At 44.5% G+C, this 115,343-nt stretch carries 109 protein-coding genes and 1 tRNA gene (2 of these 110 only partly in view); 69 read left to right on the forward strand and 41 right to left on the reverse strand.

The annotated features are described in order from the left end of the window. On the reverse strand, positions 1-80 hold the start of the coding sequence (locus J3L18_RS26615; protein ID WP_129568309.1) for an RNA recognition motif domain-containing protein. Its footprint begins 277 nt before the window's first position; the window shows 80 of its 357 coding nt (coding positions 1-80); the start codon lies at positions 78-80; its stop codon lies beyond the left edge, outside the window. Between the two features lie 181 nt (positions 81-261). Here J3L18_RS26615 and J3L18_RS26620 point away from each other — a divergent pair, with 181 nt between their 5' ends. Both J3L18_RS26620 and J3L18_RS26625 read left to right on the forward strand, forming a co-directional pair. Next, the gene (locus tag J3L18_RS26620; RefSeq protein ID WP_129568310.1) at positions 262-765 is read left to right on the forward strand and encodes a hypothetical protein; all 504 of its coding nucleotides are present in this window, start codon (positions 262-264) and stop codon (positions 763-765) included. Positions 766-962: 197 nt separating this feature from the next. Next, the gene (locus tag J3L18_RS26625; protein WP_129568311.1) at positions 963-1,787 is read left to right on the forward strand and encodes a universal stress protein; all 825 of its coding nucleotides are present in this window, start codon (positions 963-965) and stop codon (positions 1,785-1,787) included. Between the two features lie 72 nt (positions 1,788-1,859). Here the strand turns inward: J3L18_RS26625 and J3L18_RS26630 are convergent, their stop codons facing one another. The 3 genes from J3L18_RS26630 to J3L18_RS26640 form a co-directional block, all read right to left on the reverse strand. Then, positions 1,860-2,156, reverse strand: a complete 297-nt coding sequence (locus J3L18_RS26630) for an STAS-like domain-containing protein (RefSeq protein ID WP_129568312.1) — start codon at positions 2,154-2,156, stop codon at positions 1,860-1,862. 29 nt (positions 2,157-2,185) lie between these two features. Continuing rightward, on the reverse strand, positions 2,186-3,112 hold the full coding sequence (locus J3L18_RS26635; RefSeq protein ID WP_129568313.1) for an ATP-binding protein: 927 nt from the start codon (positions 3,110-3,112) through the stop codon (positions 2,186-2,188). Between the two features lie 92 nt (positions 3,113-3,204). After that, positions 3,205-3,552, reverse strand: a complete 348-nt coding sequence (locus J3L18_RS26640; RefSeq protein ID WP_129568314.1) for a hypothetical protein — start codon at positions 3,550-3,552, stop codon at positions 3,205-3,207. Positions 3,553-4,154: 602 nt separating this feature from the next. On the opposite strand from J3L18_RS26640, the gene J3L18_RS26645 reads away from it, so the two are divergent. The 3 genes from J3L18_RS26645 to J3L18_RS26655 are packed head-to-tail and all read left to right on the forward strand — an operon-like array spanning position 4,155 to position 10,308. Then, positions 4,155-7,352 (forward strand): SusC/RagA family TonB-linked outer membrane protein, encoded by a 3,198-nt coding sequence (locus tag J3L18_RS26645; RefSeq protein ID WP_129568315.1) that lies wholly within the window; start codon positions 4,155-4,157, stop codon positions 7,350-7,352. 17 nt (positions 7,353-7,369) lie between these two features. Then, complete coding sequence (locus J3L18_RS26650) at positions 7,370-8,752, forward strand: RagB/SusD family nutrient uptake outer membrane protein (RefSeq protein ID WP_129568316.1); 1,383 nt, start codon at positions 7,370-7,372, stop codon at positions 8,750-8,752. A 23-nt stretch (positions 8,753-8,775) separates the two neighbouring features. Beyond that, positions 8,776-10,308, forward strand: a complete 1,533-nt coding sequence (locus J3L18_RS26655) for a peroxiredoxin family protein (protein WP_129568317.1) — start codon at positions 8,776-8,778, stop codon at positions 10,306-10,308. A gap of 51 nt (positions 10,309-10,359) precedes the next feature. Here J3L18_RS26655 and J3L18_RS26660 read toward each other — a convergent pair whose 3' ends face one another. From J3L18_RS26660 to J3L18_RS26670, 3 genes are all read right to left on the reverse strand, one after another. Beyond that, positions 10,360-10,725 carry a hypothetical protein gene (locus tag J3L18_RS26660; RefSeq protein WP_129568318.1) on the reverse strand — a complete coding sequence of 122 codons (366 nt, stop codon included), beginning with the start codon at positions 10,723-10,725 and terminating at the stop codon, positions 10,360-10,362. Positions 10,726-10,729: 4 nt separating this feature from the next. Then, on the reverse strand, positions 10,730-11,200 hold the full coding sequence (locus J3L18_RS26665; protein ID WP_146749905.1) for a MauE/DoxX family redox-associated membrane protein: 471 nt from the start codon (positions 11,198-11,200) through the stop codon (positions 10,730-10,732). A 311-nt stretch (positions 11,201-11,511) separates the two neighbouring features. Continuing rightward, positions 11,512-12,078, reverse strand: a complete 567-nt coding sequence (locus tag J3L18_RS26670; RefSeq protein WP_166091198.1) for a Crp/Fnr family transcriptional regulator — start codon at positions 12,076-12,078, stop codon at positions 11,512-11,514. A 269-nt stretch (positions 12,079-12,347) separates the two neighbouring features. Here J3L18_RS26670 and J3L18_RS26675 point away from each other — a divergent pair, with 269 nt between their 5' ends. Then, positions 12,348-13,634, forward strand: coding sequence for an aminotransferase class I/II-fold pyridoxal phosphate-dependent enzyme (locus J3L18_RS26675; RefSeq protein WP_129568321.1), 1,287 nt, complete (start codon positions 12,348-12,350; stop codon positions 13,632-13,634). 117 nt (positions 13,635-13,751) lie between these two features. Next, positions 13,752-14,933: a hypothetical protein gene (locus J3L18_RS26680; RefSeq protein ID WP_129568322.1), complete on the forward strand. Its 1,182-nt coding sequence runs from the start codon at positions 13,752-13,754 to the stop codon at positions 14,931-14,933. Positions 14,934-14,938: 5 nt separating this feature from the next. Here the strand turns inward: J3L18_RS26680 and J3L18_RS26685 are convergent, their stop codons facing one another. After that, entirely contained in the window at positions 14,939-15,061 is a 123-nt protein-coding gene (locus tag J3L18_RS26685) for a hypothetical protein (RefSeq protein ID WP_262511168.1), read from the reverse strand. 232 nt (positions 15,062-15,293) lie between these two features. On the opposite strand from J3L18_RS26685, the gene J3L18_RS26690 reads away from it, so the two are divergent. Then, the gene (locus tag J3L18_RS26690) at positions 15,294-15,530 is read left to right on the forward strand and encodes a helix-turn-helix domain-containing protein (RefSeq protein ID WP_166091197.1); all 237 of its coding nucleotides are present in this window, start codon (positions 15,294-15,296) and stop codon (positions 15,528-15,530) included. A 419-nt stretch (positions 15,531-15,949) separates the two neighbouring features. Here J3L18_RS26690 and J3L18_RS26695 read toward each other — a convergent pair whose 3' ends face one another. Further along, positions 15,950-16,348, reverse strand: a complete 399-nt coding sequence (locus tag J3L18_RS26695; protein WP_129568324.1) for a DUF1398 domain-containing protein — start codon at positions 16,346-16,348, stop codon at positions 15,950-15,952. Positions 16,349-16,412: 64 nt separating this feature from the next. Further along, positions 16,413-17,177: a helix-turn-helix domain-containing protein gene (locus J3L18_RS26700; protein WP_129568325.1), complete on the reverse strand. Its 765-nt coding sequence runs from the start codon at positions 17,175-17,177 to the stop codon at positions 16,413-16,415. Positions 17,178-17,311: 134 nt separating this feature from the next. On the opposite strand from J3L18_RS26700, the gene J3L18_RS26705 reads away from it, so the two are divergent. The 37 genes from J3L18_RS26705 to J3L18_RS26885 all read left to right on the forward strand — a co-directional run bounded on the left by J3L18_RS26705 (position 17,312) and on the right by J3L18_RS26885 (position 48,497). After that, positions 17,312-18,253, forward strand: a complete 942-nt coding sequence (locus J3L18_RS26705) for a DUF8464 domain-containing protein (RefSeq protein WP_129568326.1) — start codon at positions 17,312-17,314, stop codon at positions 18,251-18,253. A gap of 174 nt (positions 18,254-18,427) precedes the next feature. After that, positions 18,428-18,838, forward strand: coding sequence for a plasmid mobilization protein (locus J3L18_RS26710; RefSeq protein ID WP_129568327.1), 411 nt, complete (start codon positions 18,428-18,430; stop codon positions 18,836-18,838). Positions 18,839-19,115: 277 nt separating this feature from the next. After that, positions 19,116-20,108: a relaxase/mobilization nuclease domain-containing protein gene (locus J3L18_RS26715; protein WP_129568328.1), complete on the forward strand. Its 993-nt coding sequence runs from the start codon at positions 19,116-19,118 to the stop codon at positions 20,106-20,108. A gap of 21 nt (positions 20,109-20,129) precedes the next feature. Next, complete coding sequence (locus tag J3L18_RS26720; protein ID WP_129568329.1) at positions 20,130-20,756, forward strand: ParA family protein; 627 nt, start codon at positions 20,130-20,132, stop codon at positions 20,754-20,756. Beyond that, entirely contained in the window at positions 20,744-21,103 is a 360-nt protein-coding gene (locus J3L18_RS26725) for a hypothetical protein (RefSeq protein ID WP_129568330.1), read from the forward strand. The genes J3L18_RS26720 and J3L18_RS26725 overlap by 13 nt, the downstream gene beginning before the upstream one ends. After that, positions 21,100-21,516 carry a hypothetical protein gene (locus tag J3L18_RS26730; RefSeq protein ID WP_129568331.1) on the forward strand — a complete coding sequence of 139 codons (417 nt, stop codon included), beginning with the start codon at positions 21,100-21,102 and terminating at the stop codon, positions 21,514-21,516. Before J3L18_RS26725 ends, J3L18_RS26730 begins: the two co-directional genes overlap by 4 nt. After that, positions 21,513-21,797 carry a hypothetical protein gene (locus J3L18_RS26735; RefSeq protein ID WP_129568332.1) on the forward strand — a complete coding sequence of 95 codons (285 nt, stop codon included), beginning with the start codon at positions 21,513-21,515 and terminating at the stop codon, positions 21,795-21,797. Before J3L18_RS26730 ends, J3L18_RS26735 begins: the two co-directional genes overlap by 4 nt. Before the next feature lie 3 nt (positions 21,798-21,800). Then, entirely contained in the window at positions 21,801-22,091 is a 291-nt protein-coding gene (locus J3L18_RS26740; protein WP_129568333.1) for a DUF4134 family protein, read from the forward strand. 219 nt (positions 22,092-22,310) lie between these two features. Next, positions 22,311-22,616, forward strand: a complete 306-nt coding sequence (locus tag J3L18_RS26745; RefSeq protein WP_129568334.1) for a DUF4134 domain-containing protein — start codon at positions 22,311-22,313, stop codon at positions 22,614-22,616. Between the two features lie 2 nt (positions 22,617-22,618). Beyond that, positions 22,619-22,906, forward strand: coding sequence for a plasmid transfer protein (locus J3L18_RS26750; RefSeq protein WP_129568335.1), 288 nt, complete (start codon positions 22,619-22,621; stop codon positions 22,904-22,906). Further along, positions 22,884-25,307 (forward strand): TraG family conjugative transposon ATPase, encoded by a 2,424-nt coding sequence (locus tag J3L18_RS26755; RefSeq protein WP_129568336.1) that lies wholly within the window; start codon positions 22,884-22,886, stop codon positions 25,305-25,307. Before J3L18_RS26750 ends, J3L18_RS26755 begins: the two co-directional genes overlap by 23 nt. Further along, entirely contained in the window at positions 25,304-25,981 is a 678-nt protein-coding gene (locus tag J3L18_RS26760) for a hypothetical protein (protein WP_166091196.1), read from the forward strand. The genes J3L18_RS26755 and J3L18_RS26760 overlap by 4 nt, the downstream gene beginning before the upstream one ends. Continuing rightward, positions 25,978-26,502 carry an MT-A70 family methyltransferase gene (locus J3L18_RS26765; RefSeq protein WP_129568337.1) on the forward strand — a complete coding sequence of 175 codons (525 nt, stop codon included), beginning with the start codon at positions 25,978-25,980 and terminating at the stop codon, positions 26,500-26,502. The genes J3L18_RS26760 and J3L18_RS26765 overlap by 4 nt, the downstream gene beginning before the upstream one ends. A gap of 7 nt (positions 26,503-26,509) precedes the next feature. Next, the gene (locus J3L18_RS26770; RefSeq protein WP_129568338.1) at positions 26,510-27,175 is read left to right on the forward strand and encodes a hypothetical protein; all 666 of its coding nucleotides are present in this window, start codon (positions 26,510-26,512) and stop codon (positions 27,173-27,175) included. Continuing rightward, entirely contained in the window at positions 27,172-27,837 is a 666-nt protein-coding gene (locus J3L18_RS26775) for a hypothetical protein (RefSeq protein ID WP_129568339.1), read from the forward strand. Before J3L18_RS26770 ends, J3L18_RS26775 begins: the two co-directional genes overlap by 4 nt. 68 nt (positions 27,838-27,905) lie before the next feature. Then, positions 27,906-28,688: a hypothetical protein gene (locus J3L18_RS26780; RefSeq protein WP_129568340.1), complete on the forward strand. Its 783-nt coding sequence runs from the start codon at positions 27,906-27,908 to the stop codon at positions 28,686-28,688. Continuing rightward, positions 28,685-29,845 (forward strand): TraJ family protein, encoded by a 1,161-nt coding sequence (locus J3L18_RS26785; RefSeq protein WP_129568341.1) that lies wholly within the window; start codon positions 28,685-28,687, stop codon positions 29,843-29,845. The genes J3L18_RS26780 and J3L18_RS26785 overlap by 4 nt, the downstream gene beginning before the upstream one ends. 91 nt (positions 29,846-29,936) lie before the next feature. Next, entirely contained in the window at positions 29,937-30,551 is a 615-nt protein-coding gene (gene traK, locus J3L18_RS26790; protein WP_129568342.1) for a conjugative transposon protein TraK, read from the forward strand. Next, the gene (locus J3L18_RS26795) at positions 30,529-30,942 is read left to right on the forward strand and encodes a hypothetical protein (RefSeq protein WP_129568343.1); all 414 of its coding nucleotides are present in this window, start codon (positions 30,529-30,531) and stop codon (positions 30,940-30,942) included. Before traK ends, J3L18_RS26795 begins: the two co-directional genes overlap by 23 nt. A 6-nt stretch (positions 30,943-30,948) precedes the next feature. Continuing rightward, the gene (gene traM / locus J3L18_RS26800) at positions 30,949-32,157 is read left to right on the forward strand and encodes a conjugative transposon protein TraM (protein ID WP_129568344.1); all 1,209 of its coding nucleotides are present in this window, start codon (positions 30,949-30,951) and stop codon (positions 32,155-32,157) included. A 23-nt stretch (positions 32,158-32,180) separates the two neighbouring features. After that, positions 32,181-32,975, forward strand: a complete 795-nt coding sequence (locus tag J3L18_RS26805; RefSeq protein WP_129568345.1) for a DUF4138 domain-containing protein — start codon at positions 32,181-32,183, stop codon at positions 32,973-32,975. 18 nt (positions 32,976-32,993) lie between these two features. Further along, entirely contained in the window at positions 32,994-33,209 is a 216-nt protein-coding gene (locus tag J3L18_RS26810; protein WP_129568346.1) for a hypothetical protein, read from the forward strand. Between the two features lie 25 nt (positions 33,210-33,234). Further along, positions 33,235-38,691, forward strand: a complete 5,457-nt coding sequence (locus J3L18_RS26815; RefSeq protein ID WP_223266108.1) for a helicase-like domain-containing protein — start codon at positions 33,235-33,237, stop codon at positions 38,689-38,691. A gap of 14 nt (positions 38,692-38,705) precedes the next feature. Next, positions 38,706-39,368 (forward strand): hypothetical protein, encoded by a 663-nt coding sequence (locus J3L18_RS26820; RefSeq protein WP_129568348.1) that lies wholly within the window; start codon positions 38,706-38,708, stop codon positions 39,366-39,368. Between the two features lie 118 nt (positions 39,369-39,486). Continuing rightward, on the forward strand, positions 39,487-41,487 hold the full coding sequence (locus J3L18_RS26825; protein WP_129568349.1) for a type IV secretion system DNA-binding domain-containing protein: 2,001 nt from the start codon (positions 39,487-39,489) through the stop codon (positions 41,485-41,487). Beyond that, a complete protein-coding gene (locus J3L18_RS26830; RefSeq protein ID WP_129568350.1) occupies positions 41,484-41,903 on the forward strand; it encodes a hypothetical protein in 420 nt (139 codons plus the stop codon). The genes J3L18_RS26825 and J3L18_RS26830 overlap by 4 nt, the downstream gene beginning before the upstream one ends. Before the next feature lie 57 nt (positions 41,904-41,960). After that, positions 41,961-42,365: a hypothetical protein gene (locus tag J3L18_RS26835; protein ID WP_129568351.1), complete on the forward strand. Its 405-nt coding sequence runs from the start codon at positions 41,961-41,963 to the stop codon at positions 42,363-42,365. Between the two features lie 20 nt (positions 42,366-42,385). After that, positions 42,386-42,793: a hypothetical protein gene (locus J3L18_RS26840; protein ID WP_129568352.1), complete on the forward strand. Its 408-nt coding sequence runs from the start codon at positions 42,386-42,388 to the stop codon at positions 42,791-42,793. 101 nt (positions 42,794-42,894) lie between these two features. Next, complete coding sequence (locus tag J3L18_RS31135; RefSeq protein WP_223266109.1) at positions 42,895-43,266, forward strand: M23 family metallopeptidase; 372 nt, start codon at positions 42,895-42,897, stop codon at positions 43,264-43,266. Next, complete coding sequence (locus J3L18_RS26850; protein WP_129568354.1) at positions 43,211-44,395, forward strand: zincin-like metallopeptidase domain-containing protein; 1,185 nt, start codon at positions 43,211-43,213, stop codon at positions 44,393-44,395. The genes J3L18_RS31135 and J3L18_RS26850 overlap by 56 nt, the downstream gene beginning before the upstream one ends. 2 nt (positions 44,396-44,397) lie before the next feature. Next, positions 44,398-45,168: a DUF4099 domain-containing protein gene (locus J3L18_RS26855; protein ID WP_129568355.1), complete on the forward strand. Its 771-nt coding sequence runs from the start codon at positions 44,398-44,400 to the stop codon at positions 45,166-45,168. A gap of 194 nt (positions 45,169-45,362) precedes the next feature. Then, positions 45,363-45,761 carry a hypothetical protein gene (locus J3L18_RS26860; RefSeq protein ID WP_129568356.1) on the forward strand — a complete coding sequence of 133 codons (399 nt, stop codon included), beginning with the start codon at positions 45,363-45,365 and terminating at the stop codon, positions 45,759-45,761. An 89-nt stretch (positions 45,762-45,850) separates the two neighbouring features. Beyond that, positions 45,851-46,309: a PH domain-containing protein gene (locus J3L18_RS26865; RefSeq protein ID WP_129568357.1), complete on the forward strand. Its 459-nt coding sequence runs from the start codon at positions 45,851-45,853 to the stop codon at positions 46,307-46,309. Positions 46,310-46,365: 56 nt separating this feature from the next. Continuing rightward, positions 46,366-46,644, forward strand: a complete 279-nt coding sequence (locus tag J3L18_RS26870; protein WP_129568358.1) for a hypothetical protein — start codon at positions 46,366-46,368, stop codon at positions 46,642-46,644. 203 nt (positions 46,645-46,847) lie between these two features. Then, a complete protein-coding gene (locus tag J3L18_RS26875; protein WP_112659168.1) occupies positions 46,848-47,360 on the forward strand; it encodes a hypothetical protein in 513 nt (170 codons plus the stop codon). After that, positions 47,350-48,144: a hypothetical protein gene (locus J3L18_RS26880; RefSeq protein WP_129568359.1), complete on the forward strand. Its 795-nt coding sequence runs from the start codon at positions 47,350-47,352 to the stop codon at positions 48,142-48,144. The genes J3L18_RS26875 and J3L18_RS26880 overlap by 11 nt, the downstream gene beginning before the upstream one ends. 86 nt (positions 48,145-48,230) lie before the next feature. Then, positions 48,231-48,497, forward strand: a complete 267-nt coding sequence (locus J3L18_RS26885) for a helix-turn-helix domain-containing protein (RefSeq protein WP_129568360.1) — start codon at positions 48,231-48,233, stop codon at positions 48,495-48,497. 1 nt (position 48,498) lies between these two features. On the opposite strand, the gene J3L18_RS26890 is transcribed toward J3L18_RS26885, so the two are convergent. Both J3L18_RS26890 and J3L18_RS26895 read right to left on the reverse strand, forming a co-directional pair. Beyond that, positions 48,499-49,605, reverse strand: a complete 1,107-nt coding sequence (locus tag J3L18_RS26890; protein ID WP_129568361.1) for a hypothetical protein — start codon at positions 49,603-49,605, stop codon at positions 48,499-48,501. A 47-nt stretch (positions 49,606-49,652) separates the two neighbouring features. Further along, on the reverse strand, positions 49,653-50,942 hold the full coding sequence (locus J3L18_RS26895; protein ID WP_129568362.1) for a tyrosine-type recombinase/integrase: 1,290 nt from the start codon (positions 50,940-50,942) through the stop codon (positions 49,653-49,655). 163 nt (positions 50,943-51,105) lie between these two features. Here J3L18_RS26895 and J3L18_RS26900 point away from each other — a divergent pair. Beyond that, positions 51,106-51,187 (forward strand) — tRNA-OTHER (locus J3L18_RS26900). Between the two features lie 162 nt (positions 51,188-51,349). Here the strand turns inward: J3L18_RS26900 and J3L18_RS26905 are convergent. The 3 genes from J3L18_RS26905 to J3L18_RS26915 all read right to left on the reverse strand — a co-directional run bounded on the left by J3L18_RS26905 (position 51,350) and on the right by J3L18_RS26915 (position 55,233). Further along, positions 51,350-52,327 (reverse strand): hypothetical protein, encoded by a 978-nt coding sequence (locus J3L18_RS26905; protein WP_208102375.1) that lies wholly within the window; start codon positions 52,325-52,327, stop codon positions 51,350-51,352. Positions 52,328-52,386: 59 nt separating this feature from the next. Then, positions 52,387-53,145, reverse strand: a complete 759-nt coding sequence (locus tag J3L18_RS26910; protein WP_129571991.1) for an IS5 family transposase — start codon at positions 53,143-53,145, stop codon at positions 52,387-52,389. Positions 53,146-53,247: 102 nt separating this feature from the next. Further along, a complete protein-coding gene (locus J3L18_RS26915; RefSeq protein ID WP_223266274.1) occupies positions 53,248-55,233 on the reverse strand; it encodes a DEAD/DEAH box helicase in 1,986 nt (661 codons plus the stop codon). 182 nt (positions 55,234-55,415) lie between these two features. Between J3L18_RS26915 and J3L18_RS26920 the strand changes: the two genes are divergently transcribed. Continuing rightward, complete coding sequence (locus J3L18_RS26920) at positions 55,416-56,579, forward strand: ATP-binding protein (RefSeq protein WP_129571297.1); 1,164 nt, start codon at positions 55,416-55,418, stop codon at positions 56,577-56,579. A 369-nt stretch (positions 56,580-56,948) separates the two neighbouring features. On the opposite strand, the gene J3L18_RS26925 is transcribed toward J3L18_RS26920, so the two are convergent. After that, complete coding sequence (locus tag J3L18_RS26925; protein ID WP_189549432.1) at positions 56,949-57,122, reverse strand: hypothetical protein; 174 nt, start codon at positions 57,120-57,122, stop codon at positions 56,949-56,951. 132 nt (positions 57,123-57,254) lie between these two features. After that, entirely contained in the window at positions 57,255-57,614 is a 360-nt protein-coding gene (locus J3L18_RS26930) for a winged helix-turn-helix transcriptional regulator (RefSeq protein WP_091169620.1), read from the reverse strand. Between the two features lie 131 nt (positions 57,615-57,745). Between J3L18_RS26930 and J3L18_RS26935 the strand changes: the two genes are divergently transcribed. The 8 genes from J3L18_RS26935 (at position 57,746) to J3L18_RS26970 (ending at position 73,827) form a co-directional block, all read left to right on the forward strand. Then, on the forward strand, positions 57,746-58,120 hold the full coding sequence (locus tag J3L18_RS26935; RefSeq protein ID WP_091169623.1) for a DoxX family protein: 375 nt from the start codon (positions 57,746-57,748) through the stop codon (positions 58,118-58,120). A 3-nt stretch (positions 58,121-58,123) separates the two neighbouring features. Then, entirely contained in the window at positions 58,124-58,837 is a 714-nt protein-coding gene (locus J3L18_RS26940; RefSeq protein WP_129571298.1) for a DsbA family oxidoreductase, read from the forward strand. A 7-nt stretch (positions 58,838-58,844) separates the two neighbouring features. Continuing rightward, positions 58,845-59,555, forward strand: coding sequence for an SDR family NAD(P)-dependent oxidoreductase (locus J3L18_RS26945; protein ID WP_129571299.1), 711 nt, complete (start codon positions 58,845-58,847; stop codon positions 59,553-59,555). Positions 59,556-60,116: 561 nt separating this feature from the next. Then, positions 60,117-64,259 carry a hybrid sensor histidine kinase/response regulator transcription factor gene (locus J3L18_RS26950; protein ID WP_129571300.1) on the forward strand — a complete coding sequence of 1,381 codons (4,143 nt, stop codon included), beginning with the start codon at positions 60,117-60,119 and terminating at the stop codon, positions 64,257-64,259. A gap of 475 nt (positions 64,260-64,734) precedes the next feature. Beyond that, entirely contained in the window at positions 64,735-67,797 is a 3,063-nt protein-coding gene (locus J3L18_RS26955; RefSeq protein WP_129571301.1) for a SusC/RagA family TonB-linked outer membrane protein, read from the forward strand. 10 nt (positions 67,798-67,807) lie between these two features. Continuing rightward, positions 67,808-69,727: a RagB/SusD family nutrient uptake outer membrane protein gene (locus J3L18_RS26960; RefSeq protein WP_129571302.1), complete on the forward strand. Its 1,920-nt coding sequence runs from the start codon at positions 67,808-67,810 to the stop codon at positions 69,725-69,727. Between the two features lie 406 nt (positions 69,728-70,133). Next, positions 70,134-72,584 (forward strand): glycoside hydrolase family 95 protein, encoded by a 2,451-nt coding sequence (locus tag J3L18_RS26965; RefSeq protein WP_223266275.1) that lies wholly within the window; start codon positions 70,134-70,136, stop codon positions 72,582-72,584. A gap of 172 nt (positions 72,585-72,756) precedes the next feature. After that, complete coding sequence (locus J3L18_RS26970; protein ID WP_129571303.1) at positions 72,757-73,827, forward strand: glycoside hydrolase family 43 protein; 1,071 nt, start codon at positions 72,757-72,759, stop codon at positions 73,825-73,827. A 134-nt stretch (positions 73,828-73,961) separates the two neighbouring features. On the opposite strand, the gene J3L18_RS26975 is transcribed toward J3L18_RS26970, so the two are convergent. Further along, positions 73,962-75,962: a family 43 glycosylhydrolase gene (locus tag J3L18_RS26975; RefSeq protein ID WP_189549434.1), complete on the reverse strand. Its 2,001-nt coding sequence runs from the start codon at positions 75,960-75,962 to the stop codon at positions 73,962-73,964. A gap of 514 nt (positions 75,963-76,476) precedes the next feature. On the opposite strand from J3L18_RS26975, the gene J3L18_RS26980 reads away from it, so the two are divergent. The 7 genes from J3L18_RS26980 to J3L18_RS27010 all read left to right on the forward strand — a co-directional run bounded on the left by J3L18_RS26980 (position 76,477) and on the right by J3L18_RS27010 (position 85,275). Further along, positions 76,477-78,483: an alginate lyase family protein gene (locus J3L18_RS26980; RefSeq protein ID WP_129571305.1), complete on the forward strand. Its 2,007-nt coding sequence runs from the start codon at positions 76,477-76,479 to the stop codon at positions 78,481-78,483. Between the two features lie 327 nt (positions 78,484-78,810). After that, positions 78,811-80,424, forward strand: coding sequence for a glycoside hydrolase family 43 protein (locus tag J3L18_RS26985; protein ID WP_129571306.1), 1,614 nt, complete (start codon positions 78,811-78,813; stop codon positions 80,422-80,424). A 586-nt stretch (positions 80,425-81,010) separates the two neighbouring features. After that, positions 81,011-81,742, forward strand: coding sequence for a hypothetical protein (locus J3L18_RS26990; protein ID WP_129571307.1), 732 nt, complete (start codon positions 81,011-81,013; stop codon positions 81,740-81,742). A gap of 5 nt (positions 81,743-81,747) precedes the next feature. Then, positions 81,748-83,148, forward strand: a complete 1,401-nt coding sequence (locus tag J3L18_RS26995; RefSeq protein WP_129571308.1) for an RtcB family protein — start codon at positions 81,748-81,750, stop codon at positions 83,146-83,148. 11 nt (positions 83,149-83,159) lie between these two features. Then, positions 83,160-83,765, forward strand: a complete 606-nt coding sequence (prfH, locus tag J3L18_RS27000; RefSeq protein WP_223266276.1) for a peptide chain release factor H — start codon at positions 83,160-83,162, stop codon at positions 83,763-83,765. Positions 83,766-84,053: 288 nt separating this feature from the next. Then, positions 84,054-84,989: a DUF6268 family outer membrane beta-barrel protein gene (locus tag J3L18_RS27005; protein WP_129571310.1), complete on the forward strand. Its 936-nt coding sequence runs from the start codon at positions 84,054-84,056 to the stop codon at positions 84,987-84,989. 55 nt (positions 84,990-85,044) lie between these two features. Beyond that, positions 85,045-85,275 carry a hypothetical protein gene (locus J3L18_RS27010; protein ID WP_208102374.1) on the forward strand — a complete coding sequence of 77 codons (231 nt, stop codon included), beginning with the start codon at positions 85,045-85,047 and terminating at the stop codon, positions 85,273-85,275. A gap of 446 nt (positions 85,276-85,721) precedes the next feature. On the opposite strand, the gene J3L18_RS27015 is transcribed toward J3L18_RS27010, so the two are convergent. The 5 genes from J3L18_RS27015 to J3L18_RS27035 all read right to left on the reverse strand — a co-directional run bounded on the left by J3L18_RS27015 (position 85,722) and on the right by J3L18_RS27035 (position 92,446). Next, a complete protein-coding gene (locus J3L18_RS27015) occupies positions 85,722-86,618 on the reverse strand; it encodes a carboxylesterase family protein (RefSeq protein ID WP_262511184.1) in 897 nt (298 codons plus the stop codon). Next, a complete protein-coding gene (locus J3L18_RS27020; RefSeq protein WP_262511183.1) occupies positions 86,534-87,229 on the reverse strand; it encodes a carboxylesterase family protein in 696 nt (231 codons plus the stop codon). The genes J3L18_RS27015 and J3L18_RS27020 overlap by 85 nt, the downstream gene beginning before the upstream one ends. Before the next feature lie 13 nt (positions 87,230-87,242). Beyond that, positions 87,243-88,841, reverse strand: a complete 1,599-nt coding sequence (locus tag J3L18_RS27025; protein ID WP_129571313.1) for a S8 family peptidase — start codon at positions 88,839-88,841, stop codon at positions 87,243-87,245. Between the two features lie 116 nt (positions 88,842-88,957). Next, the gene (locus tag J3L18_RS27030; RefSeq protein ID WP_091169688.1) at positions 88,958-90,631 is read right to left on the reverse strand and encodes a tetratricopeptide repeat protein; all 1,674 of its coding nucleotides are present in this window, start codon (positions 90,629-90,631) and stop codon (positions 88,958-88,960) included. Between the two features lie 60 nt (positions 90,632-90,691). Further along, positions 90,692-92,446, reverse strand: coding sequence for a PQQ-dependent sugar dehydrogenase (locus tag J3L18_RS27035; RefSeq protein WP_208102373.1), 1,755 nt, complete (start codon positions 92,444-92,446; stop codon positions 90,692-90,694). Between the two features lie 194 nt (positions 92,447-92,640). Here J3L18_RS27035 and J3L18_RS27040 point away from each other — a divergent pair, with 194 nt between their 5' ends. Then, a complete protein-coding gene (locus J3L18_RS27040; RefSeq protein WP_129571314.1) occupies positions 92,641-93,957 on the forward strand; it encodes an amino acid permease in 1,317 nt (438 codons plus the stop codon). A gap of 13 nt (positions 93,958-93,970) precedes the next feature. Here J3L18_RS27040 and acs read toward each other — a convergent pair whose 3' ends face one another. Beyond that, complete coding sequence (gene acs / locus J3L18_RS27045) at positions 93,971-95,872, reverse strand: acetate--CoA ligase (protein WP_090532845.1); 1,902 nt, start codon at positions 95,870-95,872, stop codon at positions 93,971-93,973. 496 nt (positions 95,873-96,368) lie between these two features. On the opposite strand from acs, the gene J3L18_RS27050 reads away from it, so the two are divergent. Then, positions 96,369-98,027: a glutamine--tRNA ligase/YqeY domain fusion protein gene (locus tag J3L18_RS27050; RefSeq protein ID WP_129568941.1), complete on the forward strand. Its 1,659-nt coding sequence runs from the start codon at positions 96,369-96,371 to the stop codon at positions 98,025-98,027. Between the two features lie 173 nt (positions 98,028-98,200). Here the strand turns inward: J3L18_RS27050 and J3L18_RS27055 are convergent, their stop codons facing one another. The 9 genes from J3L18_RS27055 to J3L18_RS27095 all read right to left on the reverse strand — a co-directional run bounded on the left by J3L18_RS27055 (position 98,201) and on the right by J3L18_RS27095 (position 104,555). Continuing rightward, positions 98,201-98,983 carry an enoyl-CoA hydratase/isomerase family protein gene (locus J3L18_RS27055; protein WP_129568942.1) on the reverse strand — a complete coding sequence of 261 codons (783 nt, stop codon included), beginning with the start codon at positions 98,981-98,983 and terminating at the stop codon, positions 98,201-98,203. Between the two features lie 5 nt (positions 98,984-98,988). Then, positions 98,989-99,408, reverse strand: a complete 420-nt coding sequence (locus J3L18_RS27060; protein WP_091166978.1) for a cobalamin B12-binding domain-containing protein — start codon at positions 99,406-99,408, stop codon at positions 98,989-98,991. Between the two features lie 204 nt (positions 99,409-99,612). Continuing rightward, positions 99,613-99,801 carry a hypothetical protein gene (locus J3L18_RS27065; protein ID WP_129568943.1) on the reverse strand — a complete coding sequence of 63 codons (189 nt, stop codon included), beginning with the start codon at positions 99,799-99,801 and terminating at the stop codon, positions 99,613-99,615. Between the two features lie 158 nt (positions 99,802-99,959). Next, positions 99,960-100,733 (reverse strand): hypothetical protein, encoded by a 774-nt coding sequence (locus J3L18_RS27070; protein ID WP_129568944.1) that lies wholly within the window; start codon positions 100,731-100,733, stop codon positions 99,960-99,962. A gap of 1 nt (position 100,734) precedes the next feature. Then, entirely contained in the window at positions 100,735-101,883 is a 1,149-nt protein-coding gene (locus J3L18_RS27075; RefSeq protein ID WP_129568945.1) for a DUF3696 domain-containing protein, read from the reverse strand. Next, the gene (locus J3L18_RS27080) at positions 101,880-103,031 is read right to left on the reverse strand and encodes a DUF262 domain-containing protein (protein ID WP_129568946.1); all 1,152 of its coding nucleotides are present in this window, start codon (positions 103,029-103,031) and stop codon (positions 101,880-101,882) included. Before J3L18_RS27080 ends, J3L18_RS27075 begins: the two co-directional genes overlap by 4 nt. A 361-nt stretch (positions 103,032-103,392) precedes the next feature. Further along, complete coding sequence (locus J3L18_RS27085; RefSeq protein WP_129568947.1) at positions 103,393-103,587, reverse strand: hypothetical protein; 195 nt, start codon at positions 103,585-103,587, stop codon at positions 103,393-103,395. Between the two features lie 51 nt (positions 103,588-103,638). Beyond that, the gene (locus J3L18_RS27090; RefSeq protein WP_129568948.1) at positions 103,639-103,941 is read right to left on the reverse strand and encodes a winged helix-turn-helix domain-containing protein; all 303 of its coding nucleotides are present in this window, start codon (positions 103,939-103,941) and stop codon (positions 103,639-103,641) included. Beyond that, the gene (locus J3L18_RS27095) at positions 103,938-104,555 is read right to left on the reverse strand and encodes a hypothetical protein (RefSeq protein WP_129568949.1); all 618 of its coding nucleotides are present in this window, start codon (positions 104,553-104,555) and stop codon (positions 103,938-103,940) included. The genes J3L18_RS27090 and J3L18_RS27095 overlap by 4 nt, the downstream gene beginning before the upstream one ends. Before the next feature lie 312 nt (positions 104,556-104,867). On the opposite strand from J3L18_RS27095, the gene J3L18_RS27100 reads away from it, so the two are divergent. Then, positions 104,868-105,686, forward strand: coding sequence for a DCC1-like thiol-disulfide oxidoreductase family protein (locus J3L18_RS27100; protein ID WP_129568950.1), 819 nt, complete (start codon positions 104,868-104,870; stop codon positions 105,684-105,686). A 2-nt stretch (positions 105,687-105,688) separates the two neighbouring features. Beyond that, positions 105,689-106,618 (forward strand): TIGR01777 family oxidoreductase, encoded by a 930-nt coding sequence (locus tag J3L18_RS27105; RefSeq protein WP_129568951.1) that lies wholly within the window; start codon positions 105,689-105,691, stop codon positions 106,616-106,618. A 268-nt stretch (positions 106,619-106,886) separates the two neighbouring features. Here the strand turns inward: J3L18_RS27105 and J3L18_RS27110 are convergent, their stop codons facing one another. From J3L18_RS27110 to J3L18_RS27140, 7 genes are all read right to left on the reverse strand, one after another. Continuing rightward, entirely contained in the window at positions 106,887-107,399 is a 513-nt protein-coding gene (locus tag J3L18_RS27110) for a hypothetical protein (protein ID WP_129568952.1), read from the reverse strand. Between the two features lie 147 nt (positions 107,400-107,546). Then, on the reverse strand, positions 107,547-109,661 hold the full coding sequence (gene feoB / locus J3L18_RS27115; RefSeq protein ID WP_129568953.1) for a ferrous iron transport protein B: 2,115 nt from the start codon (positions 109,659-109,661) through the stop codon (positions 107,547-107,549). A 10-nt stretch (positions 109,662-109,671) separates the two neighbouring features. Continuing rightward, positions 109,672-109,887: a FeoA family protein gene (locus J3L18_RS27120; protein ID WP_091167002.1), complete on the reverse strand. Its 216-nt coding sequence runs from the start codon at positions 109,885-109,887 to the stop codon at positions 109,672-109,674. A gap of 442 nt (positions 109,888-110,329) precedes the next feature. Continuing rightward, positions 110,330-110,482, reverse strand: a complete 153-nt coding sequence (locus tag J3L18_RS27125) for a hypothetical protein (RefSeq protein ID WP_189549167.1) — start codon at positions 110,480-110,482, stop codon at positions 110,330-110,332. After that, complete coding sequence (locus tag J3L18_RS27130) at positions 110,469-110,867, reverse strand: VanZ family protein (RefSeq protein WP_129568954.1); 399 nt, start codon at positions 110,865-110,867, stop codon at positions 110,469-110,471. Before J3L18_RS27130 ends, J3L18_RS27125 begins: the two co-directional genes overlap by 14 nt. Before the next feature lies 1 nt (position 110,868). Further along, a complete protein-coding gene (gene gcvH, locus J3L18_RS27135; RefSeq protein ID WP_090532379.1) occupies positions 110,869-111,249 on the reverse strand; it encodes a glycine cleavage system protein GcvH in 381 nt (126 codons plus the stop codon). 123 nt (positions 111,250-111,372) lie between these two features. Beyond that, the gene (locus J3L18_RS27140; RefSeq protein ID WP_189549169.1) at positions 111,373-112,320 is read right to left on the reverse strand and encodes a tetratricopeptide repeat protein; all 948 of its coding nucleotides are present in this window, start codon (positions 112,318-112,320) and stop codon (positions 111,373-111,375) included. Between the two features lie 139 nt (positions 112,321-112,459). Between J3L18_RS27140 and J3L18_RS27145 the strand changes: the two genes are divergently transcribed. From J3L18_RS27145 to J3L18_RS27155, 3 genes are all read left to right on the forward strand, one after another. Further along, positions 112,460-113,671, forward strand: coding sequence for a serine hydrolase domain-containing protein (locus J3L18_RS27145; RefSeq protein WP_129568956.1), 1,212 nt, complete (start codon positions 112,460-112,462; stop codon positions 113,669-113,671). Positions 113,672-113,794: 123 nt separating this feature from the next. After that, the gene (locus J3L18_RS27150) at positions 113,795-114,109 is read left to right on the forward strand and encodes a YbaB/EbfC family nucleoid-associated protein (RefSeq protein WP_129568957.1); all 315 of its coding nucleotides are present in this window, start codon (positions 113,795-113,797) and stop codon (positions 114,107-114,109) included. A 294-nt stretch (positions 114,110-114,403) separates the two neighbouring features. Continuing rightward, complete coding sequence (locus tag J3L18_RS27155) at positions 114,404-115,081, forward strand: metal-dependent hydrolase (protein WP_129568958.1); 678 nt, start codon at positions 114,404-114,406, stop codon at positions 115,079-115,081. A 201-nt stretch (positions 115,082-115,282) separates the two neighbouring features. On the opposite strand, the gene J3L18_RS27160 is transcribed toward J3L18_RS27155, so the two are convergent. After that, positions 115,283-115,343: the 3' portion of a hypothetical protein gene (locus J3L18_RS27160; RefSeq protein WP_091167020.1), read on the reverse strand. 125 nt of this gene lie beyond the right edge of the window; 61 of the gene's 186 nt are visible here — the last part of the coding sequence; its start codon lies beyond the right edge, outside the window; the stop codon is at positions 115,283-115,285.

A 115,343-nucleotide genomic window follows, 5' to 3' on the forward strand; every position in this document is an offset into this window, starting at 1 on the left:
CTTCCATACCCCCTGAAAATTTCTGTTAGTTCCAGTTCTTCCATATCGCGAGGAATGCCAACGATAAAAAGTTTAATCATAATACCCAAATATAGCCATGATTTGCCAATCGGGATAATTACACCGCATGAACTGGTACAAATAATTTTTTTCGCATGTCACACTTTTTAATATAAAACGCAATTAAATTAGTTTAACACCTATTTTTCTATTAAGATGAAGCGCAACTTAACATATATACCCCTATTTATTCTAGTGTTTATGGCGGCAAGCACAAAGGCGCAGCCGCCCGTAAAAATTGCTGCGGGCGTTATTTATTTAAATGACGGCACATCGGCGCCAAATGAGAAGAAATATGCACCCTTTATAGATAGTCTGGAGCGGAACCTGAAATCGAATCCGAATGACACCACCAGCTTGTTTTACCGGTCTTTGTTGTATCTGCGCTTTAATAGCGTAGTAGCCATTCCCGATTTATCCAATAGCCAGGCCGCCAATAAATTGTTGCTGGCCAGGAGAATGGCTGACCGGGCGGATAGTTTAAGGATGCAAAGTTTTAATTTAAAAGTGCTGAGAGCTCAAATAGCCAAAGAATTAACAAACCGTTATGCGCCAATGGATCTGTGGCGTTTCACTGAAAAGCAAATAGCGGAACGGAAAAAGAAGTTCGAGTATTTTAAAGGATTGGCCAACGGTTATTATGATAAGCTGGCTTTGATTGACAAAGATAACGCTTACGATTATCAAAGGTTAAAGGTGAAATAATACCATTTGCGACATATTTAAACGGATAATAAGTCCTGCCAATTCCTATTCCTTTCTATGCATGGGCAACCAATGATGGCGAATTCAACAGCCGGTTTTATGCAACGATTACAACAGCGCACAAGTTTTACGCTTAGATAACAATCCATGCAGAAATTGACGCTAATTTCAGCTTTTATTATTTACACCTAATAATCATGAAAACCATAATTGCTGCCACAGACTATACTGAATTAGCCGAAAGCGCTGTAAACTATGCAGCCGCTGCAATAGCCGGGCTGAACAACTACCGGCTTATTTTATTCAATGATTTCACCATTCCCATACACGCGATGAGTGCTGCTGTTTCGGCAAATGAAGTGCAGGAATTGATAGATGAGAATAAAGTATTGCTGGAAGCAAAGGCTTTACTGCTTGCTCAGCAATACGGAATTGAAGTATTACCGGTGACTACGTTTTCGTTTGTGGCCGGTGCCATACAGGAATTGATAACTAAATACGCGCCCGAACTGATCGTTATGGGCATGGAAGAAAAAACGCTCGAACAGGAGCTTTTGGGAAATACGACAACTTCGGTGATCAAAAAGCTGCATGTGCCCGTCCTTGCTGTTCCTGCGAATGTAAAGTACAAGGGCTTAAAAAAAGTGCTATTTTCCTGTGACGTGGTGCATGGTGTATCCGGACAATTGTTGGAACGGATCAAAGAAATCGCCCTGGTCACCCAGGCTGAAGTGGAAATACTTTTAATTAATGAGACCGTGGAGGAATTAAAAGCAAAGGGGACAGATCTGGATGCTTTACGCCGCATTGATGAAGGACTGGAAGGTATTGACTATTATTATAAAAATATCAAATCGGATTCCATTATCCGGGGCATTGGCGGCGAGATAAAAAGAATGGATGCTGATTTGTTGATCATGGCTCCGCAGCAGCATGGATTTTGGGGTTCAATGGTACACCGGAGCAAAACACGCATTATGGCCTCGGGATTAAATATACCCTTGTTATCTTTTCCCGTCTGAATATCGCAGTAAATGATAATTGCTTTTCAATTTTAATAAGAAAGCAGATTTTTTTGGGATAATAACGGGTAATTAATGCGCGTGAATCGCTTGCAGCCTTTCCTTAAAAGAATTGGCGATAACTGCTTTTATAAAAGGCGAGGCATTCTGAAAGGTGGTATGTTCCTTTACGACCGGCAGGTCGAAATGAATCATTAACTTGGCGAAGCATTCATCAGCGAAAGAATTGGAGACAATGTCCACACCGGAAAAATCAAAAACGATCTTTTCCTTTTTTTCTATTCCCTGGATGATTTGTTTGCGCATAGCGGCCCCGGCCACCCGAGTGGAAAGCTGTTTGCCGATATGTGAAAACTCGATTCGCATCATTTTAATTTATACAAAAATACAAATAATTATTACCAAAGTTCATTATCCTCGCCAAAATACTTGTCAATGAAAAAGTCATAATCATCCGGCAGGGTGTGATGAGCAGGCATAATATCCTTATAATCTACCGGAACGTCGGTATTGATCCGGAGCGAAACTAAGGTTCCTTTATAAAAGTCACCTTCATGGATTTCATAATTTCCGTGGGTCGCCAGGAGGTAATGATTACCGGAATAGATTAGCAAGTCGCCGTCGTTTTTTAAGATGAATTGGGATGTTGCAAACAACCCGAAACCTAGTCCCTCACCATTCGTGACCCCGCGTTGAATACATAGATCAAGCGCTTCGGCTTCTGAGGCCTGTTTATATTTGCTTTCGGGATGGGTGGTCAGGGAATGATGGATACCATTCCCATGATCGCAAATGGTCAACCTGATCTCCTGCCTGTTTGGATAGTATTGCGCCGATACCCAGCCGCCGTTTAAGCCGGAATGCACAATAATGTTATCCATGATTTCCCCCAGACAATAAAACAGCAATTGTAAAACTTCTTTATTAATACCGCCATTTTGGTAAAGGATCATATTGAGTTCATCTTGTAAGGGATATAAGGTGTCCCGGTCAAACGACTTCAATTCGATAAACCTTCCTGCGTTGTTTCTTCGGATATAATTTTCTTGAAAGGGGACACCAATCAACGAGTAAAAGTTTATCCGGCTGGCGTAGGTGCTTTGCCCATGTATTGTAATTAATACTTCGATATCATTGGAGCGTAGGTGGTTGATGGCCGAAGCCACTATCAAAAGGCTGTCGGAATGCACCATGCTATTGGATAATGCAATGGTAAGATTAAGCGTATCACCTGGCATCAGTTGATAAGCTGGCGAAAGTATCCGGATGAGTTCGCGGTGAATGATCGGCTGAGTAAAGTTGATAGATAAGGTTAGTTCAGCCATAAGATGGAATTATTCGTTGTTGCTGACAAAGGTACTAAAACGAGCACCAGGTATCGGAGCCACTTGGAATTATCATCAATTGGACACCTCTTTTATTTATTTTCTTCATTGTCAGCAGCTTGCTTTTCGCCCAACAATCCGCTGATATCTCGTTTTTTATAATTCTTAGTTGCCTGTTTCTTTACAACTTTCCATATCAATTCTATATCAGTATTTGTAACGTCAGCGAGTTTTAACAAGTCATTAACAGTGAAATTTTCGGGAGCATTAAACTTAGTTACATAACCGTTATTTCCAATCCCTAATGCAGCAATCATTCCGGTCATATACATTTCACCGATCTCTGCCATAGTATTAACTTTCCCAGTTTCAAATCTTGATTGTATCGAAATTAATGTACTTTTTAATTTTGCGGGATTAACTCGGGGTTTCTTTGCCATAATAAAATATTCAACAGGCCCAAAAGTCCGACCGATAAGTTTAGGTGTTATTTAATAACATTGCTTTCCAAAATAAAAACATCAATTTAGTGTTAAAAAATTTGATTTTGATGTTTATTTATTTATTTTTGATGTGCAATAGCTCGCCAACGACGTATTTACAGTTGTAAATGATGTTATTTTAGCGAAATGCAGTTGTGAATTCTTTATACTGGCATTTGGATTTTGGATCTTGCTTTGAAAATGTAGGAATTTTTAGAGGTGCAAGGTGCAAGAGAAAAGTGCCCATTCATTATCTTTGTCGATAATGGTGGGCTCGCTCTTGTATGCACCTCGGCCTCCTACAGGCTTCAAAGCGTACTTGGGCGGGTTCCACTATTATTTAACCCTCCTCAAATAAACGATTTATAATTTCAAATGATATAACATTTGAAATATGAATCGTTTCCCAAATTACACCTATCAACTTAAAATCTGCGCACCTGAATAACTTTAGTTAAGAAATGGCAACCTTAGATCAGCCATTAGTTAATTTATTTCAGGTTGCCATTTTCTTATCTTTTTCTAAGCAGTAATTCTTTTAATGTCCAATTAAAACATTTATGAAAAAAACTATACTCATAATAGTACTGGCCACGCTTTGCCTAAATTTTCGAGCGCTGGCACAATCAAATATCCTCTTAACGGGCCGGGTAACAGACTCAATAGGTAAGCCATTGCCAAGCGCCACAATAAAAATTACAGCTTCTCAATTGTCAACAACTACAGATCGAAATGGCAACTTCTCAATGACTTCAAAAGTCCAGCAAGGAATATTAAGCATAAGCTTTGTAGGTTACAAATCACAGGAGGTCCAATTTTCAATAAATGAAAAAGGCCCTTTTAACATTCAACTCTATGAAGACTATAATACGCTTAACGAAGTAAGTGTTGTATCTACAGGTTATCAAACAATTCCAAAAGAAAGGGCAACGGGAAGTTTTGTTCAAATTGATAGTGCATTGATTAACCGTAAGATAAGTACAAATATTTTGGACAGAATAGATGGTGTAACAAGTGGTTTATTATTTAATAACAACGGCGCATTTCAATATGGGCAAAGCGAAATTGAAATACGGGGAAGAACCACACTATTTTCCAATCCTAATCCTCTAATTATAGTAGATAACTTTCCATATGATGGCGACCCCTCTAATATTAACCCGAATGACGTACAAAGCATCACAGTATTGAAAGATGCAGCCGCAGCCTCGGCATGGGGATCACGCAGCGGTAACGGAGTAATTGTAATAACTACAAAAAAAGGCAGGCTAAATAGTGGCCCTAACGTCTCTTTCAATATTAATACTACTATCGGTGCTAAACCAAATCTAAACTATCTTCCTCAATTAAGTTCTGCGCAATACATTGGGATAGAACAATATTTATTTAATCAGGGTGTATATGATAATGCCATTAGTACCGGTTATCAGGTTTTGTCGCCTGCTGTTCAAATTTTTTCAGCTTCGAGAAACGGCACATTATCTAAAACAGATTCTGCTTCACAGATTAATGCTTTAAAAGCTATTGACTCCCGTAACCAAGTGGCTAAATATTTTTACCGACCACGCGTTGAACAGCAGTACCAGGCAAGTATCAGCGGTGGCGGCTTAAACCAAAAGTATTTTGTTTCTATTGGTTATGATAAAAATATAAATAGCCAGGTTGGCAACAGCTACGACAGAATAAGCCTGAATACAAACAACACTTATTACTTTTTGAATAATAAGCTGGAATTATTCACCAATCTTGTTTATACAGGAAGCACCTCGAAATCTGCACCTACGTTAACGACTACGAATTATCCTTATGACCAACTCGCTGATGCGAAGGGCAATCCATTATTTATTGAAAATAATCTTAATATTCCATACGCAACGACCGCGGGGAATGCCGGTTTGCTAAATTGGTTATATAGTCCATTGCAAGAACTTAGAAGCGGGTATAGCAATTCGCAAAGCGATCTTACTGATTACAGGATCAATGCTTCATTAACTTACAAAATAATAAAAGGGCTGAAAGCGTCTGCACTATACAGCTACGAAAAGGGATTAACTGACTTTAACAATCTTAATCAGCTTCAGTCATATTATACCAGAAACTTAATTAATACATATACTCAAATCGATCCCATTTCAGGGGCGGTAACTTACCCAATACCATTAGGCGGAATCTTAAATAAGCGGAGCAATACGCTCTCTTCCAACAACGGTAGGTTTCAAATTGACTATGAAAACTCGTGGGGTAAAAATAATTTAACTGCAATCGCAGGTACTGAAATAAAAAATTATAATTCCTTTACCAACAGTTATACATTATACGGTTATAATTCAGAAACTGCTACCGACGCCAATCAGAGCGTAAACTTCAATACTTATTATCCTTTTTCGTATGGTTATAATAGTGCCTTAGTGCCTGCTAATACATCAGAATTAGGTAATACCAACCGATTTTTCTCTATATATTTTAATGGAGCTTACACCTATGATGAAAAGTACGTGTTATCTGCCAGCGCAAGAAAGGACGAGTCAAACCTATTCGGCGTTTCCGCAAATCAAAAAGGTGTGCCGCTTTGGAGCGCCGGACTTTCCTGGATTGTAAATAAAGAGAATTTTTACAACATTGACTGGCTGCCACAATTAAAGTTACGGGCGACCTATGGCTATACTGGAAATGTTAATACCAGCATATCTGCTTATCTTACCGCGATAAATATTCCTGGAGCTTCCCAAACCTATAATGCTTATTTTACTAATATTGTTAATCCGCCCAATCCTTCTTTAAAATGGGAAGTTGACCGAAATATTAATTTTGGTGTAGACTTCGTCACAAAGAACAATCGTATCAATGGAAGTATAGATTATTGGCGTAAAGGCGGCCTTGATTTGATTGGAAACAGCCCAATATCCCCTCAAACAGGTGTAACTACCTTTACGGGAAATTCTGCAAATACTTTAACTCAAGGTGTTGACTTACAAATCAATACAATTAACCTAAATGGAAAGTTAAAATGGCTTACAACCTTCCTATATAACTATGACAAAAACATAGTTACCGAGTACAAGGTCAGCAATGGAACAAATTATAATATTGTTTCAGCTAACTATATGAATCCTTTAGCGGGGTATCCTTATTACGCTGTTTTTAGTTACAAATACGAGGGATTAACTAACACAGGTGATCCGCAGGGGTTTTTAAACGGCAAAATAAGCACTGATTATACTGCAATTAGTAATTCAACGAACCGCTCTGAATTAGTTTACAATGGATCTGCAACACCTACGTCTTTTGGCAGCCTGAGAAATACTTTTATATACAATAGCTTCGACCTTTCTTTTAACATCATTTATAAACTCGGATATTATTTTAGAAGGACTTCCTTAAATAACGGCGTATTATATTCGGGAGGCCCTCAAAGCTACTTAATGGCCGATTACGGAAATAGATGGCAAAAACCCGGTGACGAAACACACACCAATGTACCAGCGTTAGTGTACCCTGATAATTTAGACCGAGATAATTTATATACCTATTCAAACATCTTAGTGGAAAGGGCTGATAACGTTCGCCTGCAAGATATTCGTTTTGGATACACCTTTAAAAACGTCAAGTATATCCATTTCCGCAATCTAAATTTATTCACCTATTTAAACAATATCGGTATCCTTTGGCGAGCCAATAAAGAACATATTGACCCCGATTATCCTTACAGCATTCCTGCTGTCAGAACCGTTTCATTTGGTCTTAAAGCAGATTTATAACACATTAACTTAAAAAAATGAAAAAGAATATATTCATATGGGGAATTACCATTAATGCGTTATTTACCCTTTTCAGTTGCACCAAATCTGATTTTTTTAATAAAAAGCCTGCAACAAACTTACTTGTGCCAAGTACACTAAGCGATTTTAGAAGCTTATTGGATAATACCTTGGTTTTTAACCAAACGGGCGGGTTAGGACAACTTTCCGCCGATGAATACAGCGTTAACTTTGTCAATTGGCAAACTGCCTCCCCGACCCAAAGAAACGCTTACATATGGGCAAGTGACATTTACCAGGGTGATGTTGCTATTCGGGACTGGAACGCACTTTATCAGGAAATATTCTATGCGAATAATGTATTAGATGGCTTAAGTAAGTCTGATAGTAGTGCCAGTGCCCAAGGGCAGTATTTAAAAGGCTGGGCACTTTTCAACAGAGCCTATGCTTTTTATGATGTAACCCGGGCTTTTTGCAAAGCTTACGATGGCAGTACGGCATCTTCAGATTTAGGAATACCACTAAGGTTGAGTGCAAACATCAATTACATTCAACAGCGAAGTACATTACAACAGTCCTTCGATCAAATAATCAACGATCTTAATACTTGTCTTCCGCTGCTACCTACCGCCAGGCCATCAGCCAATCTCAACCGGCCCTCACAGATCGCTGCATATGCCTTATTGGCTCGTATTTATTTAGATATGCGAAATTACACAATTGCAAAATCGAATGCTGATCAAGCTTTAACATTGTATAATACCTTGATTGATTATAATACAACAAGTAAAACATCATCAACGCCTTTTTCCACGACAAATAATGAACTTATTTATAACTCCCGGCAAACTACTTCTTATGGTGAATTTACCGGCAATTATTCCGGTGCATTGTCCGCTGTTCCCACTGACATCCTTTCTTTGTATAGTCCAAGTGATTTAAGGTTAACCTTGTATTTTTCAAAACGTGCCGATGGTACATATTATAGAAAAAGAGGTTATTATGGCACAGGCCTTTACTGCTTTACCGGCCTTGCGACTGATGAATTATACCTGATTAAAGCAGAATGCCTCGCGCGGCTCGGACAAACGAACGATGCGATAAGTACACTCAATAGTCTTCTGTTAAGAAGGTATCAAACAGGCACCTTCACCAATTTATCTGCCGCCTCTGCAAACGCCGCTTTAAGTACAATTTTGCTTGAACGTAGAAAGGAATTAATGTGGAGAGGGCTTCGATGGTATGACTTAAAACGCTTGAATGCAGAGGGAGCACAAATAACGCTGACACGGTCATTAAATGGCAACAATTATTCCTTACCACCTAATGATTCGAAATGGGTAATGCCTATACCAAAAGATGAAATCGCTTTAAGCGGTATACAACAGAATCAAAGATAGTTAGACTTCTTAAACTTCAAAATATGATTATAAGCATCAAGAAATGTTGCTATTTATTAGTCTGCATTTTGCTCCTATGTTTAGGGCCAAAAATGAATGCTTGCGCAGCCAGCATAAAACAAGCAAGAGTTACCATAGTGGTAAATAACAATGAGTTTCGTCGGGGGCTGGTAATAACCTTTGTAATTTATCAAAATGGGGTAAGTTCGAATCATCCAGTCGCGACAAAATCCTACGTATTAAAGACAATACAACGTGTCAATAGAATCGACGTTCCGCTGTCAACCGATATTAACTATGGAAGAATAGCATTATGGAAGGATTCGGCATCATTTAAGGATTGGGATATTCCCTTAGATAATAGCAATAATCTTTTCCTTTTTGAAAAAAACGACCAGGTAACTATTACGCTTAATTCACACAAATTTGACGCTAAATTTTCAGGTAAGAGTGAAGACAAATTTAAAGATATGTACGCCATTAATAACATTGACTACCTATCTGAGGACTTAATTAATAGGAAGTATAATTATTACATGCAATTAAATGATCGCGAGCATGCAATGAACTCGTTGAAGCAAGGATACGACAGTCTACTGATGGTTAAAAACAGCCTAATAGATTCTGCGAAAACAAAAATCAATGCAAAAGTAATAAGGCTTATCAAGTTGGATAATTGGGCATTTTGTAATCAAAATATAGTAGGTAGATGTATATCTCCTTTTTTGGGGAAAAAACAAATATGGCTCGCCGAGACGAAAGAATTCTATATTCAAACTTACGAGCGCTTTTTCAGGTTGCCCGAAGCCAACGAAGAGGAACTTGCATTTTCTTATTATGTTGGCGACTTCCTTGCATTTCGTTCAAAAGCTTATGCAATCATCAGCCGAAGCGATGTTAAACTGAGCTTCTTTAACGATTTGAAGTTTAAGGAAATAAATGAGGCAGTATCATTGCAGTGCAAAAACGGTATATTAAAGGACAGAGTAATATTAGGCGCATTTTTAAATGTTGACCGTATAAGGGAACCTGACTTTGTTGATTATACCAATAAAGCTGCTCAAGAGGCAAAGCCTTCCAATATAAAAGATGTCCTTATGTCTTTGTATAATGCAAACTTAGTTGGTTCTAAGGCTTATCAATTCTCATTAAATAATGAGCATGACAAGCAGGTCTCCTTAAACGATTTCAAAGGTAAGATTGTAGTTATCGATTTTTGGTTTACTGGTTGTAGCGGTTGTTTAACTTTGGCTAAATCAATGAAACCTATAATTGCGTCCTATACTAATGAGAATGTAATCTTCATTTCTGTGAGTGTTGACCGAAGTAAATCATCTTGGTTGGAAAGTATAAAACAGGGAAAGTACACTTCAGGCAAGGAAGTCAATTTGTTAGCAGAAAACGGGTGGCAATCAAGTATAATACAACACTATAATATCGATGCCTTTCCTACCTTGATTGTAATATCAGAAAATGGAAAGATTCTTTCAACTGCACCACCTGATCCGAGATATAATTTGGTAGCATTTAAAAGGTTATTAGATCAAAACCAATGATAGTAATTAGAAGATTAAAATGAAAAGGGGATGGATTCATCCCCTTTTCATTTAGTTATAAAGTGCGTTGCTCGAACCAGGTGCAGGTGTGATCCAATTATGACTTAGGTAATTGGTGATATCAGAGGAACTATACGTGCTTTGGTTAGGAATATTAGTCTTACCAGTTGCTGTTACAGAATACCCACAGCGCAACGTTTCCGATGTTGCACAATTACCTGAATCGTAGCTGTTGTCTTGCGCAAATACGCCGGCAACACCTTGGTTTTGAAGCAAAAAGTCATCAGTTATCATATGAGCTTTTAATGCCTTATTGTGGAAAGGCGCCAAACTACTTTTAACAGTTGTAAATGAGCTGAACCCGATTGCCAAAGCACCTACCAAAAGGCCTAAGGCGATTTTTTTGAAATTTTTCATTTTCTTAAGTTTTTAAAGATGTATTTAATTTATTGAAGAGCCGGAGGGCAATTATGGCAATGGTTATAAATGCGAGATTGAACCATATATGTTGTCCCCAGCTTAATTTTTCGATGGCGCCTCCGCAATGACACGGTAGGTTCTTTTCCCAAATCATCGCGCTGACGATATAAATCGTGAACGATGCCATAACCGCAAAAAAGCTGTAGAGTCCGGTTTTGGCGGTTTGCGGGATGAGCAATAACAATGCAACAACAATTTCAATTGCAGGAACGGCATAGGAGATGAATACCGCGAAGCCACTAATGAGATGAACCTTGGTCAGGCCTGCTAAAAAACGGGCGTGATCTGTTATTTTGGCATAGGCGGTATAGAGAAATAATGCCATGCATAACCAGCAAATGGCGATTATTATTTTTTCTTTAGCCGGTTCTGAAAGCTGGAACTTGTCGTTTATTATACTTGTACTTTCCATAAGATATAGGATTGACCATCTTTGATTAAATTGGTAATTCGATTACCGGTAGGTACGTAACCCACATTTTTGTTGTTTTCCTGTTTGTCACTTGCTCCTTTCTTTTGTATTACCTATAGCTAGGTAAGAAGTGAATAGATTTAAATTGGTTACTATAAGAGGGGAAGCTTATGGGTTAAATCTAAGGGCAAATTCTTTGCCCGCCTTGTGATCCAAATCACTATTTACAAGTTGATTTTTCACACTTTTTGCGTGCTGTATTGATCGGTTATTGTGATTGAAATCACACCGTTGGCAAGTTTATGGGGGAATTAGTTACGACCGATATAGCGGGTCAGGGTTTCGCGTGTGATGTGCAGGTAAGAGGCAATGATTCTGGAGGGCGCTTTTTTAAAAATGTTGAGGTTGTTTTCGCGGAATAACAGGAACCGTTCTTCTGCTGGTAATGCGATCAACTTTTGTTTTTCGTATTCTTCATGCTGGTACTTGATCAGTATGGCTTTGATTACGGTAGCAATCTCGGGGAATTTGTTATCTAATTCATGTAAGATTATATAGTTCAGGGTGATCAGCCTGCTTTCTTCCAATATTTCGGTATAAAAATAAGAAGGCACATTATAATAACCTTCATAGGAAAATACGATGTCCCCGGCTTTCCAAAACCTAACGGTATGCTCATTGCCATGATGGTCATAGTAATAATTTCTGGCAAACCCACTTTCAATAAAATATAACCTGTTCTCCATTTGCCCGGCAGCATGAATGATTTGGTGGGCTTTGTACTTTTCTTCTCCCACCTTTTCGGATAGTTCTTCTTTTAACGCGTCTGATAATCCGGTAGTGTTTGACAGTACGCTGAATATGGATGCTAAATTCATAGGTATAGTTTTATAAGCCATTGCAAGCCCGTAAACTGATACACTACCATTAAAAACCAAGACGGATTAAATTACAGGTGTATTTAGATGTAAAGGCGATAATGACCGACTCCAATAATTCGAGCAAAATAAATGTTCTTTTTTCTTGAAAAGTGTGACTTGCTTAATTTATTTCGTTTTAATTAATAAAAAATTAACCAAAATTTTACATGTCACACTTTTGAATCTTTTTGTACGGTATTTTTAGGTCTTTACTTATAATGATACCTATGTCAAAAATAAATTTTGAAAGGGCGAGCTTCAAAGATTTTGAGAATATTGAGGGCCAGGATATTTACCAGACCGCGCAGGAATTCAAAGAATACCTGGACTTTTTACGGTCTAACGGACATTTAAATTACAGAATTGAATCATTATCACCTGTTGGCCCGGAAATGAATTTGATATTACCCGGCGACAGTCACCCGACTTGGTGCGTGTGCCTGGTTTCCAACGATTACCTCGGGTTCAGCCAGCACCCATTGGTCAAGGCCGCGGTGATCAAAGGGATCGAAATGTTTGGCACGGGATCGGGTGCGTCACCGGCCATCGGCGGACACTTTGTTTACCACGAACAATTGGAAAAGAAAATAGCCGGATTTTATCGGCGGAGCGATGCCATTTTATATACTACGGGCTATACCGCGAATAGCGCGACCCTGCAATGCATCCTTCATCGGGATGACAGCAATCAAAAAAAGAATGATATCGCCATCCTTGATATGAATGTACATGCCAGCGTCTACGAAGGTGTACTAACGACAACGATAAAAACCTTTCTGCACAATGACCTGGCCATGCTGGAGCATGTGCTTAAAAATGCGCAGGATAAATACCGTACGAAAATGGTCGTTATCGATGGCGTTTATAGTCAGGATGGGGATATCGCACCGATTGGAAAAATTGCTGAACTGACCCATCGTTATGGGGCATACCTGGTCGTTGACGACGCGCACGGTATCGGTGTTGTGGGAGATACAGGGAGGGGCGTTATCGAAACAGATAACGCGTTTGATCAGGTCGATATTATCACCGGCACATTCAGCAAGGCCCTGGGCAATATCGGCGGTTATGTGATCGCCAGCGCGGAACTTATTACGTATCTGAAATTCCAGTCCAAGCAGCACTTATTTTCTACGACGGCAACACCGGCGGTAATGGGTATCCTGAAGGCGATTGACCTGATAGATGAGGAACCGGTTTGGAGGGCCCGGCTTTGGGAAAATATTGATTATTTGAAAAATGGGCTCATCAACCTCGGTTTTGATGTCGGAACCACCGCTTCCGCCGTAATCCCGGTAAAAGTCGGGGACATCCTAAAAACGCTGGAAGCCGGACGGTTGCTTTTAAAAGCCGGTATATATACCAACCCGATCATGTACCCGGCTGTTTCCAAAAAGAATGCGAGGATCAGGATGAATGTAATGGCGACCCACACTACAGCCCATTTGGATAAAGTATTGGAGGCTTTTACCGAAGTGGACAAGGCGCTACATATTTCCAATAAGTACAGTTAAATCCATTTATTAATAATAGCATGATGCAGCAATTACCACTTGAATTTCCGAATATTTATCTTAAATCCCTTATCCTTAATTATTTATTGCAAATGAAAAATTTATCTGAAGTCAGCTATGAATTTACTATCCGAACAGCTTCAGCTTTTTGTGACCGATTCGTTAAATCCGCAGAAATTCGCTGGACACCAAATTTCAAAAAAGGAATTTGAAAATTGGAAAGCTTTTTTATCCGATGAAATTGCCGGTATAAAACACCAAGCCGGCTATTGTCCCCATGCGAACCGGGGAAAGAACAAAAACGGGATCATTTCATTTATCAATCAAATCGTTGATTTAAGCAATGCAGTCAATATTTACCTTACGAAATTACATCCCATCTGGAAAACGCACCCCCAGGCCGAACAGATCAGGGCCAATTACCAGTACACCTGTAATGTGTTCGAAGAACTGATCGCTGCCCTTTGCGGGACCTACCGCTTTGCTGAGGGCCTGGTCAAAATCACCAATTATAACCTGCCGCAGGTTAAAATGCATTTGAAGCAGCAACATCACTTATTAGCGGAACATCTGAATGATAAAGACATTGATGAGCCCTTAAAGGAATTGGCATTGTACGGTTTTTCTCTGCTTATGCAGCGTAAGGAACTCCGGGGAATTGACGAGGCTTATCTGCAGGAGCTGGCCGATATTATTCTGCAAAGGCCGGATTTAGACACCCAGGCGTTTATGGAACTGCTGATCACCCACGATTTTAACCTCCCCGAATTTTTTCACTATTGTGTCAGCACCTGGCGCAAACGCCTGTCGGACATTCCGGGACTGCATGAACAGCAGGAAATGTTGCTGACCGAGAGGGACCAGCTCTATAATTTACATATTGAAAAAGGATTGCAAATGCCAGGGGCATCATCCCTGTTATATGAAGACCTGGACCGGTTCCTTTCCGAGAAGTACGCATTTGCAAAACAATTGCTGAAACTCAGGCGGGACGCAGTGATGGACAAAGAAAAGGCCAAAGCCGGGATACGGTTCCTGATGAATCTACCCGTGCCGCAATTCGGCCTTTTTATCCGGATGCAGATCGAAAAAGGCTTATTGCCAAAAGAAAATGTCGGCGACCTCTTTAGTTTTTTTGCCCTGCACTTTTATACCCCTCACACTTTATTTATGTCTGCGGAAAGCTTACAAAAAAAATCTACGGATGTGGAATTTTCGACTGCCCAGAAAATGAAAGGTCACCTGATCGGGATGCTGAACTGGCTCAATTCAAATTTTAATTTATCCAATTATAATTAAGGCGGCTATAACTGATTTTCCTGGAACTGGCGCAGCAAGCCCTGTTCCTTCAGCAGATCGAGCATATCTGCATACCATGTAAAACTAAATTCCTTATGCTGCTTTAGCCTTGAAAGGTTTACCTTCATGACATCCCCAAGGTTAAATAACCCTAAGCGTTCTGCTTGCTGGATAAATTGATTCCCCACGCCAAGTGTTGAAAAGGAACAATTAAGTTTACTCACTTCTACCATTGTTGGAAACTAATTTACAATTTGAATATATCAAAATTGGTTATTATGATACAAACCTAAAAACAAAAATTATGGATATGAAATATACTTCATACTAAACAACGGATTTGTGTTGCACATTCGTTCTGTGAAGAACGTCCGAAACCAACCACTTATCAACGCACTTGGCCAAAGGGTCAGGATTCTTAGAACCCAAAAGAAACTTTCCATGGAAAGGCTTGCCGAATTATCCGAGATAGATTATCGCCAGGTATCTTATGTTGAACTGGGACAAACTGATGCTTCGATCAGTACCTTATCCGCATTATGCAAAGGTCTCGAAATTACTTTGGCAGAATTAATGGATGCTGAAGGATTGAAATAACCCACTCTTTTATAAATACTTACATATTTTACGCTTTGCGCAAACTGCCATCAGCAACAGGGGGGTGAAAACTTTGTTTCACCCCCTTTCACTGGTTGCGCATCCCCGTATCCGCTTGCTTTGCTTCCATGATCACCACAACGGTGACCGATCAACCAGTTAACCTGGTTATCAAGCGAGCGTTATTTGACATTGGGGGATAAAGCATTATCCGGCGGGGAGCCGGAAATTTCGCGAAGGTGAGCGTAAAGCCGCAATATGCCGAAAGCGCGAAGGCAGGTGAATAGCCCGGATCGTAGGATCTGACGTGAGTAATCCCGAAAATATAGATACCGGCAGAAGCGAATTACCGGGTTCGATACCCGCTGCCGGTACGATTTATCCCATTGGGGATATTGCTTTATTAAAATAATCTTCACTTAATAACCACTTTCCGGGATAGGTTCTGCAACCAGGCTGTTGCCCGCCAGATCGTAATAAGTGCAGATCATTGCCTGGGTGTCAACAACCCATTTGTTCACCCCAGCTCCGGCCACCAGCTGACAGAATGTTAAGAAATCGCTTTTGCCCTGCTGATGCTCGGCAATGATCTGCCGGACGGCGATTGATGAGGACTGAATTGAAATTATTTTTTCGGGATAGCGCGCCTCGCCATTTACCTGTAAGCCGTTTGCGCCGTGGTATTCGGTTTGTCCGTTTTTCACCAGGAAGTCATAATGCACTAGGCCCAGTTGTTTTATTTCATGCACATAAGCGGGGAAATCTATGCCGCTTTTTACTTTGGCGTGTGCCGCCCTTATTTGTTGTAGTGTGAACATCTTTTTTGTTTTTTCGATGCTCAAAGGTAGCCCGGCCAAAACGCCCCGGATTGTAAAAATCCGTTTATTTCAGGCGCTTTAAATATTGTTCAGGCGTGACCGCGGCGAATTTTTTGAAGTCTTTTATAAAATGCGCCTGGTCATAGAATGCTGAAAGATATTCGGCATAATCCTGGTTACCTCGTTCCATAGCCGCCAATACGTTCCGTGCCCTGACAATGGTAGCAAACTTTTTAGGGGAGGCACCGATTGCCTGTCGGAAGCGTTTTTCAAGCGGGCTGGCGCTGGTATGCAGCAAAGAAGCAAGTTCGCTCATGCGAATAGTGCCTTTCGACTGGTGGATATATTCCAACGCGCGATTAACGAGGAGATCAGCGGAACGTTCGTTTAATTGTCCGGTCAAAAATTGCTCGACCAGTTTGATGCGGTCATGATCGCCCGTAGCCGTAACCAGTTTTTCTTCGAGTTCAGCAAGTTCGCTGGCATCAAAGAAATGTTCCAGTGGCAGGCTTTTCCCGAACAGTTCGTGCAAGGGTTGGTGAAAAAACCTGGCCGCGCCGGTTTCCCGGAATACGACCAACACCGAACCTATGCCGGCAGTGTTTTGGAATACCCGGTAAGTATCCCGTAAACCCGTTATACCGGCGGTCGCCAGCGGGTGCGTTTTAGCATCAGTTAAGTAAGCCAGTTTACCCCGGTACTGAAAACCGATCACTAAGGCGGTATCAGGCAGGATCTGATAAGTGTTCGGATCTTCATTTTCCGAAACAATCAGGTGCTTCACATAAGGCAGTAGCTGATCACAAGGTAAATAAACTTGAAACTTCATAGCTAAAGTTACCAATTATCAATGAATAGGCAGCGACTAACTGCCCCATTAACCAAGGCATCTTTCTTAATGCGAACAGGTGTCTTTTTTTTTTGCCGGTTACCGGCTTTCTGTTTAACTCAAATCCATTATTTATGTCAAAGTTATTAACCGCCAGGGAGCTGAAGGAACAAGCCTCGCTGGTAGACCTGCTAAGCCGTTTAGGATATCAGCCTGTTCCCAAACGCGGCCGCGAAAAAATGTATATCAGTATGCTGCGGGACAATGATAGCAATCCATCCTTTAGTGTGAACGATGATCTTGGTGTATGGTTCGACCACGGTGCCGGGAAAGGCGGGAACATTATTGATTTTGGTTTGGCCTATTGGAAGCATTTGGGGTTTAACGAGGTGGTTAAAAAGATCCAGGACGTATGTTCAATCGAAGCAGCTGAACCGAGGACGTTAAGGCCCCGAAAACCTGTCAAGGTCAACCATGTCGTTGAAAAAGTAAGGCCGTTGGGCGCACATCCGGCTATAACAGATTATTTAAAAAGCCGGGGAGTGTTTGAAGTTGCCAAATTTTACCTGAGCGAGGTCTATTATTTCGTAGAGGATGAGAACGATGTTCGTAAACATTATTTCGCCGCAGGCTGGCTGAATGAAAATAACTCCTGGGAGGTTCGAAACAGGTATTTCAAAGGCTGTATGGGACACAAAGGCATAACCTTTATTCCCGGACATCCGAAAAAGGCTGCCCTGTTTGAAGGCTTTCTTGACTTTTTGAGCTGGCGTTTTGACAATCCCGAGGCAGACCACAGTATTATAGTTTTAAATACCCTGACCTTGTTACAACAAGGTATCGCCAAAGCAAAAGCCTTTTCCTGCCTGGATATCTATTTTGACCGGGATAAGGCCGGTAAACTGGCCAGCAGGGATTTTTTAAAAGCATTACCCTATGCTACCGACCGTTCATCGGCATACGAAGGTTTTAACGATTATAATGATAAGATAAAGGCGCAGGTCAAAACAGGTGCCAGTGAGCAAGGAATCAAAACGAATTTCTTTGGTAATATTAAAGTGCCTTTTGTTAGGTAGCGCCCACAGTCCGATAACGGCAGAGCCGCCACCCAACTTCTTATTTGAGGGTTGAAGCCCAATTTATTAGTCAGGATTTCCGTTGCTTTTGCAACGGCAAGATGTCTTTTTGTTTCACAAAAAGTCACTTGCCCTCCCGGGAGGATTTAAAAAAATTTCGCAACTCATTTTTTCATGGAGCCTATTAAGAAACTGAATGGGAGGCCGAAATTAAAGGAAGGTAAACGGACGAAATTCATTAATGTCAGGTTTACGGAAGACGAATACAGGGAAGTAACTGAACTGGAAAAAGAGTTGTCTGTTTCTAAAACAGACCTCATCAGGATGCGGATTTTATCGGATGCGAAAAAGACGGTGATCAATTCCAGGGAGCTGATCAGATACATTGACGACGCAGGTGCGGAAATGGGACGGATCGGCAATAATATTAACCAGCTGGCTAAACATGCGAACACCCTTAAGTTAAAGGGTGCGCTGAATCCTGCCGTTATAAAGCAATTCAACCTGCTGTTTGAAGAATACATCAGTGTCCAACAACAGTTCGAAGTTTCGCTCCGGAAGATCATCCGTGCCATGGGAGCGTAATACACAGATCGACGGATCACAAGATCTATAGATTGGGAGGTAACAAGATCGGAGGGTCGCCAGATTAACAGATTGGAAGATAACATGATCGCAGGATCACCTGATAGACAGCGCGGTAGATTTGCATATCGCAAGCTATGCCGATAGGCAGATTGTTAGATTCAAGGATTAGCTGATCGTAAGCTATGCAGATTGGATGATCATAAGCTGGTATGATTGGGCGATATCCTGATCGGTTGATAAACTGCTCAGCCGATAGGCCTTTTAAAATTAACCTATGATCGCCCGTATTCTCGAAAAGCCATCCAGGACCTTCGCCGGCGTTAAGTACAATACCGACAAGGTTGACCGCAATACCGGCGAGCTGATGCTGATCGCCAATTTCGGGGCGATGCATGCGCTGAGCAACCCGCGGCCGCAGGACCTGGTTAACTATCTGCTGATGGTTTCCGCCCAGAATAAAGGTATTAAAAATACGCAGTTCCACGCGGTCATTTCAGCATCGGGCCGTAATTATAACAAACAGGAATTAACAAAGATTGCAGTGATGTGGCTTAAAGAAATGAAATACGGCGACCAGCCTTATCTCATTGTCTTCCATAAAGACACGGAAAATAATCACGTTCACGTGGTCAGTTCCCGCGTAGGAAAAGACGGGAAACAGATCGACCGTGATTACGAACAGGTCCGTGCGGTTCGAAACATCAACCAGGTATTGGGCTATGACTTTGCCATGCAATACCGCTTCAGCACCAAAGCGCAGTTCTATCTGATCCTGGAAAACCAGGGTTTTCTCGGGCGGGATTACCTTAATGAAGAGAAGCTTCAAAAAAAGATAAATGCTTATAAACCCGACAGGGCGAGAATTGCAGAACTGCGGGATTTGTTTATTGCCTATAAGGCATCGCCCGATTTCGTTGCATTGATGCATAAGCACTACGGCCTCGACCTGGTATTTCACTCATCCGAAGGAAAAGCACCTTATGGTTATACGGTCATAGACCATTCCACCAAACAGGTTTTTAAAGGAAGCGAGATCCTGAAGCTGCAATACCTGCTGGACCCGCATATGGAAATTCAAGCGGCATTGAGGCCACCGGTCATGGAACTTCATGATTACCTGAGTGACAATGCCATCACCTATTATTCCGGGTATGCACCCGAACCTATTTATATCCGGCCCATCATGATAGCGGATGACGTAGATGACCAGCAGGTGCTTGGCATGAAGCGGCGCAGACAAAAGAAAGCAAGAACAAACACCCGTTAAGGGATCAACCCATGAAAAATTATGATCTGTTTATTTGGAAACCAAAAGGGCGGCGTTGGAAAAAGTACGCTCACCGTCCTATCAGGGAATTACCTGAGCCTGGCTAAAGACTGGCCGGTTACCATCATTGACATGGATTACCAGCAGTCCATTTCGCAAAAGTTTGAAAAAGCCAAGGTGCTGGAAAATGAAGAGCCGTATGATGTGTTACCGGCAAACCTGGAAAGTTTCGCCCCGCTGATCCCCGTCCTTACAAAAAACAAGAAGGACGCGGTATTGATCGACCTGCCCGGCAAACTGGATGATGATGGGCTAATCCCCGTCTTTAAAGCCGCCGACCTGGTCATCTGCCCGTTCGCTTATGACGAGTTTACCTTTGAATCCACGGTGTTATTTAGTGTCGTTCTTAAGAAGGTAAATCCCAAAGTGGATGTTGTTTTTATCCCCAACCGGATCAAGGCAAATGTCAAGTTCGAGATCATGAGCGAGGTAAATGAGCAGCTTTCCAAATTCGGAAAGATCACCGCAGCCATACCGGACCGTATCGACTTTCAACGTATTACCACCTTTCAAACACCCTTATCCCTGTATGGGATCATCACCCCTGTTTTCGATGAAATATTTGCTGACCGATTATGGAAAAAATGAAATCATTAGCCGACCAACTCCGGGAAAAAATGATAAAACCCGGTGAAAAGCCGGTCAAGGCCAGACAGGCGCCAGCAGCCACTAATACTAAAAAGCCGGGACAAAAAGCAAACAAGTCCGCCACTGTGCCTATACTTCAGTTATTGGCTGAATATGATAACAGCGATCATAAGACAATGGTACATTTCCGGTTTGATAAACAAACCGTCGACTTTCTGAACCAGTTTAAAATAGCGACCGGGGTAGATGCCACAAAATTCGTTGCGTATTCCGTCCGGCAATTTATCAGTCTGCATCCCGAACTGAAAACAATCATCAAGGAATTTATACAAAACTCATACTTATGACGCGGATAAAATTTGTAACCGGAATCCTTTGCGCCTATGCGGCCTATTACTCGGTGCTGATCCTCTGCGACGCTAAAGGCCAAAAGCGTGCAGGCATAAACGTCGCGAACGATCTGCGTACCGGCAAGCCAGAGCCCGAAAATATAATTGACATAAAAAACGAGCATAAAGCCAATGGGGTCTTAACTCATGATACGGTGCTCAGATCACTTTGGGCCTATGACAATAGTGACCATAAAAGCCTGGTACACGTCCGTTTTGATAAACCAACCGTCGATCTGATGAACAAGTTTAAAATGGCGACCGGAACGGACATCACAAAATTTGTCGCCTTTGCCGTCAAATATTTCCTGGAAACCAACCCGGAAATCAAAATCATTATTAAAAAATTCATACAAAACACAGAACTATGACCTGGATAAAATTTGCCGTATGGCTGCTTGGTATCTATACCATTTATTATGCAGCCCTTATCTTTTGGGACTACCTGCGAACTAACCGCAGGGAAACCGGGAGTGACCAACATGAACTCACTTTTGTCGAAGATGTTGAACCCGTTAAATCACATGTAGAGGAAGTTACCGGTACCGGGAAAGATTCCTCTTTTACCTTTTCAGGCGGTGTAAACCTGAAACAGCTTTTCAATCTCGCCCGTGAGGAATCGGTCGAGTACATCAAAGCAGTAAGCTTCTGACCCATGAAATATTTCCTGTCTTTTGCCGGCTGCCTGGTATCAGCGGCGGCATTTGCCCAACCCGGTATCGCTGAGATGCAGCAGGCTAAACAGGACCTGTCCTCATCCTTTTTTTCGGCCTTCGATTTTGCAATGGTCCTGGCTGTCCTGTTCGGCCTGTTAGGTGCCCTAAGGGTGTACCATAACTGGCAGATGGGTAAGGACCGCATAGATTCAGCCGTGGCTGCATGGTTCTTCGCTTCATTCTTTATGATCCTTGCGGGTCCTTTTTTGCGGGCATTATTCGGAATCTGATTGCCCGTTTTTTTAAGCGCTTCCACCCGGAGCGATAAAAGATTTCTGTCTAAACATCCAAACCCAACTTTTCAGGTAAGCGTAGCGCTGCTGCTACTAATCCCTATCGGGTGAATTTATTGGGGCGTTGTTCGTGATCTGGACGCCCTTTCATGATAACCCGGCCTCCTCCCGGCTGGCCCTAAAAGATCTCCGCCTTTATTTTTTTTCTCCAATTTAATGTTTACAAAAACAAAAAAATTATGGGCTTCAGCCGTATTGCTGGCCCTGTCGGTTCCTGTATTTGCACAAAGCGGCGTTAACGGCCTGAACACTGCAACCACAACCTTAAAGACCTATGTAGCACCGGTAACCAATATCACGCTGGTGATCGGTGGTATCGTCGGCATTGTGGGTGCCATCCGCGTCTATTCCAAATGGAACAGCGGTGACCAAGACATCAATAAAGAACTCATGGGATGGGGCGGCAGCTGCGTCTTTCTCGTAGTTTCCGCATTGGTGATCAAAGCTTTCTTCGGCTTATAATCATGGCCAGGAAGTATCCTGTATATAAGGGGCTGCAACGGCCCCTTATATTCAAAGGGTTCAAAGGCAAATTCATTTACTGGGGTATTGCCTCCCTTCTGACCGGCCTCGTATTCGGCGCATTAACCATGTCACTGGTCAACATGTGGCTTGGCGCCATGGTACTGATCGGCTTTGTCGTTGGCGGATTATTATTCACCGCCTCGAAACAAAAAGGCGGCCTTCATTCCAAAAGCCGCAGCTCAAACATTTACATTTTAAATCATTATGGGCGTAAAAACCTTGTTTAACATTCCCTATGCGGGTGTGGATAAAGATGGGGAATACGATCTGCTCATCGGCCTGAACGGCGAATATTCGGTGGTTATACAGATGATCAACCCCGTCATCCGTTATTCCGCCTATCCCGCAGGTTACGAAGAATTTCACCACCTGCTGATTAACGTCGTCAAAATATTGGGCGATGGTTATCTGCTGCAAAAACAGGACATGATCAGCCGCTCACCCTATAAAGGGCCGCCGGCAAGTGAATACCTGCAACAACAATACAATGCCCATTTCGAAGGAAGGGAATGCCTGCAGGTAGCCACCTATCTGACGATAACACGCCAGGTCAAAAAAGGGGCGTTTTATGTTTTCGATGGCCGTCTGCTGGGTGAATTCAGGCAGGCTGTGGGCAAGGTGCTTGACATATTACCATCAGCGCGCGCCCTTAACGAAGGCCAGTTGAACCAATTGGTGCTGCAATTGCTGAGCATGGAATTTGGCCGGCCAAATATTGTATTAAATAACCTTTCGCCATCCGAGACCGAGATCAGGATAGGTGAAAAGGCCGTCAGGTGTCTCAGCTTGGTCAATATAGACAGCATCGACCTGCCACCGGACGTTGCCACACACATCGAGCTGAATGACAAGGAAAGCATGCGGGGCTTCCCGGTGGATTTCTTGTCTTTTCTTTTTAAGGTACCCGGGGTCGATGTGATCGTTTTTAATCAGCTCATCGAAATACCTAACCAGGTCGTTACGCTGCGCAAGCTGGAACAAAAAAAGAAACGGCACGCAGGTATTCCCGACCCCGCTAACCAGCTATGCGTGGAAGACATCGACCTTTTATTAAACGATGTTGCCCGTGAAAACCAACTCCTTGTCAACTGCCACTTCAATATTATCGTCGCTGCACCGGTTGCCGCCATCCAGAAGGCAGTGAATTTCGTGGAAAGTTCACTGTTCCAATTAGGGATCATTCCCAGCAAGAACGCTTATAACCAATTAGAGCTTTTCAGGACAGCATTGCCGGGTAACGGGGTGGAGCTTAAAGAATATGATTGGTTCCTGACAACGTGCGACGCGGCCATTTGCTTTTTCTTTAAGGAATCGCTGCCAAAGGATGAGCCGTCCGATTTTCTGCTGCGGTTTACTGATCGCCAGGGCATTCCCGTAGGTATGGACCCGGCAGATCTGCCGATGCGCACAGGCCGGATCAACAACCGGAACAAGTTCGTTTTAGGGCCCAGCGGCTCGGGTAAGAGCTTCTTTATGAATGCCCTGATCGAGCAGTATATGCTCTTCAACATGGACATGGTGATCGTCGATACCGGCCACTCGTATTCCGGGCTGTGTTCTTATTACCAGGGGAAGTACATTACCTATACGGACAAAACACCGATCACGATGAACCCCTTCCGCATTACCGAAGCGGAATACAATATTGAAAAGAAAGATTTCCTGTGCACACTGGTCGGGGTAGCCTGGAAAGGTGCCGAAGGAACCTTCAGCCCTGTAGAACGCGATGTGGTGGCCAACGTGATATCGGCTTATTACAGTAAGTTCTTTGCTGACGGCGGCGAATTGAACTTTAATACCTTTTATGAATTTGCGCTGGAGAAAATACCTGAGATCAAAAGCGAAGAAAAGATCATTTTTGATTTTGACGAGTTCCGCTATGTGCTGAAAAAATTCTATAAGGGCGGTGAATTTGCACCGATCCTGAACAAGGAAGCCGATAAATCGCTCTTCACCGAACGCTTTATTGTTTTCGAGATCGATAGTATAAAGGAGCACAAGATCCTCTTTCCCATCGTTACGCTGATCATAATGGATGTGTTCATCCAAAAGATGCGGTACCGGTCGGACAGGCGTAAAGCGTTAGTTGTAGAGGAAGCCTGGAAAGCCATTGCAAGCCCCTTAATGGCGGGTTATTTGCTCTATTTATACAAGACGGTCAGGAAGTTTTGGGGCGAGGCGATAGTCGTTACGCAGGAACTTGGCGACATCATCGGCAACGCAGTGGTTAAGGACAGCATCATTAATAACTCAGACACGATTTGCCTGCTCGACCAAACTAAATTCAAAGACAATTATAATGATATCGCAGCCTTATTATCTATAAATGAGACTGAGCGCCGCAAAATATTTACGATCAACCAACTGGATAACACGGACAATCGCGGCCGCTTCAAAGAAGTGTATATCCGGCGCGGTGCCGTTGGGGAAGTTTACGGTGTAGAAGTGTCCTTACCGCAGTACCTTACTTATACAACAGAAAAACCGGAGAAATCAGCGGTAGAAAGCTATACCAATCGCTTCGGTTCCTATCCTGAAGGGCTCGATGCCTTTATCCGGAATTTTAAAGACAGCGGTAAATCTTTACCTGCTTTTATTTCACAGGTTAATCAAAATCACCAATCATGAAAACCAGCATTTTTAAACTTTCAATTTTAGGGCTACTGCTATTTTTTAATATTGACAATTCCCGCGCACAAACCCTGACCGTTGACCCGGCAGTTTCCGCCGCGATCGCCGTTAACGCCGGAGTGATCAACGGCCAGTTGAATACCACCAATAATAAGCTTGACCTGATCCAGAAAGGCCAGCTCGCCGTCAGTGGCCAGCTGGTCATCGTAAATGACCTGCAAAATAAGATCTACCAGGGCCTGAGCCAGGTTGCCTCCGTGATTAATAACCTCACCACGATCAAAGAGATCGCGGAATGCGGCACCGACATTATCAACGATGTAGAGGCCTCGGTCACCCTGGCCAAATCCGACCCGGTATTATTGCTTTTTGCTGAACAGGGCGCACGCGATTTCGAGACAAGGGCAGCGACTTTATCAGCCGATGTGACTGCCTTCGTGCTCAAGGGTGGTAAAAACCTCATGGATTCCGGTGAACGCGGCAGGATGCTGAACCATATCGCCGATGAAATGCGCATCCTTCGCGGTATCGCTTACGGGATGGACAGAAGCATGTACTGGGCGAAGATCAACGGTATATTTCGGTCATTGAATCCCTGGGCGGAATGGCAGAACCAGGATGTCAGGATAGCTAATGATGTATTGACCAACGCCAAATACCTGAAGCAATGAATTATGAAGTTTACATGATCTGCCCGCCATGGCGACAGTATCGTAATTACCAGCGATCACAACGCTGGATGATGGACAACCTCCCGCCGAAAACGTTAAAAGCGATGAAGGCATTTTATTTCATACGGGATTGCCTGGAAATTGGTTCATCCCCTAATCAAATGCTGTTCGTCTGGGTCACTTCAAAATTCACGGAAGACTGCAGGGCATATATGAAGCAGTTGGGGTATACCTACTGCAACTATCTCGTCTGGCAAAGACCTCAATGGAAAAAGGGCACGACAAAAATGGTATTCGAATACCTGATGGTTTTCTATAAGGGTCGTTTGTCTTCGCCAGTCGTGCCGTTTCCTGAAGCGCTGGCATCGCCCTTTACGGCAAAAGTTAAAAACAAAAACGAAAAACCCGCCGATGCTTACGTCCTGATCGAATCTATGTTTCCGATGAGCAACAAGCTCCAGATTTTGGGCTTAACGACCCGCCCCGGTTGGGACCTGTTCAGGCACAACGGCAAAAAATAATTGACCTATGAAATCTATACTATTAATACCGGCTATCACCCTGGCCTTTATGGGTAATGCATTTGCACAACAAAAAATACTGGATATCCCCGCACTGCATCAGCTAGTTGATGAGTCGGAGTCCGAAAATAAACTACAGGTAAAGGCAAAAAACCAACAAGCGCTGGCAACGGCGAACGAACAGGCTAACCTGACCTTGCTGGATAAAATGAAGAACATGTACCGGACGCTGCAGCAACGCTATAACACGCTCGGTACAGCCATTAATATAGCAGATATCGGCATATACGCCACGCCAATGGTGGACCGCATTGTCAGCAACCAGGCGCAGATCGTACAGTTGGTCCAGAAAAATCCTGCGTTGATCGCCGTCGGTTATCAATCAGCCCTGCAATTTGCTTCCCAGGCGAAAAGTCTCGTAGCTTATGTCACGGGCCTCACACTTTCGCTGGGCGACGTGAACCAGATGAAGGCTTCCGACCGGAAATTGCTTTTTGATTATGTGCTCTCCGAACTGAGCAAAATACAGGACCTGTCGGGCAATATGCTTAGCATGATGCAGTATTCCAGCCTGGCTTCCCTGCTAAGGGCCGCAAATCCCTTTCAGAATTTTATAGATGCCGATAAGTCTATCGGCAGTGATATCATCCAAAATGCCAAATACCTCAAATGAAAAACGTATTAATCGCAGCATTCCTGCTGATGCCTTTTCAATGGTTGCGGGCACAGGAATATGTCATAGACTACCAGCACCTGGTCGCCGTCACCCAAAATGCCGCGGTCAGAAGCGGCGCAGAGACGACACATGACCAGTATCTCGGCAAGATCAATAACAATATCAATGACCTCAACACTAATGTAGGGTCGGTGGTATTGGCACAGACCATGATCTACAATGGGCTGGCGAATGTGAATTCAGCGCTGAAGGATGGCCTCGCCGTCAAAAACATGGCCGTTATTATCGCGGATATGACGGGTTATATTAACCAGGCACTGGAGATGGCCCGAAGCGAGCCCTATCTGCTCGTATTTGCGGGGAATATTGCTTCGGAAATGCGAACGCGGTCACTGGCGCTGGTTACCGACGTTTCCGGCTATATCCTCAAGGAAGGCAATAACGTACTGGCGGACTATAATGCCCGCGACCAGTTATTACGCAAGGTGGTCACCCAATTGCAAATACTGGACGGCTTAGCTTATGGTGCCTGGAAAGCGATGTATTGGGCAAAGGAACGCGGCGTGATCGCCTCCCTTGATCCCTTTGCCAATTATGTCAGCCAGGATACCCGTGTCGTCAACCAGATCATTCAAAACGCTAAATACTTACACCAATAATCATCATTCGTAATCATCATCCGGCTAGCCGGATGATTGCTTGAATACTGTTTCAAAACAATTTAATCATGAAAATATTCTTAATTCCGTTACCCTTAATATGGATCGCGCTGATCCATCAGTGCTTCGGCCAGGCTGTGGCACAGGACAAAGCCGTCAGGTACCAGGAAGAACGTATGGTATACCTCCAATGGGACCAGAATAAGTTTGAACCGAAGGCCGGTTTTTTAAGCCTTAATCCTTATTACTGGCTAACCTGGGGCTTGTTTCACCCGAATTATCATAAGACGGACCTCCGGCCATTGAGCGCTGCCGGGCCACAGACCCAGCGCCTCGCGCTGGTAGGCGCTATGAACACAACTGATAATAAATACAAACTGCAATCGGATACGGTACGTAACACAGCACTGTCTGAAATCGCTAACCAATCCGGTTTGATCGCTGATGCCGACCCCTTATGGCAGCTGTATTACAGCAATGAATTAAAACCTGTATTAAATAATTCAGCAACTTCTATCCTGACAGGGTTGTCCCCGCAAGTCAGCGCCAAACTGGTTTCCGAAGGGCTTTATAGCTGGTATAAAAATGAACTGGATATGTTAAAGGAAAGGATACAGGCCGCGCACTCGACCACGATGGACCGGGGCGCAAGGATCCTGGCCTATCACCGTTACCTGATGGAATACCGCAGGCTGGCCGGTGTCTGGGCGATCCGTACCTCATCGGCGCAAGCCACTTTAGAAATGACCGCACAGCAGCAAAAGCTGAAAGCCAACCAGGTGACGGTCAGTAACTGGACGCCACAAACGGACATCCAGATCGCTAACCAAGTTTTACAACACCTGCAATGAAAAAGAAAATAGCTTTATTGATACTGCTGCTATGCCTATGTATAACAGTTGTGTCCGCCCAGGCCACGACGAATACCGATAATACCAAAACGCTGCAGTTTTTGCAGGGTGACGGCGTTTACGAAGCCGGCGTCATGGTTTTTCTAAAAGGCCTCAAAGATTCCGTTTGGACACATTTCGATCTGTTCATTACAGACGCCAAGGCGCTTGCCGCTATATTTATGATCATATTTTTTGCGATCAAGTCCTACGAGATGATGGTCGGTGATAAGCAATTGGAGATCATGCCGCTGTTGCGGCCCTTTGGGCTGGCCATGATCATTTTATGGTGGGGCGCGTTCGTAAAAATGATCGCATTTCCAACCGACCTGGTGGCCAACCAGACCGAACAGATGTTTGACAGCGAGCAAGCAACCGTGGATAACCTGCGTCTCAACCGCTCCAACCTGATGCTTGCCGTGGCCAACTCCCTCTATACCTACCAGGCTCAAACCGAGGTCGCCGAAAAGGAAAGCGATACCTGGTACGGACAGGCCTGGGATGCGGTGACCAGCACGGTCAAGCAGGGCATTTCAACTGTAGTAGCACCCTTGCTGGAGCTGAAGAACCGGCTGACGGTCGGCCTGCAATTGCTGTTTACCCAATTGCTGGAACTATTAGGGATATGGATACTGCGCCTGGCAGTTTACATTATCTTTATGATCCAGATCATCTATTCGACCATATTGATCATACTCGGGCCATTTGCGGTCGCCGTCAGTATCCTGCCGGCATTCCGCGATAGCTTCAGCACCTGGATCGCCCGCTTTATCTCCGTAAACCTGTATAGCGGCATCGCTTACCTGATCATGTACCTGTGCGGTCTGATGCAGGAATATGCGCTAACCTCCGAGATCACCAAATACAAAGAATTGGTCGGCGAGAACGGCCTGAGTGCAAACCTGGAAAAAATGGCCTGGTTCGCCGGAAATGGTATCCTGTCCTTTGGTACCGTCATTATTGTATTCCTGATCGGCGCTATTTGTATGTTCACGGTGCCCAGCATCTCGACCTGGATCATCTCGACTTCCGGTATCAGTTCAGCGACCTCGACCTTTGGCCGCAGCGCGGGAACTGTAGTAAGTATGGCCAGGAAGGCATCCGGAAGCTTCTTTTAACCGCTTCTGTTTATTTCTCTTTCTTTCTCCTTTTTATTTGAGGCTGACCTGCGAATGCGGGCCGGCCTTTTTCATTTAAATGTCATTGATCATGATCATAAAAAATATCGAAGCGAAAATAAGGCTGGCGACATTCATTGCCGCGGGCAGCCTGCTGACCTCGCTGATTATTGTCGGCATGAACTGTCTCTACGCCTTCAGGCTTGTCTCTAATGCACAAAAAAGCATTTATATCCTGGATAACAACATCCCCATACTGGCCCGGCAGACCGATGTGCAGATGAACCGCCCGGCGGAATACCGGGCTCATGTCGACCTGTTCCATTCCCTGTTCTTCTCCCTGACGCCGGATGATAACTACATGGAGTACCAGATGAAAAAAGCCATGTACCTGGTGGATGAATCCGGCATGGAACAATACAATAACCTGAAAGAGAACGGTTTTTTTAATTCCATTCTGTCCTCCAGTTCCGTACTGACGCTGCAAACCGATTCCATCACGGTAGATATGCCCAAACACTATTTCCGGTATTACGGAAAATTAAAGATCGACCGCCGCAGCTCAACGGTTGTCCGCTCGCTCATCACCGAAGGCTACCTGAAAGATATCCCGCGAAGCGATAATAACCCGCATGGCGTTCTGATCTGTGGCTGGAAGACCCTTGAAAACAAAGACCTGCAAGATGTGGAAAAAAATACATTCTAACAGGGATCCCAGGGATACCCTGTATAGCGAAATACGCAAGGAATTCGGCGCCTATTTCAACATTGCCGGGGATGCGGCAAAACGTCTGGCCGGAGCCTATCCCAGGTTCTTTTTTGGATGTATGGTCTTGTTGATGGCCCTGTCTTTTGTGCTGTCATTCACAGTTTTCAGGCACCCCGAAAGGGCCAAAGCTATTGCCGTTGAAAAGGTCAGCCCGCTGGAGGACGGCTTCAGCAAGATCATGCAGGCGACCGGCAGTATCCGGGAAACCATACAACTCAAAAAGCTGGTTGACAGCCTGACAGCAAAGAAGCAACTGACGGGGCAGGACAGCACCTTACTGGACAGCGCCCTCGACCATCTCTCCAAAATTCATCAAACACTCAAATAAAATGCTATGAAAATTAATTTTAAGCAGCCCAAATATGTGCTGCCCGTTATCCTGCTGCCTTTTTTGTGCCTGTTCTTTTACGCCTGGCACAGCGGTTTTTCCAAACCGAAGCAAGTAGTCAAAGAAAATACCGGGTTGAACGGCTCAGTCGGCAATGTCTCCGCCGATGTGCGTAAAAAGCAGCTGGCCGATAAGCTGGACGCCTACCGCAATACCTACAAGGAAGCGGACGGACTAACCGCGGTAAATGTGATCCCGCGCGAAAGCTCCAGCAATCCCGCCTATAACAATGATTATTCCGATCAGCAAAAGAAAAAACTGGATTCCATCCAGCAGGCGATGAAGCTAAAATTCGGCACAGCAAATAGCCCGGTTGGCGGACCCGTTCAAACCGAAAGCGTCAGCCATGACCGGCAGGTCGCCAAAGCTATTGAAGCCATGAGCCGCAGGCAGGCGAATACCACCGGTCCGGCGGAAAGCTCCCCGAAGGAAAAAGACCCAATGGAAGTGTTTAAGGCCCAAATGGCCATTATGGATAGCATCAATAAACAAAATGATCCGGCCTACAAGGAGGAACTGAAGAAAAAGCAGTTAGCCGACAAAGCAGCCAGGCAAAAAGAAAACCGGTTTAAACTGGCGGTTGAAAAAGCGGACGCGATCTCAAGCGACTTTAACACGGTGCTTCCGGCAAAAGAACCTGCCTTTATCAGTGCGGTCATCGACGAAAATGTGACCGGTTACGCCGGCTCACGACTCCGGCTGAAGCTGCTGGAAGACATCAAAGCGGGAAATAACCTGATCAAAGCAGGTACTTACCTGTTTGCCCAAATCAGCGGCTTTTCGGAGCAGCGTGTCACGCTGGCCATTACCTCTATCTTATACGAGGGAAGAATACTGCCGGTTAAGCTGGATGTATATGATATGGACGGCCTGCCCGGCCTCTATGTGCCTTCATCTGCCTTTCGCGATTTTACCAAAGACCTGGGCGGCAACGCTGTTCAGGGCGTAACGATCGATGGCAGTTCCGGCAACAGCCAGTTTATCATGAGCTCACTTGATAAAGTTTTTCAGTCTACTTCGTCCGCCATTGCGGACCTCATCCGCAAAAACAAAGCGAAGCTCAAATACAATTCATATATCTATCTGATCGACACCGATGCGCTGCAAAACGCACACAACGGCCCAGCCGTGCCGGATGCCGATAAAACGAAATAAACACCCGAAAAAACTTACGAATCATGAAAAAGATGTTATTCTTCTTATTGGTGCTATGTGCCCCATCCCTTTATGCCCAGGAAAAACTGCCGGTAGTTTATTTGCCGGAAAACCTGACGATCCATTTTATTTCCCCGGAAGCCATCCAATACGTGGATATTTCCACGAAAGAGCTGATCGGCGATCTGCCGCTCAAAAACGTTTTGCGTTTAAAATTGCGGGACTCCCTGAAAACTTTTTCGGGTTCGGTGGTTACCGTGGCAGGCGAGAAATTTATTGCACAATACCGGCTCTTACCCGGCTATCCGGGCGTACCTACAGCGGTCAATATTGTTCCGAACGATATGCGGCCCCTGGATATCTCCGGCATCGGCCTGTCACAAAACCAGCTGAAGGCATTAGCGCTAAGCCTGGTGGCCAAAAGCCCCGATAAGCGCATGGAAAAGGTTAAAGCCTTCGGCATCAAAGGACGATTGAACCATGTGTACACCGTCGGTGATTACATTTTCCTCGACATCGGTTACCACAACAAAACGAACTTGAAATATGATATCGCCGATCTCCGGTTTAAGGTGGATGATAAAAAAGTAACCAAGGCAGCCAATAACCAGTCGGTAGAGGTCAAACCGGAGTTTGTATTGTTCAACCCGCCAGCCTTCTCCAAAAATTACAGGAACATCTTCGTCTTTAAAAAGATGTCCTTTCCCGGGAATAAGGTACTGCATGCGGAACTCAGTGAAAAGCAGCTTTCCGGGCGCATCATAACCCTCAGCATTTCCTACCAGGATATACTCGACGCGGATATGTTGCCCAACTAATTCTTTTACTCATTTTGTATGACTGAATCCATAGCCTACGATTATGTAAAGCTCGTACTGGAACAGGAATTTTTCAGGACCTATCTGCGCTTTTCCAACCACGGGATACTGCACTACGAGCTTACCAATATCCTCGAACTCTGTGCGCCCTTAATGACGGGCCTGGACGAGGACGACCGCTTCTTAAAATATGAAGTGATCGGCACCATAGCAGATTATTTACAGGAGGTGTGATATGGCATTTAACCCGGCAAGGAAGATGGCAGATAATATCGCAGCCATCCGCATCGCGCTGGACTTTACCGGCCGGCAGCTCACCGAAACAGAATTGCAAACCCTGAAAAAATATGCCGGCTTTGGCGGCCTGAAAGCCGTGCTTTTTCCAGCCGGGGAAATTACGGAATGGGAAAAGTTCGGCGCCTCCAATGCTGACCTTAAACTTTACCCCCAGGTCATGGAACTGCATGAACTGCTGCAGGAAAAATTGACCGCAAAAGAATATAAGGCAGCTATTGATGCCCTTAAAAGTAGTTCGCAAACCGCCTATTATACACCAGCTTATATCCCCGGCGCGATCTATGCCGCCATGCTTGAAGCGAATATATTACCAAAACGCTTATATGAGCCCAGCGCCGGGGCCGGTGTATTTATCGACGAGGCGGTACTGGCATTTGAAAGCCTCGAACAGGTCACCGCGGTGGAAAAAGATATCCTGACCGGCAAAATCTTGACCGCCATTTGTTCGGTACACAACGTGCCGGTGGACGTGCAGATCAAAAAACTCGAAGAAACCGCAGCCACCGAAAAGGCGCAAGCCGATCTGATCATCAGCAATATTCCGTTTGGCAAAATCGCGGTACACGATCCGGCTTATAACAAAAGCGGTATCTCAGCCAAAGTACATACTTATTTTTTTGCAAAAGGGCTGGATAAGATCAAAGACGGCGGCATACTGGCCTATATCGTTACCGATGCTTTCCTGAATAATCCTTCCAATGAGCTGGCCAGGAAATACCTGTTTACCTCGGCTGACCTGTTAACGGTTGCGGTACTGCCCGCCAACCTGATGAAGGAAAACGCGAATGTAGAGGTGGGTATGCACCTGATCCTGGTACAGAAGAACGATCATAAGGAAACGCTAAGCGAAGCCGAAAGCCACCTGATCAATACCGTAGAGGTTGAGAATTCTTTTGGTAAATATTACCTGAATGCCTGGTTAGCGGATAAGAACGAACTGATCTATGCCGACGAGATCATTGAAGGCACCAACGCCAGGGGCAAAGCCTCCCGGGTAGCCTGGCAAAATGGGGAAATGGAGAACATTGTCCCCTTACTCAAAGAACAGCTGCTTGCCGGGTTCGCCAATCTCGATCACGCCAAATGGCAGGCGATCTCCTTTGATAAAAAAGAAGGGCACCTGAAACAATTCACATTTTTACCGGTACCCGAACAGGAAAAGAAAGCTGACAACACCGGATTACTTTTTGGCCAGTTAGGTTTGTTTGACGCCCCGGTGCAGGCTGACAAGGAAAACAAAGCGCTGGCTTACCTCGATGATCTGGACAGGCAATTTGTAGATGCGGGGACGGCGCGGGTGATCAGCATCGTTCGCACTACTGCGCGGCCGAACCACGACAGCATTATCCTGGTCACCGCGCGTGCCAAAGCGAATAACCGTTACAGTTATAAGCTGTATAGTAACCTTTCGGAGATTTCGTTCCCGGCAAAATGGCTATCCGGCCTCAGCCTGGGCCAGGAATTGGATGCCCTTTCTGTCAAACTCAAACTTTTCGGTCATGATTATCGCTACGAAGGGGATACAAGCTTAGAGCCGGCCTTTAAATTACTGCCGGATAAACCAAAGGCCTTTACGGACCTGAAACCTTTTTATATCAAGGATACCCTGGTGATCTTTGAAGGCAAGGCCGGCCTGATCGGCGAACCAAACAACTTTGAGGCAAAATTCAAACCGCTTGACCCGCAGCCGGAACTGCCGTTTTACGAGGATTATATTACTCTGCGTGATACCTACCTGGAACTTTCCGGGTATGAGAACGAACACGCGATACAGTTTCCCGAATTACGGCATTCGCTCAATGTTTATTATGACGCCTTTGTCGCCAAATACGGGGAACTGAACAAAAACATTAACCGGAACCGCATCTTTAATGATCCGGCTTTAGGTTTTAAAACGCTTTCCTCGCTTGAGATCAGGGAAGGGGACAAGTTTGTCCGGTCGGATATTTTTTACGGTCCGCTGTTTCAGCAAAAGGAAATGCTGAAAACCGACGACCCTGCCGAAGCGCTGGCGCGCAGCCTGAACGATAGCGGCCGGGTGGATCTGCCGGTCATCGGGCAAATCACCGGCCTGACCGATGACGAGATCATTTTACAACTGGAGAAACAGATCTTATTAAACCCAAAAACACAGGCCTGGGAAACCACCGACAATTACCTGTCCGGCGATGTGGTGCAAAAGTTAAAGATCGCCGAAAAGCTGGCCGCAGACGATCCGCAAAATCTCCAGTTCGCCAGGAGCCTTGCCGCGATCCGCCGGGTTCAGCCGGAAAGAATACCCTTTGAAAGACTGGACTTTAACCTGGGGGAGCGCTGGGTACCTATTGAATATTACGAGCGCTTTGCAAGCGATCTTTTTAAGCTCGATACCAAAATACAGTACCTGGTTTCATTAGACGATTATAAGGTTAGCTACGGAAAAAAGGGTAATACCATCACGAACGAAGAATTTTCGGTAACCCCAAAGGAAAGTAACAAGGTCACCGGCCGGACCTTACTCGAATATGCCTTGCTGAATACCAATCCGCATTTCACCTACCCGGTGGAGCAGTTCGGCAAAGTAGTCCGCGTGCCGGATACCGAAGCGATACAAAATGCGCACCGGAAGATCGATACCATGCGGGCGCGCTACCTGCTTTGGTTAATGGAGCTGCCTAACGAGGACAAGCAGTATTTAGAAAAATTATACAACGATACCTATAACTGCTATTCGCTCCGCGAATACGACGGCAGCCACCTGACCTTTCCGGGGCTCGATTTCAAAGCGCTGAAGATCGAAGACCTTTATTCCTCGCAGCGAAATGCGGCCTGGCGGCTGATGCAAAACAACGGCGGGCTGATCGACCATGAGGTCGGCCTTGGAAAGACCCTCACCATGATCGTTGCCGCCATGGAAATGAAACGCCTGGGCATTGTTCACAAGCCGATGATCATTGCCTTAAAAGCTAATGTGCAGCAGATCACCGATACTTTCCGGCTGGCCTATCCGAAAGCAAAGTTGCTGGCGCCCGGTGAAAATGATTTTGAACCGGCTAAGCGCAAACGGATCTTTCACGAGATCAAAAACAACAATTGGGACTGCATCATTTTAACGCATGACCAGTTTGGCAAAATACCGCAGGCGCCGGAAATACAGCGGCAGATACTCGAAATTGAGCTGGATAACACCGAACTGGATCTGCGCACGGTGCAGGATGCGGGCGAGGAAGTGTCCCGCGAGATGTTAAAAGGCCTGGAGATCAGGAAGGAAAATCTGGAAGCCAAGCTCAAAGGCGTGATCGAGTCCATCGAACAGCGGAAGGATACCGGCATTAATTTCCGGGAGATGAACGTCGATCATTTGTTCATCGATGAATCGCATAAATTCAAAAACCTCACTTTTACGACCCGGCACACGAAGGTTGCCGGCTTAGGCAATATCGCGGGCAGCCAAAAGGCGCTGAATATGCTTTTTGCCATCCGCACCTTACAGGACCGTTACGATACCGATCTCTGCGCCACTTTTTTGTCCGGTACGCCTATCTCCAACAGCCTGACCGAGATGTACCTGATCTTTAAGTATCTCCGCCCAAGGGAACTCGAAAGGCAGCGCATCTCCAATTTTGATGCCTGGGCGGCGGTCTATGCACGGAAGACGGTTGATTTTGAATTTACGGTCACCAATGAGATACGGGCGAAGGAGCGATTCCGGCATTTTATCAAGGTACCTGAACTGGCGCTGTTTTATAACCAGATCACCGATTACAAGACGGCCAAACATATCAACCTGGACAAGCCGGTAATTGAGGAAACCCTGGTCAATATCAAACCAACGCCTGATCAGCAGGAGTTTATTAAACGGCTGATGCAATTTGCCCGGACCGGCGACGCGACGGTCATTGGCAGGCGCCCGCTGTCCAGGGATGAAGACAAGGGCCGGATGCTGATCGCGACCAACTATGCCAAAAAAATGGCCGTCGATATGCGGCTGGTCGACCCTGAAAAATATGGGGACCATCCCGGGAACAAGGTCAATGTATGCGCCAGGAATGTCGCGGAGATCTACCATGAAAGCACGCCGCATAAAGGAACGCAGATCATATTCAGTGACATCGGCACCCCTAAACCCGGTGAATTCAATGTATACGACGCCCTGAAGGAAAAGCTGGTCAATGATTTTAATATCCCGGCTAACCAGATCACCTTTATTCATAATTGGGCAACCGACCGCCAGCGCAAGGAGCTGTTCCGGAAAATGAATGCCGGCGAGATCCGCATCCTGATCGGCAGCACCGAGAAAGCAGGGACGGGCCTCAATGTACAGGAACGGGTCGTTGCCATGCACCATCTGGACATACCATGGAAACCGTCGGAGCTGGAGCAGCGCGACGGTCGCGGCGCAAGGCAGGGTAACTGGCTGGCCAAAATGTTTTATGGCAATAAGGTCAGGAACTTTATCTATGCCGTGGAGCAATCACTGGACAACTATAAATTCAACCTGCTCAAAAACAAGCAGATCTTCATCAGCCAGATGAAAAATAACGAACTCTCTGTCCGAACCCTGGATGAGGGCGCGATCGATGAACAAAGCGGCATGAGCTTTTCCGAGTACATCGCCATTTTATCGGGTGATACCTCCTTACTGGAAAAAACCCGCCTCGAAAAAAAAGTGGCTGAATTAGAAGGTTACAAAGGCGCTCATTTCAAGGAGGTTTCCCAAAGCCGTTACCTGTTGGAAGACCTGGAAAAAAGAAGCCGGGAAACCAGGGCCACACTGGAACTGGTTCGCAAAGATGACGCAGCCTATAAAAATGTGCTAAAACATGACGAAGAAGGCGTCAAGCTGAATCCGTTAAAATTGAAAGATATGCTTTCGGCAGATGCCATCGCTATCGGAAACCACTTTATTGAGTTATACAAGAACTGGCAGCCTGCGGATTACAGCAAACCAGAGTTGCTCCTGGGGGAACTATACGGCTTTGACCTTTACATCCGGCGGAAGCTCCAAACAGTAGAGACAGTATTTAGCAGCAGGATCGAACATGTCACCTCCCTGTATGCCGAGAGCAGGACTACCGGGATCAAATACATGCAGAACGGCGGCGCGCCGAATATTGACAATGCCAAACTCGCGGCGCGTTATTTCCTGGACGCGATCAACCGGGTGGTGGGTATGGCCGACCGGTATGAAAAGGAATTAGCGGGTATCAATAAACAGATACCTGAAGTCCGTGAACTTACGCAGCGGCCATTTGACCAGGAATATGAACTGGCTTCCCTAAAGAAGGAAATGGAAGTGCTCGAAGCAGAGATCAGCCGGAAGATCGCCGAAAAAGAAAAGGAAACACAAGCGCAGCAGGAGATCAATATTCCGGGGGAAGAACAGCGCGAAGCCCTAGAAGAAGAGGCAGAGGTCGTACCGGCCTATGTTAAACGATGATAACGGATAAGCAAATGAAACAGGAAAATAATTACAAGGGGCCCTTCCCGGTCATTGAACTGGAAGGCACACCGTTCTTTGTGAATGGATACCTGATGGCACTGGTGGAAGTTGACAGGCCTGAAAATCAGATCGACCTGTTCGATATGATGTGCTTGGAAGATCATTATGAATTATGGTACGATACGGAAACAAAACAGGTCTATGACGGCCCGCTGACCGGGCAAATTCCCGAACAGGTCAAACTATTTTGGTTCTACCCGTTTGACGCGATGGACCCGCAGGGCAGAAATACAAAGCTCGACGAAATTAAACCGGGCTGGCGTAAAGATTTTCAGACAGATCTGCCGGTGATCCAAATTGCAGGGAAAGATTTCTTCGTGGATGAAAAGCGGAAAGCTTTTCGGGATACCGAAAATTGCTGGAACATGATCAGCTTCGCCGACGTGTTTAAACGAGGGGGTAAAACGGGTATCTATATCGACACGCGCGTAACCCAGGTGCCTTTTTTGCATGAATTTGACCCGTATCATGCGCCTGAAGAATTGCCTGAACATATCGTATTTGCCGGGGTGCCGGATGGTCAGCATCTGGCTTTTCTCCTGAACGAATGGAATAACCCTGAACCTAGCAGACATCAGGGCTGGCCCGATGAAAAGCGGCGAATAGGTCGTTAGACCATCCATTCATCACCTAAGTCATCCGCGTGCGCCGGTGACTTTTTCATTTTAATCCGCTTATTTATGGAAGAACCCCGAAGGGCTCCTTCCATACCATTAAAAATCAAATCATATTATGGAAGAAACCAGAGAGCAGCAAAAACTCCATGGGTTCCTGCAATGCGCAATTTATATATCCATAGGACTGGAAGCCGCTATTTTTATTTACCACGATGCCCCGTTCTGGGGCATTTTTTTTACTCCCCTGGATAAGATCAGTCACCTGGTCATTTATTCCAGTCTGGTTTATAGTAAGCTGACAACGTTTGGCCTCATCTGCCTGGTCAGCATCGGTACGCTGGCAAAAAAGAAAACAGACCTCGACCCTAAAAAGCATATCGTCTACCCGCTTGCGCTCGGTCTGTTTTTATTCTTTGGCTCCCTTGTTTTTCAGGGCAGGGCTTCCTCATTAGCATTTGCTTATACGGGCTGGTATGACCTGCTGTATTTGGTTTGCTCGTTTTCCGGGGCATTGCTGGTCAGCCTGTCTATGGACAATATTTCCAAGTTCATCCGCTCGGGCTTGGGCAAGGATAAATGGAACACCGAAGCGGAAAGCTTTATGCAGCCCATCCAAAGGGTAGATACGCCTTACTCCGTCAATATCCCGATGCTGTTCTACTATAAGGGCAAGGTCAGGAACGGCTGGATCAATATTTGTAATGTCTTTCGCGGTACCATGGTCATCGGCACCCCGGGCAGCGGTAAAAGCTTTTCCATTGTCAATCCTTTTATTCGCCAGCTCATCGCCAAAGAGTTTGCGGTCTGCCTGTACGATTTCAAGTTTCCCGATCTTGGCCATATCGCCTATTATCATTACCTGCTGGCCAAGCAGAACGGTAAGCTGAAAGGCTTTGCCTTTCATGTCATCAACTTGAACGATATCGAAAAAAGCCGGCGCATCAATCCCTGGCGGGCAGACTACATCCGTTCGCTGGCCGATGCAGCGGAAACTGCCGAGGCATTGGTCGAAGCGTTAAAAAAGGGTGACCGGTCAGGCGGCAGCGACCAGTTTTTTACACAGTCAGCGATCAATTTCCTGGCGTCCTGCGTGTATTTCATGAGCAAGTACAAAGGTGGCATCTATTCCAGCTTTCCGCATGTCCTGGCGCTGCTGAACCGTTCCTACGAAGAGATTTTTAATGCGCTGACCTCGGAACCCGAATTGCGTTCGCTCCTATCGCCCTTTATGACCGCTTACAACGCTAAAGCCTTTGATCAGCTGGAGGGCCAGATCGGCACACTCAAGATATTCATCAGCCGCCTGGCAACGAAGGAAACGTACTGGGTCTTTTCCGGCAATGACTTCGACCTGAAAATATCGGCGAAGGAAAATCCCGGAATGCTGGTATTAGCCAATGACCCGAATACCCAGAACATCAATTCAGCCTGCTATTCGATCATTATCAACCGCCTGACCAAGCTGATCAATACCAAAGGTAACCTGCCATCAGCGCTGATCGTGGATGAGATACCCACCTTGTTCGTCCACCGGGTCGAGAATCTGATCGCAACTGCCAGGTCGAATAAGGTCGCCGTCTTGATGGGCCTGCAGGAATTGCCCCAGTTTAACCAGCAATATGGGAAAGATACGGCTGCCACGATCACCGCGGTAGTGGGCACCGTACTGTCCGGCTCGGTCCGGAATAAGGAAACCCTGGAGTGGCTGGAGCGCCTGTTTGGTAAATCCAAACAGATCGGTGAAGGGCTATCCATCGACCGGAACAAAACCTCTACCTCACTCAATGAAAAGCTGGAAGTACTCATCCCGGCGGGAAAGATCGCATCGCTCAATTCGGGTGAAATGGTCGGGGTGATCGCCGCCGATGCCCAGGAAAAATACACCGGGGCTTTTGAAACCTCAGCCGTTAACTGCCGGATCAATCTCGATATGGAGGCCATCCGCAAGGAAGAAAAAGGCTACAAGGGCTTACCGTCTTTCTATGACTTTGGCGGCAAAATGGATGAAAAGCTCCGGCAGAACTTTAACCAGATCAGCCAGGAGATACAGGAAATGGTATTGGCTTTCAAGCCGCCGGCGCCCGTTACACCCATTAAAGCGACCATGAAGAAATGAAAGAAGACCCGAATGAAATACAATTACCCCATTATTTGTTGGTACACCCTGATCTTAAAAATGACCCGGTAAATAAACAGGGGGAGATCGGATTTATAACCGCAGCGATCCTGAACACGGACGAATTTTATGTGGGTTTTGACGACTATGAAGTTGGCTTCTACAGTGCTGACGCCCTGCTAACCTTCAAAGAGCCCGGCGATATCTATGACTTTATGCACCAAAATGCGCTGACACTATCCGTAGATGATTTTAAAGACCTGAAAAATATTGCCCTCTTATTAGATCATGGAACGGAAAAACATATCCGTACCGCCATGGAACTGGTTAAAAAGAACGGCAGCATTCACGATGCAGTAACAATTGGATTAGACCAGTTTCTTGGAATAGATCAAACCAGGGGCCTGAAAAGATAGGCTCCTGCAGGCCAACCCGCCGCCTGCAAAATCTAACAACCATTTAAAGCAATTCGCATGAAAAAGGAAGAAACTATGGGCTTGATGGTCATGATCAGCCCGGTCCTTTGGACTTCTGACCACGCCGGAAAGATCGGCATTATTGAGTTTACAGACTTTGAAGCAGACCAGATATGGGTAAGATTTGAGGACGAGGAAGTAGATTCCTTCAGCGCTAAAACATTGTTTGTCCTTAGAGCTACTGAAGAATTAAAGGAATTGGCGGAAAAATACAAAGCCGTCCAATGGCCACCCGTAGCCCAAAATCTGCAAACCCTTGCTTTGCTGCAAGCATCGGGATCGACCGAACAGCTGAAAAAAGCCTATATACTCCTACAGGACGACCCGGAACTCCACCGTGAGGCAACGATCCGCCTGAATGAAGCCATTGGCCTGGCCCCCGCCCGAAAAACAGGCAGGTAACATCTTAAACATTAAATATTATGGAAAATCAAACTTTAGCCGGAACACTCGTTTTAGTGCAGCCGGATTTAGCAAACAATCCCGAAGAAAAAAAGGGACACATCGGCATTCTGACCTACGCCAGGTCTGAAACAGAGAACTATGTAAGGTTCCCCGAGGGAGGGGAAGCCTTTTATCCTGCCGGTCAGGTCATGATGCTTAAAGATAAACAGGCGGTTTTCAATGACCTGACCAATAATGGCTCCAACATGCCGCTGGAGGATTTTAAGGCCATGTACAAGATCATGCTATTGCAGGACAGGGGTACCTCACAAGCTTTATACTCAGCATTGGCCATAGCGAACGATCATCCCGGTTTACAGGAAAAAGTATTGGAATCAATTAGCCAAACACCAAAACAGGAATTGGCCAAATCGTACAGCCGATGAAGCTATTGATCAGCTTCTGCCTGGTCTGCCTGCCCCTCAAACACCTAAAAATAAATTCAGCATACGGTTACCGTATCCACCCGCTTACCGGCAAATATGCCATGCACGCGGGCGTCGATCTCAAAGCCCGCCACGACACGGTTTATGCTATCCTTAATGGTTTTGTAAGATCCACCGGCTATGAAAATGGCCTTGGCATAAACATCCGGCTGGTTCATGGAGCGGTTGAATCCATATACGGCCACCTCAGCCAAATTTTTGTAATACCCACCGATAGCGTAACCGCTGGTGAGCCTATCGGCATTACCGGCGCTACCGGACATGTGACCGGCGAGCATCTGCACTTCAGCATTTGCTACAGGCATCAATATATCAATCCAATTAAATTTTTATATGAACTGCTAATTAAACAAGAAAATGAGCAAAAACTTCAAACCACTTCCGGTACAGCTTTCAGACAAGCTGATCGGTGAAATCAAAGAGGGTAATTCCCTTTTTCAAAAACCGGTTAAAGAAAACGGCATGCCTGCCTTTGTTAAACCGATTAATCCCACCACCGGGAAAGGCTACAGCGCGATGAATGCGCTGATCCTCGGGATGCAGCGCCATGACGATCCAAGATGGATGTCGGCAGACGCCGCCCGTTATGCCGGTAACTGGGTCAAAAAAGATGAAAAGGGAACGATGATCGAGTTTCCCAAGACCAGTGACATTCAGGCCATCCGTACGGCTGACGGCCAGCGTATCAAGGATGAGGCGGGCGTGACCCAGACCAAAACCGTCGAGTTTGAAAAGCCGCAACAGGGCCAGGCCTTTCTCTTTAACGGCAGTCAGCTCAAGGACATACAACCCCTGGAAGAATTTCTGGCCAAACAGAACGAGGGCCAAACACTATCACCTGTGGAACGCGCCGCCAAGCTGATCGAAGACAGCAAAGCCGTGATCATCCACGGCGGGCAGGAAGCCTATTACGACAAACAGCGCGATGCCATTTTCCTGCCCGAGCCGGAACAGTTTGAAAATGAGACGAAGTATTACCAGGCGGCCATTCACCAGCTGGCGCACTGGACCGGCCATGAGGACCGCCTGAACCGCCCGATGGAGGGAAAATTCGCCTCGCTGGACTACGCCCGCGAAGAAATGCGCGCTGCCGTTGCCGCCATCCTGATCGGCGGCGAATTAAAGATCGGCCATAATTTCGGTCAGCAGGCCGCTTATATGAGCAGTTTCGCGAAGATCCTGAAAGATGAACCTTTTGAGATCGCCAAAGCTTCACGTGACGCCCAAAAAATTGCGAACCTGCTGCTGGGGGTTAACCAGAAACGCGAACAAAAGCAGGGTGCCGAGGCTGTGGGTTTTAAAAAGGGCGACGAGATCGCCTATATGGATACTACCTACAAGGTGCTGGAGACCTACAAGACCAAAAGCATTAAGGTGGAAGATGCAGACGGCGCGCGCAAAGTATTGAAACCGGAATATGGCCTTTATAAATCCCTGCTGGAGGCCAAAACTAACCCGCGCGACCGCGAAGCCGACCTGGTACTGGAAGAAGAGCAGGGCCAGTCCGAGGAACAGGGTCAGCAACACAGAATAGGACGTTAAAAATGAACCTGGTTAACTTTCAAGAAGATGAGCTCCCGATCAAGGATCTGGAAACCATCGGGCTGGCCGCAGGCGGCCAGCTCCTGTTAAATGTCGATGACCTGAAAGCTTTGCTTTCAGGTCGCCGGACAGGGTTAATGGAACTGCATGACCTTGAAGCCGAAAACATTAGGATCAAATCCATCAACGCCAAGATCTCGCTCAAACCTAATGAGGCCGGGAAACTGGACCTGCTTATTCACCCGGTATACCGCAAAGCGGCGACGCCGGAGTTTCTCGACGAGACCGAAGCGCAGCAGTTGCGAAAAGGGGAAGTAGCGAGCTTACTCAAGATCACGGTGGATGACCGTGGCAATAAAAAAGAAATGCTGGTGGAATACGATCCGGAAACCAGGGAGTATATCGTTTCGGATACCGACAAGATATTGGCGCCGGATATGGTCAACAATGAATTTCTGACGCCGGCCCAAAAGGAAAATTACCGCAAGGGCAGAGAAGTGCGGATTGCCGATGGCACCAAATTCAGCTACTCTGCAACAGATCACCACGGCATACGCTCCAATAAACTCAGGCTGGTTGCCTCGATCCTGATCGATGGCGGGCTATCCTATATGGTCTATAAAGGGCTGAACGCCTTGTTTAACCAAAAGCGCGATCAAAAAACTGCTGAAAAATTGAGCCCCGGTTATCACCAGGCGCTTAAAGACATCGAAAACCAGCATGGTTTTGTTCCGCACCAGTTTGAACGTACGCGGGCCGGGAGGTCACGCTGATGAACCCGCTGTTGACCCGGCTGGGGGTACCGCCCGAAGTGCAGGATTTTTTCCATTTAGGCGATGACCTTGTTTTCCGGTACGGTGATTCCGCAGAACATTTTGGCGAAGGGTTTCATAGGCTGCCGGCCACCGAAAATTTATGGCTGGCCGGACCAGAAACCGCCTCCCATGTCGTGGTCTCCTTTTCCGCGATGGAAGCGATAGCCCTCGTCACCCTGCACCGTCATCATTATCCCCGGCTACAGCAAACGGCCTTTGTTGCCATTGGCAGCAGGCTGCATGACGGGCAGGCATCCTGGATAAGGCAGCACTTTCCAAAACGAAAGTTTACCCTGGTCTTCGGAAAGGACCTGCTGGGTCATCTGACCGCTATCAAAATGGCAGCCGGCATCAGGAATGTGCCTGTCCGGATGTTTCATACGGGCCACCAGGTCGCCATATACAATGATGAGCGTGAGTTGATAACGAGCGATGAACGCCTTAGTTTACATGCCTTCCAGGAGGCATTTGGCTTGCGCCCCCGCTTTCGTACCGCGTGTGCCCGCCTGGCTTTAACTTTTTTAGACCAGCTGCAAACCAGCAGGACATAATAAATTTTACCGGGGGCGGTAACCTGTACGCGATTTTCGAATGGCCGGTCACATGAACTCACCGATCATATAATTTAAATCAATAACAAATGATGCAAAACGATGATATCTTATTAAAACCGGCCATGCTGTTCGCTTTTCTGAAAGCCCTGCCGATGATCCTGCTTGCCATCACTTTCCTTTTGCTGGCCTGGTGGCTGTCGCCTTATTTTATTTTATTCAGCCTGGCCGTATGTGCCGCCGCCTGGTACCGGCTCCTGTACATCCGCAGTTTTCAATACCTGGTAACTGCTGAGTATATCCGGATAACACGCGGCATCTTTTTTAAACGGGTAGACCAGGTAGAGATGTTTAGGGTAAAAGATTATATAATCACACAGTCTTTTATCCTGCAAATATGCAAGCTGATGTACCTTACCTTAAAAAGTACCGACCCGGAAAATCCCGTCATCCAGTTCCAGGGCATTCCTGAATCGACCATCACAGATACCATACGGGACAGGGTATTGTCGGCCCGGAAAACCAATAATATTTACGAATTAAATTAAAAAAAAACTTGGAAATTACTAAGTAAATTAGTAATTTTAATTAACAAAATCGCACCATGAAAGCCATTGTCCGCAACATCTTATTGGCCTGTTTAATTTCCATGTTTGCTTTTTTCGGTGCAGTTGGCCGAAAGCATAGTAAAGAAAAAATGACACCGGAACAGAGAGCAGAGGCGAGAAAGGAAACCTTAACTTGTTTGTCAGTTGCCTTTATAGCCTGTGGTTTATGCGCCTGGCGATGTAGCGTCCTCAGTCGCAGGTTGAATGAAGAGCGTGAATACCAGCGCAGGTTCAATGAATATATGCGCAATTCTGCGTTTAACAGGCATTATTAAATTAAATGCTTAATTTTGTAACATCTTAAAAGCGGGCGATCTGCCCGCAATTTGTGATAAGGTTTAGGTTGAAAGGTCCCGGCGGCGAGCGCTAAGGGACCTTTCTTTTTAAATACCTTTCAAGGCTGACATTTTTCTATCAGCCGGCATTCCTGCGGTTGCAGTGATCAGCCCCTTTCTTAAGAACCCTAAAATTTACCAAAATGAACTTGTTCCCATTTGCGATGGTGCCTTTCCGGCCATCCACTGCGTATCTATTGCTTCGCACAGCTCCCTGGTGGATACTCTACTATTTTTCAATTCCGCCGATTTTCCTGATCCATCCCATGCTGATCATCGCCAATTTGTTGATCCTGATGGTTTTCTTCTATCGCTTCTTTTTACTCTGTTCGGAGCTATATATAGTGAGCCCGGATATGCTGATGGTCAGCACCGGTTTAGCCAATAAAACGGTCAAATGGCTTGATCCCTTGCAGGTTAAAGAATTTAAAGTGCAGCAGACCAGGTTGATGCGGTACTTTAAAGTTTCCCATGTTACGGTGATCAGTGAGGACGATATCAACATGTCATTTACTTTAAAAGGGATAGATCTAAATACCTTGACCGAGGCCTTGCGACTGACGGTAGACCTGCTGAAAGTGAGGCAGGAGCATGTTAAACTGCTGACGAAACTGATCGAATTGGCGGATTCCATAAACGCACATCATGGAAAGTAAAGAAATAACAGTCGTCATGGGAGCAGCCCCTTTTATCATCGATACCGTTAAACGGGAACTGGTACAGTTTAACAAACGGGACAATATTATTCCCTTCGCTGACTTAAAAGAAGAAGAGGGGTATTATTCTGCTAAATTCGATAAGAGCCGCAATAAGATTTCTTCGGAATGGCCCGAATCCGGGAAACACGACGATCATATCCTCAACATGCGCATTCCCGCGCCGGTCCTCGACGCGCCTGGCTCCCTGACACCAGAATTTATACAGGACCTGAACAGCTTAAGTCAGCATAAAGAATGGGGATTCTATCTGGCCGATAACGATACCACACTCCGGCTGTCCGGCAAACTGCCGCATATTGACCTGGCTGGCACCGATTTTACGATCGACTGGCGATTAAGGGAATTGCGGGAAACTGAACTGCCCTGGAAAAATATCAGTCTAAGGGACATGGAAATGTCGGACAGCGGGGAAGAATACCTTTGCTTTTACCACACGGAAACCCATGAGCTATTTGAGGTGGATGAAAACCTGTTTGAATTGCCGGAAAATGTCGTAGTGCTCGAAATACCTTATGAAGTAAAACTCGATCCCGTCGCCGTGGCAAGACAGTATGGTATCGGAGAGACAGACCTGTTATTTGAGCACCCCTTTCAGATGAACCTCAGCGCGAAAGTAACCCACTTGTCCGAAACGAACTTATCCAGGTTTATTGAAGAGAATATTCAAAAGCGAGACAACGCAACGGATAATGCTGGCCGCACCCCCAAACGCGGAAGGTAGAAACTTGAATTTTAAACGCAGGCTGACCTGCGGGCGTAACCGCAACGGTAACCCTTACGCTTCCTTAATTGAAAATCTTATTGATCATGGACGTACAAATATTAACTGCCGATGACCTGGAAAAATTCCGGTTGCGGTTATTAGCAGATATAGAGAATTTATTGAACATCAAGCAACCTAAGAAATGGCTGAAGACACATGAAGTCGTTGAATTATTAGGTATTTCAGAAGTAACCTTACAAACCCTTCGTAACCGTAAAAAAATTCCCTTTACCAAATTAGGCGGGGTCTGTTTTTATAATGCAGAAGAAATAGATGAGTATTTATCTAAATCAAAATACACCACACTTTAATTTAAACTTTTATCGCTTCCTTTTTCTTTTTTTCCTGAAAACTCAGATGCTGGAAAAAATTAAAATCGCAGTCAAACAGGTATTGCGCCCGGCCTTCTTCCAGGTCTTTTAAAAACTGTTCCCGGTTCTCCAACTCAGGCGGCATAAGATCGCCGATATACAGTCGCATCAATTTAAACAGGGATATATGCTCTTCATGTTGCTTTAAGATCTCGATTTTCTTCGGCATTCGCGCACGGATGTGATATCTTTTGCCCGGATCGATCAAAGTGTAGTAGGCAGGGCGCTTTTTAATGTTCATATTCAAATAACGGAAACGGGCGAACAGTTCGCGGATCTGTACGGAATTGAGCGGCCCGGTAATTTTATTTAGCATGGTTTTGTAACAAGCCATGCAATACCTGCTGTCATTCAGCACAGCCAGGATCACAATTTTTCCCACCTTAACCATAACGATCTGACTGTTCAGGTTATCCAGATAGTCAAATTCTTCCTCTTCGGTTTCTACCAATGCTTCATAAACTACAATGGTCCCATAAACCTTGTCATTTATTTTGGCGCCGGAATAATGATGCCTGACGATACTATGCACATGATACATCTCATGCCAGCAATACGTTTCTGCAATGGTTCCCGACGTCTTTCTTTTATCCCTCTCTATTGGTAAATAAGTGTCTTTTAAATGCGTCTTGAAAAATAGCAAGGCGACCCAATGAAAGAGCTTTAGATACAATCTTTCATCTCTTTCCAACTCCGCGCAAACCTCATCATAACTTTTCTTTAATAAGGTACTCACCGGTATCTCCAGTGTTTTACCCAATTCCGTATTGCAGTCAGCACAACACGGGACCGTATATTTAGTATGTTTTATAGTAGTCTGATTGGGCAGGATCATAAAGGATGCCGGCGTGCCATAGCTCCGCAAGATCCAGTTGGGTATCACATGTTCATTGTTAAAGGTCTTTCTTTTCGGCGATATGCCGCAAATAAAACAATGGTGCCTTTTTACAATTTTATCGATAAAGTCCTCATAGCTGAAGTACACGATCCTGCGGTCTTTCGCGCTGATGATCGAGTTCGTTTTTTTATGCTGAAGAAATTCGGGCATTTAATAAAATATTACCAAAGATGGGAAAACCTTCCTGAAGTTTTCCATCAGGCAGCTTCCCGTTTCTTTTTTGCTCCCGGTTTGATCAGTGCGCCATTAATGGCTTCAGTAATGATGCTGTCTTCAATATCAGCCAAATAAATGCGTGTATCGGCCTGGGTTTCGTGGCCCATCGCCTCCTGTATAATTTTAATGTCCACATCCGCTTCATTCAGATGGCTCGCAAAACCATGCCTTAAAGCATTCGAGGTAAACTGTTTTTTCCAGCCAATGGCCTCCGCCATTGCCTTTGAATCTTCATTGAAATCCTTTAATGCAGAATCTATCCGGACATCAATTTTCTTCGCGGTGTCATGTTCCTTCATAATAAAAGGAAAGATATACCCGGCATCCGACTGGTCAGGATACTGCTCAAATATCTGGATCACCTTTATGGCCTCCGGATGCAATTCAAAATCATAGTTGCGTTTATTTTTCGACCGCTTGTAAACAATACCGTTATTGACAAAATTCTCTTTCTTGAGTTTCATCATATCGTTAAAGTTCATACCCCTGGCGTAGTACATGAAGCGCATGAGCAGGTGTGAACGGTAGATGCGGGTCTCTTTTGCCGGTTTCAGGTTGAGGATCCTTTCCCAGTAATCGAGTTTGATCGAACGCTTTTTAGTCCTGATCCTTTTATAAGCTTTAAATTTAATGTACTTCTTAGGATGATGATCTTTATTACACAAACCGTCGGCAATCGCTAAATTCCAAACGCGGTAATAGGTTCGTAAATAATGGCTCCGGGTTGATTCAGTGCAGCCTGAAATCTGTTTTTCATAGGCCTCATGATCCGATTTGGTAAACGCTAAAAACATCTTATCCTTATCCTTTAACAATTTCTTAACCGTTAATTTGTTATTATAAAAAACGTTAGCATAACCCGGATTATCAACCGACTCGTAATAATCAATGATAGACTGGATATAAGCCAATATCTTATTCGGTTTTTCAGGGGCTGCTGCCAGCTGAATGCGATTGGTAAGATTTGCCTTAATTTCTACATGTGTGATCGGGCGGTTTGCCTTCTCGGCAGTTTTTATTTCGTAATCAATATCATCAGCGATCTTTTTGATCCTGGCAGACAGTTCAAGGAATTTAGGATGTGAGGTTTTTGGCCTGCTATTATCTTCATCCCAGTTTTCAACTGAGCAGCTAAAGCCCGTGGTCATATATTTAGGTACGCGGTTTTGCATCATCCTTATCCGTACCTCATGCTCTCCGATAACATAATTTTTATCGGTTTCAATTATCTCTCTGTAAGTCCAAAGGACTGGTTTTACAACAATCTCCATACGATCGGTTTTAATGTTTTTTTGTATGCGTGTATGTATGCAAGTGCTCTATCATTTACCTGTCGTGATAAAGCTGTGATAAAACAAATGTAATAAAAAAGCTAATTAAAACCGAAAAATATTGTCATAAAAATGTCGTTAAATAATTGATAATTAGATATTTGAATTATTTTTGTAATTGGTTGAATTTTTCAAAATCCCGTATGGCATGCAAGAGGTCATCGGTTCGACTCCGATATTCTCCACTTGAATGCCTAAATAATTGATTTTCAATTATTTAGGCATTTTTTCATGGCTCCCTGATGGCGGACTTCTTTTTTACAATATTTTAAACCGCTGGAAGTAAGTAGTTTAATTACTGCTGTTTAAAATAATTTATTCTCCACAAGGAATGTTTTGGAAATGAATTAGAACAGTTTTTCTTCCAATAAATCTTTCCAAATAATAAGCCCTTTTGAGTCTTTTGAATAGTCATGTACGATACGGCTAAAATGTTCGGGATTTGTTTCAAGATATTGCTGCCGCCCCTTTGTTCGTATCTGTCCAAGCAGCCCATCTATCTTCTTGATACTTCGTTCAAGTTCATAAACAGACTTTTCTATATGCCATATATAGGTCGCTTCTTCGGTGTCTAATGTTTCCCAAACCAAATGATATTGATTATTACCGGAAAGTAAAAATACAAAGGAGAAAGGTTCTAATACAAAACGGAGCTTCAGTATCGTTCGTTCGTGTTTTTGAGAAAGGTAACGGAGGTGTCGGTGATGTTTATATTGCTTAAGAGCCAGTATGTTTTCCAAAAGGTCATCTTCGTTGGTGTAAAGCAATTGCTCACCGCCCCCCTGTAATTGACCTCCCTGTAATTGACCCGAATCCAATAAATTTTCTTCGCTTGCCGGGATGCTCTTGATGATTTCTTTATTCAAGAACCGGAACTTGACACTTTCAATAACCTCGCGGTTTAATTTATCAAGATCATTAGAAGAGGCCGATTTAAATACCAACCTGTTATATTGAAAAGTAGCCCGGATATTAACTAATGCTGTTGTGCTTTTAAGAAACCGGATAAAGTATGGTTTAAGTACGGTAAACTCCGGTCTAACATTCAGGTTTTCAATCTCAAACTCGACCTCCTTGCCATGAAATTCAGCAATGGGATATTTGAAAGCAATGCTGCCAAATCTGAACTCTAATTGTTCAATTGGCACCTCAATCTTCTCATTGATTTGATCACTTACTATTTCACTTTCATCTATAGGAGTTGTTAAACCATTTTGATCAAGCTTCTTATAATACAGGTTTCTTTTTTGAAATAGCCTTTCCAGGTAGCTGATCTTATGGTCACGATAATCGTAAATAACAGGCGATACTTCTGATCGTTGCACCCTGCCAATATATTGAATGAGTTTACCCTCAAAAGCAAATGGATAAACTAAGAAGCTGTTTAAAAACGGTTCAACATAATTCTTATGGCAGATAAATGAACGATGGCAGTACTTGTATTGTTAAAACGCTCATAATTCTTAGCGGCTCTTCTGTTAGTATCGATCCATGCAAATGTCCGTTCTACGATCCAGCGCTTTGGTAATACTTTAAAGATGTGTAATTCGCTTCTTTTTATTACCTCAAAAGCTATTTTGAATTTGTTTTTCACTTTATCGATTAGCGCGCCCCGGTAACCATTATCGGCAAATATTTTAATGATATTGTTCCATGTTTCAAATAGCTTAGCGATTACATCCATCGCTCCGTCCCTATCCTGAACCGAAGCACTTTGAATAACCACAGCAAGCACCATCCCAAGCGTATCAACAATAATGTGACGTTTGATCCCTTTTATTCTTTTTCCTGCGTCAAAACCCCTGCTTTCGCTGCTTACAAGTGTTGATTTGATAGATTGAGCATCAATTATACCAACCGTTGGTTGCTCGGTTTTCCCTTGCTTTAACCTCGTTTGCTGAACGAGGCTCTCCTGAATTACTTCAAAGATCTCCTGATTTTTCCATGTGTTAAAATAGTAATAAACCAGTTGCCAGGGTGCAAAATCCTTTGGTAGCATACGCCATTGACAGCCCGTTTTTACCAGGTAAAGAATACCATTTATGATTTCTCTCAGTTCATAACGACGGGTACGTTGTGTATCAAAGTATTTTGATATAAATTGCCATTGGCTATCGCTTAAGTTGCTTGGGTAATTTGTCATTCTAATTGGGTTTGTGGTTATTCACAATTAGTATTTATTCAAGCTATCAGCGATGGCCTTTTTATCAACTTTTCAACACATAACATTTTCTTTCACCCGTTTTTAAACAGCTTCTAAGAATAAACATTCTATGTTTTGAATATCAGTTCCTTCGCCAAAATACTGGCCTGTTGTGATCAATACCTGGAAATCGCCTTTATTTATAGCTAACCATTTGGATTTTTTACTTAAGTCGGAATCCTCACCACTCAACGCAATGGTGTCGTAATGTTGTTTTAAATATTGTTGTAGGGAGGTAATATGCTCTTTCCGCTCTGTGATGATAACAGCTTTCTTACCAGCATTTAGCTGTGAAACTACATCATTTAAAATGAGTTGATTCCGTGTTGAATCATGGATCAAAATCTTAAAAAGTGTTTCGAACTTATCTGTTTTGGTATTAAACGGCACAAACAGGTCAGTATCTTTGAGGATGATCTGCGTACCCGTTTGATTTTGTACCTCCGGCGCTTTAACTTCATGGATTATCTCACCCAAGTGGATAAATATCAATTTGCCATCGTTGTATTTTCTGAATGGTGTAGCTGTAAGCCCATACATATAATAACTATTCAGTTTCCCAATAACCCGCTGATAGGTTTCCGCCGGTATATGGTGGCATTCATCAATGATAATGGTACCAAAAGCATTCATTAGTTCCATAGCCTCTGTTGATTCCAATGCTTTTTCCATACTTTGGACCATGGCAACAGTAATATGCTTACCAGGCCTTTTTTTTCCCTGACCGATGCGACCAATATTTTCCTTAGGGATACCCAGGAAAGATTCTATTCGTTCTATCCACTGATCGGCCAACTGCTTACGGTGAACTAAAATGAGTGCCGGTTGCTGTTTATCTTTTATGATAGCTAAACTTAAAACCGTTTTACCAGAGCCGGGTGGAGCAACTATAACTCCAAAATCCTTTTTAGAAACCGCTTGCTGCGCGGGTAATTGATACTCCCGTAGTGTTATTGAGCCTTTGAAATTAACAGGTTCTGCTTTTTTCCTTTGATCTTGAAGAACATACTCAATTTGTTGCTCTTTACAGAAACGCAACAACCTTCCAATAAAACCTCTTGGAACTGAAATCGATTCTGACGTTTCGTTAACCAATTTAAAATAACGCTTTACACCGAATGTGTTTTTGTTGATGTTCTTTTTTACCTGATACTCATTGTTGGCAAAGTTTAGCTCTTCTTTTAGAAAAGCAACAAGTGAGGCAGGTAAACCTATACGGCTGATATGAATTTCGTTACGCAACACAATTGCCAACTTTCCCGTAATGGGTTGTTCGTTTCGAAATAGTCCTGTAGAAATTTCATCTTGATTTGTTTGCTCTTTATAAATATAATTGAGTTGGCTTGTAGTGATCCTATTGATTGTTTTTAAAAAAGCCCATTGGTCATCAAATGACTGTAAGGTTTCGGGATCAATGAAACAGCTATTGCCATTACTCAAACTCGTTTTATTTAAAGGCAAAGCAATAAGGTTGCCTAATCCTTTTTTTGAATGATAATCCTGGTTGGGGAAAAGCCGGTCGAAGCTTGAGTTTTTATCGAATACAGAAATTAAACCTGCTTTCTGCAACAACGTCATCATTATCTTTCTGCTTCTGAATGCTTCATAAGGCGCTTCAAAAAACATCCAAACGTGACCGCCTTTGCCGGAACGTGAGCGTTCTAAGTAAGCTGGTATATCATATTCCTCACAAATTTTAATAAATGTTCTGCATTCTTCAATCCAATTCGCCTCGTCAAAATCTGCCGCAATGAACCAGGAAGTGTTATCTTGTAACAATGGGTACAAGCCGATAACCTGTTCGCCTTTAAGGTGTTTTATTAAATGGTCATCTGTTAACGATTGATATGTTTTATCAGTAAAGGTTTGAAAAGTACCGCCTTTCATTTGATGCAACCTATATCGGTGGGGATCAAAATTGTAAGCTGGCATATAGCTGCTTTTACCACCTTTTTCCCATCTTAATGCAAATACATCTTCCCTGCCTTTGAATAGGGACTTGTATAAATTTAATCGGTCATCTTTCATTTAGCTTTCTCCAAATTTATGAAACTAATTAATACCCATTATTTTCAGATAGTAAATCGGATTACATACAAAAGTATGATGCGTTACTTTATTCATGCAAATCGTAAGTAATCCTTATGTATTTTGTAATTTTAACCCATGTAAATTGTAAGTAATTCTTACCTTTACTTAGATTTATAGCTATGAGCAAATTTATTCAAAGACAAATTTCGCCTATTATAAAGGCTCAAAAAAGCAAATTTCCGGTATTGGCTGTTACCGGACCAAGACAATCAGGTAAGACTACTTTGTTGAAAGAGTTGTTCAGTGATTACCGCTATGTAAGTCTTGAAAACCCCAATACCCGCTCGTTTGCTTTGGATGACCCGATTGGTTTTCTAAATCAGTATGACCAGAAAGTTATCCTTGACGAGGTGCAACGGGTGCCGGAACTGTTTTCTTATATACAAGGCAGGGTTGACGAATCTAAAATGATGGGGCAATATATCTTATCAGGTTCTCAAAATTTCCATCTGTTAAATAATATTACACAAACTCTGGCAGGCCGGGTTGCTTTATTCAAATTACTGCCGTTAGATTTTACGGAGTTAAAACGAACAGGTTTATTAGAAAATTCATACACGCAGGCAAGCATCAAAGGATTTTATCCGGCCATATTTGACAGGGATATTGATCCGGCTATTTTTTATGCTAATTATATTCAGACATACATTGAAAAAGATGTGACAGAATTAATGAACATAAGGGACCTTAAGCTATTTCGTACCTTCTTAGGTTTGTGTGCTGGTCGTGCGGGGCAATTACTGAATTTTAGTGCCTTGGCTAATGAGTGCGATATTTCACATAACACCGCCAAAGCCTGGCTGTCTATACTTGAAAGTAGCTACATTGTATTTCTTTTGCAGCCTTACCATCAAAACTTTAATAAGCGGTTGATTAAAAGTCCTAAATTATATTTTTATGATACTGGCCTTTTAAATCACTTATTGGGAACAAGAACTACCGAAGAACTGGAAGAAAATAGATTGAAAGGGCACATATTTGAAAACATGATCCTGGCGGAATATCAAAAACAGAACCACCATTTATACCTGCATCAGGATTATTATTTTTGGCAGGATAGTAATGCTCATGAGGTTGATCTGCTAATGAAAGAGGGTCAAAAATTTTCCATTTTTGAGATAAAGGCAACACAAACTATAAGTACCGCTTTGTTTAAGGAAATGGATCGGTTTGAAGAAATTGCAGCTCCTGCAAAGGTAAATAAGACGCTGATTTATGGTGGACCTGAAAATGAAAAGAGAACAAAGTATCACGTCATAAGTTGGCAAAATATTTCCGGTTAATAGGTCATTTTTTCATAAAAAAACACACTCAAAAACGGTGAAAAATTGAAAATAATTCTTAATCTGGTGAAAGACTTTTTTTGAACGATCTTCAAAAACCGCTTTTACAGTATTAAAAACTGCGATTTTAATCGTTTTTATCTCGAAGAAACTCTGACAAAAGTCAGCCAAAAACACGAAAATGCATAACAAAAAAAACCTCTCAGAGCCTCAAAAACAGCGTTTGAGTGTTGTTTTGGAGGTATTGAATAATCCGATATTCTCCACTTGATAATCAAGCATTTACGATTTGTAAATGCTTTTTTTGTGCTTTATCAGGTTGTTTGGGGGCTTATTCAAGAAATTTTTTTTTCAAAAATTACGTCATATTCACCACCAAAACAGGCTAAAATCGCTTAGATAAAGCTTTCTGAAAAGTTCTTCATGAAAAAAGCATGCAAGAGGTTGCTCCAGAAGGCTTAAGGCCAATTGTTCAAGGTAACCAATCAACGCGTCTAAATGATAAACCGACAAAGCACTTTCGGCGTTGATCTTTGTAACCATTAATAGAGATGAAGAGGTCTTGCGTATTTTAGGTATTTGCCGCAAAATGGGCTTATGCTCGACAAAGCGGAAAGGATCCTAAGGGTTTCAACTTAGTTGGCGTCAGTATGCATAATAGAATTCCTGTTTAGCTTATTTTTTAAACAGGAATTTACGGTGCGTAACTCCCCAGGCCGAAATAGCTTCAATTACTCCGCTTAAAGTCTTACCATGTTCTGTTAACTCATATTCCACCGTTATCGGCTTCGTAGGCATCACGGTCCGGACTACTATTTGATTTTGCTCCAGTTCCTGTAACTCTTTAGAAAGCATTTTGGCAGCAATACCATCTATTCCACGCAGCAGATCCATAAACCGCACCTTGCCATATAGCAGAAGCCATCCGATAATCTGAATTTTCCATTTCCCCGATAATAAGATCATCGTATCCTTTATCGCAATCAATTGCTCTTTACAATCAGGTATTTCCGGGGCTTGCTTTTTTGTATTCATATACTGCAAAATTACGATGGTCGATTTATGGTTAGCGGCTTAGTTTCATAGAGGAAACCGGTTTCCAAAGGGTAACAGATAACATTTATAAAGTTACTTCAAAATAATTTTGTGCCGTAAATATTTGAACCATGCAGAAAGAAAAAAGAATTTATTGGATAGTTATCATTATCGCCATGGCGCTGATTGTGCTGCCGTCCTATTTTGCCCCAAAAGCGTATTTAATAGAGTCCATACACAGACTTGGCTTCCCGGTTTATTTTGGTCTGGAATTAGACATCTGTAAGATCGTTGGCGCCATAATTATCCTCATCCCCGCCGTACCCGTTATGTTCAAAGAATGGGCTTATGTCGCTTTCGGAATATTGCTGCTTTCCGCAAGCCTGGGGCACTGGCTTGCTGATGGCCCTGCAAAAGGTACAGCACCGCTGATCCCGTTTGCCATACTATGTGTATCCTACTATTATTTCAGAAAACTAAACTATCCGGTGACCGCAAAACGCTGAAAAATGAAAATAGAGATCTGGAGCGATGTGATGTGCCCGTTTTGTTATATCGGCAAGAGAAATTTTGAAGCTGCCCTGGCAAAATTTCCTGACAGGGATGATATAGAGGTGGAATGGAAAAGTTTCCGGCTTGACCCTGCCATGCCGGAAGTGCCGCGGTATCAGGAAAACATGTACCAGTTTGTGGCTGCACGTAAAGGGATCAGCTATGACCAGTCAGTTGCCATGCATGAACAGGTAGCAAGGATGGCTGAGAATGCAGGTCTTGACTATCAGTTCGATAAAATGCTTGTCACTAACTCGCTGAAAGCGCATCGTATTATCCAAATGGCAAAAACAAAGGGACTGGGAGAAAAAGCAGAAGAACGACTGTTTTATGCCTATTTCACAGAGGGCAAGAATCTTTCTGATGATGCGGTTCTAACAGAACTTGGAATCAGTATAGGCCTGACGGCTACAGGGGTAAAAGAAGCCCTCTCCAATCCTGTTTTTCAACATCAGGTGGAAGCAGACGGTGCAGAAGCATCCAGGCTGGGGGCAAAAGGGGTTCCTTTCTTTGTAATAGATCGCAAATATGCCATCGCTGGCGCTCAGCCTGGTACTGAAATTCTTAAAGTACTGCAAACTGCTTACACTGAATGGAAGAAGGACAACCCCGGCCTGATCCATGTTAGACAGGGTGATACCTGTGCGCCCGGTAATGACTGTACAAATTAACTGATCAATGAAAAAACAAAAAAGAATAAAGATGAAAAAAACAATAGCCATTGTGGGTGCGGGTCCGGGTGTAGGATTTGCCGTGGCAGAAAAATTCGGAATTGAAGGCTACAATGTTGCGCTGCTTGCGAGAAATGAGGAAAAACTAAATGCGCTGAAAGACGATCTGTTAAAAAAAGGCATTGAGGCTGCAACTTTCCAGGCCGATATATTAGACCGGGGGCAGTTGACCAGCGCGCTGCAAGAGGTTATCCACCATTACGGAGCAATTGATATATTGGAATTCAGTCCGACCCCCACCTGGGAAAGTATGCGGACTGCCCGGAATATAGATATAGCAAATGAACAATATCATCTCGACTACCAGGTACTCGCTGCAATAACTGCCGTGCAGGTTGTACTCCCACAAATGCTGGAAAGGAAAGACGGTAGCGTCTTGTTTACTACTGCGTCCTCCGCCCAGCATCCAGTAAACAGAACCGCCAGCTTCGGCGTTGCCGCAGGCGCTTTATTAAATTATGCGCGGTTGCTCAACATGGACCTGAAAGAGGACGGCATTTTTGCTGGTATTGTGTCAATTGGTGCTTTGGTTGTAAGCGAGGGTAAACACAAAGGGGATTTTCCGGATGGAATGCCAACGATAACAGCAGCAGAGGTGGCAGAAGCGCATTGGAATCTTTATAACCAACGCAATGTTGCAGAAATCATGTTGCCTTAATTTGGCGGCGGAGTTTTGACTATCAGCGTTGAAGCAGATCCACGCAAATGAAATCGAATAAAAGTTTTTCGCGTTCGATTAGATCAAATATATGGATATTTCTGAGGTCTTGGCCATTATGTTCCTTGCGCTTGAGGGCACCGTTTTGTGTTGATAGTAAAGACAATCAAAAGTCAGTCAAATCCACGAAAATGAGGGAATAAAAAACTACTCTCAGAGCCCAAAAACCGTGTTTGGGAGTTGTTTTTGAGGCCCTGAATAATCCGATCTCCACATCTTTTCCGCAAAATCCGCCGAGTTTCGCACGAAATCGGCGGATTTTCTTTTTTTACATACGTTTTTAAACAGTCTGGGATATCCCCAAAATGATGGCGAATAAGACCCGCTGCCGCCTGATAAAAGGACGAAATCTTTGAGGATAAGCCTGGAAATACCATATAGTCATAAATTAACAATGATATTTGCATCAACCGGGTTATATTTGTCAAAACAACACCAATTAAAATAAATTACTGAAGCCTTTATTGGTTGCTGCGAGTGACTATTCATCAAGTTTTAATCATGCTTAAGTTTAAAAGCTGTTATATATTGACATGCCTGCTCTTTTTGTATGTCCCATCTCAAATTTATGGACAGGCTGCTATAAACTTTACATCTATTACAATAAAAGAAGGATTGTCTTCGAATACCGTAAATACCATTATAAAAGACCGGTTTGGATTGATGTGGTTTGGAACGGGAAACGGGCTTAACAAATTCGATGGCAGTAATTTCGTTATTTACAGGCATGGCGCATCTGGTAATAGTATTCCTTCCAACGAAGTTTTGTCAATGTTTGAAGATAAAAGTGGGCGGATATGGGTTGGTACCAGCGGAGGGGGGCTTTCTTATTACAACCGCAAGTTTGATCGATTCGAGCCTTTCAGGGGAGACGGTTCCTGGCCAGAAATTTCAGACATATCAGTCAGGGCTATTTGCCAGGACCACCAGGGCAAATTATGGGTAGGCACCTATGAAGACCTCCGGATAATCGATCCGAAAACCGGCAGAATTACGCCTGTTAAGATTCCGGAACCTGATAAAAAGGACGCGGGCGCGTTTGTCGTGCTCTCTTTGTTCGAAGATAGTCGACAGCGGATGTGGGTTGGTACCAATTATGGGTTATACCTGTATGAATGGTCATCAAATTCCTTCAAAAGGTTTTCGCACAATGAGCAGGACAGGTACGTGTTAAGTAATAACACGGTTAAAGCAATCAGTGAAGATAGAAAAGGCAGCATTTGGTTTGGTACGTACGACGGGCTGAACAAGTGGATAGACGACGGGCATTTTGAAATTTTTCGTTCTGGCAATCAATCGCCCCTGGGTCTGGACAATAACGCAATTTTCACGATGTGCCTGGCTAAAGACGGAAAGATCTGGATCGGAACAGAGGGTGGGGTCAATTTATTCGATCCTCAACTGAAGGTTTTTCAGCAATTAACCGCAGATCCCAGGAATGCGGGCAGCCTGAAAAGCAATTCCATACGCAGCATATTTATTGACCCTGCAGGTATATATTGGGTTGGAACTTTTACCGAAGGGATCGGAAAATACGACCCTCATCTTGCACTCTTCAATCACAAGAAAAGTGACCCTTTCGATCCTCTCGGTTTAAAATCGCCGCTTGTAACCGCTTTCGCGGAATGCAGCAGCGGTGACATTTTTGTAGGGACCGACGCAGGTATTGGCTTGCTCAACAAAAAGACAGGTCTTTTGCATTCGTATGATATACAAAGTAAGTTGAAACGCCGCGGAAGCTCACTGGCCGTAACATCACTTTATATCGATAGGAAAGGAAACTTGTGGGCGGGAACTTACCATAACGGGCTTTTCCGAATCGACACCGCTACTCATAGATATGTACAATATACAGCTGACGGCAATGGTCATGGAATTTGTAGCAATGATATTACTTGTATTAACGCCGACGCGAGTGGCAGAATTTGGATAGGTACACTGGGTCGGGGAATAGATATATATGATGAAAATAGCCATTCATTTTCACATCTCACAAGTCAAAACGGCGCCGGCGGCCAGAGCCGGAGTTTACCCATCAACGGTTTTATTTCTTCTGTTATTCCGGGCCGGGACGGGCGCATGTGGATTGCTTCGATGGGAACTGGAATCGTAGTGCTTGATACTGAGCATCAAAAGTGGACGCATTACAATAAAAAAAATTCGGCACTGGCCGACGACGTTGTACTGAACTTATTTGTAACCAATGACGGCAGTGTTTGGTCTGGCACCAAACAGGGGATTAGCTACTTCGACGAAAATCAAAAAAAATTCATTTCTTACGGTGAAGATCAGGGCCTGGCTAATTCCTTCGTAAAATCAATTTTGCAAGACGATAAAGGTTTCCTGTGGTTAAGCACAGATCGCGGAATCAGTTCGTTTGATTACAAAAGAAGGGTTTTCCGCAATTTCACTAACGAAAACGGCGTACAGCAAGGAGCTTTTTCTTCAGGCTCAGGAATAAAAACCAGGGACGGCAATCTTTATTTTGGAGGTCAGGACGGCTTTAATTTTTTTAATCCATCGAGATTACCGGTTGTCTCTCGTCCCGGACGGGTAATTCTAAGCAATTTAACCGTTGATAATGCGATAGTAAATCCGGGAAATGAGTCACCGATTCATGAGCATATCAGTACCGCAAAAGAAATCACTTTGAAATATGGCCAAAATTTTTCCATTGGCTATGTGGCACTGGATTATACATCTCCTAAACAGAATTTATATGCTTATCGGCTAAAAGGTTTTGATAAAGCCTGGAATTATGTTCAAAATATTCGGACAGCCAGCTATACCAATATTGATCCCGGGACATACAGTTTTGAGGTGATGGCCAGTAAAGATGAAAACCACTGGAATAACCCGGTGACGACGATCAGGATGACTATATTGCCTCCGTTTTGGCGAACAGTTTATGCCTATATTGCTTACGTGGTTATTTTAGGATCGGCTTTGTTTTTCATAAGGAGACGTGGTATTCAGAAGATCCGGAGGCAATTTGAGCAGGCCCAGGAGAAACTTCAAGTTAGTCAGCTTATTGAACAGGAAAGGCGGGAAGCTGAACGTTTGCATGAGCTGGACTTGCTGAAAATAAAGTTTTTAACGGATCTAAGCCACGAGTTTCGAACCCCGGTGTCGCTGATCCTGGCCCCGGTCGAAAAACTGCTCGAAAAATCTGTTCCGGGGAATGACATCGAGGATCTGAAAATGATCAATAGAAATGGCCGCAGGTTACTCAACCTGGTCAACCAGTTGCTCGACTTTCGTAAAATGGAAGAGCAAAAGTTGAAGCTCAACCTTTCGGCGGGAGAGATTATGTCTTTTATCAGCGAGTCGTGCGAAGCATTTCAGGATCTTGCTTTAAAAAAACAGGTTACACTGGAGGTTGATGTGCAACAGGAAGAGGTGCGGGCCTACTTTGACCCGGATAAACTGGAGCGGGTTATTTTCAACTTGTTGTCTAACGCATTTAAATTCACCCCTGCCGGCGGGGTAGTTTCTGTAAGCGCCCGGGCTGAAAAGAATTCGTTGTTAAGCAAGGGCCTGCTGCTTAAGGTTACTGATACCGGAATTGGTATACAGGCCGATGATCTCGAAAAAATATTTGAACGCTTTTATCAATCGCGCCAAAGCAGTGCAATAGTCAACCAGGGTACCGGCATAGGCCTCTCCATAACCAAAGAATTTGTAGAACTTCACGGCGGCACCATTCAGGCGGAAAGTATAGCCGGACAGGGAACAAGCTTTTTGGTCAGGCTTCCGCTCACCGCTGCGGTGGAGGCCGGTACCTGCGAAACACCTCCCGTTTCTAATAGAGAAAACGCTAAAGACAAGCAGGCCGGCAGTGAAAATCCTGAACTAAAGCCAACTGTACTATTGGTAGAGGACAATGACGAATTCCGCTCTTATTTGTCGGATCACTTGAAAAAATACTATCATATTATTGAGGCGGCCCACGGTAAAGAAGGATGGCAAAAAACACTTGGCGCCCATGTTAACCTGGTTGTCAGTGATATCAACATGCCCCACATGGATGGGATTGAGTTGAGCAAAAAAATTAAAGCCGATAAGCGTACCTGCCATACCCCTGTAATATTATTAACGGCAACAACCGGGGAAGAGCATCAGTTAAAAGGTCTCAAAACAGGCGCTAATGATTATCTTACGAAGCCTTTCAATTTCCAAATCCTGCAAACCAAGATCGATAACCTTCTCGATCTGAACAAAAATCTAAAGGACACATATTCCAGGCAAATACAGATGGTTAGCCCTCAGGTTGAAATGGAGTCGGCCGACGTAAAGCTTTTAAATTCGATCATGAAATATATAGAAGATCAATTAAGTGAGCCGGGGCTGTCAGTTGAAGAACTGAGCCGGCATGTGGGCATGAGCAGGGGATCACTTTATTACAAACTTCTGGAAATTACGGGGCAAACCCCGGTGGAGTACATCCGCAACGTCAAACTTGACAAAGCAGCCCAGTTGCTGGAAATCAGTGATTATAATGTAGCTCAGATCGCCTATATCACAGGCTTCGGCACACCCAGTTATTTTTCGCGGATCTTTAAAACACGCTTCGGCATGTTACCGTCGGAGTACATGATCATCAAAAGGAATATGTCTAAAAACAAGGCCACTCCTGCAATTTAAGGCGTCCTATAGCTCCGCAGCCATCTTTTTACACAACGGCACATGTATCGGAAGCAACATTCCGGATATTCGGGTGGTCAGACTCTCAAGGCAAAGTAATTCGGCAACACTGCAGAAACCACCCATAATGGCATCATTGAACAAATGTATCACGAATTTTGCGATTTGTCCTACCCTAATCCCTTTAAAGCGATGATCTTCGGCATAGCTATGAGGGCATTCCTGCCGCCATATACAATTTATAAACTAAAAAAAACATTCTGATTTATTTGATATCGTCCGGATTAAGATCCGCATTATGTCACCATCAATTTCGCAATCGATTGCGAAGCTGATCATAATAAAGTTACCGTTGTGATTTAACAAACTATAAAATGAAAAACCTGATTAGGGGCCCGGACGGGAAGCATATTAAACTCAAACCTGGGCGAATTGCTCCATGGCACAAAAACTTCAATTTTTTTAAACCTGAATTATGAAAAAATCATTACAAACTATTCAAAAGAAACCATTCTTGCTGCTGCTGGCGGTTTTGCTTTCCAGCCTTACAGCATTTGGGCAAGGCAGGAAAATAAACGGTACCGTAGTCGATGAGAAGGGTCTGCCTTTACCGGGCGCTACCGTTAGGGCAAAAACAGCTAAAGCAACATCAGTAACCGATGTTGCCGGCAATTTCACCATAACTGTTCCTCCAACTGAGAAGGTACTTATTGTGACTTTTATTGGTTATGCCGACCAGGAAATCCAGATTAACGGGCAATCCCATTTATCCATTCGTCTTAGCCAAAGCAGTAACAGCCTTAACGATGTGATCGTTATTGGCTATGGTAGCCAAAGGCGGGAAGCTGTAACGGGTTCAGTTGCGTCGCTCAGCGGCGAACGGATCCGTGATATTCCCGCGCCTAATATCAGCCAGGCTATACAAGGCAGGTTACCCGGCGTAGAGGTTTCTCAAACTTCTACAAAACCAGGTGCAACGATGCAGATCCTGATCAGGGGCCAACGGTCGCTTACTGCAAGCAATGACCCCTTGATCGTACTTGACGGTATCCCTTTTACCGGCTCTCTTGGAGATATTAACCCTAACGACGTTAAAAGTATCGATATTCTTAAGGATGCTTCCGCCACAGCTATTTACGGCTCGAGGGGAGCAAATGGCGTTGTACTTATTACCACGAATAGGGGCCAGGTGGGAGGAGCCGCTAAAATTACCTATAACGCCTATTATGGGGAGCAAAAACTTTTCGCCAGGTACCCGATGATGACCGGTCCCGAATTTTTAAAACTACGTAAAGCGGCAGGCCTGTACACTAACGCCGTAGACGAAGCTGACGACGTTAATACCGACTGGCAGAAGCTTTTTTACAGAAGCGGTATGGTTTTCAGTAATGACGTAGGTGTTTCCGGAGGCAGCCAAACGGGTACATATAATTTCGGCGGCGGCTATTATAAAAATCAGGGCCTTATTCCCACGCAGCAATATACCCGCTACTCCATGAGAGGATCAGTGGACCAGAATGTAGGCAAATACGTTAAAGTTGGCTTTACCACTAACAATAACTATAACCTTACTGAAGGCAGCCAGGTTGGCGTTGGCAGTGTTTTGGGACTTTCGCCCCTTGCCAATCCCTATAATGCGGACGGAAGCCTGAAAAGAACGGTTAAAACGCCACTGTCTGAAAGTTTCGTGTTGACCAAAGGCATCATCAATAACCTCCACGATCAATGGCTCAACGAAACAAGAAATTACGCCACATACAACTCCGTTTATGGCGAAGTAAAAATTCCGTGGGTGGAAGGCCTGAAATACAGGGTAAACCTTGGTCTCGATTATGTGCAAAGCAACAACGGCAATTATACCGGAGTTGGGATTGGTAGTGCCACGCCTACAACGCCGTCAACAGCGGGCGTAAGCAACTCAGCCCAATATCACTGGGCGGTTGAAAATTTGCTGACCTACGACCATACTTTCGCCCAAAAGCATAACATAAATGTCGTGGCCCTGTATTCTACCGAGCAAACCAGGTACAATTCTTCCAGCATGTCGGCCAAAGATATTCCAGCTGATGCTTTCCAGTTTTATAATTTGGGTGCAGCAACCGGCGAAATCACAATCGGCAACGGCAACTACAGCCAGAGCGGCCTGATGTCCTACATGGGGCGTGTGATGTATTCATACGATGACCGCTTCCTGCTGTCTGCCACCGTGCGCTCGGATGCCTCTTCCCGTTTAGCTCCAGGTCATAAATGGCACACTTATCCTGCGGTTTCAGCAGGCTGGAATATCATGAACGAGTCTTTCATGAAAGGCATTTCGGTCATAGATAATTTGAAACTGCGCGCGGGCTTTGGGCAAACCTCAAACCAGGCAGTAAACGCTTATCAGACATTAGGTACTTTGGGTACGCGTCAGTATAATTTCGGCGACACAAACTATGCGACGGGCTATTATGTAACCCAGCTTCCAAGTCCAACTTTAGGTTGGGAATATTCCAAGACATGGAACTATGGAATAGACTTTTCTTTGTTTAAACATCGCTTATCAGGTACTGTTGAATATTATGTTACAAACACAAACGACATCTTACTGGGCGTAGGGCTGCCGCCTACCGCAGGGGTTGGAAGTTATACAGCAAACGTTGGGCGGACTCAGAACAAGGGGCTTGAGTTAAGTTTGAATGGTACGCTCATCAATAAAAACGGGTTTACCTGGGATTTGGGTATTAATATCTATGGAAACAGGAATAAACTTGTGACGCTTGCTTCAGGTCAGACACGTGATGAAGGCAACGCCTGGTTCGTAGGCCATAATATAAACGCCATATACGATTATAAGAAAATCGGATTGTGGCAGTCAGGCGACCCTTACCTGAGCACCCTTGAACCGGGCGGAAATGTGGGCATGATCAAAGTGTTGTATACCGGAACTTATGACGCCAACGGCCAGCCAACAAGGGCTATCGGGGCCGCCGATCGTCAGATCATCGATGTTGATCCTAAATTCGAAGGCGGCTTTAATACGCGTGTGGCCTATAAAGGCTTTGATTTTAGTGTTGTAGGTGCCTTTAAGAAAGGGGGCACGCTCATCAGTAGCCTGTACGGCTCCGGGGGCTATCTGAACCTGATGACAGGCCGCAGTAATAACGTTCAGGAAGATTACTGGACGCCTGATAACACAGGAGCAAAATACCCGAAACCAGGCGGCATCCTGAGTGGCGATAATCCGAAATATGGCAGTACGCTCGGTTACTTTGATGCATCCTATCTCAAAATCCGGACAATGACGCTTGGCTATGATTTCAGCAAGTTGCTCTCAAAGCACGCGAATATGCGCCTGCGCACTTATTTCACCGTGCAAAATCCATTTGTATTTTTCTCGCCTTATCATAAAGAGTCCGGGATGGATCCTGAACCAAACTCTTATGGTAATGAAAACGCGGCTGTGCCCCTGTCAAACAGTCTAAGACGATTCCTGACAGTCGGCAGCAATGCCCCTTCGACCACGAACTATGTACTTGGATTGAATTTGACATTTTAACATTATCAACATGAAAACTTTAAAGATAAAAAGCGTCATAAAATCCACGCTTTTGCTAACGGTCTTATCTACGGGATGTAAAAAAGTGCTTGATGAGCAACCGCGTTCCTCCTTCACCCCGGAATATTTTAAAACGGTACAGGGTGTTAATGGTGGATTAACAGCCATGTACGCGCACCTGCGTAATATTTACGGGCAGGCTTATTACTATAATTCGGGTGTTACCGGTACCGATGAAGCTACATGGGGTCAGAGCGCCGACGGAAACTTCAAAGACCTGGATTGCTCAGGCGTCGGTATCATATCTTCAACCAGTTATCCTACCAGTATCATATGGGGCGAGTCTTTTACAGACATCAACACTGCCAGCGGTGTAATCGAAAACGCCAGTGCCGTGGGGATTTCCAGCGCTCTGATTGCTGAGGCCCGCTTCTTCAGGGCATTTGATTATTTTTTGCTGGTGCAGTCCTACGGCGGCGTACCGCTTGATCTGGGTTCGGGAGCGTTGAAATTTAATATCACGCCTTCAAGGACGTCAGTGCGTAATACCGTGCCCGAAGTTTATACAAAGGCGATTTTCCCGGATCTGCTGCAGGCGATCAATGATCTGCCGGAAACCGGCCGGGTAACCGGCGGACTGACCAAAACGGCAGCTCGCCTTTTCCTGTCTAAAGCCTATTTAACTTATGCATGGTGGTTGCAAAATCCCAATAGTATCCCGACCTACCCCGCAAGTAACCGGACAGATCCCAATGGACACGATGCCGCGTGGTATTTTCAAAACGCCTACGATATCGCCACCACCGCGATTGATAATCCGGGCCCGTTCAAATTACAGCCAACATTTTACGATGTGAATGTTGGAACAAACGACCGTAACAGCGAAATGGTGCTTTATGCAGACCATACTCAAAGCAGTGAAAAATATAACGGTTCGAGTTTGACCTACGGAAGCGGCGGCGCTCCGGATAACTTTGCCGGCTGGATGATGACCTGGAACTATCCCAACATAATCAGTGGCGGGGTGAACTCTGTTCTGCGTGAGGCAGATCAACATTTGGGTCGGCCCTGGGTTCGTATGGCCCCTACTGTTGAAGTACTGAAAAACACTTTCGCTGATAAAGTGAACGATTCGCGATATGACGGAACTTTCACAACCGTATATCGCGGAAACTGGCAAAAGGGCGGAAATACGGCCCAGACCTTAGCCAATGCCAACGGCTTGCCCGTTGCACAGGGGGGCGCGATACTCTCGTTCCTGGATAATGACGATCCGAACGTAGTGTATGCCAAAGGAAACGGGAATGTTGGTGCCGGACTGCTGCCAGGTAGATCAGATTGGGTGGTCAACCCTGGCGATATAAGCCGGATAATTTATCCGGGACTCTGGAAACTGGGGCCGTATCGTACAGATAACGGCACAGGTTTGGGACAGCCAAATGCCGGTAGTACGCGTCCTTATCCAATTGCAAAATTCTCGGAGCTATACCTGATCGCAGCAGAGGCAGCAGTTAAAGGCGCCACTGTTAAACCAGGAAAATCCGCACGTGAACTCGTTAACGTGCTGCGGGCACGCGCAGGCAAGTGGCGTTTCAATAATAATGGTAATGTAGTAAAGATTGAAGACGATAGCCAGGCTATGATGGCGGCTACGCCCGCAATTATCGACATGAACTATGTATTAGCGGAGCGTTCCCGGGAATTTTATGCAGAAGGCGGCCGCTGGTTCGATCTGGTACGGACACAAAAGTGGGGGGAACTTGCTGCTTCCTTTACAATTGCAGGAACCACCTTTGGAGACCATACGCCGGTTAAAGTTACACGTTCTATCGACTCACATCTCTATCTTCGCCCTATTCCCCAAGGGCAAATAGATGCATTGGTTATGAGCGCTGCTGATAAGGCTGCCTACCAGAACCCGGGCTACTAAGCTGGAGAAATAATGATTTTTTAATGAGGCTGTTCAATTGTGAACAGCCTCTTAATTTCTTCCGTTCGGTAATGCTTAGCGCACAGCATTTGCATAAATTATACAATGATCTTTCTCGTGTTTGAGGGACAATTTATACAGCGTAATGCAGCTTTACATTTTAACATTTGTAATATTGTATTGCGCAGGCCTATTCGGCGATTCCTGTTTTCTTTAAAACGGAGCGTTTTCAAAAATCAATCGTGATAATTAATCCGGGTGATAAAACATTTTTCATAGGGCTAATAATCAATATATTATAAAAGCAAAGCAACTGTACTTTAGAAAGCGACTTATACTATAGCCAATAAACTGACTTGCAAACCGGCACGGACTTGTATACCCTGTCATAACTAAACTGATAAAATTGAAAAAGATATTTTTAGCAATAATTGCAGGCCTTTTTTGTGCCGTCGCCTGGGGGCAAAACAATCAATCCGCTCTTCGGGATCTGCGTTATAGGTTATGGTACACCAGGCCCGCCACCAACTGGAATGAGGCACTGCCGATAGGGAATGGTTTTATCGGCGGAATGATCTTTGGTGGGGTACAGCAGGAACGCATCCAGCTCAACGAATCTACCATCTGGGGAGGCGCCCCCAACAACAACATTGATTCGGCCGCTAAGCCTCATATTGAAGAAGTACGCGTGCTTTTAGCGCAAAAAAAATACCTGGAGGCGCAGGCGGCTGCCAATAAATATCTCGGCCCGAAAGGCAACAGCGGCATGCCCTATCAACTCGCCGGCAATTTGTATATCAATTTTCCCGGCCAAACGGACGTCAGCAATTATTACCGCGACCTGGATATCGAACATGCTACAGCCACAGTACGGTACAGCTGGGGAGGTGTTCAGTATAAGCGGGAATACTTTACGTCTTTCAAAGAACATGTGTTACTGGTGCGCCTGAGTGCTGATAAACCGGGAATGATCAATTGCAAGGTAAGGCTCCAGAGCCCGCTTGTACAAGAGATTACCGCAGCTAATCAGGAAATCGTTCTTTCAGGTAAAAGCAGCGATCACGAAAATCAAAAAGGCCAGGTTAGGTTTAATATGATCGCCCGTGCAAAAAATCATGGGGGCACGATACAAACGGATACTTCCGGGATGACCATCGCTCATGCAGACACGGCGACTATTTATCTCTCCATCGGCACTAATTTCATCAACTATCACAACCTGTCAGGAAACGCGCCTGGGCGGGCCCGCAACGATATGCAGGCTGCCTGTACCAAACCGTTTAATACCCTGCGCCAATCTAATATCAGGTTTTATCAGTCGTACTTTAACCGGATAAAACTGGACCTGGGCGTGACAAACGCGATCAAGCTGCCCACAGATGTGCGGATACAAAACTTTGCAGGTAACAACGACGCCCAACTGGCCGAACTGTATTTTCAATTCGGGCGTTACCTGCTGATCTGTTCGTCACAACCGGGATCACAACCGGCCAACCTCCAGGGCATATGGAACGGGGAACTGAAAGGCCCGTGGGATAGTAAGTATACCGTCAATATCAATACTGAAATGAACTATTGGCCGGCTGAGGCCACCCAGCTGTCTGAGCTGGGCACGCCTTTATTTAACCTCATCAAAGATGTTTCCGTAACCGGTAAGGCGACAGCCAGGCAGATGTATGGGGCAAGGGGCTGGATGCTTCATCATAATACAGACATCTGGCGGATTACCGGTATAGTGGACGGCGCATTCTGGGGTTTATGGCCAACCGCAAATGCCTGGCTATGCCAGCATCTGTGGGAACATTATCTTTTCACGGGAGATAAAAAATTTCTGAAGCAATATTACCCGGTAATGAGAGGTGCCGCTACTTATTTCGTTGATGTGCTGCAAAAAGAACCGGATCATGGCTGGCTCGTCGTAAGCCCGTCTGTTTCGCCCGAGCACGAATATATAACCGGGAGCCATGAGGTGTCGGTTGCTGCCGGAACCACGATAGATAACCAATTGGTATATGGCTTATTTACAGATGTTATATATGCTGCGGCAGACCTGAATACGGACAAAACATTTGCCGATTCGCTGAAAGTGCTGCGCGAAAAATTGCCGCCAATGCAGGTGGGCCGGTACGGGCAATTGCAGGAGTGGCTGGACGACCTTGACCGGCCAACTGACAATCACCGCCACGTATCGCACCTTTACGGACTTTTCCCGGGGAACCAGATCTCTCCTTTTATACATCCGGAATTATTTGCCGCGGCCAAAAATTCATTGGTATACCGTGGTGACGTATCTACCGGCTGGTCAATGGCCTGGAAGATTAATTTGTGGGCCCGGTTATTGGATGGCAATCACGCTTACAAGCTAATCAAAGACCAGATAAAACCGGTCATGACCGGATCCGGCGGCACTTATCCCAATTTATTTGATGCACATCCCCCCTTTCAGATTGACGGCAATTTTGGCTGCACTTCGGGGATCACCGAAATGTTGATGCAAAGCCATGATGCTGCAATCTATCTGCTGCCTGCTATGCCCGACGACTGGAATAAAGGCAGTGTAAACGGGCTGATGGCCCGTGGCGGATTCAAGATAGACCTGGCATGGTCAGGCCGTCACCTAACAAAACTCGTTATACATTCGGCCCTTGGCGGGAATTGCCGGCTGCGTGTTAACGAACTGCTGAACAACCGGATGTTAAAAAAAGCGACCGGGGTTAACAGCAATGGATTCTATCGCATCACCGACATCGCGCAACCCATTATCAAAAAAAACGATAAAGATTTAAGCCTAAAACTCCCGAAAAGTTATTTATATGATCTTCCAACCCTGGCAGGTAAAACATACCGCATTATTTAGGCAATTAATAAGATGAGTTGTAGTAGCCATTCCGCTATAAGCCTATAACAGGCAATTGGCCGTCGATATGATAAAAAAATGCCGGACAAACCGGGCTATCCAGCCCCGTCAATTTAAACATCGAAGTATAAATGCCCTGCCTGCTGGCCTTTGGAAAACAATATTAATAAAGATGAAACAAACCCAATTTAAACTTATCTGCACACTCATGGCGGCGGTTTTCACCGTAAGTCAGGCCGCCGCCCAAACAAAAGAAAAACAAACATTTTTATCTCCTCCCCTCATCAGATCGATTTATACCGCAGATCCCTCCGCACATGTTTTCAATGGTAAAATTTATATTTACCCTTCTCATGACATTGACACAGCCGTAACCGACAACGGCAGCGGCGATCACTTTGCGATGAGGGATTATCATATCCTTTCGCTCGATCATATCAACGGGGCGGTAGCCGATCACGGGGTAGCCCTCGATATAAAAAATATCCCCTGGGCGGGAAGGCAGCTATGGGCGCCGGATTGTGCTTACAAAAATGGCGTATACTACCTTTACTTCCCGGTGAAGGATAAACAAGATGTTTTCCGTATTGGCGTTGCTACTTCCAAAAATCCCGCCGGGCCTTTTAAAGCCGAACCACAGCCAATTGAAGGCAGTTTTAGTATAGATCCGGCGGTTTATACAGATTCGGATGGCCAAAGTTATATGTATTTTGGCGGTATCTGGGGAGGTCAGTTACAGCAATGGGCCACGGGTAAATACCAGCCCAACGGTTCCAAAACCGACCTTCAGAACGATGATGCCCCGGCGCTCAGCTGTAAAGTGGTCAGGCTAAGTTCGGATATGAAGCAATTTGAGGGGCCGGTGAAGGATGTTATTATCCTGGACGAGAGCGGGCGCCCGCTGCTGGGAAAAGACCATGACAGGCGTTTTTTTGAAGGGCCCTGGATGCATAAATTTAAAGACAAATACTATTTCACCTACTCTACAGGTGACACGCATTACCTGGCATACGCTACAAGTGATAAGCCATTCGGCCCCTTCCGCTATAAAGGAATATTTTTGAAACCGGTGCAGGGCTGGACCACGCACCATTCTATCGTAGAGTTTAAAGGAAAATGGTACCTGTTTTACCACGACACGGAAATCTCCGGCAAGACACACCTGAGAAATGTTAAGGTAACGCCGCTTTACCATCGTTCAGACGGCAGTATTGCCCTGATTGACCCGTTTAAATCAAAATAAATTTAGAATTAGCTACGGCCTTCAATTAAACTAAAGACCGTAGCTAATTAATTTATTATCTTTTTTCCGCCCATGGATGGCAATCGGAAAGCACTGAGAACGCCTGCCTTTATGATTAATTAGTTTGGGGCAGCTTATTTAAACAATAATGATCTTATTGCCAAAGCATTCTTAGATCCTTTTATCTTGACATATAGATCATGCTGACCGGCAATGGCGGGTATCTTTGCAGATATGGCCGACCATTTATTCAATGAGCCTGTACTTTTAACCGGTATAACCGCGATTCTCCTGCCGTCTTTGTTTAGGTCATCGATCCATATTTCAACGCTGCCGTTACTAAGCGCCGCGGCGGTCAAAGAAATATTGGTTGCTTTGTTTGCCCCTCTCCCCATATCCACTCCGCCCAACATCACCCAACCTCCGGCATCATTATTTAAGATAGCGCCATCAACCTGAGATAACGTAACGCCCCAATAATTATTGGCGCCTGCTAAAGGCTGCTCCGAATAACCGTCTTTATAAACGAAAAGATCGAAATCCGCTTCCCTGCCTTCAGCAAAAAGGCCCAGGCTGGTACCTACCCACGAATTAAAATTAGGCTGGGCTTTGTCCAGTTCACTTGCATTGATGACCGTACCGATTTGATGCCATTGCAGACCATCAGAACTGTAGTAACCGGTTAGCTCATGCGCTTTTCGCTCCAGCTTCAGCCATACGCTTTCCCCAATTTTGTTTTCTGTGCTGAACGACTGGCTGCCCATCGCGAAATTGAATATTTTTCTGCCTTCTTCAAACCCCGTACAAAGACGCACGTTTACCGATTCATTGCCGGAAGCAAGGTAAATCCCCGCCTCTTGCCCCGATGCCAGGGCATTCAGCCTTACCCGCGTAACGAGCGAATAATAATGTCCCGCCTCTTTTTGCAGAATGTGGGTCCTGCCAATTTTCGGCTTAAGCCTAAGCCAGCCTTTATTGTCAGTGACTGAATACTGTTGCGCAGCGTTCTTGTTGAAAAAATGCCAATACAACGACAAATTTGAACTTGAAAATTCATCCGACCTCGGTAAGCGCCAGGCCAGGCCGTTATTTGTAAGATTTGGACGTGTAAGGGGCATATCTGAGGGATAAGGAACAAACGGACGGCCGTCGGCTGTCCACTGAACCTGCAAAATCAGGTCCTGCCTTCCCTGGCCGCTCCAGTCATCCCCTTTGGGCGCATCATAACTTTGCGCGATACACCACCAGGTACCGTCACTTAACCGAAATGGGGACGACATATGATTGACTGATCTGAACCTGTTATCCGGATCTTTTGAAAATGCGAATATTTTTCCAAGGTTCTCCCATTTCGCTGAATCCGCAGTAAGTGATCTTGAACGAAGTACATACTGCCCGCCTGTAACATCACCAGCCATGAAGTAATAATACCAGCCCTCCCTCTTACACATCACAGGGCCCTCAGCCCAGCTATATTTCTTGTCATGATTGATCCAGTCCAGGTTAATCAATTTGCCTGTCAGGTGGCCGGAACGATCGATCTGCTGTATGCGGTTAGCTGTCTGACTGGCTTTAATGATCATGTAAGGTGTGCCGTCGTCATCTACGAAAATAGAATTATCGTAGCCGATAGGCCCTGTATCCGGGGTTGTTTTAACTTTTTCAGGCGCAGACCATGGCCCCGACGGTTTCGTGGCGCTTGACATGTATTGCCCGCCCCCTGCGCTGTTTGAAAAATAAATACGATAAACGCCATAAAAATAGGTTATTGCGCCTTGCCAAATGCCGGCACCCGGCGCCCCGGACTTTAACTCATCCCAATCCGCGGGCACAACCCTTGAAATGAGCTCCCAATGCAACAGGTCTTTGGAATGAAGAATCGGTAAGTTAGGGACGAAATGAAAACTGGAGCCGCACATGTAAAAGTCATCGCCAACCTTTAAGAGTGTCGGATCCGGATGATCCCCGGCGAGCACCGGATTGACATAAGTTCTAACCAGGGTTGCTGCATCCTGGGGGTAAGGGGCCGGCTTGATATCTTCTACCTTATTGAACTGGGCCATAGCGCCATGATACCAGAAGAAAGAACAAACAACTATTAAACTACAACGGGAAATAATGGATTTGAAAGTCATCAGTGTACAAATGAATATAAAACCTAAAAATATGATTACAGCATTCGCCCGGATGTCCTGTATGTAACTAATCGTACAACGAATGTGCAAAACCGCCATATTGATAACGCTTGTTGCAAATTTCGAATAGCTGATTATCCATATTGTCGTTAGACTTTAGATAACACTATCAAAGGTGCCGAATTATCAAAACAAGGTTATTGTTCCATTTTTAAGTCATTGCGGCAATAGTAATGAGTATAAAAAAAGGTAAAAAGTGTCTTTCCTGTATGTGCCTTTTTTATAAAAAATTGTTAAGAATTGTACTGTGCGCTTTCCTGGTGATATGGTGAGTATCTTCCGGGCTGAACGTGTGCAAGGCGTCCGATTTGTCACTTATAATGACTATAACAAATGATAAACATTAGGCACAATTGGCGTATTACCGGGCCTTTTGTAATATCCGCAGGGCCGGTTGGTTTAAATTTTCGACGAATTAAAAAAATATTCAATTTTAATTATTTAAGACACGTTTATGAAAACAGTTGTCAGGTATCTTATTAATGCTTCAGCGCTGTTGTTTTGCTTTCAAACTTCAACAGCACAACAGTTTGTCCATCCGGGGCTGCTTCAAAGCCGCGAAGACCTGGCCAGAATAAAAAACGGCGTTGCCATGCGCATTGAGCCCATTTTTACGGGCTATAATGAATTAAAAGAGAATCGCCAGTCGCAGTTCGATTATAAAATGCAGGGGCCAATGGAGATGGTTGGCCGAAATCCTACCGTGGGCCAGGGTGTTTATGATGCTGACGCCAATGCTGCCTATCAGAACGCCATCATGTGGACCATAACAGCCGATCAACGTTATGCGGAAAAAGCAAAACAAATTGTTGATGCCTGGGCATCAACATTAAAATCCATAACAGGCCGTGACGCCGTATTAATGGCCGGTCTTGGACCGTTCAAAATGGTTAATGCCGCGGAAATTTTGCGCTATACCAATTCAAACTGGGCAACTGTCAAAATTAAGCAGGCTGAGAAGCACTTTAAAGAAGTGATTTATCCGGTTATTAAAGATTTTGCACCTTTTGCTAACGGCAACTGGGATTCAGCTGCACTAAAAACAATGATGGCCATAGCAGTATTCTGCAATGACCGGCCAATGTTTGAACGTGCGATTGTTTACTATCAATACGGCGAAGGCAACGGCAGCCTGCCCAATTATATTATTAATGAAGAAGGACAGTGCCAGGAAAGCGGAAGAGACCAGTCGCATACGCAATTAGGTATTGCGCATCTTGCCGATTGCGCCGAGATAGCGTGGCAACAGGGACTAAACCTTTACGGTATACTCAATGATCGCCTGCTCAGGGGCTTCGAGTATACCGCGAAATATAACTTGGGGGAGGATGTTCCTTATTTGCCCGCAATGGACCGGACCGGAAAATATTTGCATGCTCAGATAGCTACAGAAGGGCGCGGCAAACTGCGTGCGGTTTATGAAGAGGTATTTAATCACTATGTTCACCGGGCGAATAAAACGGCCACTTTTACGCAGAAAGCTGCCGAAAAGGTACGGCCGGAACCGCAGGGTACACCGGGTGCAGACCATATTGGCTTTGGTACTTTATTGTACTCACGCAGTATACAAACTATTGATCCCTATGCAACCATTACGCCCTGCACACCGTCGGGATTGACGGCCGTGCCCGGGAATGGGTCCATTCAATTGACGTGGGTACCGGTACGGGGAGCCATTTTTTATCAGGTTAAAAGGGCAGTCAACAGGAAAGGAAAGTTTAAGATAATCTCCTCCAGGGTTATCAATGCACAGTTTCAGGATAAAAATGTAGCCTCGGGGCGCAAGTACGTGTATACCGTATCGGCGGTGAATAATAAAGGTAAAAGTAGGGACGCCTATCCTGCTGCTGTTACAGCGGGATTGCCCGCAGGATGGTCGGTTACCGATCTCGACCCCAAATCAAAAAAAGGACAAGCACGGTCATTGGAATCTGGTTTTACTGTTGAAGGTACCGGGATGGGATTTACCGGAAACGAAGAGCAGGCTACCTACATCCATCACAAATTAGTGCCTTATCAAACGCTCGCCATTCATTACCAGCCGCAGTTGACTTCGCAGTTCACCGGTTTCGGCATTTCGTTCAGGCAGTCTGCGAAGGAAAAGGGGACCGGGGTAAATTTGCTGATATATCCAGAAGTTTCGCAACAACTTGAGGCCCCCAAATGGGTAGTAACCTGTACGGCTCGGCTTCACCCGGGCGATAGTTTAACACAGGCAGGAGCAACGCTCAATGTAAAAGAACCTGTTGTATCTTTTAACCGCATGACAGGCGGTTGCTGGTTGAAGTTGGTTCAGGAACAAAACCAGGTAAACGCGTTTTATTCCGCATATGGCAAAGAGTGGCAACTGATCGGGACTGTAGCACAAAACCTATCGCTGACAGAAGCCGGCATAATTGTTTTTTCAGGGCTTGAAGCGGTATCTACAACGGTTAAATTTGATCAGGTTAGGTTAGAATAACCTTTTAAAAATGTTAGTATAGCCGGAAATGCTGACATCGTCAGGTCGGGTTTATATAACAAAAAGTCTATTTGGAACAACAATATTCTTTTTGATACCCATAAATTCGTATCAACCATTTAGCCTGAGCGAACAAAGCCGTGATCATATCTGCTGGTTGCACCATCAATTTTGGTATGCCTGCGGTCTAAAAGCCCGGATTTTTACAGGACTTGATAAGCCGGGTCAACTGAGGTGCAATTATAAACTTTGTTTAAACTGGTTACGATGTTACAGATTTTTAAACCTGATAAATGAAAACTAAGCTTTCCCTGATTTTTTAATACTATGTTCGGTAATATTTCTTTTGCGCCCATTATTGCTGGCCTTGTTTCAGCCCTGCTTTGTTTTAATAAAGCCAGTTGCCAGCCTAAACAAGTAGCTCCGCTATGGGGCAACTGGACTCACTGGGGCGACCAACCCGACGGTACTTACCGTAACCCTGTCTTACCTGGTGATTACAGCGATGCGGATTGCATCCGGGTGGGTACTGACTGTTATGCCGTGTCCTCTACGTTTCAGTATTCGCCTGGTTTTGTGATCCTGCACTCTAAGGATATGGTGAACTGGCGCATCCTGGGCCACGCCGTCAACGATATTTCGGTGATTTCGCCCGCTATGAATTACACCAGGATGGACCGTTATGGCCGTGGGATCTGGGCGGGTGCCATACGCTATCACAACAACCGTTTCTGGATCTACTTCGGTGATCCGGACGAGGGCTATTTTATGAGTTCGGCCACACGGCCCGAAGGCCCCTGGGCACCTTTAAAACATGTACTGAGCGAAAAAGGCTGGGACGACTGCTGCCCGTTTTGGGATGATGACGGCCAGGGCTACCTGATAGGCACCAGGTTTGCCGACAACTATAAAATACACCTGTTTAAAATGTCGGCCGATGGCTCTGTTATTGACCGGGAAAGCGACAAGGTGATCCACCAGTCGCAGGGCAGCGAGGCAAACAAGCTGTACAAAATTAATGGCTATTATTACCACCTTTTCAGCGAGGTGCGCAACAACGTAAGGGTGCTCATGATGGAGCGGGCCAAAGATATCCGGGGCCCTTACGAAGGCCCGCAGCAATTGAGCGAAGGTCAGCCGCAATTTAACGAACCCAACCAGGGCGGATTAGTGCAAACGACTGACAGTAAGTGGTACTTTTTAACCCACCATGGCTCGGGCGATTGGTCGGGCCGGATATTGAGCCTGTTACCTGTAACCTGGACTAATGGCTGGCCTATCATTGGCCGGCCTAATGCTGCGGGCCTTGGCGAAATGGTGTGGCAGGCCCCCATGCCCGTAACCGGCACCGGCCGGGTAGTTCCGCAAAGCTCGGATGAGTTTACCGGCAGTATGCCGGGCCCACAGTGGGAATGGAACTACCAGCCCCGCGCCGACAAATGGTCCCTAACCCAAAGGAAAGGCTGGCTCAGGCTGCACGCCTTCAAACCGCTCAAAAACGATTTGCTGTATGCCGGCAACACCATAACCCAGCGCTGCTACCGCACCAACGCCAGCGAGGCCACCGTTAAAATTGACCTGAGCGGCATGGCTAACGGCCAGCGCGCCGGGCTATCGCACTTTGGAGCACCCCATTATGCGGCGGCCGGTGTAGTGCAAACCAGCCGGGGTAAACAGTTGCAGTTTTTTACTGAAAATGCAGTAACCGACGGCCCCATCATCAAGGGCAATAACATTTGGTTACGCACAGTGTGGGGCCTGGATGGCAAAAGTAATTTTACGTACAGCACGGATGGCAGGCATTTTAAACCCATTGGTGAAACCTATCAGTTAAGATGGGGATCATACAGGGGCGACAGGCTGGCCATCTACAGTTTTAACGACCTGCAAGATGCCGGTTTTATTGATGTTGATTACCTGCACTATCAATATTCCCATTAAAACAGATCCAAACAGAGAGCAGACAAACTGACCCTATAACACGCCTAACCCGCACCAACCTGATGATCCGCCTGAGATTTGCACTGCAATTATTACTCGGTTACAGTATATTGACCACGGCCCCGGCCGCCGCGCAATCCTGGACGGTAAGTCGAAAGTTGATAATTCGCCAGGTATGCTTTACAATTCTATGGTAATAGATACGCGCAGTTTAAATCATAAGCAACAAGCGCTGGCGATGGAAATTGTAGCCACTTTGCGGCCCAAACCTGCAAACTAAATAGCCGCCTCTTGATATTTCGAATTAAATTCTATCTTTGCATCCAATTCCTGATTTGTTAATCTTTTAAATATCAAGGAATCATGACAGAGCAAATCTACATATCGCCCCTTTCGCTCATTGCCTGATCAAGGCAGGCAAACCCTGTTTTTATTAAATAATTAAACGGTTGCGTCAGTAACCTGTGCATTATTTTGCCTGCCCCCAAATTCACTGGATTTTTTGAGCGCTCTAACAAGGGTATATCCTTACTCAAGGACGAACTGAGATCAAAAATCAAATTCAGGAAAATTAAATGAAAGTGTGATGAACACACATGAATGGCCGCGCTGTATCAAATCGGCACGGCGCAAAAGGCGGCTCGTTAAAACCGGTCGGGATAAACAACTGATACATCTGTACAAACGGCGTGATGAACTAAGTGAGCAAAGAAGGCTTTTGCCTATGGTTGCGCTTGAACACCCGTATCAACGTGGCTGGAAACGTTTTTTTGTGTTACGGGATGACCTGAAGCATAACCCGGGGAAGGACTTTTATGAAGCCTTGCTAATGAAAGTTAACACGGTTGAGTATCATCAGGACAAATCCTTCAAACGGAAAAAACGACGCAAACAACGTTATGTGTACCAGGCCAAACCGCAAATGCTGCGTGAATTGTCGCAGCATAGCTGGGATATCAACAGGATCAATTTAACCGAACAGGAAAAGACTTGCTTTACCCGTGTTGAAACTTTTGATGTTAAAACCTACCGTACCGAGGTGAAATACGTGTTTGCCGAGCCCTGGCGATATGTGCTAAAGGTAGCGCCGCATATGGTAACACATACTAAAATGATCGATGCGGATATTGAAAGGGAATTAGCGTGGATAGACGAACACATTGATAACAACCACTTGTGGCCGCGCATCAACCTGTTAACCCGTGGCCGGAGCTATCGCTGGAAAGATGAGTTTAACGACCGGCCAAAATACATTAACAAATTTAAAAACACACCAAGGTATGCCTGTAAAGAAGCTTACCCGGAATTAGAAACATAACCCACATGGGCAATTTAAGAACAAAAGATTTAAGTAAAATAGGTTATCATAATGATCAGCTGCGAAGCCTGGTTATTGGTATAATGTCTAAAAATTTCAAGCACCATAGTAAGCAGCAGCTACTGGACCTTTTGGTAGATATTAAGAACGATCCGGAAGCATTTCTGGATGATGTGCTAACAAGCAAGATAGCCGAAAAGGTAATTGGCAAAACGGATGCACCATCCTTTAAAGCGTTTGCACTGCGTGATGAACCGGTGTACTGCAAAACTTACGGTGGCATGGGCATTGAGCAATCGGCCAAAAAACAAATGGAGCTGGCTAATATGCTGCCTGTAAGCGTTCAAGGTGCATTAATGCCTGACGCGCACATGGGTTTTGGTTTGCCTATTGGTGGCGTACTCGCTGCAAACAACGCGGTAATTCCCTATGCTGTAGGTATGGATATTGGTTGTCGCATGGCGCTGTCAATTATCGATGAGAGCGACGGTTTTCTAAAACGGTTTGAATATCAAATTAAACAAGCCTTAAAAAATCATACTCATTTTGGTATGGAAGGAGGCCTGGATGTAAGGCAGGAGCATGAAGTGCTGGATAGCAGGGTATTTGATGAGGTCCCATTTTTGAAACCGCTGCGGAGTAAGGCGGTACGGCAATTAGGCACCTCGGGCAACGGAAACCACTTTGTGGAGTTTGGCGAGATCGAACTTTTGGCTGATAACGCTTTAGGTTTACCCGCTAAAAAGTATACGGCCTTGTTAACACATTCGGGCAGCCGGGGTTTAGGTTCGGCAATAGCGAGGCAGTACACGCAGATAGCCATGAATACCTGCAAACTTCCGCGCCACGCACAGCAACTGGCCTGGTTGGATATGAACAGTGAGGCGGGCCAGGAATATTGGTTAACCATGACCCTGGCCGGAGATTATGCCAAAGCTTGTCACGAGCGCATACACGCCAACCTGTTAAAGGCTTTAGGCTTGAAAGCTTTGCACGTGGTGGAAAACCACCACAATTTTGCCTGGAAAGATCAATTGGCTGACGGCCGGGAGGTTATTATTCATCGCAAAGGCGCGACACCGGCACATCAAGGCGAGCTGGGCATTATCCCCGGCAGCATGACTACGCCGGCTTACCTGGTATCGGGCAAAGGCACAAGTAATGCTTTATATTCTGCATCGCACGGTGCCGGCCGGGCCATGAGCAGGCAAAAGGCTAAGGACAGCATGACGGTTTCGGCCATGAAAAAGTTGCTGACCAATGCAGGTGTAACCTTAATTGGCGGTACCGTTGAAGAGAACCCCTTAGCTTATGAGGATATCGAGGCCGTAATGGCGGTACAAAGCGACCTGGTTGATATCCAGGGTAAGTTTTATCCACGTATCGTTCGGATGAATAAGGAGTAGTGATGAAAAAGATGATGATACAAATCACTTCAGGCAAAGGCCCGGCAGAATGCTGCCGGGTTGTAGCCCGCGTACAAAACCTGATGTTGAAGCAAGCCAAACAGCAAGGCATTCAGCTTGAAGTACTGGAAAACAAAGCCGGCGGGTTAAACGGCACTTTACTATCTGCTACGATGATGGCTACAGGTAATAACCTGGATGCCTTTGTAAAAGAATGGAACGGCACTATACAATGGATAGCGCAAAGTCCGTATCGAAAATACCATAAACGTAAAAACTGGTTTGTGGGCGTATCTGTTTTTGACGTAAAGGAACTGATGCAATGGAACCCTAAAGATGTAAAGCTGGAAACCTGTCGTTCGTCTGGGCCAGGCGGTCAAAATGTAAACAAGGTGGAAACCGCGGTTCGGGGAACCCATTTACCATCGGGACTGCAAGTTATGGCAATGGATACCCGGTCGCAGCTCGAAAACAAAAAGCTTTGTTTAGCCCGGCTGGAAGCCAAAATACTAATCTGGCAAACAGAACAATTGATAGAGCAACAGCAAAGCCAATGGCAGGAGCATAACGCCCTGGAGCGTGGTAATCCGGTTAAAACCATCAGGGCAGTAATTTAAACAGGCGGCAAAAGCAACCGGGTTTTTTCGTAAAAGCCTCAAAACGGCGTTTGGCTGTTGTTTTAGAGGTTTTGAACACTCTGATATTCTCCATCTGATAAAAAAAGCGGTCTTCAACTTGAAGGTCGCTTTTTTACTTTGGCCGCAATTTTGAATCATTTACTCTTTATACACCCCCACCCATCCAAATCCACTTTTAAAAAAATATCATCAACAGCAATGAGGGTAAAATGCTTCAGCCGTGTTTAAGAGGCAAATTTTAATAATCGTCTTAACAACACAAATGCTATGAAAGCAACATTCCTGATCTATCTTGTTATCTTTTTAATTTCGTTTAAATTTACTGCAGGCGCCCAGCAAAAAACGGCAACCAATGCCGATTCAGTATTTAAGCCCAAAATCGGATCATTTGACGCCGGTTACTCCTACTCGCCGTTTACCGTTAAAAATAAAAACATGAACATCAGGCAAGTGAATGCTTCGGTCAACGTACCGCTGATAAATAATTTCAGGGACGGAAAGCTTGATTTTTTACTTGCCGGCGTTAGTTACAGCGGGCTTTCCTTATCCGGAACAGGAAAATCATTCGGCGGTACTGATTTTTATTCTATTTCGGTACCCATCACTTTTCAAAAATCGTTTTCTGCAAAGTACGCGCTGCTGGTATCAGCAATCCCTACCTTATCATCCGATCTGAAAGATGTTTCGGGCGAAGACATGCTATATTCAGGCTTTGCCATGCTCAAGATCCGTAAGTCTAAAACCTTTTCCTACGCTGTTGGTGCGGGTTATTCACGGCAGTTTTTTGGTACGATACTGCTGCCGGTTATCGGGATAGAATGGCAGATCAGCGAAAAACTAAGCCTTAGCGGCACCCTGCCCGTTTCCGAAAAATTAAAGTACCAGCTCAACGATAAAAGTATCATTGGCTTCAGCAGCGACTTTGGTATTGGCGGGGGCTCGTATCGCCTATCAAAAAAAACAGGGTCAAATTATTTACAGGTACAGCAGTATAAAAACACGCTTTTTTATAATTACCAGCTGGCTAAAAACTTTTCGGTACAAATAAGCGGTGGTTACAATTTTGTGCAACAGCTTGACTTGTACAACAAAGATCAAAAAGTTAACTGGGCACCATTTAACGACCTGAACAAACGCGTTCACCTGGCCGAACTGAAAAAGACCGGCTTTACCGTCGAATCAGGGATCAGCTACCGGTTTTAACCCGGAGCAGGTGCAGGTATTTCTTCTCAATGTATAACATTAATCAACCGCAGCAATGGGAACAGCTATTAATTCAATGGTCGAGGTTTTTAAAACAAATGTTGAGGATCCGGCGCAGGCAGCAAAATTGGTGGGCCTGCTTCAAAAACGCATTACCAATAGCAGTGTAAATTTTGACCTGGAAGATTGTGATAAAGTATTGAGGATAGAGGGCCCGGATGTTTCTCCGCAATCGGTCGTGGGCATCCTTAAAGATTATGGCTACAAGTGCCAGCCGCTCGAATAAACATACCCGGATTATAATGCTTGTATTCCTGTTCGCTTGTCAAATAAACCCGAAAAGCTGTTAAAAAAACAGATGAAACGCGTTATTGAGAAAGCATCAAGGCAACCTGAAAAAAGCCGTTATGACATGTAAAATATATTTTAGGGATATTATGCGTGGGCCGCGTTAGGGATTGCAGTGTAAAGCCCACAGCGTGGGTTGGGATTGCGGGCGGGAAAAGCGAGGACTTGTAACGTAAAGCCCGGGCCGCAGGCAACGCCCAAATCTATAAAATCAATCGAAAAATATACTTAATAATCAATAGCTTACAATCATGCCATTATTAGGAACGAAGCAATCCCGAACTATACGGAGCAACTCTGCTAACTGGGGATTGCTTCGTTCCTCGCAATGACGGCTTTTTCAATAAGATTTTATCAAACCATTTTAAACTGCATCCAGGGCAATTATTTCAGCACAAAGCAGGAAGAAGGATGGGCCCTGTCGTTGTAAATATCGGTAAGCTGCGTTGGTCCCGAAACGGTATCAAAAACCATGATATTATTTTCGCCGGCTACAAAATGAGGCCATTGCTTATCATTAACCTGGCCCGGAGCTTTGCCTTTTATAAAGTTTACCCAGGTTTGGTGTATTTGGTTAGCGAGCTTAAGTTCTGTATCGTTAAAATTATTTTGTTTAGGTAAAAACCAAACATAGCCTAATTCATCGGCATGGGTTGCACCGGTACCATCGCGCTTGTAATCAAAACGGTACATCCAAACATGGCTGCCTGCCTGCGCTAATGTGTTAGCCAGCCGGTAGCTGTGCATCTGGTACATGTATTGGGTTAGTACTTTTATGGCAGCGCTATCTGCATTGCAATTTTTAGCCTCACTTTCAAAGTTTGATAAAATATAACGGTAATTATCACCAAACCAACCATATAGCACGGTGCTATCGGGGTGGTTGAGGCGTTTATCAAAATTCATAAACATTTTACTTTCAAACTTATTGGTACCGATCAGGAAGCGTACTTTATCATTTGTGTTTTTGAGGATATATTGATATGGATCCTGCGAAATCACCGCGCCATCTATCACCGGGCCAAAATAGTTGGTGCCCTGTGCCCCATTGCTGATCTTTGCCTGTGCTGCAATAAGTTTTTCGGCGGAGATTTTGAGGAGGTCGGCGGGTTTGCTAACACCCAGCTCGGTCATTAGCCGCTGCCTGATGCCTTTAGCCGTAACAGAATCCCGGATGCATTGCACGGCGCCGCTTTCTAAAATCTGCTGGTTGAAATAGCCTTTGGATTGCGGTGTTGCCAACAGGGCACTGGTGAGTTTAGCGCCTGCCGATTCGCCCATGACGGTAACCTTCGAAGCATCGCCGCCATCGCCGCAATATTTTGCCTGATCCATTTCAGCGCCATGATCAGATCGAGCAGGCCATTATTTCCGGATGATTGGTAAGCTTTGTTTACATCGCCCAAATACATAAAGCCGAAAACACCAAGGCGATAATTAATGGTAACGGTAACAACGCTGTCATCGTCGGCAAAAGCGTGGCCGTTCATCCCCATACCCGAGCCGCCTGTAAGCGAGCCGCCATGTACCCATACCAGTACCGGTAACCTGGCGTCCCTTGCTGTTGTTGGTGTATAAACGTTTAAAGATAGACAGTCTTCACTGCCTTTGAGCCCGCCTGCGCCGCCGCCCTGTGATGCCGGGCTTCCAAATTTTTCGCACGAAAGCGTATCTTTCCATGCCGTCATGGGCTGAGGGGGCATAAAACGCAAAGGGCCAACCGGTGGTTTAGCATACGGGATGCCTTTAAACACCAGGGTTGGCCCTTCTTCGATACCTTTTATCCAACCACCTGATCCCTTGGTTACAACTGTTTGGGCAGAAGTGGTAAAACCTAAAAATATGCCCAGTAAAAACGTGTAAACCGGAATCAGGCGGGTGATATTTTTCATAAAATGGCTGATCTTAATAAGTGGCAGCCAGCTGAAGCGCGTTATAAGCATTAACCACGCCGCCGGTTACACAAAGATCGGTAAACGGAACTTCTTTTTTTGTCTCCCCATCTTTAATCTCCACATTATGTGATATTTTCACTACCGATTTCATGATGATGTCCTTAACCTGTACAGCCGTTAATTTTGGATAATATGAACGGATGAGCGCTGCCAGGCCGGTTACAACCGGTGCCGCCATACTGGTACCATCATGCTCGGCATAGGCTGATTTTGGTGTGGTTGAATTGATGGCCACACCCGGTGCAAACACATCAACACTGGTTTTACCATAATTGGAGAAGGACGCTTTCAGCGTTTCATCGTCTTTAGGGCCCGACGCGCCAACTTCTATCCAGGCACCGGCTACACCGCTTTTATCTTCATAAATACGGTTAGGGACGTTCAGTTCAACTTCGGTGTTATTGTTGTCATTACCCGCGGCATGTACCAGCAGCACATCCTTGCTTAACGCAAATTTTACTGCCTCATCAACCGCTTTTTTATTGTATGAGTAACTTTTGCCAAAGCTCATGTTGATGACCTTAGCGCCGTTAGCTGCAGCATAACGAATAGCATTTGCTACATCCTTATCGCGTTCATCGCCGGTAGGCACTGTACGTACCGACATGATAGCTACATCATTGGCCACACCCATAACACCAAGGTTGTTATCCCGTATCGCGCCAATGATCCCGGCAACGTGGGTGCCATGATCAGCATCCGGGCCGGTTACGTCATTATTGCCATAAAAACGCTCATTAGCATTGTTATAGTTATCGCCCACGGTATCTCTTGAATTGAAATTAAGGTTGAGGTGATAATCCAACTGCTCTTTAAAGTGAGTTAAGCCGCCGTTTACCTCTTTCTCCCTGAACTCGGCTACATTTTTAAACGAAGGCAGGGCGCTTACCAATACACGTTTAACATAGGCCTCGCCATTATCTTTAGGCTCAAATTTGGTGATGTCATCAAGGCTTGGGTTTTGATTGCCCAGCTTGGTCAGTACCCCATCAAGCAGGGTATTGAATTTATTGATCACCGTATAGGTTTGCTGTGCTTTGGCAACCTGCTTATCCATATCAGCTTTCATAGCGCTGTATGCTTTAAAATCGGCAAGGTCTTTCCCGGTAAGTTTAGTACTGTCAACTTTGGCAAAGCGGGCGTTGTTGATCCGTACAAGGCGAGTTAGCTCCAGGTTATCATAATGTACATCCCCTTTGGCCGAGCCAATAAAATCCCAGCCATGTATGTCATCGGCATAGCCGTTTTTATCATCATCCTTTTTATTTGCGGCGGTTTCTTGCGGGTTGTTCCAGATCACCTTTTTAAGGTCCTCATGGTCCACATCAATACCCCCATCAATTACGGCTACCAGCACTGTAACGTGTTTTTTGCCTTTTAACAGTTCATTGTATGCTTTTTCGGTACTGATCCCAAATACAGAATCGGTTTTAAGATCAAGGTTTTGCCAGTTAGGTTTAGTTTTTGGAGCATCCTGCGCATAAGTGAATACAGGTAAGCAAAGCCCGGCTACCAGCACAAGCTTTTTAAGCGGAAAATTGTTTATCATTAATACTTTCAGTAATAGTTTATAAGTACAAAAACTCTAAAGTAGGTTTTTAATTGTTTAAAAAATGTGCGGGTTTGGTGATTTTAACACGTTTTCAGGAAAAAATATTTTTCTGATCACTCTACTTTTTGCTCAAAAATATGTTCAATTATAAATTTTGATTCTGCTACATAAACCTTTTTCCTGATCAGTTCCCGTAAATCGTCGGTGGCACCATCCCTTATCTCATACTTCTTTTCTTTGCAGGTTTTTATAAAACCTGTATACAATTGTTTCGCTTTGCCTGTTTCGCCTTTTGCAAGTGTGGCAAGCGCTATATTAAACATGGCGTAAGTGGCGTCATCCTGGTATTTCAGCGCCTTGTAAGAGTATTTTATACAGTCATCAAATTTACCAGCGCAATAATATGACCACCCCAGGTTCCCCAATGCATTGGCATAAGTGCTGTCAATAGCTATTGCTTTTTTGGCGGCATCAATAGCTGCCAGGTAGTTACCCGATTGCGTATAGCTTAAATTGAGCCCTACATAGGCGTATTTATAGGTCGGGTCGGCCTTTACTGCTTTCTGATGATAAGTTATGGCTGTTTCATATTGCTTTTTCTGATAGTAGCAATCACCTATCCTGTCGTATGGAAAAGGATATGATTTATCAATGCTGATAGCTTTTTGGAGATCTTTTATGGCATCATCCAATTTATCTGCGTAATAATAAGCGTCGCCGCGATCAACATAAAAAGTCCGTCGGTCGGGTTCCAGGTTGATGGCCTGTGTGTAAAGACTGATTGCTGTTTCGTATTCGTTTCTGTCGCAATAAATATCGCCTTTCAGGTTATAGCCGTCACCATCGTCGGCATTTTGGTTAATATGCAGATTGATAAAATAAAGGGCGCTATCAGGCATATCCATATTTTTGTAGCACCTGGTGAGGTTGTAGTAAGTCCAACTATAATTGGGCTTTAACTGTAATGTCAATCGCAGATCAGTTGCTGCTTCCTTATATTTTTCAAGATCGATCAGGCAGTCGGCCCGGTCATAATAAAGTACAAAATAGCCCGGAAAAAATTTAATGGCCTGGTTGTAATCAGCTATCGCCTTGTCAACCTCATCAAGATTATAATAGCACTTAGCCCGCATCTGGTATGCATGGGCATACTGTGGCCATACCGCCAATATTTGATCACAATACGTTATACATTCCCGGTATTTATGTTCATCAAACAGCATTTCTGCTTTCATTGTGTTGGCCGAAATCAATTCCGGACTGTCTTTTAGCAACCGGTTCAATTCAGTGCCCAAAGCCGATTTTCCTTTAAATGACGCGGTAAGTAATTTTAATCGTTTAGCAAAAACGGTATTAGGAGCATTTTTTAAAAAGCCGTCTAAAATTTTATCGGCATTTTTATCGCTGGGCTGTGATGTGAATACCAGTTTAAAAAAATCTTTCCCCAGCTGTTTTTCCGCAGGCGAAAGATTGCTATTGTCAGCAATATCCTTAACAAGGCTAAAAACTTCATAGCCCTGATAGGGCATGATCCGCGTTACATCTTTTTGTAAAGTGATGTTTTTAATGCTTTTGGATAGCAACATCATTCCTTTATCAATGCTGTCTTGCCTGAAACAGGTGATAGCCTCTTTTAAATAGGATGCATAGTCGCTGATCTGATAACCAGGTGCGGTTATTGGTACAGAAATTTTTTTACTGGAAGTATCCGCCGGTACTAAAGCCCAGGTGGTTAAGGGTCCTAAAATAAACAGCCAAAAAGCTATTGGTTTGAATGATAAGGTCATGCTATAAAAATAGCATATCCGGTTAATATTAAAAAATGGAAATGGGTTGCCTGCTTAATCCTATTTACCCAGCTCGGCCCTTACCTTTTTTACCTCAGCCGCAGTAACCAGGCTGCTGTTATTACCAAAGTTATTGCGGATGTAAGTGAGTACCGACGCGATATCAGCATCACTTAAAAAGTTATGCTTGGGCATGGCGCTGTTGTAAGGCCTGTTTTTGACTTTGATCGGCCCATCGAGGCCATTAAGCAGTACCCTTATAGCGAGGTCTTTTTCCATAAATTTACCACCGGTTACCCATTCCGATCCGCTAAGCGGCGGGATCATATTACCATCGCCGCGGCCATTTTTTTGATGGCAGTTGGCACAATAGGTATTGTAAATTTTAGCGCCGCCTTTGAGCATGCCGGTTTGCAAATCGCTCTTTAAAACATCGGGCAATCTGAAACCCGGCAGTTTTTTACGGAGCTCCATTTTGGCAAGTTCGGCCTTGCCAAACCCGGCTTTGTTACCCGTGTAGGAAATTTTCCAGATCTTTCCTTCCTCTGTTTCGCTGATGTATAAGGAACCATCGGGCCCCATGGCCAGCCCCATTGGCCGGTAAGCCGCGTCACTTACGCTTACTACCGTGTTTTTTCCGGTGAAGCCATCGGCAAAAACTTCCCATTGCCCAAAAGGTTTGCCGTTTTTAAAGGGTACAAAGCATACAAAAAAGCCAGCCTGTGGGTAAGGCGATCTGTTGGTTGAACCATGAAAGGCAATAAAAGCCCCGTTTTTATATCTTGCCGGAAACTGATCGCCGGTATAAAAAAACAGGTCGTTGGGGGCCCAGTGCGCTGGGAAAGCCATAATAGGCTGAGTGTATTTAGCGCCGTAGCCTGCTTTTATGCCATCGCCGCCATATTCGGGGTTCAGAAGTTTTTTCTTTTTAATAGGATCGTAATAATAGTATGGCCAGCCTACATCCGTGCCTTTTTTTACTTTAATAAACTCTTCAGCAGGCAGCACAGCGCTTTGCCAGGCACTGAATATTTTAGGGAACTGCAGACGCAGGTCGTCGCGACCGTGGGCTACCACATACAGGCAATTGTCGGCAGTATTCCAGTCCATAGCAACAACGCTGCGCATACCTGTGGCATAACGGATACCATCGGTCTGTACTTGATTAGGTTTAGCCTCATCAAACTGCCAGATGCCCCCATATTGCTGCAGCAAGGGGCAGCCCTTGATCCCTTTTGAACCGGGCACCCTGTTTTGCTCCTGGCAGGCGTTTGAGGGCGCGCCAAATGCCACGTACATGTGCCCGGCATTATCAAAGGCCAATGGCTTAGCGTCATGCTCATGCGGGGCGGTAGCATCATGCAAAATCAATTCGAGCGGGGCATCGGGTACCAATGTTTGCGGATTTAATTTGGTTCGATAAACATTTGCCTCCGAGCTGAAGTACAGGTATCCTTTATGTACCCTCATGCCTGTGCCATAGGGACCTTTGTCTTCATAATTGGCAAACTTTTTAATGATGTCTGCCCGTCCATCGCCGTTAGTATCACGCAGGGCAACGTTGCCGCCGATAGAATCGGGGAAGCGGAGTTTTACATAAATATCGCCATTGGTGTTCACCGCGATGTGACGTGCGCGGCCTTCCAAACTATCCACCACCACAACCGCTTTAAATTTGCCGGGCAGGAATAAGCCGCCATTGGTGGCAGTATCCTTAGCTGGCGGGACGGTGTTATTCCCGATGTTTTTAAAACTGACTATAAGCAGGGCACACAGTACCAGCATCACGCCGGTCGCGTTTTTTTTATTTTTCATTTGAGACGAACAGGTTATCTAAATGCAGGATTGGTATTAAACGGCAATGTCCTGCTATAAAAGCGATTTTGCAGGTAAATGTTTAGGAAGATTCATTTTTATTGCCTGAGAGACTAAATATTATAACATGGGCCGGATGTAAGGATATCATATTATCCCAAAAAGTCCTATCTTTTCAACAAAACAAAAGATCCATGCCCGAAACACATCCCGAAAAAAACAAATTAGGCCTGTGGACCAGTACTTCGCTGGTGATTGGCAATATGATTGGTGCAGGCATTTTCCTGATGCCAGCGGCTATGGCTTCGTTCGGGAGTATTGGTTTGCTGGGCTGGGTGTTCTCGGCAATAGGCTCGTTCTTTTTAGCGAAGGTTTTCAGCAACCTGAGCAAGCTGTTGCCACATGCTACCGGCGGCCCGTATGCCTACACCCGCGACGGGCTGGGCGATTTCATTGGATTTTTAGTGGCCTGGGGATATTACCTTGCTGTGGCCTGTGCCAACGCGGCTATTACTATCTCGTTTGTGAGCGCCTTAAGTACCTTTTTTCCAATATTGGGAAGCAGCAGTGTTATTGCTGTGATTACCGGTTTATGTTCTATCTGGTTATTAGCTTATATCAATACGTTGGGCGTCGTTACCGGTGGCAAGCTGCAATTGGTTACCACTATTTTAAAGGTGTTACCACTGCTGCTGGTAGCTATCGGCGGTTTGTTTTTCATCAAGGCGGCAAACTTTGAACCTTTTAACGCCAGCGGGACAGGCATAGTCAGCGCCCTGCAGGCAACCGCTACTATGACCATGTTTGCGTTTATTGGTATTGAAAGCGCCACCGTACCGTCGGGCAGCGTGGCCAATCCCGAAAAAACAGTGGCCAGGGCAACTATGCTGGGACTGCTTATTACCACCTTTATCTATATACTGGGGAGTGTAAGCGTGATCGGTATTATCCCGGCGGCGCAGCTGCAAAAATCACTTACCCCTTATGCCGATACCGCGGTGATCATCTACGGCAGCAGCGCCCGCTACTGGGTTAGCGCCGGTATTGCCATCGCCGCTTTCGGTTCACTGAACGGGTGGACATTGCTACAAGGACAAGTGCCTTATGCCATTTCAAAAGATCAACTTTTCCCGCCGATATTCAGCCGCACTAATAAAAAGGGGGTACCTTATATGGGTATTATCATCAGCAGTATTATGGTATCGCTGTTTATGGCCATGAATTATACCAAAGGCCTGGTAACACAATTTAAATTTCTGCTGCTGCTTTCGCTGTTGAGCGTTTTGATTCCCTATTTGTTATCGGCAGCGGCTTACCTGGTTATCCGGGTACGAAAAAGCCCAAAGGCGGGCGGCTGGGCCGGAGCTATAGCACTGGCTATGCTGGCTTTTGCCTATGCGCTTTGGGCTATTTCGGGAGCCGGGCAGGAGGCTGTATATTACGGCTTTTTACTGCTGATGGCCGGGATCCCGTTTTATGTTTGGGCCGCATTTACCAAAAATGCGAATTAGTTTTTCTTAAATATTACAAAGCCCCTGCTTTGATTTCGTCAACTACTGCCGGATCAAGCAAAGTACTGGTATCGCCCAGGTTTGAGGTATCGCCCTCGGCTATCTTGCGCAAAATGCGGCGCATGATCTTGCCCGAACGTGTTTTTGGCAAGCCGGTTACAAACTGGATCTTATCCGGTTTGGCTATCGGGCCAATGATACGTGATACCGTCATGATGATATCCTTGCGGGTAATGTCCTCATCGCCATGTTTATCAGGGCTCACCACATAGGCATAAACACCCTGGCCTTTAATGTCATGCGGATAACCAACAACTGCCGATTCAACTACGCTGCTATGCATGTTGATGGCATTCTCCACTTCGGCAGTGCCTATACGGTGACCGGATACGTTCAATACGTCATCCACGCGACCGGTAATGCGGTAATAGCCATCCTCATCGCGCAGACAGCCATCCCCGGTGAAATACATGTTTTCGTAAGTGGCGAAGTAAGTGGTGCGGCAGCGCTCATGATCGCCATAAGTAGTACGCAGCATGCCCGGCCATGGAAATTTGATACACAGGTTGCCGCTTACGCCATTGCCTTCAATCACTTTACCGTTTTCGTCAACCAAAACAGGTTGTACGCCTGGTAATGGTAAGGTGGCATACCCCGGTTTGGTTGGGGTAATACCGGCGATAGGAGAAATCATGATACCGCCATTTTCGGTTTGCCACCAGGTGTCAACAATCGGGCAGCGGTTTTTGCCGATATTGTCATCAAACCAATGCCATGCTTCCTCATTGATAGGCTCACCTACAGAGCCCAATTTTTTAAGCGAGCTTAGGTCTTTATTATTTACGTTATCCAGCCCGAAACTCATCAGTGAGCGGATAGCTGTTGGCGCGGTATATAATATGTTTACTTTGAATTTATCTACAATCTCCCAGAAACGACCACAATCAGGATAAGTTGGGATCCCTTCGAACATCAGCGTGGTAGCCCCCTGCGAAAGCGGGCCATATACGATATAAGAGTGACCGGTGATCCAGCCGATATCGGCAGTACAGAAATATACCTCGCCCTGGTTGTACTGGAATACGTTGGCAAAAGTATAACCTGTATAAACCATATAGCCGCCGCAGGTATGTACCACCCCTTTGGGTTTACCCGTTGAGCCAGATGTGTACAGGATGAAGAGCATATCTTCAGCATCCATTACCTCGGCAGGGCAGCTTGGGTTACCTTGTGTTTCCACTTTTTTGATCTCATCTTCCCACCAAACATCGCGGCCTTTGATCATGGATACCGGCGTGCGGCTGCGGGTAAGCACAATAACTTTTTTAACCGAGCGGCATTGTACCAAAGCATCATCAATCACAGTTTTAAGCGGAACTTCCTTATTGCCGCGCTTGCCGCCATCGCAGGTGATCACGATGTTGCACTCGGCATCGTTGATCCTATCGGCAATGGACTGTGCAGAAAAACCACCAAACACTACCGAGTGGATAGCACCGATACGCGCACAAGCCAAAACAGCAATAGCCAGCTCGGGGATCATGGGCATATAAATACAAACACGGTCACCTTTTTTTGCGCCGTTGTTTTTAAGTACGTTGGCAAACTGGCACACTTTATCATGCAACTGGCGGTATGTTAAAATGCGGTGATCCTCTTCCGGGTCGTTAGGTTCCCAGATGATAGCGGGTTTATCGCCAAGAGTTTCGAGGTGACGGTCGAGACAGTTTTCGGTTATATTGAGTTTTGCACCCTGGAACCATTTGATCTTAGGCTCCTTAAAGTTCCAGTCCAGTACGGTGTCCCACTTTTTTTGCCATAAAAAATTATCGGCAATGCCGGCCCAAAACTGCTCGGGCTGCTCAACACTTTGCTGGTAAACTTTTTTGTACTCTTCAAATGATGTAATTTTCATCGGTTGGTTGTTTGGTTGATGAAGCTGTTCCGGGTTTAAATTGTTTGTTTTTTGTCCTCCGTACCAAGTTTCATGCTGGTTTAAATGGTGGGCGTAATTTAATAATTTATGTGTGATGTATATATTAAAATTCTTACTTTTTAAAATATTTTAAAAAGTAAGAATTGGACAATTGCAGGCTTTAGATTTTGGTATTGTTATTGGTTTGTGCAGGAGGCGCGTTAGGGATAGAAGTGGAAAGCCCGCAGCGAACGAGGGGGAGCGTAGGGGCAAAGCGAGGACTTGCAACGGAAAGCCCGGGCCGCAGGCAACGCCCATGTTATAAACCCGATTGGGAGGCCATCTCCTTGCATTGGATACACGGCATGTGGGGCACCGATAAATCCGGCATGGCTTCCTGTTTTGATTGGCCAATAATACACAACCGAATATGCTATGATAATGCGCACAGCCGCCTAAAATTTTGTTACTTTTGCTCATATTGCTATACTAATTTATGAGCGAAGAAAGATCACTGAACTTTATAGAGGAAATTGTTGAAGAAGATTTGGCTGCCGGTAAAAACGACAACCGTGTACTTACCCGTTTCCCGCCCGAACCTAATGGTTACCTGCATATTGGTCATGCCAAGTCAATTTGCCTTAACTTTGGTTTGGCAAAAAAATACAATGGCCTTACCAACCTCCGTTTTGACGATACCAACCCTGTTAAGGAGGATGTTGAATATGTTGACAGTATTAAGGAAGATGTAAAATGGCTTGGCTTTGATTGGGCCAATGAGCTTTATGCTTCTGATTATTTCGATCAGCTGTATGCCTTTGCCGTTGAACTGATCAAAAATAACCTGGCCTATGTTGATGACAGCACAGCCGAAGAAATAGCCGCCCAGAAAGGTACACCTACCGAACCGGGCACGCCAAACCAATACCGCAGTCGCTCCGTAGAGGAAAACCTGCAGCTGTTTGCCGATATGAAAGATGGCAAATACCCCGACGGCGCGAAAGTACTGCGTGCAAAGGTTGACCTGGCATCGCCCAACATGCACCTGCGCGACCCATTGATGTACCGTATTAAACACGCTCATCACCATCGTACAGGCGATAAATGGTGTATTTACCCGATGTATGATTTTGCTCACGGGCAATCGGATGCTATTGAAGAGATCACGCACTCTATCTGTACGCTGGAGTTTGTACCTCACCGTCCATTGTACGATTGGTTTATTGAAAAACTGAATATTTTCCCGTCAAAACAATACGAGTTTGCCCGCTTAAACCTTAACTATACGGTAATGAGCAAGCGCAAATTGCTGCAACTGGTTAACGAAAACTATGTTGATGGCTGGGACGATCCGCGGATGCCTACCATCAGTGGTTTACGCCGCCGTGGTTATACTCCTGCTTCTATCCGTGAGTTTTGCGAGCGTATTGGCGTTGCCAAACGCGAAAACATGATAGATGTTGGCTTGCTGGAATTTTGTATCCGCGAGGACCTGAACAAAACCGCATGGCGCCGTATGGCTGTGCTTGATCCGGTTAAGCTGATCCTGGATAATTATCCTGAAGGCGAAACCGAAATAATGCACGGCGAAAACAACCCCGAAGTTGAAGGTGGAGATGGCGGCAGGGATATTCCGTTTGGCCGTGAGTTGTGGATAGAGCGTGAGGACTTTATGGAGGTTGCGCCTAAAAAATTCTTCCGTTTAGGTATCGGGCTGATGGTGCGCCTAAAAAACGCTTATATCATTAAAGGTGAAAGCATTGTGAAAGACGCCGATGGTAACATCACCGAGATCCATTGTAGCTATCTGCCCGAATCAAAATCAGGCCATGATACCAGCGGCATTAATGTAAAAGGCACCATCCACTGGGTGAGTGTTGAACACGCCAAAACTGCCGAGGTGAGGTTATACGACCGTTTATTCCAGGTTGAAGACCCTTCAAATGAGGATGGCGACTTTAAAGATTATATCAACCCTAACAGCCTGCATGTATTATCAACCGTATACATTGAACCAGATTTAGTTAATGCCGAGTTAGGCAAGCCGGTTCAGTTTATGCGTAAAGGTTATTTTACTTTAGATAAAAACTCGACTCAGGATAAACTGGTGTTTAACCGCACCGTTACATTGAAGGACGGCTGGGGTAAAAAGTAATCGCCCCTCGGCCCCGCTTAAAAAAATCATGTCATTGCGAGCGAAGCGTGGCAATCGCACGGAAGCATATCCGCCCTGTATAGCATGCGATTGCTTCGTCGTTCCTCCTCGCAATGACATGTTTTTTGTGTTCCGGACATCCGTGACGACAACAACGGCATAGCTTTTAGCTTCTAATTCCCTTTAAATTCAGCCTTCCGTTTTTCCATAAAAGCTGCTACGCCTTCTTTAAAATCTTTTGTGCCGAAGCATTTGCCAAACTCGGTTATTTCAGTTTCATAGCCATTAATGCCATCGGTATAAGCGGCATTGATACTGCGGATAGCTGCCGCAAGGGCTAAAGGGGCACGGGATAATATTTTATTCAGGATCTCTTCGGCTTTTATAAGGAGTTCCTCAGCAGTTGTTACGTGGGTAACCAGGCCATATTGCAGGGCATCGGCAGCAGTGATCATATCTGCCGTAAGGATCATTTCCATTGCTTTGCCTTTGCCAACCAGTTGGGTAAGGCGCTGTGTACCCCCATAACCGGGGATCAGCCCTAAAGTTACTTCAGGCAGGCCCATTTTAGCATTGTCAGATGCTATGCGGATGTGGCAGGCCATGGCCAGTTCGAGCCCACCGCCCAAAGCAAACCCATTTACCGCTGCTATTACCGGCTTGCTGCCGTTGGCTATTAAATCAAAAACTGCGGTGTGGCCTGTACGCGAAAGCTGTGCACCTCCTTCAATATTCAGCGCTGCAAACTCACTGATATCTGCCCCGGCAACAAATGCTTTTGGTCCGGCTCCGGTAATGATGATACCACCAACCTCCGGATTTTGGAAAGCCAGGGTAAAAGCGCTATGCAGTTCGGCCAGCGTATCTTTATTAAGAGCGTTCAGTTTGCTTTCGCGGTTAATGGTGATTTGTTGAACGCGGCCCTTGTTTGCTATCAGTAAATTTTGAAATTCCATAGGTATTAGAAATTGCGGTGTTCATGTACCCAACCGGTTATATATTTTACAATATCCTGCGTACTGGTGCCGGGCGGAAAAAGCTCGCCAACGCCCAGTTTTTGCAACTCGAGCATATCTTCATGCGGAATAATACCACCGCCGGTAACCAAAACATCATCCATTTTTTTCTCTTTAATAAGATTAATGATGCGCGGAAATACCGTCATGTGTGCGCCCGAAAGTATAGAAATGCCAATGGCGTCCACATCCTCCTGCAGGGCAGTGTTCACCACCATTTCGGGGGTTTGGCGTAGCCCGGTATAAATAACTTCCATACCTGCATCGCGCAGCGAAGTGGCAATAATGCGCGCGCCGCGGTCATGGCCATCGAGCCCTACTTTGGCAACTAAAACACGGATTGGTCGGTTAAAGGTATTACTCATGAATAACCTATTGGTTTTTGTAAAAGTAATAAGAAAATTATGGAAGTTGTTTGTGTTTATTATAGGCTGTTTAAAACGATAGTTTTTGAATGTAGAGATGCATAATTGCATCTCACACGTGCAATTTACGGCAGCTGAGGTGCTTTTGAAATCGGCTTGTCCTTCAGGAGACGCAATTATGCATCCCTACAATTTTTCTCATTTTTAAGCAAGTTTATTGATAATGGCTTGATCTTGAGTTAGTTTTTTGATCGATTTATAAATATGGGCGTTGCCTGCGGCCCGTGCTATACGCTCATACTGCACCGGCATTAGCCACAAGCCGGTATCCGCTCCTATCACTAACGCAGCCCTTCGCGCATCATCTCTAAAATATATTTCGTACTTCATCATGGTTCTTTCCGGAAATTTCCCCGATCGTTATTCGGGAAGGTGGTAAGTATCATTGCTTAATAGCCGGCAAATTCTTCACGGCCTTTAGCAATGCTGTCTCTGTAGCGGCATTCACATTCACCAGGTAAAGCAGCTTAGCCCCCTTTGCGGCTGAGAGATTACCTATTAAAAAAAATTCTGACTGAATTTGGAACTCTTCTAGGCCATTCGTCTACCGTTATATGAAAACCATGCCACTGTTTCTGAGTGTTATCGCCTTCGTAAAAAAATTCAATGTAAGTATTGAAGTCCTCATCGTATTTAAAAAACCTTTTCTTTACTGCAAAGTCTGCAATAGCTTCGTTTAATAGATTTTGTGCCTGTTCTCGACTGCATAACAATGGGGCTGCTGATGGCCAGTGACCAACGCCATTTTCACCATGTTTATTGGAAAAATGGAATACTCGCGGTTCGCCAATATCCGCAAACCACTGAATAACGGCGGTCGAATTGTTAATAATCTGACAGTCAAGCTTTTCGAAATTGCCTGCCGAAACTTTTAAGCGTTGAACATTTCCGGGGGCCCCATTTAAGGATAATAGACATACTTTATCATTTTCCTGTACAAATTGAAGCGCCGCATAGGGGGCATAAATAAGATGAGAACCTTCTTCTGCAAATTGAACGGAGAATAAGACATAATTATGATTACTTACAGCCGAAGCATTCTCCAAAACTACTGATAGTTGATTCCCTATCGATGCCGTGAAGTTTTCGTCTAAATCAGTACAGTGGTGAATAAAATCTGATAGTTGCTCTCTTGAATAATAAACATTCGATTGATGTGAATAGGCGAGCCGAATCATTTTATAAAGATCACTTAAAAAATTTTGCTGTTGGTTTACATAATGTTCCCAATTCAAATCGACATAAAAGTTAAGATCATGATACATTTTAAAACCCCATTAAGAATTTTCTGTCAATTGTGAACTGATCAAAGAAACCCTTTGGTGCATATTTAATTTTGCCTCCTTCTTCAATTTTTATCTTGGTAGGTACGCTCAGATGTTCAATTTCGTTTCTTTCGAAATGATAAATCGATACTAATGCCTTATCTATCCCTTTACTAGTTTCTTCAAATCTCTTGCTTTGCACTAAAATTCCATTAACTATATGATCGCTATGAGTTTCTACTACTAGTTGTACGCCAGCTTGTGCAGCTAAACAAATCAGTTCGGCGAGTTTCGCTTGACCATTAGGGTGGATATGTGCTTCTGGATTCTCAATAAAAATGAGTGCACCGGATGGAGCAGAAAGAATCGCAACTAAAATTGGCATTACATATGATAAGCCGAAACCAACGTTTATTGATTTAAACGCAGCCGTCCGGCCCTCTTTCGACTCTGTTGAAAACTGATATTTTAATTCGTATCCGAGATTTCCAATATCTTCGACAATTATATTTACGCCTTCGCTGATTTCACGTTCCCAAGCTGTAGTTTGATAAAAAAGGTCTGTTGAATCAATGTTATTATTACGTAAACTTTCCAAGACATCCATGTCCGCATTTTCCATAAGAAAATGTACAAAGTGTTCAGCTCGCCCCTCTAAAACAGAAATCTGATTATAGATGCCAACAACTACATCATCTTTTTGATAGATTGCTTGTGGCCCCATACGTGCTGCACTTATAAATTGGCAATGTTTATCGAATAGGTTTTCCTTGGAAAGTAATTCTTTATCTGAAATGTGATCAAACTCTTCAGATTTCTTCATTAAGGTTTTAACGAGATCAGATTCTTTAACTGCTTCAAATCTGTATTCTAATTTAATGTTATCGGTTTGGACATTTATGCCAATTGCGTTACTCTCCGCAAATTCATAAATCGCATCCTTTGCTGTTCCTATATTAATAGGATTGGATTTGAGGTCAAGGTAGTCGAAGTTTGAGTTTCCTAAAAATGATTCTCTCAAAAGTAAAGTCGCTTGTATTGCCGATGATTTCCCTACTCCGTTTGAACCACAAAGAAGCGTTAGGTTCCCCATCTTTAATGTCGAGTTTTTATGGGATTTAAAATTAATAAGTTCTAGCTCCCTTATCATAGTGTATAGTATCTAATTAATTCGATAAAGTCCTCATGTCTTTGTTTAACGCGATCTTTAGTTGCTGTTCCAGTAGTAATTGACGCCCAGAACTTACTTTGAAGTTGAAGGTTTCTAAATTGTTCTAAGAAAGATTCCCGGCGGGACCTAAGTTCTAGCCTCTTGCTATCAGATAACTTAGAGAACCTAACACTTATGGTTTCGAATAGTGGTTTGTTAATCGGTTTACGTTTATCATTAATATTGGTTCTTTTCCTAAAAGCATCTCGTCCAAAAATATCAAAAGCAAGTTCCATGGCGTTTTTGAAAGATTGTTTTATTTTTAATTGTTCAGTTTCTGACCGCGGTATTGCAATTGTTCCTTTAGTTAGATAAGAATCCATGTCAGGCTCATAGCTCTCATAATCCATCAAGAAGAAAGTTACAAATCTAGTAACGAAGTCTAGATCCTGCTGCCTTTCGCTAGGGATTGAATTATCCGTTGCTTTAAGGAATGATTTACCTTCATCGGTATCGGGGGAAACAAGTTCCTCCAAAAAATCGATCTGGTAACCTTGAAAAAGTGCCGTTCTAATCTCTTGAGTTTCCAGTTGTATCCCACCTTGATTGATCCTGCTAAAAATATTGTATTTCACCTGATCAGGAGTGCCTTTACCAATAAGATTAATTGTTACTTGACTCGTTGATATCCTACGTTGGATATCTCTAGGTAATTCAGTGTAAAGTCGACCATCAAACTCTGATCTAAATTCTAAGTTTTGCAATCGAAATGGTTCACGGTTCGAGCTTATCGTATTTTGTTTAGTACCCGCTAGTATAAAATGCTCCAGTGTGCTTATTCTTTGTAAACCGTCAATCACCCGCCACTTTTTATCGGCCCCTTCGTCAAAATAGAATAAGGGTATAGGTAGATTTAGCATCAATGACTCAATAAACCTACTTTTGGTTTTTGGCTTCCACAAATTAGGTAGACGCTGATATTTGGGAATAAGAATCTCGTCGTATTCTAACATTTCAACCAACTGCCCAATTGTCCTAGGCACAATGCTTATACTAATGTCATTGGGATTAAATGGATTATCATTAGGTACATTTTCGTTACCCTCTTCTTGTTCAACTGGCTCAGAAGGTTCTGTTGATTCAATCATGTTTCTGCAATGGGTTAACCAACGTAAATATATAAATAAGTATAATGCAATTTGTTCGTTATGGAAAAACTACCAGTCCATAAAGTAAGTGATTCCTTTCAAAGGAAGGCTATCTTTTACATGTATAAGCTAAAGTAGTATATTTTAGCAATCGTTTTGGGTTTCCTTTTGGAAGCCTAGTTATTTAACATTTTCCTCTTTTTTTAACTCTTAACTCAGACGGACGTTCCATTGGAGGGGCAATTTTATTTGTATCTCTACAGATAACCGAAGTGTTGAAAACAGGGATGCTCAGGTTAAGTGCGAACGCGCTGATGAACCAAAGCGCCAGGAGGAGCACCCAATAATGTAAGCGCCTGAATCATTTATATATCACCACAAAGAAAAACACAAGTGAGGCGGAGTAATTGAAGCAAAAAGCACCAAAAGCAGTTCCTTCGGTGAGTTCAAAAAGGCCGGCCCCCTCCATAAGGAGGAGCCCGGCAGATATAGTGATTAGGATTAGGCCAGGTTTAACGGTACTATCTTCAAATAAAATTGCTTTAAGGTTTTTCATGTTTTGTAAATTAAAAGTACTTTATATTTCAAAGTTTATAAATAAAAAAAATTACAGTTTTTGTTGTTTGATCAAATTTTCGAGGGCGAGGAGGTGCAGCCGGAAAGCTGCCCGGCCTTTTTCGGATGTCAGGTAACGTGTATTGGGTTTGCGGCCTATGAAAGTTTTCTCCACCTGGATGTACTCTTCCTTCTCCAGCGCTTTCAGGTGCGATGCCAGGTTACCGTCGGTAAGGTTAAGCAATTCTTTAAGCGAGTTAAAGTCGTAGCTTTCATTAGCAACCAATACGCTCATGATTTGCAGGCGAATGCGGTTTTCAAAGGCTTTATCAAACTGATCTAATGATATCTTCACTTATCGTATCTAAAATGCATTACTGTACCATAAATAATGTGGAGCAGGCCGAAACCCAGACTCCAGAAAATTAAGCCGTAACCCGGCATTACAGCACACAGCAAACCTAATAAAATCTCCAATATCCCCAAGCTCCTAATACCCGAATATGTATAATGGCTGCCTGCGACTAACGACATACCGTAAAATATCAATGTAACAGGTGCCACAACACCATAATAACCACGATAAACAAGTATAATAGTAAATAAACCGCCGCTTACCAATGGGATTGCCATATTAATGAGCAGGCGTTTGCTGCCGGCGCTCCAAAATGGCTGACCGTTTTTTTTAGCCTTGCGTACCGATAGCCAGATCCCCGTGCCAATGGACAGTACAAGCACCGCGATTGCTACGATAAATAATTTTATGATCAGCACTTCTTCATTGTAAGTATGGCGCTCCCTGAGGGTAGTATACTCGCCCTGCAGCAAACTGTATCCTATGCCGGCGCCGGCGAAGGCATAGATGCCCGCCATCACACCCGAAAGGCCGCTAAGCGAAATAAACTTGGCCGAACGCTCCATCAGGTCGCGGATGGAACTTAACTCTGCATGAATATCTTGTTCTTTCATCAAAAGTACTTTGTTGTTCAAAGTTATATATAAGATTTGATTTTGCAAGAGGGGGATTGAGTTTTCTCAAATTATTTGCATCGCGCATAGTTAACTCACCCGGTCTGCGCTACGCTGGACCACCCTCTCTTCGCCTTCGGCGGAAAGAGGGCAGGAAAAAAAGAAAAACCCCTCTTTACGCTTGCGTAGAGAGGGGTGACAAGCGCAGCGATGTCGGGGCGAGTTAACACGTCGGCATACTTAATTTAATTTTCAGTATTTATTGAAAATTTAAAATGTATTGTATATTTGTTTCAGAAAACACTGAAAATTATGAAAACGCTCAAGAACCACATGATCCTGTTTGATGCAGAATGCCCGATGTGCCGTGCTTATACCGGTGCCTTTGTAAAAACAGGGATGCTTGATGCTGATGGCCGCGCTGCGTACCAGGAAGCACATGCAGGTACCTGCCCTGTTTATGACAGGCAAAGGGCTGTTAACGAAATAGCCTTAATTAACCTAAAAAGCGGCGAGGTTACCTACGGTGTTAAAAGCCTTTTCAAAATAATTGCCAATACCTGGCCTGTATTTACTCCCTTATTTGCTTTTAAACCATTCATCTGGCTCATGAGCAAGGTTTATGCTTTTATATCATACAACAGGAGGGTAATTATCCCTGCTGCCGAAACCGGCTTCGAATACCAGCCTACGTTTAAGCTGCATTATCGTTTATTGTATTTGCTTTTCACCTGGTTTTGTACAGGGTTTATACTTACCGCTTATGCACATCTGCTTAGGGGGATTGTTCCTTTAGGCAGCCCCTATCGTGAGTACCTGATCTGCGGCGGGCAGATCCTTTTCCAGGGAGCAGCTATATGCAGCTTTGACCGCCGTAACCTGTGGACCTACCTCGGCAACATGATGACCATCTCTTTTGCAGGCAGCTTATTACTGCTGATGGGGTTGGTTGTAAATCACTTTTTTCAATTCGGCCCGCTGATTTACACCCTGTATTTTATGGCGGTAGCAGGTTTAATGTTCCTTGAACACATCCGCCGTACCAAATTGCTTGGGCTTGGCTGGGTACTCACCGTTACCTGGGTAACTTATCGTATCGTTTTATTATTACTTATTTTAAACCTTAACTGATCATGAAAGCTTATAAAAAAATCGTACTGGCCGGCGGCAATGGTTATCTCGGTACCGTACTGGCCAAATACTACCGCGATTTGGCAGACGAGGTGATCATCCTGGCCCGCAAACAAAAACCTGTTGATGGCAACGTACATACCGCTGTTTGGGATGGCGAAACCGAAGGGGGATGGACGGTTCACCTTGCCGGTGCCGATATGCTGATTAACCTGTGCGGCAAAAATGTAAACTGCCGCTACACCGAAAAGAACAAGCGGGAGATCATCCGTTCAAGGGTAGTACCTACCGAACTATTAGGCAGGGTGATCCATAAGATGGAAAACCCGCCAAAGGTTTGGATCAATGTAACTTCTGCCACCATTTACCGCCACGCCGAAGACCGTCCGCAGGATGAGGATACCGGTGAGATTGGTTATGGCTTTTCTATTGATGTTTGCAACATCTGGGAAAACACTTTCTTTAAAACAGATACGCCCCATACCCGTAAAATTGCCCTGTGCATGGGCATTGTGTTAGGCCGAAGCGACAGCGTTTTTCCGCGGTTGCTTAACCTGGTTAGGTTTGGCCTCGGCGGCAAACAAGGCGATGGGCAGCAATACATAGCCTGGGTGCATGAGCATGATGTAGCCCGGAGCACCCAATGGCTGTTAGACCACCCCGAATTAAATGGCATATTTAACTGCACTGCCCCTGAAGCCGTAAAGAATACTGATATGATGCAGATTATCCGCAAGGCTTATGGTGCGCCTTTCGGTTTACCTGCCCCTCAGTGGCTGCTGGAAGTTGGCGCCATGGTAATCGGCACCGAAACCGAACTGATATTAAAAAGCCGGTGGGTAATGCCTAAGCGTTTACTGGATAGTGGGTTTAAATTTCAATATGAAAAAGCGGAGCATGCGGTGCATGATATTTTGAGTTTGAATAGGTAGCGGGTTGCTCATGTGTCAACGCGTGATGTTACTCGTTTGACGCTGTCCAACGTCTCTGACTTCAGATGGCTGTGCCTGTAGTCTGAATAAATAAGGGTTTTTTATGGTTCATAGATCATAGTTGATGGTTCATAGATTTTTTGTTATTGTTCTATGACTGAATAAGAATAACAACAGATATTACTGAACATAGCGTAGTTACAAAGTACAAACACATGGATTCGAGATCGGGGACGTCGAACAGCAATGCATTTGTTACAGGGTCATATCATTCATCAAAACGATAGGCTCGAAAAATTATGTTTTTTGAGTAAAATAGTTCGTTGCCTAAAAATGGGATTTCACGGAGATTCAATGCTGGTTCTATTTTACTGTAATTCCAATATAAATAACGTGGTAAATTGATGTGTTTTTTATTTTGGAGATAGATGATGATACATTTGATATCGTTTTTGTGGCCATAAAAAGATGAGCTGTAGCCTTTTATTTGGTTAGTTATATCTTGGTTTTGCCAAAACATATAGTCTTTTAAAATGATTTTATTTTCGGTAATTATAATCCCATAACGAATAGTCGAGATCGTTTCTATAGACTGTGCCGAAAAGTAGCCAAACATTAATAGTCCGGCAAGCATTATTCCGGCTCCGGTTAAAAGACCTTCATCCTGTATAATTTGCGGTACGGCGAGTAAAAATCCCAATAAAAGTGAGCAGAAAACAATACTTATTATCAATAAGCAGAAATATAGCGGATAGTTGAATTTTGTTTCAAAAATTGGCATGTAACAATATAAAAAACCTTGGTTAAGGTAATAATTTTAAGCCTGCTTCAGCCAATAATATACTTCGCTATTCAAAGTCAGCGGCCTCGAACATCGGCTACTCCTTTTACCATTGTCTATGGACTATCGACCATGGACTAACTAAAATTACTTGAGCCAATGGTATACGATAAAGCTCGCCGTATAAGCCAGCGCGGTCATATAGGCAAACTGGGCAGCGGGCCAGCGCCAGTCTTTGGTTTCGCGGTAAACAACGGCCACTGTACTGGCACATTGCATGGCGAAGGCATAAAACATCATGAGGGAGAAAGCCACCGCTAAGGTAAACACCGGCTCTCCGGTTTGCGGATTTTTAGCCTCGTGCATTTTTTGCTGAACCGATTGCATCTTATCGGCATCGCCCTCCACGCTGTAAATCGTGGCCATGGTACCCACAAATACCTCGCGGGCAGCGAAGGAGCTGATGAGGGCTATACCTATCTTCCAATCGAAGCCAAGGGGTTTAATAACGGGTTCAATAACATGACCAAATACGCCGGCGTATGAGTTTTCCAGTTTTTCGGATGCGATAACCTTCGTCAGACTGTCCGGTGTCATGGTTTTGGTATATTTGGGCTGGGCGTATTGTTTATCTATCTGCGCAAACCTGTCGCCGGGGCCATATGATTTCATTACCCACAGGATCACTGAAACCGCTATGATCACTTTACCGGCCTGCAGTACGAACGTTTTTGAACGGTCATACATGGTAAAGATCACGTTTTTCCACCTTGGCATGCGGTACACGGGCAGTTCCATAATAAAATAACCGCGTTCGCGGGCTTTGAGGATAAACTTCATCACAAAAGCCACAATAACAGCCGAAAAGATGCTGAGCACATACATGGCTGTAAGCGCCAACCCCTGCAGGTTAAAGATCCACCAAACGTTGCGGTTGGGCACTACCAACGCGATAAGCAGGGTATAAACCGGTAAACGGGCCGAACATGCCACCAACGGGGTCACCATAATGGTGATCATCCTGTCCTTCCAGTTTTCGATAGTGCGGGTACTCATGATAGACGGTACAGCGCAGGCAAAACCGCCGATAAGGGGTACTACTGATTTGCCATTAAGCCCTACCTTGCGCATCACCTTGTCCATCATAAAAGTAACGCGCGACATGTAGCCTGTATCTTCCAAAATGGAGATGAGCGCGAACAGGATGGCGATCTGCGGGATAAATACCAATACCCCACTCAGGCCAGCTAATACCCCATCTATGATGAGGCTGCTTAGCGGACCGGCAGGCAGTATTTTAGCAGCACCGGCCTGCAGCCAGATAAACAGGTCTTCGATGAGCGACATCGGGTATTCCGACCATGAGAAAATAGCCTGGAAAATAAAAAGTAAAATGGCGAAGAAGATCACAAAGCCAAATACTTTATGGGTAAGGATCTTATCTATCTTGTTGCTTATGGTTTCGTCGTGCGCCGTTTCAGCTTTTTTAACCGTATCGTAAAGCAGGTCGTTGATGAAGTTGTACCGGGCGATGGTTTCTGTAGCCTGTGCCTTTTGCGAGTGGAAAGAATGCTCCTGCTCCAGTTGTTCAATCCGGTCGCTCTCGGCTGCTGAAAGGTAGCTTAGCGTTTCGTGCTGGTGGGCAAGTTGCAAGGCTATATATGGATTTTCAACCTGCATCTCCCCTTTTATTTGCGCTATGATGCCCGGCGCGATGCTTTCGATATCAATAGTATCCTGCTGCAGCGGCACGCTGTTGGCAAAAGCTATGGCGCTTTTAAGCTTATCAATGCCTGTATTTTTCCTGGCGGAGATAGGGACTACCGGAACGCCCAGTTTTTTGGCAAAAAGATCAATATTGATTTTGATGCCCGCCTTGTCCGACACATCTACCATGTTAAGCGCCACCACTACGGGGATCTTGAGGTCCGCAACCTGGGTATAAAGCAGCAGGTTGCGTTTTAAATTGGATGCATCAAGGATCACCACAACCAGATCGGGCACCATGCCTTTTGATTTATCGGCCAGTACCGAAAATACGATGGATTCGTCTTTACTTTTGGGATAGATGCTGTAAGTACCCGGAAGGTCAATTATTTCGGCCATGCGGCCGTCAGGCAGGGTACAAAAGCCTGTTTTTTTATCAACAGTAACCCCCGGAAAGTTTCCGATTTTTTGATTTAACCCGGTTAATATATTAAAGAGAGTTGATTTACCGGTATTTGGATTTCCTACAAGTGCAACTCTTATATTGGTTTTCAACGCTTACAAACTACTGCAAAATGATGGTGGATGCTTCAAACCTGCGTAAGCTAAGCTGGTAGCCAGATACGTTGATGGCAATAGGATCGCCAAGTGGAGCGATACGCGAAATGCGGACCTCTTCGCCGGGTAAACAGCCCATCTCCATCAGTTTTACTGACATTTCAAGATCGGTAAATTCCTTTACAATACCAGTTTCGCCTACTTCCAGTTGTGACAGCTTCATCATTTATAATATATAACGTAGCAAATGTAAGCTTATTTATATTAAATCCAAATAAGATTTGCTATGATGTGCAGATTTTAAATAGGCAGTTGTACAAATGACTTTAGTATGAAGTTTGTACGTATACAGGGGGGGACAGACAGGCAGATTTAGGATATGCAAACAGGTTTTTAAATAGTATTGACAATGCTTTACTGACACGATTATGTCAGTGTTCAATTTTTAAAAAGCGGGTGTTCAACGTTCAATCTCTGAAAAATACAAGTCGCTGATTATCAATGATGATGTGTTCATGTTTGATACTTTGCTAATAGTCATTGAAATCAAGTGGCTGATTATCAGCGATGTTTTTTTGAAAATAATTGAAAGTGTTTACACTTTAAAAAATTGAACACCCGCAAATTGAATAGTAAATGTGCTTTGCTGATATAGATTTACCTGGCTAAGCCATCATTTGCACATCTGCATATCTGGAGTCGGCAGATTTAATTTTCCCGAAATGCGGACAGCCACAACCCTTATGGAAAATGCCGCATGATGAACCTGCCGTTAAGAGCAGCGCGCCCAATAAAATGACCAGTTTATTTTTTTTCATTTTTTCCAATTGCCTCAACAGTTAGCATTACACTAAAAATCCCCATACAAGCTCCAAGTACATCGCAAAAAAGATCGTTCCAGTCGCCGCTGCGCCAGGTGAAAACAGATGCCTGCAGCACTTCAATAAGCGCCCCGAAAAATACGCTGGTTGCCCATATCACGAATGCCCCTGTATACGTAATCCGCCGTGGTTTTTGTTGCCTGATAACGCCAAAACAAACCAGTACAATAAGGGTGAAAAATAAACCGCAGTGGGTTAGCTTATCAAAACCCTCAAAAAACATCGGGGATTTATCAACAGAATCAAGATGTATGGAGCAAATAATTAAAACAAATAAGGCCCACAAAATAGCGGGCCCATGATATTTTAAAAACAGCTTCATCTTATACGCCGATAACCGTTTTATAATCGCCGGCAGATAAAAGTGAGTCAGCATCGGCAGCATCAGCTACGGTGATCTTTACCATCCAGCCTTCGCCATATGGGTCGGTGTTAACCAGTTCGGGTTGGTTATTTAATGCCGGGTTAACTTCGGTTACGGTGCCGGCAACAGGCATAAACAGGTCTGATACCGTTTTTACTGCTTCAACGGTGCCAAAAACTTCGTCTTTAGCAACCTCTTTACCTAATGAAGTAATATCAACATACACAATGTCGCCCAGTTCGCTTTGAGCAAATTCGGTGATGCCTACGGTAGCTACATTGCCTTCAACCTTAATCCACTCGTGGTCTTTGGTGTATTTTAATTCAGCCGGAAAATTCATGTCGTTAAATTTTGTGTGCTCAAAAATAGTAAAACTTTGGCTTTCGCAATTATTGATATGTAAATTATAAAATCATCATTTTCTATATGGCATAGCAATGATTTATCGGCGATAAATTTGTAATTAAAACTTTCTTTCGGCAGATGCCATCCAATCTTCCAGGGCCTTCCGTTGGTCTGCGTTGTTTTGCAGCCACTTTGCTCCTGTTGTTTTATCGGCGCTTAAGCCAATTAATTTAACCGCCGTTGAAAAGCTTTGAGATTGTGACAGCTTATAAAAAAAAGCTGCATAGTAATTCCAAAAGAAGGTTTGTCTGCCTGGTTTTTCACCAAGTTTGCCAACGGCCGTAAAAATGTTTTTCAATTCGGTTTCCAGCTGACCGCCCGAAACCGAAACGGCGGTGCTTAGGGTTTTATTTAGTAACAGGGTTTCCGGATCTGCTTTTCCTGCTTTCAGGTCGCCTCCCTTTAGTAAACTTTGAAGGTTGGTATAAGCTTCGTCGGCGCGCGGGCCTTCCGGGTCGAGCAGCAGGAAGCTGCACAGGCCCATCAATGCTGGTACCCTTTTGTTTTGGTGGAAAGTTACCAGCCCGTATAAGCGTTGGCTATTAGCATGTTTAGGATCGAGTTTAATGGCTTCAATGGCAGCCAGCTCGGCATCGGCATATTTTTGCGCGCGGAAATAGGCTATCCCCAGGTTAAAATACAGCGGCTGATACCTCGGCTTCAATTTGATCCCCTCTTTATAAGCGTCGATGGCCTGTTGGGGTTGACGTGCAGTATCATAAATGCTGCCCATTAATTCATAAGCAGGCCCAGTTAGGTCGCCGCCTGTTTTTATCACTTTGTTGAGATAAGGTACCGCTTCCGTACCCTTGCCCGATGCATTGAGGCTGAAGGCCAGCTGGTAGTTGGCCTGCGCGTTATCTGGCTCGGCAGTAAGTGCCTCTTTGTATTTTTCAATAGCCGCCGAATAATTTTTTTCGCTGTTAAACCTGATGCCCTCCTTAATAATACTATTGACATCCGTATTTTGAGCATGCGCCAACCCTGTGCTAAGCACGAGGGCCATAATAAACAAGCCTTTTTTCAACAAAACCATACTTAAACATACTAATTGTGCTAACTAACAGAAAATTTTAAAACTTTAATCAATACCTGCTGTATAATTTCTAATTTTCGCATTCGTTTAGTGTGAGATAAATTGATTTATGAGATTAGTGTACAAAAGCCTGGTAGTGTTTGCTGCCCCCCTGTTACTGTTAGCCTGTTCATCCAAAAATAAAAATAAAGACCAATCGCAGTCGCAGGTTGCCGCCAGGCCGCTTGATACCACCGCGTTGCTGGCCTACAATCCTAAAAATGCTGATAAAAAGATAGATGCCGTAATGCAGGAGCTGCACCGTACCCGCGGTTTTAACGGTAATGTGCTGGTGGCAAAAAAAGGAAAAATAGTTTATGAAAAAGCCATTGGCTGGGCCGACTACCTGCATCGCGACAGCCTGAAAATCGGTTCGCAATTTGAGCTGGCTTCGGTAACTAAAACTATGACATCAACCGCCATCCTCCTGCTGATGGAACGCGGCAAATTGAAGCTTGACGATGACGTTAAAAAGTTTTTCCCTGATTTTCCCTACGATGGTGTAACCATTCGCTTGTTACTTACCCACCGCTCGGGTATGATGAATTATGTATATTTTATCGACGATATTTACCGGAAAAATCACCTGAACCAGCGCAAAGGACTTACCAATGCCGAGGCTATGAAAATGATTGCCGATTATAAGCCAACACGTTTCAATGAACCGAATAAACGCTTCCTGTATAACAACTCCAACTTTATGGTGCTTGGTTCCATCATTGAAAAAGTGAGCGGAATGAGCTATGCCCAATTTATGCAGGAAAATGTGTTTAAACCAGCCAGTATGGCACATACCCATGTTTACTCAAAAGCGGTTTATGATAAAATCCCGGTTGATGTTGTGGGGCATGACCGCGGCCAGTGGCGTTATTCGGTAGTGCAGAACTTTTTGGATGGCCCCGTAGGGGATAAAGGCATTTACAGCACGGTTGGTGACCTGTTCCTTTTTGATCGTGCTTTGCGCGCGGGGTTGTTATTAAAACCAGCTACGCTTGATTCGGCCTACGTGCCACGCAACCCGATGGTGCACGGACATTTCAACTACGGCTACGGCTGGCGTACATTTACAGCACCGGGCGAGGAGGTAATTTATCATACCGGATGGTGGCATGGGTTCAGGCATATTTACCTGCGGGATATGAAACACGACATTACCATAGTATTGCTTACCAACCTGGCCAACGGGAGTTTATTAAAGCTCGATGACTTGTTTAAAGCTGCTGGCATGCCTATTGTACGTAAAAGTGCATACAATGGTAATGGCGATACCAGTGACGATTAATTTTTTTGGAATGGTTGATTGAAGTTATTGGGTGAGTGGTTTTAATAAACCGATTGATCATTTTTCCTCTATCCGTATTCCAACCATTCACCTAATTAACCACTTACTAAAAACTAAAAAATCATGTTTGATAAATTAATGGAAGCCCAGCAAAAGGCTGGCGAAATGAAAAAACGCCTTGATGCCATCAGTGTATCAGGCACAGCCGAAGGCGGCAAAATAGTTGTGAACGCTAATGCCAGTAAAGTGATCCAATCGGTACAGATCGATCCTGATTTTTTAGCCGATGCCGATAAAGAAGAACTGGAAGAGTTGTTGGTTGTTGCGGTGAACAAGGCACTTGAACAAGCCGAAAACATCAGCCAAAGCGAAATGGCTGCCATGACCCAAAGCATGTTTGGCGGCTTAGGAGGCCTAGGTAATATGTTTGGTAAATAAAATTATACCATCCCATCTTAACAATGTCATTTCGATGAGCGAGGGCGGGCAACAGCGGCAGCGTGAAGAGAAATCGTATACGCCATTCATAACAAAATATTCATGGCGGGTTCACAGACTTAGGAGATTCCCCCTCGCCCAATGCACAAGTCAACATGGCTCGCTCTAAATGACATTTTCTTTAAACTTGCAATTCTCTCTGTCTGTTTGAACACCTATGTGTAACTTTTCTGCCACTAAATCAAATCGTTGACATAACTGTTTACTTTTGATCAGATCATAAAATAACATTCTATGAAAACTACTTATTATGGCCAGTCGGCCCTTGAGATTATAGCTGGTGGAAAGAAACTGCTTTTCGACCCATTTATAAGCCCTAACCCACTGGCAAAGGATATTGACATTTACAGCTTACAACCCGATTATATCCTGGTATCGCATGGGCATGGCGACCATGTGGCGGATCTGCTGGAAATTGCTAAAAGTAGCGGTGCAAAGGTAATTTGCATTGCCGAAATTGCCGGATGGCTTGGTACTAAAGGCATTGAAAATGTGCATGGCATGAACATAGGGGGCGGTTTTAACTTTGATTTTGGTAGGGTTAAAATGGTAAACGCGGTACATTCAAGTACCTTGCCCGATGGCTCGCCGGGCGGTAATCCTGCCGGATTTTTAATTTATGCAGAAGGGAAAGTGATCTATTTTGCAGGCGATACTGCGCTTACCTATGATATGAAACTCCTGGCCGATGAAAATCTCGACTGGGCATTTCTGCCTATAGGTGATAATTATACCATGGGTGCGGATGATGCCATTAAAGCGTCGGCGTTTATCAATTGTAAAAACATCATTGGCATTCATTATGACTCATTCCCGGTTATCAAAATTGATAAGGATGAAGTAACAGAGAAGTTTATCAAAGCAGGTTTGAATTTGAAGTTGCCGGCTATTGGTGAAACTATTGAGTTGTAGAATCGATAGAAATAAAATAATCGTCATTGCGAGGCACGAAGCAATCCCCTATTAGCAGGCAAATCCCTTTGTATAGTTCGCGATTGCTTCGTGCCTCGCAATGACGGTAGGAGATGTACAAACAGCAAAAGGCCCGGTATTACCGGGCCTTTTGCTGTTTGATACCACCGGGCTTAAAAGTTCCGGCTTCCGACTAAAGACTTATTTCCTTTTCATCTTCATAGTGTCTTTTTTCATGATGGTATCTTTTTTCATTTTCCTC

This window comes from Mucilaginibacter gossypii (assembly GCF_017569325.2).
Taxonomy (GTDB): Bacteria; Bacteroidota; Bacteroidia; order Sphingobacteriales; family Sphingobacteriaceae; genus Mucilaginibacter; species Mucilaginibacter gossypii.

Coding starts and splice junctions, on each gene's coding strand:
- J3L18_RS26620 (WP_129568310.1), top strand. CDS start 262: ATGGCGGCAAGCACAAAGGCGCAGCCGCCCGTAAAAATTGCTGCGGGC.
- J3L18_RS26625 (WP_129568311.1), top strand. CDS start 963: ATGAAAACCATAATTGCTGCCACAGACTATACTGAATTAGCCGAAAGC.
- J3L18_RS26630 (WP_129568312.1), bottom strand. CDS start 2,156: ATGATGCGAATCGAGTTTTCACATATCGGCAAACAGCTTTCCACTCGG.
- J3L18_RS26635 (WP_129568313.1), bottom strand. CDS start 3,112: ATGGCTGAACTAACCTTATCTATCAACTTTACTCAGCCGATCATTCAC.
- J3L18_RS26640 (WP_129568314.1), bottom strand. CDS start 3,552: ATGGCAAAGAAACCCCGAGTTAATCCCGCAAAATTAAAAAGTACATTA.
- J3L18_RS26645 (WP_129568315.1), top strand. CDS start 4,155: ATGAAAAAAACTATACTCATAATAGTACTGGCCACGCTTTGCCTAAAT.
- J3L18_RS26650 (WP_129568316.1), top strand. CDS start 7,370: ATGAAAAAGAATATATTCATATGGGGAATTACCATTAATGCGTTATTT.
- J3L18_RS26655 (WP_129568317.1), top strand. CDS start 8,776: ATGATTATAAGCATCAAGAAATGTTGCTATTTATTAGTCTGCATTTTG.
- J3L18_RS26660 (WP_129568318.1), bottom strand. CDS start 10,725: ATGAAAAATTTCAAAAAAATCGCCTTAGGCCTTTTGGTAGGTGCTTTG.
- J3L18_RS26665 (WP_146749905.1), bottom strand. CDS start 11,200: ATGGAAAGTACAAGTATAATAAACGACAAGTTCCAGCTTTCAGAACCG.
- J3L18_RS26670 (WP_166091198.1), bottom strand. CDS start 12,078: ATGAATTTAGCATCCATATTCAGCGTACTGTCAAACACTACCGGATTA.
- J3L18_RS26675 (WP_129568321.1), top strand. CDS start 12,348: ATGTCAAAAATAAATTTTGAAAGGGCGAGCTTCAAAGATTTTGAGAAT.
- J3L18_RS26680 (WP_129568322.1), top strand. CDS start 13,752: ATGAATTTACTATCCGAACAGCTTCAGCTTTTTGTGACCGATTCGTTA.
- J3L18_RS26685 (WP_262511168.1), bottom strand. CDS start 15,061: ATGAAGGTAAACCTTTCAAGGCTAAAGCAGCATAAGGAATTTAGTTTT.
- J3L18_RS26695 (WP_129568324.1), bottom strand. CDS start 16,348: ATGTTCACACTACAACAAATAAGGGCGGCACACGCCAAAGTAAAAAGC.
- J3L18_RS26700 (WP_129568325.1), bottom strand. CDS start 17,177: ATGAAGTTTCAAGTTTATTTACCTTGTGATCAGCTACTGCCTTATGTG.
- J3L18_RS26705 (WP_129568326.1), top strand. CDS start 17,312: ATGTCAAAGTTATTAACCGCCAGGGAGCTGAAGGAACAAGCCTCGCTG.
- J3L18_RS26710 (WP_129568327.1), top strand. CDS start 18,428: ATGGAGCCTATTAAGAAACTGAATGGGAGGCCGAAATTAAAGGAAGGT.
- J3L18_RS26715 (WP_129568328.1), top strand. CDS start 19,116: ATGATCGCCCGTATTCTCGAAAAGCCATCCAGGACCTTCGCCGGCGTT.
- J3L18_RS26720 (WP_129568329.1), top strand. CDS start 20,130: ATGATCTGTTTATTTGGAAACCAAAAGGGCGGCGTTGGAAAAAGTACG.
- J3L18_RS26725 (WP_129568330.1), top strand. CDS start 20,744: ATGGAAAAAATGAAATCATTAGCCGACCAACTCCGGGAAAAAATGATA.
- J3L18_RS26730 (WP_129568331.1), top strand. CDS start 21,100: ATGACGCGGATAAAATTTGTAACCGGAATCCTTTGCGCCTATGCGGCC.
- J3L18_RS26735 (WP_129568332.1), top strand. CDS start 21,513: ATGACCTGGATAAAATTTGCCGTATGGCTGCTTGGTATCTATACCATT.
- J3L18_RS26740 (WP_129568333.1), top strand. CDS start 21,801: ATGAAATATTTCCTGTCTTTTGCCGGCTGCCTGGTATCAGCGGCGGCA.
- J3L18_RS26745 (WP_129568334.1), top strand. CDS start 22,311: ATGTTTACAAAAACAAAAAAATTATGGGCTTCAGCCGTATTGCTGGCC.
- J3L18_RS26750 (WP_129568335.1), top strand. CDS start 22,619: ATGGCCAGGAAGTATCCTGTATATAAGGGGCTGCAACGGCCCCTTATA.
- J3L18_RS26755 (WP_129568336.1), top strand. CDS start 22,884: ATGGGCGTAAAAACCTTGTTTAACATTCCCTATGCGGGTGTGGATAAA.
- J3L18_RS26760 (WP_166091196.1), top strand. CDS start 25,304: ATGAAAACCAGCATTTTTAAACTTTCAATTTTAGGGCTACTGCTATTT.
- J3L18_RS26765 (WP_129568337.1), top strand. CDS start 25,978: ATGAATTATGAAGTTTACATGATCTGCCCGCCATGGCGACAGTATCGT.
- J3L18_RS26770 (WP_129568338.1), top strand. CDS start 26,510: ATGAAATCTATACTATTAATACCGGCTATCACCCTGGCCTTTATGGGT.
- J3L18_RS26775 (WP_129568339.1), top strand. CDS start 27,172: ATGAAAAACGTATTAATCGCAGCATTCCTGCTGATGCCTTTTCAATGG.
- J3L18_RS26780 (WP_129568340.1), top strand. CDS start 27,906: ATGAAAATATTCTTAATTCCGTTACCCTTAATATGGATCGCGCTGATC.
- J3L18_RS26785 (WP_129568341.1), top strand. CDS start 28,685: ATGAAAAAGAAAATAGCTTTATTGATACTGCTGCTATGCCTATGTATA.
- traK (WP_129568342.1), top strand. CDS start 29,937: ATGATCATAAAAAATATCGAAGCGAAAATAAGGCTGGCGACATTCATT.
- J3L18_RS26795 (WP_129568343.1), top strand. CDS start 30,529: ATGTGGAAAAAAATACATTCTAACAGGGATCCCAGGGATACCCTGTAT.
- traM (WP_129568344.1), top strand. CDS start 30,949: ATGAAAATTAATTTTAAGCAGCCCAAATATGTGCTGCCCGTTATCCTG.
- J3L18_RS26805 (WP_129568345.1), top strand. CDS start 32,181: ATGAAAAAGATGTTATTCTTCTTATTGGTGCTATGTGCCCCATCCCTT.
- J3L18_RS26810 (WP_129568346.1), top strand. CDS start 32,994: ATGACTGAATCCATAGCCTACGATTATGTAAAGCTCGTACTGGAACAG.
- J3L18_RS26815 (WP_223266108.1), top strand. CDS start 33,235: ATGGCAGATAATATCGCAGCCATCCGCATCGCGCTGGACTTTACCGGC.
- J3L18_RS26820 (WP_129568348.1), top strand. CDS start 38,706: ATGAAACAGGAAAATAATTACAAGGGGCCCTTCCCGGTCATTGAACTG.
- J3L18_RS26825 (WP_129568349.1), top strand. CDS start 39,487: ATGGAAGAAACCAGAGAGCAGCAAAAACTCCATGGGTTCCTGCAATGC.
- J3L18_RS26830 (WP_129568350.1), top strand. CDS start 41,484: ATGAAAGAAGACCCGAATGAAATACAATTACCCCATTATTTGTTGGTA.
- J3L18_RS26835 (WP_129568351.1), top strand. CDS start 41,961: ATGAAAAAGGAAGAAACTATGGGCTTGATGGTCATGATCAGCCCGGTC.
- J3L18_RS26840 (WP_129568352.1), top strand. CDS start 42,386: ATGGAAAATCAAACTTTAGCCGGAACACTCGTTTTAGTGCAGCCGGAT.
- J3L18_RS31135 (WP_223266109.1), top strand. CDS start 42,895: ATGCACGCGGGCGTCGATCTCAAAGCCCGCCACGACACGGTTTATGCT.
- J3L18_RS26850 (WP_129568354.1), top strand. CDS start 43,211: ATGAGCAAAAACTTCAAACCACTTCCGGTACAGCTTTCAGACAAGCTG.
- J3L18_RS26855 (WP_129568355.1), top strand. CDS start 44,398: ATGAACCTGGTTAACTTTCAAGAAGATGAGCTCCCGATCAAGGATCTG.
- J3L18_RS26860 (WP_129568356.1), top strand. CDS start 45,363: ATGGAAGCGATAGCCCTCGTCACCCTGCACCGTCATCATTATCCCCGG.
- J3L18_RS26865 (WP_129568357.1), top strand. CDS start 45,851: ATGATGCAAAACGATGATATCTTATTAAAACCGGCCATGCTGTTCGCT.
- J3L18_RS26870 (WP_129568358.1), top strand. CDS start 46,366: ATGAAAGCCATTGTCCGCAACATCTTATTGGCCTGTTTAATTTCCATG.
- J3L18_RS26875 (WP_112659168.1), top strand. CDS start 46,848: ATGAACTTGTTCCCATTTGCGATGGTGCCTTTCCGGCCATCCACTGCG.
- J3L18_RS26880 (WP_129568359.1), top strand. CDS start 47,350: ATGGAAAGTAAAGAAATAACAGTCGTCATGGGAGCAGCCCCTTTTATC.
- J3L18_RS26885 (WP_129568360.1), top strand. CDS start 48,231: ATGGACGTACAAATATTAACTGCCGATGACCTGGAAAAATTCCGGTTG.
- J3L18_RS26890 (WP_129568361.1), bottom strand. CDS start 49,605: ATGCCCGAATTTCTTCAGCATAAAAAAACGAACTCGATCATCAGCGCG.
- J3L18_RS26895 (WP_129568362.1), bottom strand. CDS start 50,942: ATGGAGATTGTTGTAAAACCAGTCCTTTGGACTTACAGAGAGATAATT.
- J3L18_RS26910 (WP_129571991.1), bottom strand. CDS start 53,145: ATGACAAATTACCCAAGCAACTTAAGCGATAGCCAATGGCAATTTATA.
- J3L18_RS26915 (WP_223266274.1), bottom strand. CDS start 55,233: ATGAAAGATGACCGATTAAATTTATACAAGTCCCTATTCAAAGGCAGG.
- J3L18_RS26920 (WP_129571297.1), top strand. CDS start 55,416: ATGAGCAAATTTATTCAAAGACAAATTTCGCCTATTATAAAGGCTCAA.
- J3L18_RS26925 (WP_189549432.1), bottom strand. CDS start 57,122: ATGGTTACAAAGATCAACGCCGAAAGTGCTTTGTCGGTTTATCATTTA.
- J3L18_RS26930 (WP_091169620.1), bottom strand. CDS start 57,614: ATGAATACAAAAAAGCAAGCCCCGGAAATACCTGATTGTAAAGAGCAA.
- J3L18_RS26935 (WP_091169623.1), top strand. CDS start 57,746: ATGCAGAAAGAAAAAAGAATTTATTGGATAGTTATCATTATCGCCATG.
- J3L18_RS26940 (WP_129571298.1), top strand. CDS start 58,124: ATGAAAATAGAGATCTGGAGCGATGTGATGTGCCCGTTTTGTTATATC.
- J3L18_RS26945 (WP_129571299.1), top strand. CDS start 58,845: ATGAAAAAACAAAAAAGAATAAAGATGAAAAAAACAATAGCCATTGTG.
- J3L18_RS26950 (WP_129571300.1), top strand. CDS start 60,117: ATGCTTAAGTTTAAAAGCTGTTATATATTGACATGCCTGCTCTTTTTG.
- J3L18_RS26955 (WP_129571301.1), top strand. CDS start 64,735: ATGAAAAAATCATTACAAACTATTCAAAAGAAACCATTCTTGCTGCTG.
- J3L18_RS26960 (WP_129571302.1), top strand. CDS start 67,808: ATGAAAACTTTAAAGATAAAAAGCGTCATAAAATCCACGCTTTTGCTA.
- J3L18_RS26970 (WP_129571303.1), top strand. CDS start 72,757: ATGAAACAAACCCAATTTAAACTTATCTGCACACTCATGGCGGCGGTT.
- J3L18_RS26975 (WP_189549434.1), bottom strand. CDS start 75,962: ATGACTTTCAAATCCATTATTTCCCGTTGTAGTTTAATAGTTGTTTGT.
- J3L18_RS26980 (WP_129571305.1), top strand. CDS start 76,477: ATGAAAACAGTTGTCAGGTATCTTATTAATGCTTCAGCGCTGTTGTTT.
- J3L18_RS26985 (WP_129571306.1), top strand. CDS start 78,811: ATGTTCGGTAATATTTCTTTTGCGCCCATTATTGCTGGCCTTGTTTCA.
- J3L18_RS26990 (WP_129571307.1), top strand. CDS start 81,011: ATGAACACACATGAATGGCCGCGCTGTATCAAATCGGCACGGCGCAAA.
- J3L18_RS26995 (WP_129571308.1), top strand. CDS start 81,748: ATGGGCAATTTAAGAACAAAAGATTTAAGTAAAATAGGTTATCATAAT.
- prfH (WP_223266276.1), top strand. CDS start 83,160: ATGATGATACAAATCACTTCAGGCAAAGGCCCGGCAGAATGCTGCCGG.
- J3L18_RS27005 (WP_129571310.1), top strand. CDS start 84,054: ATGAAAGCAACATTCCTGATCTATCTTGTTATCTTTTTAATTTCGTTT.
- J3L18_RS27010 (WP_208102374.1), top strand. CDS start 85,045: ATGGGAACAGCTATTAATTCAATGGTCGAGGTTTTTAAAACAAATGTT.
- J3L18_RS27015 (WP_262511184.1), bottom strand. CDS start 86,618: ATGGGCGAATCGGCAGGCGCTAAACTCACCAGTGCCCTGTTGGCAACA.
- J3L18_RS27020 (WP_262511183.1), bottom strand. CDS start 87,229: ATGAAAAATATCACCCGCCTGATTCCGGTTTACACGTTTTTACTGGGC.
- J3L18_RS27025 (WP_129571313.1), bottom strand. CDS start 88,841: ATGATAAACAATTTTCCGCTTAAAAAGCTTGTGCTGGTAGCCGGGCTT.
- J3L18_RS27030 (WP_091169688.1), bottom strand. CDS start 90,631: ATGACCTTATCATTCAAACCAATAGCTTTTTGGCTGTTTATTTTAGGA.
- J3L18_RS27035 (WP_208102373.1), bottom strand. CDS start 92,446: ATGAAAAATAAAAAAAACGCGACCGGCGTGATGCTGGTACTGTGTGCC.
- J3L18_RS27040 (WP_129571314.1), top strand. CDS start 92,641: ATGCCCGAAACACATCCCGAAAAAAACAAATTAGGCCTGTGGACCAGT.
- acs (WP_090532845.1), bottom strand. CDS start 95,872: ATGAAAATTACATCATTTGAAGAGTACAAAAAAGTTTACCAGCAAAGT.
- J3L18_RS27050 (WP_129568941.1), top strand. CDS start 96,369: ATGAGCGAAGAAAGATCACTGAACTTTATAGAGGAAATTGTTGAAGAA.
- J3L18_RS27055 (WP_129568942.1), bottom strand. CDS start 98,983: ATGGAATTTCAAAATTTACTGATAGCAAACAAGGGCCGCGTTCAACAA.
- J3L18_RS27060 (WP_091166978.1), bottom strand. CDS start 99,408: ATGAGTAATACCTTTAACCGACCAATCCGTGTTTTAGTTGCCAAAGTA.
- J3L18_RS27065 (WP_129568943.1), bottom strand. CDS start 99,801: ATGATGAAGTACGAAATATATTTTAGAGATGATGCGCGAAGGGCTGCG.
- J3L18_RS27070 (WP_129568944.1), bottom strand. CDS start 100,733: ATGTATCATGATCTTAACTTTTATGTCGATTTGAATTGGGAACATTAT.
- J3L18_RS27075 (WP_129568945.1), bottom strand. CDS start 101,883: ATGATAAGGGAGCTAGAACTTATTAATTTTAAATCCCATAAAAACTCG.
- J3L18_RS27080 (WP_129568946.1), bottom strand. CDS start 103,031: ATGATTGAATCAACAGAACCTTCTGAGCCAGTTGAACAAGAAGAGGGT.
- J3L18_RS27085 (WP_129568947.1), bottom strand. CDS start 103,587: ATGAAAAACCTTAAAGCAATTTTATTTGAAGATAGTACCGTTAAACCT.
- J3L18_RS27095 (WP_129568949.1), bottom strand. CDS start 104,555: ATGAAAGAACAAGATATTCATGCAGAGTTAAGTTCCATCCGCGACCTG.
- J3L18_RS27100 (WP_129568950.1), top strand. CDS start 104,868: ATGAAAACGCTCAAGAACCACATGATCCTGTTTGATGCAGAATGCCCG.
- J3L18_RS27105 (WP_129568951.1), top strand. CDS start 105,689: ATGAAAGCTTATAAAAAAATCGTACTGGCCGGCGGCAATGGTTATCTC.
- J3L18_RS27110 (WP_129568952.1), bottom strand. CDS start 107,399: ATGCCAATTTTTGAAACAAAATTCAACTATCCGCTATATTTCTGCTTA.
- J3L18_RS27120 (WP_091167002.1), bottom strand. CDS start 109,887: ATGAAGCTGTCACAACTGGAAGTAGGCGAAACTGGTATTGTAAAGGAA.
- J3L18_RS27125 (WP_189549167.1), bottom strand. CDS start 110,482: ATGAAAAAAAATAAACTGGTCATTTTATTGGGCGCGCTGCTCTTAACG.
- J3L18_RS27130 (WP_129568954.1), bottom strand. CDS start 110,867: ATGAAGCTGTTTTTAAAATATCATGGGCCCGCTATTTTGTGGGCCTTA.
- gcvH (WP_090532379.1), bottom strand. CDS start 111,249: ATGAATTTTCCGGCTGAATTAAAATACACCAAAGACCACGAGTGGATT.
- J3L18_RS27140 (WP_189549169.1), bottom strand. CDS start 112,320: ATGGCCCTCGTGCTTAGCACAGGGTTGGCGCATGCTCAAAATACGGAT.
- J3L18_RS27145 (WP_129568956.1), top strand. CDS start 112,460: ATGAGATTAGTGTACAAAAGCCTGGTAGTGTTTGCTGCCCCCCTGTTA.
- J3L18_RS27150 (WP_129568957.1), top strand. CDS start 113,795: ATGTTTGATAAATTAATGGAAGCCCAGCAAAAGGCTGGCGAAATGAAA.
- J3L18_RS27155 (WP_129568958.1), top strand. CDS start 114,404: ATGAAAACTACTTATTATGGCCAGTCGGCCCTTGAGATTATAGCTGGT.